Source organism: Actinoplanes solisilvae (genome assembly GCF_003999975.1).
GTDB lineage: Bacteria > Actinomycetota > Actinomycetes > Mycobacteriales > Micromonosporaceae > Actinoplanes > Actinoplanes solisilvae.
This window is the reverse complement of the sequence record NZ_RJAC01000016.1, coordinates 115344-217757: the sequence shown is the minus strand read 5'-3', so window position 1 is coordinate 217757 and position 102414 is coordinate 115344. Positions and strand designations below refer to the sequence as shown.

Genomic DNA, 102414 nt, shown 5'->3' with positions numbered 1-102414 from the left:
CGCCCGCACCCGCGCCCGCACCCGCGCCCGCACCCGCGCCCGCACCCGCGCCCGCACCCGCGCCCGCACCCGCGCCCGCGCCCGCGCCCGCGCCCGCGCCCGCGCCCGCGCCCGCGCCCGCGCCGAAGTCGTAGCGCACCCCGATCGCCGTGATCTTCTCGATCAGATAGCGGTTGACCTCGTCGAAGTCCATCAGCTCGGCCAGCAGCCGGCGCACGGCGAGGGGCCCGGGCTCGGTCGACAGCAGCTCCATCTGGGCGCGGGTGTTGTTCAGGACGTCGTCGGCGACCGGCCGGCGCTCGGCCTCGTACGTGTCGAGCAGACCCTCCGGCGCCCAGCCGTTGATCTCGGCCGCCAGCTTCCAGCCGAGGTTGAACGCGTCCTGCACCCCGAGGTTCAGCCCCTGCCCACCGGTAGGCGGATGGACGTGCGCGGCGTCCCCGGCCAGCAACGCCCGGCCGCTGCGATAGCGCGAGGCCAGCCGGCTGGCGTCCCCGAACCGTGACAGCCAGCGCGGCGAGTGCACCCCGAAATCCGTACCCGCCACCGCCCGCAGCCGCGCCTGGAAGTCCTCGAGCGTCGGCGGCACAGCCCGATCCGGAGCCACCCCCGCCGCCGGCACCAGCACCCGGTAGACGCCGTCCCCCACCGGCCCGAGCCCGAACCGTTTCTCGGTCTGCCGTACGTCAGCCATGATCGCCGTGATCGTCGGCGGCGCGGCGGTCACCTCCATCTCGCCCAGCAACATCTCGACCCGGGCCGGCTCCCCCGGAAAGCCGATCCCGAGCAGCTTGCGCACCGTGCTGCGCCCACCGTCGCACCCCACGAGCCAGGGCGCGCGCAGCCGCGCTCCGTCGGCCAGCGCGACCTCCACCCCGTCGTCGTCCTGGCTGATCCCCGCCAGTTCGCGGCCGCGCCGGATGTCCGCGCCCAGCTCGGCCGCGTGCTCGGTCAGCAGCCGGTCGGTGACGGTCTGCTTGATGCCCAGCACGTAGTGGTGCGCGCTGTCCAGGAGCGGCGCCGGCTTGTCGATCCCCGCGAAGTAGCCCCCGACCGGGTGCCGTGTCCCGTGTTCGAGGAAGCGTTCGAGCAGCCCCCGCTGATCCATGATCTCGATGCTGCGGGCGTGCAACCCCAGAGACCGTACGAAGGGTGGCGGCTCTGGATCTTTCTCGACCACGACGACATCCACGTCGTGCAGCCGCAGCTCGGCCGCCAGCATCATGCCCGTCGGCCCGCCCCCGGCAATGATCACGTCAGTCATCCGATTCCCCCTGGCCGGCGATTCTGCGCCCTGCCCCGGCCCTTGCCGCAAGAGCTCTGTAGAGCTATATGTTGGTAGTGGCAGGGACGACGTTCCCCGCTCTTTCATGCCGGGCGGCCAGACCAAGGCCCGGATACTGAGAACCTATGACTCGCGTTCTGGTAACCGGGATGTCCGGCACGGGGAAGAGCTCGCTGCTGGCTGAGCTGTCGCGCCGGGGCCACCACGTGGTCGACACCGACTACGACGGCTGGACCTGCCCGGACGGCACGTGGGACGAGCCTCGCATGGCCGCCCTGCTGGCCGGGCACTCCGATGTGGTCGTTTCCGGGACGGTCGCGAACCAGGGGCTCTTCTACGACCGGTTCGATCACGTGGTTCTGCTCAGCGCGCCGCTCGACGTCATTCTCCGCCGGGTGCGGGAGCGCGGCGGGAACCCGTACGGGAAATCGCCTCTTGATCAGGCCGAGATCACGCGTTACGTCGTCGAGGTCGAACCGCTCCTGCGCCGGGGCGCCACTGTGGAACTGGACGCACGACTGACTCTCGAAGAACTGGCCGACATCGTCGAGCGACTGGGAACATAGGGTGCCCGCCATCGCCGCGGGAACCTTCCGCCGGACCCCGATCGAGCGCGCCGACCAGCGAGTCTCGTGGGAGCGAAGCGATCAGGCCTTCTTCTCCGCGGGGGCGTGCCACATTCTCGCGTGGGCCTGCCGGGACGCCTATCCGAACAGGTCGATCATCCTGGCGGCGATGGTCAAGCCTGACGAGCAGCACCCCCTTCACGTGTACGCCACGTGGGGCCGATGGGCGTTCGACGCGTCGGGCTGGAACAGCGAGGAGGATCTCCTGGCGGTCAATGCCGAGTTCGAGGGCGGGGCGATCGGGCGGCGCACTGTCACCGTCGGTCTCGAGGAGTTCTGTACGGCGCATATTCATCGTCGGCCGGAACAATTCTGGCGGGATCCGATCCCCCGCGCGCGGGACTACGTACGGCGTTTCGAACCGCCATGGAGCCGTTCTGTGCGCGTTTCGTGAGGATGTTGTGCGGTTGAGTCGTGCGCGCGGGCGTCGGTGGTTCGATGGCGCGCATGTGGAAGTCGTTGAAGGGCGTCGCCTACTCGATCTACGCGCGGCGCCTGGCCGGGCGGCTCGCCGGTAAGAGCCTGCCGCGGCACGTCGCGATCGTCATGGACGGCAACCGGCGCTGGGCCCGGCAGGAGGGCTTCGAGGACACCCGGATCGGTCACCGCTACGGCGCCGAGCATCTCGACGAGGTGCTGCGGTGGTGCGCCGAGATGGACATCCGGCACGTCACCACGTTCGTGGCGTCGGTCGACAACGTACGCAAGCGCGACTCGGTCGAGGTCGGCAACCTGATGCGGATGATCGAGGAGGTCGTCGCCGCGCGGCTGGCCCGCCCGACCAGCATCTGGCAGGTGCACCTCGCGGGACGGCTGGACGTGCTGCCCGACACCACCCGGCACGCGCTGAAACTGGCCGAGGAGGCGACCCGGGGCAACGGCGCCGACTTCCACGTGACCATCGCCATCGGGTACGACGGCCGGGAGGAGATCACCGACGCGATCCGGTCCCTTCTCGAGGCGGGCTCGCGCGCCGGCCACAGCATCGACGACCTCGCCCAGCGGCTGACGCCCGAGCAGATCGCCGCGCACCTCTACACCAGCGGGCAGCCCGACCCCGACCTGGTCATCCGCACGAGCGGCGAGCATCGCATGTCCGGCTTCCTGCTGTGGCAGGCCGCCTACTCCGAGCTGCACTTCTGCGACGTCTACTGGCCGGGCTTCCGCAAGGTCGACTTCCTGCGGGCGCTGCGCTCCTACACGGCCCGCAGCCGGCGGTTCGGCGCCTAATCGGCGGGCCGGATGACCTGGGTGCTCTCGGCGTCCTCGGTGCCGCTGCCGATCACGATGGTGTCGTTCGCACCCGGGTTGATGATCGTGGTGTCGCCGACGGTCTGGCGCGGCGCGCGGATCACCTGGGTCTCGTCGTTCTCGCCGGCCGGGCGCGGGCGGGCGGCGTAGGCGCGGGCGTGCTCGCGGAGGACGGCCGATTCCGCGCCCGCGCGGTCGAGCACGGTTTCCCAGCGCTGCTGCATGGGCCGGATCAGTCCGCCGCCCACACCGACGATCACCACGCCCGCGATCGTGGCCAGCACGGCGATCAGCAGCGGGCGCGTCACCGCGGTGGCCACGCCCACCTGGTCGAAGGCCGCGACGACGCCGACGGCCACGATGACGACCGAGACCGAGCGGGCGAGAATCCGGGCGTACGGGAGTTCGCCGAGCACGTTCACGACGAGGTCGCGTGCCGCCCGGCCGACGGCGGCGGCGACCACGATCAGGACGATCGCCACGAACAGCCGCGGCAACCAGCCGAGCAGGTCGGTGAGCAGGGCGCTGACCGGGTTGGGGCCCCAGAGCCCGAACGCGAGTTGCAGCGCGAGCAGCAGCACGCCGTAGAACGCGAGTTTCCCGGCGAGTCCGCTGGCGGTGCCCCGGCCGAGCATGCGGGCGGCCGCCGTACGGTCGAGGCCAGCCTTGTGCAACCCGCGCGTCACCGCCGTACGCAGAAGCCGCGCGACCAGATAGCCGATCAGCAGAATCGCCACGAAGGCCAGCGCGGTCGGCACGGCCACCAGCACCGATCGCCACATGTCGCTGAGGCCCAGCCCGTCCCCGGTCATCGTGTGCTCCCTGCTCCCGGTCGGCCGGCGCGGATCGCCGGCCTTTTGGTGACCTTAGGACGCAACGACTTAAAACGCCCTTCGGCGGCCAAGAGCAACACTTGTCACACGACGGAACCAACGGGGCAATCAGCTCGGAGCGGCGACGAAGTGCGGACGGGATCGGCGACCGCATCAGCGCCGAGCGGTGGGGCTGGGGCGCACGGGATCGGCCGCTGACGACGGCACACCGGCGGAGCCGACACGAGCCGGCGGCGGCTGCGGTTGATTGGGGGTTACGGCGACGGCGGGACTCGGGCGCACATCGGGCGACGAGAGAGCCGGGCGCGGCGGCGATCGTCGGTCATGACAGCACTCTAAGTAACGACAAAGGGCTAGAAGCACCAACGAGTGCGGCACAGAAACTACTCAGAGTCAGATTGCCGACGTAACGCACGAGTGGGATCAGAGGGTCGTACCGTCAAGAATCGGACGGTTGGCCGGTGCGGCATCGTCCGAACGGCGGAGTCGGGATACTCTTTTTGGCATGGCCGGGACGGGTGGGGTGAGCCCCTCAGTAATGCCCGCCTTGCCTGCGCAGGCCGCGGCCGCCGCGCCGGGCCGCCCGAGCTGCTCCGACCTGGTGCGCGACCGCGATTGGGGCGCCACCGGCCTCGGCCCCCGCAACCAGTGGGACCAGGCCGTCGCCGCGACCGTCGAGCTGGTTCTCTCGGCCCCGATGCCGATGGCCTACGGTCACGGCCCCGCCTTCCTGTTGATCTACAACGAGGCGTACGCCGACCTGCTCGGCGCCCTGCACCCCGCCGCGCTGGGCCGTCCCGCCGCCGAGGTCTTCGGCGATCTGTGGCAGTCGCACGGGCTCGGTGGCGTGGTCGACGAGGTCTTCCGCACCGGCCGGCCCTTCCTCGAGGCCGAGACCCCACTGACCGTCGTACGAGGCCCGAGCGGCCGCCCCGAGCAGGCGTTCTTCACTCGCGGCCACTCCGTGGTGCGTGACGTCGACGGCGCGATCGCCGGCGTGCTGACCATCGCGGCCGAGACGACCCAGGTGACCCGTCGCCTGCAGAGCCTGGGCGAGCTGACCTCGCGGCTGGCCGGCGCGCTCACCGTCGACGACGTGGCCCGGGTCGTGCTGGGCTACGCGATGACCTCGTTCGATGTCGACCACTGCGCGTTCGCGGTCGACGACGGCGGCGCCTACCGCTACGTCCGTCGCATCCGCGGCGAGATGCTCGACGAGGCCGACGAGCGCCTGCCCCCGGTGTGGAAGCGGCTGCCCAACGACCAGCGCTCTCCCCTGGTCGCCGCCGCGCAGACCGGCCGCCCGTCGTTCGTGCCCGACGGCGAGCCTTTGCGGCACGTGGCCTCTGACCGTCATGAGCGCCGCATCCGGGCGCTGGCCGCGCTGCCGCTGCGCACGCCGTCGCTGACCGGCGCGCTCACGATGGGCTACCGCGTTCCGCACACGTGGCTGCCGGCCGAGCGGGCCTTGCTCGACGCGGCCGGCCGGCTGGTCGCGCAGGCGGCCGAGCGGGCCCGCCGGTTCGAGGCCCAGCACGGCACGGCCCAGTTGCTGCAGCGCAGCATGCTGCCCGAGCATCTGCCCGAGCTCGAGACGTTCCGCATCGCCGCCCGCTACGACGTGGGCGTCGACGGCAACGCGGCCGGCGGTGACTTCTACGACGCGTTTCGCCTGCTCGACGGTCGGCTGGCCATGGTGCTGGGCGACGTGGCCGGCCACGACGTACGAGCGGCGGCGGTGATGGGCCAGGTGCGGGCGGCGCTGCGGGCGATGGCGCTGACCGATCCGGCCCCGCCGAGCGTGCTGGCCGGGCTCGACCGGCTGGTCGGGTCGCTGGGCGCCGAGTCGCGCAACGAGGAGATCTTCGTGACCGTCGTCTACGGGGTGCTCGACCCGGCCGACGGGACGATCACGCTGGCCAGCGCCGGGCATCCGCCGCCGGTGCTGCGCCGGGCCGGGCAGGGCGGCGGGCCGCCGACGGCCGAGCTGGTCAAGGTGCCGCCGGGCGCTCCGCTGGGGCTGGGCGGACGCTGGCAGACCGGCCTGGTGCGGCTCGAGCCGGGCGACACGATCCTGATGTTCAGCGACGGTGTCGTCGAGCGCCGGGGCCACGCCCTCACCGAGGGGCTCGACGCGCTGGTGGCCGCGACCGCGTCGGCGACCAGCGGCGATCCACGCAACCTGTGTTCGCTCGCGACCTCCGCGGTCGCGGGCACGACCGACGACGACGTCGCGGTGCTGGCGGTGGAGCGCGCGGTGGCGATGAGCCGTTCCGCGACGATGCTGGTCGCGGCCGAACCGACGGGCCCGAGCCGCGTACGGCAATGGATGTCGGCCCGTCTGCGGGAGTGGTCGGTGCCCGACCCGGTGATCGGCGCGGCCATCCTGTGCACCAGCGAGCTGACCACCAACGCCCTTCTGCACGCGGGCACGCCCGCACAGGTGCACATCGATCTGAACGCCGAGCGGCTGCTGGTCTCGGTGGCCGACACCGGCACCCGCGGCAGTGTGATCAGGGCGCATGCCGACACGATGAGCAGCCGCGGCCGCGGGCTCGGTCTCATCGAGGAGCTGAGCGACTCCTGGGGCACCGATCCGACAGTGCGGGGCACCACCGTCTGGTTCGAAATCCTGATCGCGAACGACCGCAGGGATTGACAGCCATGGCTGGAACCGCTCCCAGCCGAGGGTCGTTAACGCTCGTGTGACAGATGACCTACAGGCAGTTACTTAAGGTAGCGACAAGCCCCTCCAAAGCGGACATTGAACCCCAGGGTAGTGACAGCGCGTATAGATCCTTGTAGAGTCATCGCCATTCGGGGACGTCCACGTTGGAGCGGATTATGCGGATCAGAGGCTTTGCGCCATCGACCCCCTGCTGGGTTGAGCTGACGACTTCCCACCCGGACGACGCGGCGGGTTTCTACGCCGGTCTCTTCGGTTGGCAGGTCGAGGGTGATCGATTCGTGCTCGGCGGCCGAGCGGTGGCCGGCATCCGCCGGGCCCAGCCCGGTGAGAGCCAGGGCTGGCTGACCTACCTGGCCGCGCCCGAACTCGAGGAGACCACCCAGGCGGTCACCCGGGCCTACGGACGGCAGATCACCCGGGTCGAGGAACGACAGGGCGCTCGCACGGCGATCGTGTCCGACTCGTCCGGCGCGGTCTTCGGCCTGTGGCAGGCCGCCGGGTTCGGCGGTGCCCAGTTGCGCGGCGAGCCGGGCACCATGGAGTGGTCCGACCTGCTGACCAGCGACATCTCCGCCGCCACGGCGTTCTACGGCGGTGTCTTCGGCTGGACGCTGACCGACGAGTTCGGCAGCCGCGAGTGGCTCAGCGAGGCGCACGACTCGGTGGCGGGCCTGATCGCCGGGCGTTACGACGTGCGCTGGCAGCCGTCGTTCCAGGTGGCCGAGACGACCGAGACGATCGACCGGTGCGCCGGGCTCGGCGGCCGGGTCGTGGCCGGCCCGGTCGAGATGGGCCTGGGCAGCTACGTCGAGATGGTCGACCCGCAGGGCTCGCCGTTCGCGGTCACCTCCCCGGTGGAGCGCAAGGTCGAGCTGAACGTGGCCTACAACGACATCATCGGCATGGAGTTGACCTACGGCGGGTAAGGGAACAGGCGTTCGAACAACTCTCGCCGGAGGAGTGAGCGATGACCGACCGGACGAACGCCGAGAAGGACCCGTCGGACTGGACGACCGGTGACGAGCCGGCGACCGGAGCCCAGGAGTCCTACCTTCAGACCCTGGCTACCGAGGCGCACGAGGACGTGCCGGACGACCTGACCAAGGCCGACGCGTCCCGCAAGATCGACGAATTGCAGGAAAAGACCGGCCGCGGCCGGTGACGAGAGGGCCGGCCTTCGGGTCGGTCTTCTTTTTTTGCCGTCACTGTCAACTCGGGTTGACGATTCCCGTAGCGTCAACGTAAGTTGACAGCATGACCGAAGCAACCGATCTCGCCGCGGCGGCCGGCAGCGCTGATCCGCGGGTCGGCCTGCGCGCCGTCGTGGCCCTGCGCCGCCTGCTCGAGGGCCTGGAACACCTGCAGGTGGCCAACGCGCGCCGCAAGGGCTGGTCCTGGCAAGAGATCGCCGACGCGCTCGAGGTGACTCGCCAGGGCGTACACAAGAAGCATGCGCGCCTCATGCCCGCGCAGGACCCACGGGAGGACTGAGATGTTCGAGCGATTCACGGCCGACGCGCGCACCGTCGTCACCACGGCCCAGGCCGAGGCCAGGGACCTGCACCACAACCACATCGGCACCGAGCACATCCTGCTCGCCCTGCTGGCCGACCCCGAGGGCCCGGTCGCCCGCTCGCTGCGGGCCTACGACGTCGACCACGACATCGTGCGCGACGACGTCCTGCGGCGCATCGGCGGCCGCACCGACGACGGCCCCGTCCTCAGCGACGCCGACGCCGAGGACGCGGCAGCCCTCAAAGCGATCGGCATCGACCTGGCCGCGGTGCGCGAAGCGATCGAGGCGAACTTCGGGGCCGGGGCGCTGCGCCTGCCGCGGCCGCCGCAGAAGAAGCGCGGGCTCTTCGGCAAGCTCGTCGCCGGCAGCGGGCACATTCCGTTCACCAACCGCAACAAGAAGGTGCTCGAGCTGTCGCTGCGCGAGGCGATCCGGCTCAAGCAGAAGTTCATCGCGCCCGAACACATCATGCTGGGCCTGGTGCGCGAGGGGCAGGGGCTGGCCGCGCTGATCCTCACCGACCGCGGCGTCGACCTGAACCGGGTGCGCGACGACATGGAGGAGTCGGTGACCCGTACGGCAGCCTAGAACTGGCCCCGGAAATAGACCCTGAGCTGGTGGCCGTCGGCGGTGCGATGCCAGCCGACGTCCCCCAGCGCGGTGATGTCGGGCCGGCGGCGCAGCCACTCGGCGGCCATCGCGAAGGCCTCGGCCGGGGTGTCGCCGAGGAAGACGACCCGGCGTTCCCACTCCTCGACGACACCGGGCCGCGGACCCGAGACGACCGCGGTCGCGCCGATTCTCCGTCCATTGCGGACACCCTGCACGAACCAGTCGTTGACGGATTCGTCGTGCTCGACCGCCCAGCCGTCCAGGCTGCCGATGTCGCCCAGTATCGCGTTGCGGGCGCGGTCGAGCGCCATGTCGAGGGTGGCGACGCCGAAGTCCTCACCCCTGTACTCCACCCGGTACGCCATGCGCTGCTCCCACCGGCCCGGCCGAGACCCAGGGGGCCGATGATAAGCGAACTTGCGAGTAAGTTCCGGCTCATGCCTGCTCACGTCCTCGTCACCGGGGCCGCCGGCCTGATCGGCTCAGCCGTCCTCGACCTCCTCGCCGCCACCGGCATCACCACGACCGCCCTCATCCTCGAACCCGCCGACGTGCGAGCCGACCGCACCCTGATCGGCGACGCCGGCGACCCGCGCCTCGTCGCGGACGCCGTGGACGGCACCGACGCGGTCATTCACCTGGCCGCGATCCCCCGCCCCGGCCTCGATCCGGACGAGGAGATCTTCGCCCGCAACACCCGGGCCACCTTCGTCGTCCTCGACCAGGCCGGCCGGCGCGGCATCCACAATGTCGCGATCGCCAGCAGCTACGCGATCGGTGGCCTGCCGTTCGCCCGCGTCCCGCTGCGCCTGCCCTACCTGCCGATCGACGCGGCGCTGCCGTTGCAGATCACCGACCCGTACGCTCTCTCGAAGCGCGCCGACGAGGCCACGGCCGACATGGTCAACCGCCGGTACGGTACGACCGTGGTCGCGCTGCGCCTGCCCTTCGTGGGCGCGCCCGGCGACCGGCTGGGCCCGATCGCCGAGCTGTGGGCCGCCGAACCCGGCCGAGGCGCCGCCGACGTCTGGAGCTACCTGGACGTCCGCGACGCGGCCCGGGCCCTGGTCGCGGCACTGCGACCCGCCGCGCCGGGCAGCCACGTGCTCTACGTCGCCGCCCCCGAGACGCTGTCGCCGCGGCCCACCGAGTGGCTCCTCGACAGGTTCCATCCCGGCGTGCCCCGTCCCGCGTTCCCCGGCCGTACCGTGCCGATCGATCTTGGACCCGCCCGCGACCTGCTGGGCTTCACCGCCGAACACATCTTCCCGATCGCCTCTCGCGCGGCTCCGTGATTCCGCCGCGATCAGGGCGGCGAGCAGCACCGAGGCACCGAGGCACCGAGGCACCGAGGCACCGAGGCACCGAGGCACCGAGGCACCGAGGCACCGAGGCACCGAGGCACCGAGGACGGTCGTCGTCGCCGGCCGGCACCGTCGTACTGACAACCGGCTCCTGACCGTCGATCGTGAGCGATAACACTTGTTATTTCAAATCTGAAGGAGTTAAGTTTCCTCCATGGCCGATCCGCTGAGCGAGCGCGAACAGAGCGCCTGGCGCACCTTCATCGAGAGCTCCTGGGCCTTGCACACCCATCTTGAGGACGAGCTTCGCGCGCAGACCGGCCTCAGCATGAATGATTACCACGTCATGGTGGTGTTGTCCGAGGCTCCGGAGCATCGGCTGCGCATGGGTGAATTGGCAAATCGGCTGGTGTTCTCGCCCAGCCGCATCACCTACCAGATCAGCTCGATGGTCAAGCGCGGCCTGGTGCGCAAGCAGCCCTGTCCGGAAGACGGCCGCGGCCAGGAGGCCGTGCTGACCGACGAGGGGCTGGCCGCGCTCGAATCCGCCGCCCCGCTGCACCTCATCACCGTCCGCGACAGCTTCATCGACCGCCTCGACCCCGACGAGCTGGCCACGATCGGCCGCGTGTTCGGCAAGGTCCGCAAGTCCTGACCCGCAAGCCCGCGTCTCAAGACGCCGATATGCGCCGATCCCCGCTATCCGAACGACGGCGCCCCCGACGTGGGAGGCGTCACCCTATTATTTAAGATTTGAAAGAGTTAGCATTTCCGTACCGTTGAAGCTGTTCGCGCAGAAGAAGGAAGGCATGACATGCCCGCCATTACCGTGGACGACGTCCTGGTCCTGCCCCGGCTTCCCCGGCTCGACCCCGGCACCACCAGCTACCGCCCGGTCCGCCGCCTGACGACCGCGCCGAGCGGCTACGAGGGCGAGGGCTTCCCGGTCCGCCGCGCGTTCGCCGGTGTGCCGATGAACGAGCTCGACCCGTTCATCCACCTCGACCAGATGGGCGAGGTCGACTACGCCCCAGGCGAACCGAAGGGGACCCCATGGCACCCCCACCGCGGCTTCGAGACGGTGACCTACATGATCGACGGGATCATGGACCACCAGGACTCGCTGGGCAGCGGCGGCTCGATCGCGAACGGTGACACCCAGTGGATGACGGCCGGCCAGGGCATCCTGCACATCGAGGCCCCGCCCGAGCACCTGGTGACCAGCGGCGGCCTCTTCCACGGCCTGCAGCTCTGGGTCAACCTGCCCCGCGTGGCCAAGATGATCACCCCGAAGTACCAGGACATCCGCGGCCGTGAGGCGGCCCTGCTGACCACCCCCGACGGCGGCAGCCTGATCCGGGTCATCGCGGGCGAGATCGCGGGTCATGCCGGTCCCGGCTCGACGCACACCCCGATCAACCTGGCCCACGTCACTCTGCAGCCCGGCGCCCGGCTCGACCTGCCCTGGCAGGCCGACTACAACGCTCTGGTCTACGTGCTGGCCGGCCGCGGCACGGTCGGCGCCGAGCAGCGCCCGATCCAGATCGGCCAGCTCGCCGCCCACGGCAAGGGTGACGCCCTGCAGGTCACCGCGAACGAGTCGCAGGACTCGAACATCGCGGCGATGGAGTTGTTCATCATGGGTGGCCGCCCGATCCGCGAGCCGGTCGCCCACTACGGCCCGTTCGTCATGAACACTCAGGCCGAGCTGAAGCAGGCCTTCGAGGACTACCAGAAGGGCCGCTTGGGCGTCATCCCGGCTGAGCGCCTGCCGCACACCGACTGATTCCGTACGCCCTGATGCCCGTCCCGGTTCTCCGGGGCGGGCATTTTTGGGTTACGCTTCGTTTCCAGATACAGAGCGTTTCTGAAGGGACGGGCGTGGAGCGGCTGACTCGGGTGCAGGCTCAGGAGCTGACGCATGAGCGGCTGCTCGCGGCGGGCCGTGTCGTGTTCCTGCGGCGGGGGTTTCTCGCGGCGACCCTCGAAGAGGTGGCGGCCGAGGCGGGCTACACGCGCGGCGCGGTCTACAAGCACTTCGGCGGCAAGGACGGGCTGTGGGACGCGCTGGTGCGCACACAGATCGAGGCCGTGCTCGGCGCGCTGCGCCACGCTCTCGGCGAGGCCACCAGCCGGGACGACGTACTCGCGGTGCTCAACCCGAGCGTGGCGATCAGCGACCCGGACGTGACCAGGTGGGCTGTCGTGTCCGCCGAGGCGCTGGCGGCCGGGGCGGGAAAGAACGAGCAGGCCCGGTTCGACGGCGAGCTCACGGCGGCGCTCGCCGAGTGTTGTGAGCGGCTCGGGCTGCGGCCGGCGATGCCCGTGCCCCACCTGGTCGCGGCCTGGGGCGCCCTCGGTGGCGGGCTGATGCTGCGGCACGCCCGGGACGACAGCGAAGACGTGGCGACGATCGCGGCCGGGGCGCTGGCCGCGCTGATGAGGGAGGCTTGATGCGCACCGAGGCCGACGACGAATGGCTGTCCGGTCACCAGTCCGGGTTCATCCAGTGGCTGCGACGGCGTTTCAAGCGGCTGGGCGGCGTCGCCGGGGCGGTGTCGTACGCCGACACGGGCCCCTACGCCGGGGCACCGCGCAATCCCGAACTGCGTGTCGGCGACGAGAAGACGTACTCGACCGTGATCCACGTGGTGACGCGGGACGCGTGGCTGCCGCCGTCGACCGTGCCGGTGCGCCAGAAGCGAGGCAACGAGGTCTGAACAACGGTCCTAAGGTGGGGGGATGCGGGCGGGCTTCGTCGAGCGGATCCGGCACGGGGGCGTCGCCCTCTCGCCGGGGCTGGCCGCCGCGTTCGCCTCGGTGCCGCGCGAGCTCTTCGTGCCCGACGGGTTCCAGCGGCGCGACGGCACGTGGGCCGAGCCCGCCGACCCCGACTTCCTCGAACTCGTCTATCAGGACGACGTGCTGGTCACCAAGTTGGACGGGCGGGTGCCGATCAGTTCGTCGAGCCAGCCGTCGCTGATGGCTCTCATGATCGGGGCGCTCGACGTGCGCCCGGGCCAGCGGATTCTCGAGATCGGCGCGGGCACCGGCTACAACGCCGCCCTTCTCGCGTCGCTCGGCGCGTCGGTCATCAGCATCGACGTGCAGAAGGACGTGGCCGACCGGGCTCGTTCCGCGCTCGCCCGAGCAGAGATCGAGGGCGTACGGGTCGAGGTCGGCGACGGTTACGAGGGGTTTCCGGGCGTACGCGTCGATCGTGTCATCGTCACCGTCGGCGTGGCCGGCATCTCGCCGCGCTGGCTCGACCAGTTGACGCACGGCGGCGTGATCGTGGCACCCGTCGAGCACGCCGGCACCCATCCCGTCCTGAGGGTCACGAAAGATCTGGACGCGCGCGTGGTCAGCCCGTCCGGTTTCATGACTGCGGCCGGACCGCTGACCGCCGCCCGACCGTTCCCGCCGCCGGTCGCGCCCAAGGCGTTGCGCGCGCTGAACCCGTACAGGGAAAGCCGTTTTGATCCGCCGCTCGCGCCGCTCATCTATCGCGATCTCTGGTACGCGGCCGGGGTGTGGCATCGGCGGGCGACGCATGCCGCCGTGCCGCGCCGCGAGCAGAGCTGCCTGATGCTGCTCGACGACGACGGCACCGGGGGCGCGATCATCCTGTCCGACGGCTCGGTGCTGGCCGGGGGTGCGGAAGCCGAGGCCTACGCCGCCGACGCTGACGCGATCATCGACCGATGGCTCGACGCGGGTCGGCCGCCGATGCAGGCCTGGCGGGTCGGGCTGGGCGAGGGCGGGGACCCGTACGCGCCGATTCTGTTGCCACGGGTCTGGGAGCTCGGATGATTGACGAGGTCAGCGCCTGGTTGCGGGCGCGGGGCGCGGAGTCGGTTCCGCACGCGGGCGGGTCGCTGTACGAGCATCTGGGCCGGGTTCGCGAGCGGCTGGCCGGTCACGGGCTCGGTGAGGACGAGCAGTTGGCCGGGCTCACGCACGCGGCGTACGGGACCGACGGTTTTCACGTGGTGCTGCTCGACGTGACCGATCGGGCCGAGTTGCGGGCGTTGATCGGGGTGAAGGCCGAGGCGATGGTCTATCGGTACGGCGGGTGCGACCGTGACCGTACGTGGCGGGCGTTGCCGAGCACGCAGACGATCCGGTGCCGCTTCACCGGCAACGCGGAGTCACCGACACCGGCCGAGCTGCGCGCCTTCGCCGACCTGAGCATCGTCAACGAGCTGGACGTGTTCGAGCGGTCGGCCGAGATCGCAGCGAAGGCGGGCGACTACTTCCGGTCGGTCTTCCCGACGTGGGAGCCGCTCGCCTCACCGTCGGTCATGGCCGACTGCCGCCGAACCCTCGGTCTTTGATCACCAGCGGTTGTGCCAGCGGTCGCGCCATGAACGACCGTCGGGGTCGTAGGCGAGCCGGTAGGCCGGGATCGCCCACAAGCGCTGGTACCAGGGCAGCTTCTCCGGCGAGTGCTTCCTCAACCGGCCCGGCGGGCGCGGGCCGACCTTGCCGTATTCGTGCCATTCGGCGAGGCGGTCGGCGGCGTCGTTCATCTCGCCGACGACGTCGGCCGGGTCGATGAGGTCCTTGTCGTCGTCGCGGCAGAGGTGCTCCCGGATCAGCGAGAGCCGCAGTTCCCGTGGGAAGCGGCGGGCGCCGTCGCCCAGCCCGGCCGGGTCGCGGGGCGCGCGCTCGTCGGGCGTGTCGTCGAGGATCGCGCTGGAGAGCTCGCTGTCGTGCGTCCACGATCGACGGTTGAAGTTGTCGCTGCCCACGCTGCACCAGACGTCGTCGATCACGCAGATCTTGGCGTGCACGTAGATCGGGGTGCCTGCCTCGTTCTCCAGGTCGTATATGTGCACGCGGTCGGGCGCGGCCTTCGTGCAGATCGAGATGGCCAGTTCGCGGCCGATCTGGTTCGGGGGCAGGGCGAGCGCGCCGTCGACGTCGGGGTGACGCGGGATCACCGCGATCAGGTGCAGGTCGGGGTTGGCCCGCAGCGCGTCGGCGAACAGGCGGGCCACCTCGGCCGACCACAGGTACTGGTCCTCGATGTAGATGAGGCGCCGCGCCCGTTTGATGGCTTTCGTGTAGCCGCGAGCGATGCTCTGCTCGCCGTTGCGCGCGAAGTCATATTTCGGGCGCATCGATGCGTACGTCCGCAGCACCTGGACGGCGAGCGGACCGCACTCCGGGGGGTCGGGCGGCTGCGGCGGCAGCTTGTCGGCGCTCATGTCGGCGTGCTGGAGCTTGTCGGTCAGCGTCGAGATCGGGCCGTGCTGATCGAGGTCGTCCGGCTCGTTCCACCGTTCGCGGAAGGTCAGGTCGAGAGCGCCCACGACCGGGCCCTTCAACGCGAGCTGAACGTCGTGCCAGGGCGGATGATCCCCGTACGCCTTGGCCATCGCGACCGCCTGCCGATCACCGAGGTGCTTCTCGTCGTCCCGGCGGCTGTGACACAGGTCGATGCCGCCCGCGAACGCGACGTCGAGCTCGGGGCGGCCCGGATGACGCAGGACGACGAGCTTCTGGTGGTGCGAACCACCACGGCGTACGCGTTGATCGAGAAGGACCTCGCCACCGGCCGCGCGGATGTCCTCGCTGAGGTTGCGGTTCTCCTCCTCGCTGTAGGCGAGCTTGTCGAGATGCGAGCGCCAGAGCAGGCCCTTGACGAGCACCCCGCGCTTGGCCGCGGCCGAGAACAGCTCGGCGATCGTCGGGCCGCCGTCGCGCATCAGCTCGTCGGGATCGCCGCGCCAGTCGGTGAAGAACAGGTGGTCACCCTCGCGGAGACTTTCCACCTCGGTCACCAACCGGTCAAAATATGTTTTGCCGTGAATAAGCGGTTCGGCCGCGTTTCCGGTGCTCCATGCGGGTATGGAGGAGTCGGGGTTGCCACGCTCCTGCGTACTGAGGAACCAGTCCGGCATCGGCACTCCCTTCAAGAGCGTTTCGGAGGAGTCAGACCGTGAGCACTGAACCGATACCCACCACGCCCGAGATCGACACCGCTACCGACCGTGGCCTGCTCATCGCCATGCTGTTGCTCGTCCTGCTGGGCGCCGGAGCGATGCTCTTCATGGTTTGATCGCTCGCAGGGCCAGTGTTGTCGGTACGGGGCGGCCACCCTCGGTGAAGCCGTTCAACGTCAGGCCCACGTCCCCACCCCAGGTCGCGAAGCTGGGCTGCGTGCACGCCGGTGCCGCAGCCCACCTCGAGGCAGGGGCCGCTGCCCGTTCCCAGGAGCTCGCCGAGTTGCCGCCGGACGCCGATGGGGTCGCCCGGCGGGATCTCGGCGTTCGGCAGGAACTCATGCTCGTACCAGTCCGCGATCGCGTCATAAACGGCCATAGGGCGATGCTTCCCCGAGTGACCGTTTCTCACCGCCCCGCGGCGTTCGCCGGCAGCGAAGCCCCGGTCACTCCGGAAGGGGAGGCTCGCCGCGTTCGTGGTCCCACGCCAGCACGTCGCGCACGGTCACCTCGAGCGGCGTGACGGTCTGCTCGGCGGCCGGCGTCCGGTTCTGGGTCTCCCACAACTCACGCGGCTTGATCAGCGGGAATCGTTTCCCGGTCGGCGGCACGGGGACGATCTCGACCTCGGTGCCGGCCACGGCCGCGCAGACCTTCATGAGCCCGGCCAGGTCGGTCGCCGGGCCCGCCGCCGTGAACGCGCCGCCGCGATCCTCCGCGAGCAGCCGCACCACGAGCCGGGCCACGTCGCGCACGTCCACGAGCTGGGTCGGCTGGGCCGGGTCGCCGGGCAGTTCGAACCGGCCGCCCCGGGCCGCGTGGCGGGCCCAATGGGTCAGCCCGCGCTGGTTGTCGTGCGGCCCGGCCACCTTGACCAGGCGCACGGTGGTGGCCCGGTCCCCGTACCGCGTGAAGATCTCCTGCTCGCAGGCCACTTTGGAGGGACCGTACGTCTCGTCGGTCAGCGGTTGACCGGCGTCGGTGATCGCCGGCCGCAGCCGGGTGCCGCCGCCCTCGAAGACCGCGTGGCTCGAGATGAACAGGTAGCGGCCCACCCGGTCGCCGAGCACGTCCATCGTCTGCCGGACCTGCCACGGGAAGTAGGCGGTGACGTCGACGACCGCGTCCCACTCGCCGGTGGCCAGCGACGCGTAATCACCCGTCTCGCGATCACCGCGCCGCCGCTCGACGCCGGGGAACAACTCGCTGTCTCTTCCCCGGTTGAACAGGGTCGGGCGGTGGAGCATCGACGTGATCGTGCGGCCGACGAAGCCGGTGCCGCCCAGGACCAGAACGCGCATCACAGAACCCACTCGTCGTCACGGATGATCGTGACCGTACCGCGCGGGCCCCTTCCGCTGACCGTGAGACCTTCGCCGCCGACGACGACGTCGGTGTGCACACTCGACATGTTCAGGCCCAGGTCGGCGCGCTGCTGCTCGGTCTTCTCGGTGCCGCCCGCGACCGCGAACGGGAAGCTCTGGCCCCACGCGACATGGCACGCCGCGTTCTCGTCGAACAGCATGTTGTGGAAGACGACGCCGGTGCGCGCGATCCGGCTGTCCCGGTCGACCAGCGCGACCTCGCCCAGGCGCCGCGCTCCCTCGTCGGTGTCGAGATGCGCCCGTACGACGTCCGCGCCCTCGTCGGCCGACACCTCGGTGATCAGGCCGCCGGTGAGGCGTACGCGCAAGCCTGTCACCACCCGGCCCCCGATCACGACCGGACGGGTGACGCGCAGGACGCCGTCGGCCTGATCACGGTCGGGGCTGGTGAAGACCTCCTCGGTCGGGATGTTCGGCAGGTAGGCGAAGCCGTCCCGGTCGACCAGACCGCCGCCCGTCCACCGGCTGCGCGGCAGCAGACCCACCGTCAGATCGGTGCCGTCGCCGACATAGCGCAGCTCGCTCAGGTCGAGCGCGTCGAGAAGCCGGCCCCGCTCGGCCAGCACGGCGGCCCGCTCCCGCCAGGCCTCGACCGGATCGTCGAGGTCGAGCCGCATCGCGGTGCCGACGGCCTTCCACAACCGGTCGACGTCGGGCTCGCCGAAGACCTCGCGTGCCCACCCCGGATTGGGGGCGCCGACGACGGTCCAGCGCAGCCCGTCGAACACGGCCCGGCGCATGGCCTGCGTCTCGGCGGCCGGACCGGCGGCGACCTTGGCCGGATCGAGCCCGTCGAGCAGATGCGGATCGGGTTCGCCCAGCAGCCGGATCCAGGCGGCGCCCTCGTCACGCCACTGCTCGATGCGGCTCAGAGCCCACGGGCGTACGGCGGAAAGCTGCTCGACAGTCGCGTTCTCGACCGCGGCCCGCCGCATCGGGCCGTCGCTCCACAGCGGTTCGACCCACGCGGCGCCGGCCTCGTAGGCGGCCCGGGTGATCGCCCGCGCGATCTCGAGATGGGCGGTGTCGGTGTGCAACACCACCCCTTGCCCCGGCTGCACATTGATGCCGGCCCGGACGACGAGCTCAGCGAACCGCTGGATCAGCGCCATGCCTCGCAGGGTAAATCAAACCCCGCCCGGCGGCCGCCCCACGCGTCGACTCCGGCCTCTGAGCGCGCTCGTCTTCTCCGGCTTCCGCGCCCCTTTCCCACCTGTCAACCTTTCCCTCCGTAGTAGCCGCCCTTACTCCCCGGCCAGGGCGACGGCGGCCGCGAGGCGCTCGGGCACATCGGCGGCATGGTAGGGCCATTCGGTGGGCTCGATGTTCTGCAGGAACGTGGCGTAGATGAGCGCCCCGCGCAACGCGGCCAACGGTCGCATCAGCTCGACGGCCCGCAGCGGATCGGAACCGGGGACGGTCTGCTGCCAGCGCTCGGCCCACTCGACCAGAAGCCGGTCACGGCCGGGCACCCCGGCACCGTTCTCGTCACCCCCGCCGGTCGCGCCGTCGGTGAGCCGCAGGATGTCGAGCGCGGGATTGCCGAAGCTGCAATCGCCCCAATCCATGATCGTGAGCTTCCCGCGGTCGTCGGTCCGGACGTTCCCCGGATGCAGATCGCCGTGCACCAACGTGTCCGGCAACCCACACCCGGCGATCGCCTCAAAGCGCCGAGGCAGACCCTCGATCAGCTCCCGCAGTCCCGGGATCACGTCGTAGTGCGGCTCGGCCACGCTGACATAGTCGGTGAGCGTCCTTTGCAGACGCGCATCGGGAATGCCCCGCAACGGTTCCTGCTCGACGGCGAAATGCGCCTGAATCGGATGAAACGCTCGGGCGATCTCGGCACACAACTCGGCTCCCGCGCCATAACGATCCTCACCGGCCGCGTGGGCCAGCAACATCCGCCCATGCTCCCCCGCAGCGATCAACTCCGGTACGAGCCCCGGCGCAACCGCTCCCACCATCCGCAACGCGTACGCCTCATGTGCGAAGAATTCCGGCACCTGCTTGAGCCAGGCAACCGGCGTCCCGCTTCGGTCATCCAGCCGCCAGATGGCCGACAAGTTCCACGTACGACGCTGCCGGGCGGTCGCCCCACGCAGGATCCCCAGAGCCCACGCAACCGAGGCCGAAGGCCCACCGACCTCCGCGTACGCCGCCCGCCGCGGATGCGTCACCCCGAGCCCCATCGCGTACCCAGCCCGCCCCGGATGCGCCGCCCCAAGCCCCATCGCGTACCCAGCCCGCCCCGGATGCGCCGCCCCAAGCCCCTCAAGCCCCACCGCGTGCGACCCGGCTCCCCGGCCGTCTGCACCCCCGGTTCGCTGACCGACTTTTCGTATATTTACGGCTTCATCGGTGACTTCGGCGAGATAGGTGACGTGGCCGCCTGGCGGGGCCGGGCGCTCCGCGTGCAGCAGGCGCAGCACCTGCAGGCCCGGACCGAAATCGGCGACCTCCTGCCACCAGGGCACCTCGGCCTCGAACGGTTCCGTCTCGCCGAGCAGTTCACCCGCGGGGCTAACCAGCACCAACGTCACCGTTCTCGTCATGACCGCAGACCGTAATCCAAGTCGGCCCGCTGATCGCGGGATTTCCCGGTCTGGTGGGGTCTGGCAGGGCTTCACTACGATGCGCGAATGTTCGGACGCTCCGCGATCACCCTGCCCGACCTTTGCACGAGCCTCGCCGACGCCGTGATCCGGCTCGACTCGAAGGCTTCGACCAAGACCTATCGCGCCATTGTGGAGCGTCTGTCCGACGCCGACCGGGAAGAGCTCAGCGCCGCCCTGCCCCCGCTGATCCCGGCGCTCGAACAGGTCGCGCTCGGCAACGGCGGCCTGCTGGCCACGCTCGTCGCGGGACTGATCGAGCAGGGCGCCGACCCGCTGCCGGTGCTGCCCGTGCTGGTCGAACGGCTCTCGACCGGGCTCGAGCTGGCCGCGCAGTTCGGCGTGCTCGCCGAAAAGCTGGGCGACAAGGTGGCCGCTCCGACGTCGGCCGACGAATACCGCGACTTGCGCGAGCGTGTGGTGCGGGCGGCGCCCGGGTCCGGGCTCAGCGTCGAGGAGGCCGGCGAGATCACGCAGGCATGGTTCACGGTCAACGACTGGATCCCGAGCCTGCTGCTGCCCCTTCAGCAGAAGGTGGCTCGTCAGGCGCTGCCCGACCGCGAACGGTTGACCGCCGCCGCGGCCGCGATGACCCCGCACGCCGAGGACGCGGCCTGGCTGTTCGGGCTGCTCGAGGTGCTCGACGACGAACCGCTGCTGGTGCTGCACCGCCCGACGAACCGGGCGTTCGACCTGACGATCAGCGGGGTGAGCGACAACTTCCAGCTTCACACGCTGCTGGCCGCGACCCTGATCGGCGACGAAGCGCGCGGTCTGCTGCCGGGCGAGCCGCCCGAGGCGGCGTGGGTGGCCTCGGCAACCGACGGCGAGCTGATGCCCGAGGGCGGCATCCACGGCCGCTTCTACCTGGCCGACGCGCAGGGCGAGACGATCTGGAACGAGAGCCGCCCCGCGGACATCCCCCTGCTCGGCGACCACCGCGTGATCGTGCTTGACCCGCCGCCCTACGAGCGAAGCTGGAACCTCGGCCGCGCCTATCCCCTGATGCGCCCTGAGATCGTCCTCAACCGCATCCTCCCCGCCGACGAGGCCGCCGGCTGGGCCACCCGAGTGGCCCCCGCAGCCTGACCGCCACCAGACCCGATTGCAATCCGCCTACTTCGCGGGCATGTCGCGCACGTGGTCGGTGGCGTCGGCGAGCCAGCCGTCGAGCTCAGGGTCGTCGAGATGCTCGCCGGCCACGAGGATCCAGCCGCGCATCGAGCGCCCGCCGGACTCGAACGGGCGTACGCCGGGCCGGGTCAGGGCCGCCTCGATCGCCGCGGGGCCGAGTCGCACGATCAGCTCGTCGCGGGAGACGCCCACCGTCATGTTGCCGTTGGTGAAGAACGCCAGGCCCCCGAACATCTTGCGCTCGGTCACGGCCGGGTCGTCCCGCAGCCGATCACGCAGCCGCTCGGCCAGGGCTTCGTCGTAGGCCATCAGCTCTCCCCCTCGGTGTGCCGGCGGAACTGCTCGCCGAGGAAGCCCAGGGCGGGCCGGCCGTGCAGGCGCAGGCGGGCCATGCCGCCGTCGGGGAAGATGTCGAGCCGCACGTGGGTGGCGGTGCGGCCGGGGTTCACCGGGAAGCGGTGCGGCGTGTCGGGGCGCAGGGCCACGCGGGGCAGGATGTCGAACCACTCCCGCCCGTCGTCACTGCCGCGCAGCGTGGCCCAGCCGGGCGCGTTGCCTTTGAAATGGGTCGTGTCGAGGTCGGCCAGAGCCAGCTCGGCGGGCGCGGCCAGGCGCACGGTCACCCAGTCGTTGGCGTCGTCGCGGCGGCGCGACGTCTCCCAGCCGTCGCCCATGTGTTGCGCGAGGCCGGGCATGAGCATGTTCTCGGGGTGGCCGTAGAACATGTTGCTGCACCCGGTGATGCGCGCGCCGTGGGCCAGGGCGGCCACGTCGAAGATCTCGGGGAGCAGGCGCGGGTCGGGCACGGCCGTGCCGTGGACGCGGAGCCGGGCCACTCCCCCGTCGGGAAAGATCGTCAGGCGTACGTGGGTGAAGCGGCGCGTGGAGGCCACCGCGAACAGGTTGCGGCTGTCGCCGGCCAGCGGCGATCGAGGCACGAGCGGGGTCCACTCGGCGGCGAGCAGCTCGGCCGGGGTGGGATAGCCGTCGACGGCCAGCCCGTCGACCGCGGCGTGGGGCGGGAAGTTGCCGGTGAAGAACGCGGTGTCGATGTCGACGCCCCGGATGACGCCGGGAGCACCGAGCCGAACGACGGCCGCGTCGGAACCGGGCTCTCGGCGGCGGCGGGTCTCCCAGCCGTCGTACACCTGGCCCTTGTGGTCGAAGGTGCGCGGCGCGAAGACCGGCGGGGCTGGGAGCACGAGGTGGTCAGCGGCGGCGAAGAATTCGTCGTCGGCGTGGACGACGCCGCCGCCGAGCGCGCGGGAGGCCAGGTCGGGCAGGGTGGCGAACTCTTCCATCAGGCGTCCTCCCGGGTCAGGAACCGTCCGCGGGCCGTCTCGCCGGTGACGGCGTGGCCGCGCAGCCAGGTCGTGCGGACGATGCCGGTCAGCTTGCGGCCCGCGTAGGGCGTCACCGGGTGTCGGTGGTGCAGCCGGGCCGGGTCGACGACGAACGAGTCCTCGGCGTCGAAGGCGACCAGGTCGGCGTCGGCGCCCACCTCGATGCGGCCCTTGCCGCGCAGACCCACCAGGTCGGCGGGGCGGCGGGCCATCCAGTCGGCCACGTCGGCCAGCGTGTAGCCGCGGGACTGCGCCGCCGTCCAGATCACCGGCAGACCCAGTTGCACCGACGCGATGCCGCCCCACGCCGCCGCGAAGTCGCCGGTGTCGCGGCGCTTGAGCTCGGGCGTGCAGGGCGAGTGGTCGCTGACGACACAGGTGATCAGCCCGTCGGCGAGCGCCTGCCAGAGCGCGTCGGCGTTGACCGCGTCACGGATCGGCGGACAGCACTTGAACTCGGTCGCGCCCTCGGGGACGTGACCGGCGTCGAGCGTCAGATAGTGGGGGCAGGTCTCGGCGGTGACGCGCAGACCCTCGGCCCGGGCCGCGGCGATCAGCGGGAGGGCGGAGGCGGCGGAGAGGTGCAGGATGTGCACCCGGCCGCCGGTGGCCCGGGCGGCGTCGACGGCGGTGGCGACCGCCGCGTGCTCGGCCTCGGCGGGACGGGACGCGAGGAAGTCAGCGTAGGTCGACGAGGCCGACAAATCGCCCAGATGGCTGGGGTCTTCGGCGTGGACCACGAACTGGGCGCCGTCGACCGCGGCGATCGCCCGGCGCAGCTCGGCCCCCGACACGGGCGGGAACTCGGGCACGCCCGAGTCGGCCAGGAACGCCTTGAAGCCGAAGACACCCGCCGCGTGCAGCCCGGCCAGCTCGCCGTCGTTGCCCGGGATCGCGCCGCCCCAGAAGCCCACGTCGACGTGGGTCTGACCGGCGGCGGCGCGCTGTTTGACGCGCAGCGCCTCGACGTCGACGGTCGGCGGCAGGCTGTTGAGCGGCATGTCGACTATCGCCGTGACGCCGCCGGCCGCCGCCGCTCGGGTCGCCGACGCGAAGCCCTCCCACTCCGTACGCCCCGGCTCGTTGACGTGCACGTGGGTGTCGACCAGGCCCGGCAGCAGCGCCGTGCCACCCAGGTCGGTGTCGCAGGCGGTGTCGAAGACGTCGTCGTAGCCGCCCACCGCGACGATCAGGCCGCCGTCGATCGCCACGGCGGCCGCCCGCTCGCCACCCCCGACGACCACCCGCCTCGACCTCAGCACCAACTCGACCATGTGCCGACCCTAGCCCTCCGGTGCGACAGAAATTCGCTGCTCGGGTCCGGCGGCACCGGCCGCCGAGCAATCCATCGAGGACGGCGATGCTCTGGTGCGCGGCTGCAGGCAGGCCGCACGTTGGCAGTTGCCGCTCCTTGGCTCTTGCGGCATTGTCGCATGCCTAGTCCCCGTCCTACGGTGGGCGCATGGATCAGCACCGGCACGGCCTCGGGTCCCGCCTCCGCCACGCCGTCACCCCGCACTCGCACGACACGGCCGACAAGGTCGACCCCGCGCTCGAGGGCTCGGCCGCCGGGTTGCGCGCGTTGTGGTTCTCGCTGCTGGCCCTGGGTGTCACGGCCGCCCTGCAAGCCGTGGTCGTGGCCTTCTCGGGTTCGGCGGCGCTGCTCGGCGACACCCTGCACAACATCGCCGACGCCCTCACCGCCGTACCGCTGGGGGTGGCTTTCATTCTCGGACGGCGAGCCGCCACCCGGGCGTACACCTATGGTTTCGGTCGTGCCGAAGACCTGGCCGGCATCGTGATCGTGCTGGTCATCGCCGCCTCGGCCGTCGCCGCCGGCTGGACCGCGTTCGACCGCCTGCTGGACCCCCGCCCGATGCAGCACGCCGGCTGGGTGCTGGCCGCCGGCGTGATCGGTTTCGCGGGCAATGAGCTCGTCGCGCGCTACCGCATGAGCGTCGGGCGCCGCATCGGCTCGGCCGCCCTGGTCGCCGACGGTCTGCACGCCCGCACCGACGGCTTCGCCTCCCTGGCCGTGGTCGTGGCCGCCGGCGGGTCGCTGCTCGGCCTGCCGTGGGCCGACGCCGTGGTGGGCCTGGCCATCACCGTCGCGATCGTCTTCGTGCTGGCCGACGCCGCCCGCCAGATCTACCGCCGCCTGATGGACAGGGTCGACCCTGCGCTGGTCGACCGGGCCGAGCTGGCGCTCAGGGCGATCGCGGGCATCCAGGAGGTGCCCGCGCTGCGGTTGCGCTGGATCGGCCACCGCCTGCACGCCGAGGCCACCGTCGTGGTCGCCGCCGACCTCTCCCTGCTGGCCGCCCACGAGATCGCCGCGGACGCGGAGCACCAGCTGACCCACAGCATCGCTCACCTGGCCACCGCCACCGTGCACGTGGACCCGGCGACCTACCCGGGCGACAGCCACCACGTGACGCTCTCGCATCACCGCCGCGCCCACGCCCACTGACCGTCAGCGCATCAGCACGAGAAGCGCCTCCCGGGGGAAGGCGATGTCGGTCAGGGCGCCGCAGTTGAGACCGCGAAGCAGGTACGCCGCCAGGGCGCGAGCGGTGGCCGGCTCGTCGGCGATGCCGCTCTCCTCGCGGTCGAGATAGCGCCGCAGGCGGGCGACGGCGGTGTCGCAGCCCTCGCGGAAGAAGGTGTACGTGGCGGCGTAGCGGGTCGGGAGCTGGGCTGGGTGCAGGTCCCAGCCCTGGTAGAAGCCGTGTTCCAGCGAGCGGCCGACCAGGCGGTGGTGGATCTCCCAGGCGGCCTGCACCTCTTCGCGGGTGCCGACCGGCAGGATGTTGGTGGATCCGTCGGACAGGCGGACGCCGGTCTGGGCGGCGGCCGCCTGCATCACGGCCTTCGCGTGGTCGGCGACGGGATGGTCCATCGCCTGGTAGGCGGCGGCCACCCCGGCCGCGGCGCTGTAGTCGTAGGTGCCGTAGTGCAGGCCGACGCAGCGGCCGCCGGCCGCGGTCAGCAGGCGGGCCACGGTGGCCGTGCCGTCGGCGCCGAGGACGGCGGCGGGCAGCTCGACCTGGATCTCGAAGCGCAGCCGCCCGGCGGGCAACCCGTAGCCGCGCTCGAGGGTCTCCAGCAGCGCGACCATCGCGGTCACCTGGTCGGTGCCGCTCACCTTGGGCAGCGTGACGACGAAATCATCGTCCTGATAGGACGAGAGGAACAGGTCGAGCGTGCGCAGCGACCGCCGCCTCGTCGCGGCCTCGAGCGACTTCACGCGCAGGCCCACGAACGGTGGCCGCTCGCCCGCGCGCAGGATCGTCGCGGCCTTGCGGACGGCGGCGTCCTCCTGGTCGTCGTCGCGCACGCCGTAGCCGTCCTCGAAGTCGACGCGCAGGTCTTCGATCGGCTCGGTGGCCAGCTTCTCGCGGACGCCCGGCACCGAGAACGGGAAGTCGTGCTCGTCCATGACGCGCAGCGCCTCGGCGCCCCACTCGCGGAAGCCGTCGAGCCGGTCGGCCGGGATGTAGACGGTGTGCACCGGCTGCCGGTCGGCGCGCTCGCCCGGATAGCGCGCGGCGAGGAACGCGTCGTGCGCGGCGAGCCGCCGGTCGAGGTCGTCGTAGTCGGCGCCGGTGAGCCGCATCAGTCGATCGAGTCGTAGGCGGCGGTGGTCAGGAAGTCGGCGAAGTCGTCGGCCAGCGCCACCCGCTCGAAGAGTTTGCGCGCGTCGTCGAAGCGCCCGGCCGTCCACGCCTCGTCGCCGATCGCCTCGCGGATCTGGGCGAGTTCCTCGTCCTCGAGGTGGCCGACGAGGTCGGCGGTGATCGCGGTGCCGTCGGGGAGGCGTACGCCGTTGTGGATCCACTGCCACACCTGGGATCGGGAGATCTCGGCGGTTGCCGCGTCCTCCATCAGGTTGTTGATGGCCACGGCGCCGTTGCCGCGCAGCCAGGCCTCGAGGTATTGCAGGGCGACCGACACGTTGGAGCGCAGCCCGGCCTCGGTGACCTCGCCGGGGGTGGCGGCGACGTCGAGCAGCCCTTCGGCGGTGACCGTGACGTCGGGGCGCAGACGGTCGAGCTGGTTGGGGCGGTCGCCGAGCACCCGGTCGAAGATCTCTCGGCAGACGGGAACGAGGTCGGGGTGGGCCACCCAGGACCCGTCGAAGCCGTCGGCGGCCTCGCGTTCCTTGTCTTCGCGCACCTTGGCCAGCGCGACCTCGTTGACCGCGGGGTCGCGGCGGCTGGGGATGAACGCGGCCATGCCACCCATCGCGAAGGCGCCGCGGCGATGACAGGTGGAGACGAGCAGTTCGGTGTAGGCGCGCATGAACGGGGCGGTCATCGTGACCGACGCGCGGTCGGGCAGCACCATCGACGGGTTGTCACGGAAGTATTTGATGATGCTGAACAGGTAGTCCCATCGGCCGGCGTTCAGGCCCGAGATGTGCGGGCGCAACGCGTGGAGGATCTCTTCCATCTCGAACGCGGCCGGGATCGTCTCGATGAGCACGGTGGCTCGGATCGTGCCGACCGGGATGCCGAGCGCTTCCTGAGCGTGGGTGAAGACGTCGTTCCAGAGCTCGGCCTCGTGGTGGGACTCCATCTTGGGGAGGTAGAAGTAGGGGCCGCTGCCGCGTTCGAGCAGCTCTTTCGCATTGTGGAAGAAGTAGAGGCCGAAGTCGACCAGCGCTCCGACGGCCGGCTCGCCGTCGACCGGCAGGTGCCGCTCGTCGAGATGCCAGCCGCGCGGGCGCATCACGATCGTCGGATAGGGGCCACCACCCAGCTCGTACGTCTTCTTGGGTGTCTCGAGGCTGATGGTGCGCCGGATGGCGTCGTAGAGATTCTGCTGGCCGTCGACGACGTTGGACCAGTGGGGGGTATTCGCGTCCTCCAGGTCGGCCAGCCACACCTTGGCCCCGGAGTTGAGCGCGTTGATCGTCATCTTGCGCTCGGTGGGGCCGGTGATCTCGACGCGGCGGTCGCGCAGGTCGGCCGGCGCGGGCGGCGCGCTCCACTCGGCCGCGCGGATCTCGGCCGTCTCGGGCAGGAAGCCGAGGGAGCCACCGGCGGCGATCGCGGCCCGGCGCTCGGCCCTCGCCCGCAGCAGCTCGTCGCGGCGGGGGCGGAAGCGCCTGTTCAGATCGGCGACGAAGGCGATGGCGTCGTCGGACAGGATCTCGGTCATCGTCCAGGGCCCCTCTCGATGCGGCTGGTCCCCTCAAACCGTAGTAGAGGCCGACCGGCCCGCAACCGCTTGTGGATAAACCAGCGTGCCCACCCCCGCGGTCCCTGCGGGGGTGGGCACGTGGCACGCGAGGGTGGTCACGGCCGGGGACGTGAGCCCGCGACCGTCCTCGCGATCAGAAGTTGCCGAAGGTGTCGCACTTGGCCTTCTGGACCACGCAGTCCTTGACCCGGTGGCCGAGGGCCGCGTTGTCCCAGGCGAGGAAGACGTCGCCGTGCATCGAGCTGGCCATGTCCGAGCTGAGCTTGAAGCCGGCGCTGGAACCCGAGGTCGAGTAGCCGATCACGAAGGCGATCGACGGGATCGCGACGGGGAACTTGCCGCTGCACTTGCCGGACGAGTCGGCCCCGCCGGTGTGCGACTTGTGGTCGGGGCTGTCCAGGTGCACGCCGTCCCAGCAGTCCGGGAAGGTCAGGTGGAAGGTGAGGTCGGCGGTCTTGGCACAGATCGGCCAGTTGCCGTCCGCGCTGCGGCCGATCTCTCCGCCGATGCCACCGCACCAGAACTGGCCGTTGGCGCCCTTCGGCGTGGCGACCTGCCGCTTGGCGTCGCCGACGACCATGCGGAAGCCCTGCGGCAGCGGCACGGTCTTGGTCGGGTCCTTCAGCCGCGAGCCGTAGTAGACGGTCACGCCGTGCGGCTCGACCGCCTTGCCGTTCTCCAGGAGAGTCGGGATCCAGTAGGCCGACCGGTCCTCGCCCGGCTTGCAGCTCGAACCCGCGTTCTTCAGCAGGGTGTCGGTCGTCGTGAAGGCGTCGGTCGCCGTGTTGCCGAGGAACGAGTGCATGTGCGAGCCGCCCGGCAGCCCCGGCAGCACGATCGGGTCGTCGGCCTTCGAGTGGCTGTACTTGCAGGACGCGTTGAACTCCGAGACCCGTACCGGATTGCCGGTGATGGTCTTGGTCTTCATGGCGTTGAACTCGGCGAGCTGGGCCTTCCACTTCGCCTGGTCCATCACGACCCAGCCGGCGGCGTTGTTCGGCGGCGGGGTGCTGGCCGTGGGCGCCGCGGTCGGGGCCTTGGTCGGCGCGGTCGTCGGGGCCTTGGTCGGCGCCGTCGTGGCCGGCTTCGTGGTGGGAGTGGCGGCCGGGGTGCCCGGCGTCGCCGTCGCGCCCAGCGTGAACCAGTTGATGTTGACGAAGTCGGAGCGCTGCGTGCTCTTCATGACCGCGAACAGCTTCTGCTTGCCGGTCGGGGCCTTGACCGTCGCGGTCTTGGTGACCCAGTTCTGCCAGCCGCCGGTCTTGGCCACGGGAATGGTGGTGAGCAGCATGCCGGTCTGCGAGCCGAGACGCAGCTCGATCGAGCCGCCGGCCGAGTTGTCCGACGCGATCCGGGCGGTGATCGTGCCGCCGATCGCGACGTTGTCGTAGCGCAGCCAGTCGCCGGCGGCGAGCCAGCCGACGTTGGTGCCGCCGTCCTTGTCGCTCGTGCCCTGCGTCTGGGCGCCGGAGTGGGCCGAGTACGCCTCGGCCTGCAGACGGCCGGGGACGACCGTCTCGCCGGCGTTCGCGTTGGCGATGTAGATGCCGCTGGCCCCGAGCGCTGCGGCGACGGCCGCGCCGAGAGCTACGCGGGTCACGCGGCGGCGGGTCCGGGGGTTGGGCGGGGCGACGTGGAGGGAATCCGTCCGCATTTCCTTTTTCTCTCGTCTCTGCCGTTCTCGGGTGGCCGTTCCGGGCCGTTCCAAGAGGGAGTATGCACAGGTCAGAGAGTTGTTTCAATCTGCGGAGAAAGAATTAGGAATTGCTTTCTGAAGCGTCCCAGCTAGCCGTGGAATTCATTCTCGATAACATTTTTCCGGGGAATTTTTCTTAAGTCTTCCTTAAGTTCGCTGGGTAGTTTCACGACCTCGGTGCGCCGTCGAGCAGGCGTCGATGGGCCCGCACGGCCTCCCCCGCCAGAGTTTCGGCGTCGGCGTGCACCAGCTCGCCCCGCTCGACCACCGGCCGCCCGCCGACCAGTGACAGCTCGACCGGCGCGGCCGGGCCGAACACCAGCGCGGTCACCGGGTCGTCGATGCCGGCGTGGCCGAGGCCGTCGAGCCGCCAGAGCACCACGTCGGCCAGCTTGCCCACCTCGATCGAGCCGAGATCGTCCTGCCGGCCGAGGCAGCGGGCGCCACCCATCGTGCCCAGGCGAAGAGCCTCGCGGGCGCTGAGCGCGCCCGGACCGCCTCGCAGCCGGGCCGTGTAAAGCGCCTGACGCAGTTCTTCGCCGAGGTGGCTCGCCTCCTGCGACGCCGAGCCGTCGACGCCCAGGCCGACCGGCACACGATGGTCGAGCAGCTCGCGCACCCGGGCCGCGCCCGCGCCCAGCCGCGCGTTGGAGCTCGGGCAGTGGGCCACGCCGGTGCCGGTCGCGCCGAGCTTGGCGATCGCCGAGTCGTCGAGGTGCACGCCGTGGGCCAGCCACACGTCGTCGCCGAGCCAGCCGAGGCGTTCGGCGTATTCGACCGGGGTGCAGCCGAAGCGCTCTCGGCAGAAGTCTTCCTCGTCGTCGGTCTCGGCCAGGTGGGTGTGCAGGCGGACGCCCTTGCGGCGGGCCAGCCCGGCGGCCTCGCTCATCAGCCGCTCGGTGACCGAGAAGGGCGAGCAGGGCGCCACCGCTATGCGCAGCATCGAGTCGGGTGAGGGGTCGTGCCAGCGGTCGACGGCTTTCTCGGTGGCCAGCAGTGCCTCTTCGGTGGATTCGACGATGTTGTCGGGCGGCAGGCCGCCATCCCTGCGGCCCCGGTCCATCGAGCCGCGCGTGGGGTGGAAGCGCAGGCCGATGCGCCGGGCCGCCTCGATCTCGGCCTCGAGCACGTCGCCGCCGTCGCGCGGGAAGACGTAGTGGTGGTCCATCGACGTCGTGCAGCCCGAGAGCGCCAGCCAGCCCAGCCCGGCCCCGGCGGCGGCCCCGACCACCTCGGCGTCCAGCCGGCCCCAGATCGGGTAGAGCGTGGTCAGCCAGCCGAACAGGGTCTCGTCGGTGGCGAGGCCACGGGTCGCCCACTGGTAGAGGTGGTGGTGGGAGTTGACCAGCCCGGGCGTGACCAGGCAGCCGGAACCGTCGACCCGGCGACCCTCTACCGCCGGAGCCCGCCCCGGCCCGGCCGCGGTGATGCGGCCGTCGTCGCCGACCACCACGTGGCCACCGGTGTGGACGGTGTCGGCCGCGTCGACCGTGGCGACGGCGACGTTTTCTATGACGATCACGGGTACCACTCGGTGATCGCCGGGGGGACGTCGTCGCGGGTCACGGTGCCCTCGATCAACCCGTAGGGCCGGTCGCCGGCGATGAAGACCTCGTTGTCGTTGGTGAGGTCGAACGGCGACAGGTCGACCAGGTAGTGGTGCTTGTTCGGCAGGGCGAGCCGGATCTCGGCCACCTCGGGCAGGTCGCTGAGCACCTGGCTGCCCATCGCGAACAGCGTCTGCTGCAGCGAGTGGCTGTAGGTGTGGACGAAGGCCCTCGTCATCGCCTCGACAGCGGCCTCGTAGGACTTGCCCCAGTCGGTGTCGTCGCGCAGGTGCCGCCAGCGCGCGTCGACCGCGGTGGACAGGATGCGGTCGGTGGCCTCGGGTAGCGTCGTGTAGCGGTCGCGGGGGAAGCCGTGGAACTCGGAGTCGGTCGAGTTGAGCAGCACGAGGCCCTGGATGCCGCTGACCACCTGGGTCTGCTCGACCGTGACGGTGACCTCAGTCGAGCGGGTGCTGCCGCCCTGCCGGCGGAACGAGTGGGGGCCGAGCCTTTCCCAGCCGAACGACTCGATGCCGACGCGGGCCGCGCGGATCTGGGTCTGGGTGTCGACGAAGTGGTGGGCCAGTCGCAGCGCGAACTCCTCGGGCTCGCCGACACCGTGCTCCTTCGCGAACGCGTACACCGTGTTCTTCATGGTGTCGGTGGGCAGCACACCCGAGTTGTCGCCGGTCAGATGGGTGGCGGCCAGGTCGCCCGAGAGGGCGATGCTGACGTTGAGATCGGCGAGGGTGTGGGTCTCGCCGTCGCGGATGACGCGGACCAGCCGCGTCTCGGCCTTGCCGTAGCGGTTTTCTCCGAGCACGATCGCCACGCGTGGTCAGCTCCCTCGATAGGTCGTGTAGCCGTAGCGGCTGAGCAGCAGCGGCACGTGGTAGTGCCGCTCGGGGTCACGGACGTGGAAGGCGACCGTGATCTCCGGGAAGAAGCAGTCGTCACCCAGGTAGGGCTCGACGTAGAAGGACAGGCGATAACCGCCCGCCTGCCACTGGTGCATCGGGACCCGGTAGCGCAGGCGGCCGTCGTCGTCGGTGCGCCCCTCGGCGATCGTCCCCCACCCCTGCGAGTCGCGTCGCTCCAACCGCACATAAACATCGCGGGCCGGTTCGCCGCTGACCGTGTCGAGGATGTGCGTCGAGATCTTGGCGTGGAACTCAGGTGCCGTGCCGTCGTCAGAGGGCATCGAGCACCCGCTCGAGTCGAAGCAGCGCGATCTGACGTAACTGGTCGGCGACGACGCCGCGCTCGGCCGTCTCGTCACCCGCCAGCCGCTCGCGGGCGGCGGCGAGGATCTCGGCCCGGCTGCGGCCGCTCGCGAAGATGAGGAAGACGTGACCGAACCGCTCCTCATAGGCCCGGTTGACCTCGACGAGCTCGGCTTTGGTGGCGTCGTCGGGGCTCTCGGCCGCGGTGGACTGCTCGCGGCGGGACCAGGCCGCCTCCTGAGAGTGACCGGTGGGGCGATCCCCGATGCGAGGGTGGGCGGCCAAGCCGGCGAGTACGTCGTCCCACGTGAGGTTGCGGGCGGCGGCGTCGGCGACGGCGAGCAGGTCGGCGCGGCTCGCGTAGGGCCGCTTGGCGATGACGGCGGCGCCCCACGCGGGGGCGGCGCAGCAGGCGAGGAGATCATCCTCGAGACGGGCGGCGGGCAGCGCGTTGAAGACCTCGATCGCGTCCATCGGCACCCCTTCCTGTTTTCCGGTCCCGCCCACCCTGCCATGCCGGTCCGGCGAACGGGCAAGTTATCCACAGCCGCGGTTTGTCCACAGGCCGGCGGCTCGCCGCGCCGGACTGTCGGACCCGTGCGCCAGGATGGTCCCGTGCTCATCACCGACGCCGCTCTCCCCGACCTGCCGATCCGCGCCGTGCTCCCGCAAGTCCGCGAGGCGCTGGCCGGTGACGGCGCGGCGGTGCTCGTGGCCCCACCCGGCACGGGCAAGACGACGCTGGTGCCGCTCGCCCTGCCCGGCCGGGTCGTGGTGGCCGAGCCCCGCCGCCTGGCCGCCCGCGCCGCCGCCCGGCGCATGGCCTCTCTACTGGGCGAGAAACCGGGCGGCCGGGTCGGCTACACGGTGCGCGGTGACCGCCAGGTCTCCCGGCACACCGAGGTCGAGGTTGTGACGACGGGCGTGCTCGTCCGTCGGCTCCAGCGCGACCCCGAGCTGGCGGGAACGGCAGCCGTGATCCTCGACGAGTGCCACGAGCGGCACCTCGACACCGATCTGGCCCTGGCGTTCCTGGTCGAGGTGCGCGCCGCCCTGCGGCCCGACCTCCAACTGCTGGCCACCTCGGCGACCGCCGACGCGGGGCGCCTCTCCGAGGTGCTCGGCTCGGCGCCCGTGGTCACCGCTACGGCGCGCATCTTCCCCGTCGAGGAGCACTGGGTTCCTCCGACCGGCCCGATCACGCCGCCGCTCGGCCTGCGGGTCGACCCGCGCCTGCTCGACCACGTGGCCGCCACGACCCGGCGGGCGCTCGCCGAGGGCGACGGCGACGTGCTCGTCTTCCTTCCCGGCGCGCGCGAGATCGACGCGGTCGCCACCCGCCTGGCCGGGGTCGACGCCGAGGTGATCCCGCTGCACGGCCGCCAGCCCGGCGCGGTGCAAGACTCAGCGCTGCGCCCCGGCCCCCGGCGGCGGGTGGTGTTGTCGACGGCCGTCGCCGAGAGCAGCCTGACGGTTCCCGGCGTGCGCGCGGTGGTCGACGCGGGCCTGAGCCGGGTGCCGCGCATGGACCACGCTCGTGGCCTGGGCGCCCTGGCCACGGTGCCGGTGTCGCGCGCGGCGGCCGTGCAGCGCGCCGGGCGGGCCGGGCGCGAAGCGCCCGGGCGGGTCTACCGCTGCTGGTCGCAGGCCCAACATGATCGTCTGCCGGCCCAGCCCGAGCCCGAGATCGCCGCGGCCGACCTGACGGGCTTCGCGCTCGACCTGGCGCTGTGGGGCCACCCCGACGGTTCCGGCCTCGCGCTGCCCGACCAGCCGCCGGCGGGGGCGCTGCAGTCGGCCGTCACGACGCTGCGCGACCTGGGCGCGGTCGATGCCGACGGCCGGGTGACCGCGCGGGGGCGGGCGCTGGCCGACGCCGGCCTGCATCCCCGGCTGGCGCGGGCGCTGCTCGACGGTGCCCCGCTGGTCGGGGCCCGCCGCGCCGCCGAGATCGTCGCCCTGCTCGACGACGAGCGTTCCGCCTCCGACGACCTGACGGCCGCCTGGCGTCGGGCCCGCGGCAGTCGCGACCCGGCGTGGCGCAGCGAGGTGAGCCGTCTGTCGGCCGCGCTGAGCCGCAACCCGGCCGACGAGACGACACCCGACGTGACCGACGCGGCGGCAGCGGCGCTCGACCAGCCCGAGAACATTGTCGGCGGGGCCGCGCGCGGCGGGGGACGGCTGACCGACGACCTCGCGGCCGGGCTGGTGGTCGGGCTGGCCTATCCGGAACGGGTCGCCCGGGTGCGCGAGGCCGGCGGGCGCGACTATCTGATGGCCGGTGGCACCGCGGCCGAGCTGACGAACGGCAGCGGCCTGGCCGGGGTCGACTGGCTGGCCATCTCTTCGGCCGATCGCGCCGCGGGCGCCCGGACGGCGCGGGTGCGGGCCGCCGTGCCGATCGACGAGGCCACCGCGGTCGAGGCCGCGAGCACGTTGCTGACCGAGGCGACCGAGATCGGCTGGGTCGACGGTGACGTGGTCGCCCGCCGGGTGCGGCGGCTCGGCGCGATCACGCTGGTGGAAAGGCGGATCACCGACCCTGACCGTGGGCTCGTGCGGGCGGCGCTGCTCGAGGGGTTCCGCCGTGAAGGGCTGGGTCTGCTGACCTGGTCGCGCGGGGCGGTCGAGCTGCGGGAACGGCTGGCCTTCGCCCACGCGGCGCTGGGCGAGCCGTGGCCCGACGTCTCCGACGAGTCACTGCGCGAGCGGGCCGGCGACTGGCTCGAGTTCGGCGCGGCCCGCCGCCGGGCCGACCTGGCCAGGATCGATGTCGCCGCGGGCCTTCGCCGGCTGTTGCCGTGGTCGGTCGCCGGGCGCCTCGACGAGGTGGCCCCCGAACGCCTGCCGGTGCCGAGCGGGTCGCGGGTGCGGGTCGACTACGCCGATCCGGAGTCGCCCGTGCTCGCCGTCAAAGTGCAGGAGGCGTTCGGCTGGAAAGACGCTCCCCGCCTGGCCGAGGGCCGCGTCCCCGTTCTGCTCCACCTGCTCTCCCCGGCCGGGCGTCCGGTCGCCGTCACCCGTGACCTGGCGTCGTTCTGGGCCCAGGGCTATCCGCAGGTGCGCTCCGAGCTGCGCGGCCGCTACCCCCGCCACCCCTGGCCCGAGGACCCGACGACGGCGGAACCCACCCGCAGAACCAAACCGAGGGCGCCGCGATGAGTTATCTGGTTCAGGTCGAGCACCGTTTCCGGGCCGTTCAGGGGCTTCCCTCCCCGGTCCGGGCCGCCCGTGGGATGTCGCTTCTCGCGCCCGGTGAAGGTGTCGAGGTGATCGTGCTGGCGGCGGTCGCCTTCGAGGACGAGCAGTTGACGGCGCGGGGGTGGTTCTTCGACACCGACGCGGCCGGCGCTGAGCTGCGGGAGTGCTGTGCCGACCTGGCCGGTCGGCCGTGGACCGAGGTCTTCGACTTCCGGCCGACGTTCGAGCTGGTCGCGCGGCATCTCTACGACCGGCTCGCGCCGCGGCTGCCTCAGCTCGCCCACGTCGAGATCGGCGATGTGGACTTCGGTGTGACCACCCGATATGTGCCGTGCGGGCCAGGGCCAGGGCCAGGGTCAGGGTCAGGTGGTCAGGTGGGCGGCTGACGAGGGCGGGGTGTGCTGGGCCGGGACGGCCGGCACGGCCGGGCGCTGCAGGCGGTGCAGGGGTCCGGGCTGGCCGAAGAGGTAGCCCTGGCCGAGCACGCAGCCGAGCTCGGTCAGCGCCAGGGCACGCGAGGGGGTCTCGATACCCTCGGCGACCACGGCGATGTTGAGGTCGGCGCAGATGGTGAGCACCGAGCGGCACAGGGCGCCCGCGCGGTCGGGGGCGATGTCGACGTCGGTGAGGGTCGAGTCGAGTTTGACGATGTCGACCGGGAGGGAGTGGAGCTGGGCGAGGGCGTTGAAGCCGCTGCCGAAGTCGTCCAGGGCGATGCGCACGCCGTGGGCGCGCAGGCGGTCGACGACCGCGGCGGCTGAGGGCAGGTCCTGAATGCGGCGGGTCTCGGTGATCTCGAGGACCAGGCGGGTGGCGGGCATGCCGGTGCTGGCCAGGGCGCCGACGACCGATTCCTCGAGTCCGTGCTGGCCGAGGCGGGCGGCCGAGACGTTGACGTGCACGTCGATCGGGCGGCCGTAGATGACGGCCAGGGTCGCGGCGTCGGCGCACGCCTGGTTCAGGACGAAGTCGTCGATGGCGGCGACCAGGCCGGTGCGTTCGGCGACCGAGACGAACACGTCGGGGTGCACCTGGCCGGCGACCGGGGAGGTCCAGCGGGCCAGCGCCTCGACCGCAACCGTCGCGCCGTCGAGGAACCGGACGATGGGCTGGTAGAAGACCTCGAAGCCGGCCCCGGCGGGATGGCCCGACGCCAGCGCCTCGGCCAGCAGGTGGGGCAGGTCGGCGTGCGGGCCGCCGTCGTTCGAGCCGGCGTAGCGGGCCAGCGCGCCCTTGCCGCGGCGCTTGCTGGAGTACATGGCGGCGTCGGCTCGGCGCAGCAGCGCGTCCGCGGTCAGCTCCTGGGCGGGGTCGGAGACCACCAGGCCGATGCTCGCGCCGACGCCGACGGTGTAGCCGTCGATCACGAACGGTTCGCGCAGGGCGGCCAGAATGCGGTGGCCGGTGGGTTCCGCGTCGGCCGGGGTGCGGTCGATCAGCACCGCGAACTCGTCCCCGCCGAGGCGGGCCACCAGGTCGTCGGCGGCGACGCAGCGTTGCAGCCGTTCGGCGATGGCGCGCAGCACCCGGTCGCCCATGGCGTGGCCGAAGCTGTCGTTGATGAGCTTGAAGTCGTCGAGATCCGCGAAGAGCACCGCGATGGGCCGGCCGCCCAGCCCGGTGGTGAGGCGTTCGCGGAACAGGGCCCGGTTGGCCAGACCGGTCAGCGGGTCGTGGTAGGCCTGGTGGTGCAGCCGGCGCTGGCCCTCCGAGACACGGTCGAGCAGAACCGTGTTGTCGACGATGGTGAACATCTGGCGGGCCACGACCAGGCCCAGGGCGAGCCAGCCGAGGTAGGCCTCGAACGGCGAAAGCGGCTTGCCCGTCCCACTGTTGATGGCGATCATCACGCCGGTCGCGGTCACCGGAACGTAGGGCAGCAGCAGGTGCAGCCACTCGCGTTCGCCGGTGTCGACGTTCGACTGCGCCGACACCGGCGGGGAGGACAGGGCGGCCACGGCCAGCAGCGCGGGGCCGAGCAGGTGACCGGCGGACTGCCACGGCGGGAGCGGCCCGTCGGCCAGGTGGAACAGGCGCAGCGTGTCGGTGACGCCGAACGCGACGAAGGCCAGCCCGCCGAGCGTGAGCGGCTTGCGGGCCGCGGGCGAGCCGGGCCGGGTGAGCAGCAGGAGCACGACCATCGTGGCCAGCACCAGGTCGGCCACGGCGTAGACGCCCGCGGCCGCGATCAGCGCGGTGGGCTGCCCGGCCCAGTGGAACCAGTCGGCCGGGATCGCCGACCAGGCCAGGGCCAGCATCGAGCCGGCGATCAGCACACTGTCGATGATCAGGGCGATCTGGTCGCGACGGGCCGAGGTCGGCACCGAGCGCGGGCGCGTGTACGGCGTGTGGAGCAGCGCAATCAGCAGGCACGCGGGCAGCACGAAGAACCCGATGTCGGACACCATCGTGACCGGCCGCTCGGGAAGCACGACGTCCTGCAGGAGCCACCAGAGCCGGCTCAGCGCCCAGCCGGTGAGCCCGGCGCCGACGAGCAGGCGCCACCGCCGGTGCAGCCCGGTGCGGCCGCGCGCCGTCAGGACGCAGATCGTCGCCGCGACCGCCCCCGCGATCAGTTGCGCGGCGTCGGTGTAGATGCGCCACCCCTGCGGCTCGACGAACTCACCGAGCACGACCACTCCGAGGACGATCGTCAGCGTGACCAGCAGTCGCGCCGTCATCATCACCACCCAGTCGAGCCGCGGGCCCCCTGATCCGCGACCCCGGTAACGTACCGCAGCCCTGGTCAGGCGCAAGAGGGTCGAGCGGTGCTCAGTCGATGGCTGTCAGATCGGCGACAATGACGGTGACGTTGTCGGGGCCGCCGCCGCGCAGCGCGAGGTCGATCAGCCGTTCGCAGCACGCCTTGGGGTCCTCGGCGGCGAGCATCTCCTGCTCGATCGTCTCGTTCGTCACCACACCGGTGAGGCCGTCGCTGCACAGCAGCCAGCGGTCGCCCGGCTCGGGTTCGACGATCACGTACGCCGGGCTGACCGGTTCGCCCTGCAGCACGCGCGTGACGACCGAGCGCCGAGGGTGCCCGGCGGCCTCGTCGGGCCGGATGAGCCCCTGGTCGACGAGCATCTGGACGTACGTGTCGTCCTTGGTGAGCTGGTTGAGCCGGCCGTCGCGCAGCAGGTAGGCCCGGGAGTCGCCGACGTGCGCCATCGCCGCGCGGGTGCCCGAGAAGATCACGGCCGTCAGCGTCGTGCCCATGCCCTGCAGCGAGTTGTCGGCCTCGACCGTCGCCGCGATCCGCTGGTTGGCCACCTCGAGCGCCTGGTGCAGGGCGTCCATCTGGTGGTCGTTGTCGATCGGGACGTCGAGCGGGGTCATCGACTCGATCGCCATGCGGCTGGCGAGGTCACCGGCGGCCATCCCACCCATGCCGTCGGCGACGACGAGGAGGCGGTCACCGGCGTAGTAACAGTCCTCGTTGTTGCTGCGGACATGTCCTTGATCGGTGCCGGCGGCCCACCGCAGGTGCAAGGTCATGGCGTGCAGCTTCCCAGATCACCGCAACCGTGTCTGCACGTGGTCGGCGGCGTTTCGCCGAAAAGGCTGTTATAGGTGGCCGGACGCGGCATCAGCTCGGTCGCCCGAGACATCGTGGATCGACCTCCGTAACGCGGCGTGTTGGCGCGATCCACGACAGGGCGGAGTCTGTCACCGCCCAGCCTCGCACCGAGACGGCACTGTCGGGGGGCCGCACTGGTTCGGGGCAGAGTGTCTTGGAACGCACCTGATCATTCGGGATGAACGACACCAGTCCACCATCTTCGAGCAATGTCGTCGAGGTGTCGTCGACGGCGATCAGCTGTCCGCGTAACACGTGGGCGGGCTGACCCCTCTCGCCGATCTCGACGGCGCTGTTCGGCAGAACCGGGGCGCGCAGGAAGACTACGCCGATCGCGACCGGAGCGACCAGCGCGGCGGCGATCGCCGGCCAGTGCGTGACGAGTCTCGCCGCCCGCGCGGGCACCGGGCCGGTCAGCAGCGGGCCCAGCAGCGGCGGCGCGGCCAGCAGCAAGGCCGTCGAGGTCTCGCCGAGCCGCAGGGCCTGCGCGATGCCGGGGCCGACGAAGATCAGCACGAGGGCGCCGACCAGAACGGGGACGCCGATCGTGATCCAGATCATCAACCATTTCTCCGTACGGAATCTTTGGACCGCCGTGAGTCCGAGAATGCCGACGATGAGCATGCCGAGCAGCGGCAGCAACCGGAGCTGCCAGGTGAACGCGGCCAGCATGGCGGCGAGCAGCACCACCCAGTCGGGCATGCGCAGTGCGGTGACGGCGAGCAGGGACCGGCCCGCGTCCTCGGGTGCGCTCACCAGCAGCACACTGCCGAGCAGGCGCAGGACGAGCACGACGGCGGGAACGCTCCAGATCAGCGTGATTAACAACGCGCTGATCATGCCGAGCGGCGAGATGTACTGGACCAGCAGCAACATCGTCGGAATATCCTGGCGGCTCAGCCACCACAGCCGCAGGACGAGCAGCACGAGCGGAAAGGCCGGCAGTACGGTGAGCAGGTAGTTGAGCTGCGCCCGCCGGCGCCGGGCCGGGATGGGGCCGCCCTTGACATAGATGCTGTTCTCACTCACCGAAGACGTCCTCCCACGGCTGCTCCCGGATATCCGGCCGGGTGACGCGGGGCTGCTCGGCGACGGCGATCGGAGCCTTGTCGTTGGCCTCCACCTCGGACTGGAAGTTCCTGTCGTACGCCTCCTCCCAGCGCGAGTCCTTCGGATCGACGTAGGAGCGATAGAGCGTGAGGTTGACCAGTTTCTGCAGCGCCGGGTTTTCACCCACGTTCACCCCGTACGCCTCGATTGGGTCGAGACCGACGTCCCAGTGATCGAAGTCGTTGCGGAACCGGGCTTTGTAGCCGGCCAGGATCGCAGCGTCGGTGGTGACCGCGTCGACACGCCCCGCGCGCAGGTCGTCGATACATTGACTGATCTTGTTGCGAGGCACGACCTTGATCGTCCGGACATTGCTCGGCGCTTCGAGACTCGTCGACGCGGCGATCGAACAGACTCGCTTGCCGCTCAGGTCGGCGATCGTCGGGAGTCGCGGATACTTGCCGCGCATCGTCAGAACCTACTGTTCCGTGTAGAGATAGGGTGCCGAGAACCCCACTCCGGCCTTGATGCGCGACTCGGTGATGCTGAAGCTGGCGATCACCAGCTTCACCGGCACCCGATCCCCGTTGGGAGCCGTGGCCTGCATCCGGGGCCGGTCCTCGCTCTCGATCGAGTAGAACTTGACCTCCGAGCGGCGGAACCCCAGGTCCTCGGCGATCATGTAGGCGATGTCGATGTCGAAACCGCTCCACTGCCCGCTCGAGTTGCGGGACGCCGTACCCGGCTGATCGTCCTTGACGCCGACGGCGAGCTCGGTCCACGTGTCCACACCCGCCTGTTCGCGCAGGTCGGCGACCGACGGTGGCCCGCCGTCGAACAGGCGCACCAGGGCCAGGGCTAGCGCCAGGACCAGGGCGAAGCCGAGTCCGGCGAGACGGAACGCGGCCAGGTTGAAGCGCGGCGGCTCGATCAACGGCTCCGGCTCGGGCGGGGGCAGCCGCTGCTCGGCCGCCTCCCGCTCGGCGAGATCTTGCACCGCGATGTCCTCGGCGGTGCCCTCCGGCCCCGGTGGCGTCCGCCGTCGCACCGGCCACGTGAATCGGCCGGTGACCCCGCCGCGATCGATCCCCATGGCCGGTTATCGTGCCGCATGAATGTCACGGCCGGCGCACAACTACCGGTACGCGACCACAACCGCACTCTCCGGTGGGAGTTCGACCCGGTCGCGCTGGAGCACGACGCCGGGCGACGTGGCCAGCAGCACCGACGACGGCGTCGCCCGCAGCGAGACCGTCTGCGGCGTGCCCGCCAGGTTCACCGCCACCGCCGTGCGCCCGCGCCGCATCACCAGGTGCTGGTCGCCGTGCCAGACGTCGACCTTGTCGAGCCAGGGATCCGACAGGTCGGGCCGGCTGCGGCGCAGCGCGATCAGCCGCTTGTAGAGGTCGAGGATATCGGCGTGCTCGGGTTTGGCCGGTTCCTCCCAGTCGAGCTTGGACCGCTGGAAGGTCGCCGGGTCCTGCGGGTCGGGCACCTCGGCCTCGGCCCAGCCGTGCGCGGCGAACTCGCGGCGGCGGCCCTGCTGCACCGCGGTGGCCAGCTCGGGCTCGGGGTGGCTGGTGAAGTACTGCCAGGGGCTGCTCGCCGCCCATTCCTCGCCCATGAACAGCATCGGCGTGAACGGTGAGGTCAGCAGCAGGGTGGCGCCGACCTTGAGCAGGCCGGGCGAGAGCGTCGCCGAGATGCGGTCGCCGATCGCGCGGTTGCCGATCTGGTCGTGGTCCTGCAGAAAAGCCACAAAGCGATAACCCGGCGTACGGGATCGGTCGACCGGGCGCCCGTGCCGGCGCCCCCGGAAGCTCGACCACGTGTTGGCGTGAAGGAACGCGCCCTTCAGGACGGTCTCCAGGCCCTCAAGGGAGCCGAAGTCGCCGTAGTACCCCTGACGCTCGCCGGTCAGCAGGGCGTGCAGCGAGTGGTGCACGTCGTCGTCCCACTGGGCGGTCAGGCCGTAGCCACCGGCCTCGCGCGGGGTGATCAGCCGGGGGTCGTTCAGGTCGGATTCAGCGATGAGGGACAAAGGTCTGTTCACGGCAACCGACAGCGACTCGACCTCGACGGCCATCTGCTCGAGCACGTGGATCGCCGAATGATCGGCCAGCGCGTGCACGGCGTCGAGCCTCAACCCGTCCGCGTGATAGTCCCGCAGCCACATCAACACGTTGTCCACGATGTATCGGCGCACCTCGTCGGCGCCCCACCCGTCCAGGTTGACCGACGAGCCCCACGGGTTCGAGCCGGCCTGGCTCAGATAGGGGGCGAACATCGGGGCATAGGCTCCGCTGGGCCCGAAGTGGTTGTAGACCACGTCGATGATGACGCCCAGCCCGCGGTGGTGGGCCGCGTCGACGAAACGTTTGAGCCCGTCGGGCCCGCCGTACGCCTCATGCGGCGCGAACCAGGCGACCCCGTCGTATCCCCAGTTGTACTCGCCGTTGAACGAGTTGACCGGCAGCAGCTCGACCAGGTCGACGCCGAGCTCGACGAGGTGGTCGAGCTTCTCGATCGCGGCGTCGAAGGTGCCCGCCGGCGTGAACGTGCCGACGTGCATCTCGTACAGCACCGAGCCCGGCAGCTGACGCCCGGTCCAGGCCTGGTCGGTCCACGCGAACGCCGAGTGGTCGTAAACGCGGCTCGGCCCGTGGACGCCGGAGGGCAGCCACGGTGCTCGCGGGTCGGGCAGCACAGCCTCGACATCAGGCAGGTGGAACCCGTAGTCCGTGCCAGGACCGGCCGACGGCACGTCGAGCCGCCACCACCCGTCCTCGCCACGTTCCATGTCGCGGACCTCCCCGGCGACGGAGAGCCGTACGGTCTTCTCCGGTGCCCAGACCTCGAAAAGCGTCATTTCTCTTTCACCAGGAGGGCGACGGGATAGGTGCGCAGCAGGTCGGCGACCGCCAGGCGGCTCCCGCCGTAGCTGGTATTCGTGAACACTTCCATCCAGCTGTGGCCGTCGAGTGACACCGTGGTGTCACCCCAGCCGCTGTGGCGTGACAATCCGACCGGCATCCTGGTCGCGATCGTGACGGCGCCGCCGCGGTCGAAGCCGAGCAGGTGCTCGCCGCACCGCCCCTCGCCGAAGACCGGACGGTAGCCGGTGAACAGCTCGGGCCGTTGGCGGCGCAGGCGCAGGGCCCGGCTGGTGACCAGCAGCTTGGCCGCGCCGCTGTCGTCGATCGGGGGCAGCCAGCCGTCGTCGAGCCGGCCGAGCAGTTCGCGGCGGACGCCGAAGTCGACCGGGCGGCGGTTGTCCGGGTCGACCAGCGAGAAGTCCCACAGCTCGGTGCCCTGGTAGACGTCGGGCACGCCGGGCATGGTGAGCTGCACGACCTTCTGCCCGAGCGCGTTCGACCAGCCGGGCGGCGTGATCGACGCGGCGAAGTCGGCGACCTCACGGTGCAGCGCCGGGTCGTCGTAGATCTTGTCGACCATGGCCCGTACGGCCGCTTCGAAGCGCTCGTCGGGGTGCTGCCACGTCGTCCCGGCGGCGGCCTCGCGAGCGGCCTTGAGGGCGTACGCCTGAAGTCGCTCTCGGGAAAGCGGCCAGGCGCCCACGGCGGCCTGCCAGATCAGGTGCGCGAGGGACGGGTCGGGAATCGGGTCGACGCGGGCCCAGCGGCGCACGACCTCGGTCCAGTCGCCCGGCACCTCGGACAGCACGGCCAGCCGGGCCCGTACGTCTTCACTGCGCTTGGTGTCGTGGGTGGACAGCGTCGTCATCGAGTCGGGCCAGGTGCGGCGGCGCTCGTCGGCCGCGTCGTGGAAGTTGTCGGGGGTGACGGCGAACTCGGCCGGGTCGTTGCCGACCTCGTTGCGGGCCGTGAACCGGGTCCACCGGTAGAACGCCGTGTCCTCGACGCCCTTGGCCATCACGGCGCCGGTGAACTGCTGGAACCGTACGGCCAGTTCGTCGGCGGGGTTGCGCAGCCGACCGAGGAGCTGGTCGAGCACCGGGACGAGCTGAGGGCGACGGCGGCCGGCCTCGGAGCGGGCCTTGGCCAGGTGGCGGGAGCCGAACGGCAGGTAGGAGCGGTAGACCGGGAAGCACGCGGCCAGCTCGGCCAGCGCGCGCGGGGCGGCGTCGACGTCGGGGACCAGCCGGGCCATGCGGGCCAGTTCGGCGGCGAGCTGGGTGGTGGCGATGTGCAGCTTGCACCCGTGTACCAGGTCCTGCCAGGACGTCTCGCCGCCGGTCAGATGGTGCTGGAGGGTGTCGAAGAACGCCTCGGTGCTCGGGTCGACGAAGACGCCGCACACCTCGGCGAGCGCGTCGTAGCCGGTGGTGCCGGCGACCGGCCAGTCGGGCATCTCCTCGCCCGGCTCGAGGATCTTCTCGACCACGATCCAGGCGTCGGGGGCGGCGGCCCGCAGACGGTCGAAGTACTCCCCCGGGTCGCGCAGGCCGTCCGGGTGGTCGACCCGGATGCCGGAGGCGATGCCCTCGTTGTACCAGCGCAGGATCTCGGCGTGGGTGGCCTCGAAGACGCGCGGGTCCTCGACGCGCAGGCCGGCCAGGTCGACGATCGCGAAGAAGCGACGGTAGTTGAGCTCGCTGTCGCCGCGGACCCAGTTGACCAGCTCGTAGTGCTGCCGGTCGTGGACCTCCCGCGCGGTGCCCTCGCCCGTGCCGTCGGCGATGGGGAACCGCTTGTCGAAGTAGCGCAGCTCGCCGTCCTCGACCCGAAGATCGTCGAGGGCGTCGGGCGAATCGGCCAGCGTCGGGATCAGCAGCCGGCCCCGCGACCAGTCGATGTCGTAGAAATCAGAGAAATCCGATGCGCGACCGCGCCGCAGCACGTCCCACCAGGTGGGGTTGGCCGACGGCACCGCAACGCCGGCGTGATTGGGGACGATGTCCACCACGAGCCCGAGCCCGGCGCCCGTCAACGCGGCGGACAAGTCGCTCAGCCCGGAAGCCCCACCCAGCGCGGGATTGACCTGCGAGTGATCCACGACGTCGTAGCCGTGTTCGGAACCGGGAGTCGCGGCGAGCAGCGGAGCCGTATAGAGATGACTCACCCCGAGGTCAGCCAGATAGTCGGCCAGCTCGGCGGCGCTCTTCAGGGGAAACTCGGGGCGGACCTGGACTCTGTAGGTTCCGGAAGGAGGCAATTCAGACCGTCCGATCCAAGACGATGAGTGAGCGGTCCGGCACCCAGATCTTGTGGCCCGCCTCGACCACCTGCGGGTTGTCCGGGGACGGCTCGGCCGTTTCGATGACCTTCTCCCACTTCTCCCCGTACTCGGCGGGAGGCGTGGCGAATTCGATGGGCGCGTCGTGCGCGTTGAAGAAGAGCAGGAACGAACTGTCGACGTGCCGTTGCCCGTACTGCCCGCGTTCGCGGATGCCCTCGCCGTTGACGAACAGCGCGACCGCCCGCCCGAAGTCGTTGCCCCAGTCGTCGCCGGCCATCTGCCGTCCGTCGGGGGTGAACCATTCGAGGTCGGGCAGCGGGTCGCCGCCGCCGCGCGCGGTCACCGGCAGCCCGGTGAAGAACCGGCGGCGCTGGAACACCTGGTGCCGGTGGCGGAACGCGGTGAGCTTGCGGGTGAACTCGAGCAACCGCTCGTCGGCGTGCTCCCAGTCGATCCAGGAGATCTCGTCGTCCTGGCAGTAGGCGTTGTTGTTGCCCTGCTGGGTGCGGCCCATCTCGTCGCCGTGCGAGATCATCGGTACGCCCTGGGACAGCATCAGCGTGGCCAGGAAGTTGCGCCGCTGCTTGGCCCGCAGAGCGAGCACGTTCTCGTCGTTCGTCGGGCCCTCGATGCCGCAGTTCCACGACCGGTTGTGGCTCTCGCCGTCCCGGTTCTCCTCGCCGTTGGCCTCGTTGTGCTTGTCGTTGTACGACACGAGGTCGTTCAGGGTGAACCCGTCGTGCGCGGTCACGAAGTTGATCGAGTGGAAGGGTTTACGGCCGTCGTCCTGGTAGAGGTCGGCCGAGCCGGTGATGCGGGACGCGAACTCCGCGAGCGTGGCGGGTTCGCCGCGCCAGAAGTCCCGTACGGTGTCCCGGTATTTGCCGTTCCATTCGGTCCAGTTGGGCGGGAAGTTGCCCACCTGGTAACCGCCGGGGCCGACGTCCCACGGCTCGGCGATCAGCTTGACCTGGCCGACGACCGGGTCCTGCTGCACGACCTCGAAGAAGGTCGAGAGCCGGTCGACGTCGTAGAACTCACGGGCCAGCGTCGAGGCGAGGTCGAACCGGAAGCCGTCGACGTGCATCTCGGTCACCCAGTAGCGCAGCGAGTCCATGATCAGCTGGAGGCTCTGGGGACTGCGCACGTTCAGGCTGTTACCCGTGCCGGTGTAGTCCATGTAGAACTGGGGTTGATCGTCGACGAGCCGGTAGTACGTACGGTTGTCGATGCCCTTGAGCGACAGCGTCGGCCCGAGATGGTTGCCCTCGGCGGTGTGGTTGTAGACGACGTCGAGGATCACCTCCATCCCCGCCTTGTGCAGGGCCTTGACCATGCCGCGGAACTCCTGGGTCTGCTGACCGAGGGTGCCCGTCGACGAATAGCCCTGGTAGGGCGCGAAGAAGCCGAGCGTGTTGTAGCCCCAGTAGTTGCGCAGGCCGAGGTCGGCCAGCCGGTTGTCGTGCACGAACTGGTGCACCGGCATCAGCTCGACCGCGGTCACGCCGAGACTCTTGAGATGCTCGATGATCGCCGGGTGGCCGATGGCCGAATATGACCCGCGCATGTCCTTGGGGACCTCGGGGTGCCGCTCGGTCAGCCCCTTCACGTGGGTCTCGTAGATCACCGAGTGGTGGTAGGGGATGTCGGGCCGGCGGTCGTTGCCCCAGTCGAAGTAGGGGTTCACGACCACGCCCTTGGACATGTAAGGCGCCGAGTCGAGGTCCGACATCTGGTCGGGATTCTCGAAGTCGTAGGCGTACAGCGACGGGTTCCACTCGATGTCCGAGTCGACCGCCCGGGCGTACGGGTCCAGCAGCAGCTTGTGCGGGTTGTAGCGCAGCCCGCGCGACGGGTCGTACGGCCCGTACATGCGGTAGCCGTAGCGCTGGCCCGGTTCGACCCCGGGCAGGTAGGCGTGCCACACGAACGCGTCCTGCTCGTGAAGCTGTACCTTGCGCTCGTTGCCGGACGGGTCGAACAGGCACAGTTCGACCGCCTCGGCCCCCTCGGAGAAGATCGCGAAGTTCGTGCCCGTGCCGTCGTACGTGGCACCCAACGGGTACCGGTGACCAGGCCAAACCTGCATGTCGTACTCCCACCCCTCGACCGTCGGTGCGCTGCGTGTCACACAGCGGGCGGCACCGGGCCCGTCATGGATGCCCGCCGCGCCTCCGGCTCAATCCTGTGGGGTCATTCTTTCCGATGGCCCTGGGGGGTGTCCGCACGAGTGTCCGGTTTCCCAACCGGAAGGGTGGCATCTGGTGACGTGTTCATGGTCGGTAGTGCTCAGCGGCTGGCAATTGTGACGGTGTCAATAGAGAGAATGGGCAACGGTCACCGGTATCCCATATACAACCGCGCCGTGGCGCCACATGCCAAATACTAGGCAGACGACAATACGTCTCTTGACTAGTTGTCATGCAGCACGGGAGACTGCTTTCGCTGCGATGGAGGGCGCGTAAGGGGGGACCGTGAGCAATAATGTGCGTTCCGGTGTCGCCTCGGCGATCTCGGCGCCGGGCCGTGATGTCGACGGTTGGTTCAAGGCCACGTTGCAGGATCGTCAGGCCGTCGACCGGGTTGTCACCGAGGTCCGCTCCGGGGGTGGCCTGGTGTGAAGACGATCCAGGCGTACCGGTTCGCCCTCGATCTGACACCCGTCCAGCACCGCAATGTGCTCGCGCATGCCGGAGCGGCCCGGGTCGCCCACAACTGGGCGCTGGCCAGGGTCAAGGCGGTGATGGGTCAGCGGGCCGCGGAACGCTCGTACTGCGTGTCCGACGGGATGCTGACCCCGGCGCTGTCGTGGTCTCTCGCTGGGCTGCGCAAGCTGTGGAACGCGGCCAAGCCTCAGGTGGCGCCGTGGTGGGCTGAGGTATCCAAGGAGGCGTTCAACACCGGCCTGGACGCGCTCGCCCGCGGGTTGAAGAACTGGGCCGACTCCCGGACGGGCAAACGTGCAGGTCGCGCGATCGGGTTCCCACGATTCAAGTCACGCCGCCGCACCACCCCGAGTGTGCGGTTCACGACCGGGGCGATCCGGGTCGAGCCGGACCGCAAACATGTGGTGCTGCCCCGGATGGGCCGGTTGAAGCTGCACGAATCGGCCCGTAAACTCGCCCGCCGCCTCGAGGCCGGCACCGCCCGGATCCTGTCCGCCACAGTACGCCGCGACGGCGGGCGCTGGCACGTGTCGTTCACCGTCGAAGTCGACCGAGCCGAACGAACCCCGACCCGGCCGGATTCCGTGATCGGCGTCGACGTCGGGATCAAGCACCTGGCCGTCTTGTCCACCGGCGACCTCGTGCCGAATCCGCGCCATCTGGCGTCCGCGCAGGCCCGGCTGCGGGCGTTGGGCCGGGCCGTGTCCCGCAAGACCGGGCCCGACCGCAGAACGGGACAGCGTCCGTCGGATCGTTGGCGGCGCGCGGCGGCGCGGCTTGGCCGCGCGCATGCCAGGGTCGCTCATCTGCGCCGCGACACGACCCACAAGCTCACCAATAAGTTGGCGGCGACGTACGGCACGGTGGTGGTCGAGGATCTCAACGTCGCCGGCATGCTCACCAACCGGCGGCTGGCCCGGCACATCGCCGATGCCGGGTTCGCCGAGCTCCGCCGGCAACTGGCCTACAAGACCGCCTGGAACGGTGGTCGTCTGCTGGTAGCCGATCGCTGGTATCCGTCCTCCAAAACCTGCTCGGCCTGTGGCGCGGTGAAAACCAAGCTGGCCCTATCCGAGCGTGAATACCGTTGTGAGGCGTGCGGGCTGGTCCTCGACCGGGACCGTAACGCCGCCCTGAACCTCGCCGCCCTCGCGGCACTGTTCGACACCGCCGGGAGTGGCCCGGTGGCAGCACGTGGAGCCGACCAGAAGACCCGCGTATGCGGGCAGGTGGCTGTGAAGCGTGAACCCGGCACGACATCAGTCGGTCAGACCGGGACCGTCCCGCCGCAAGGCAGGACTACCGATCATGTGCTCACCAAAGCACGCTGAGAGGTAACGGTTAGGTGCGGGCGGCATGAATCGCGAGATTGGTGTATGCCGCCGAGATCGTCGGCGCGGGCACGTGATGCTTGGCGGCCTCGGCCACGAAATCGCCCAGGATGGCGTCGGCCTCGACCGGCAGCCCCCGCTTCATGTCCCGGTACATCGACGAGGTCATCTGCTCGGTTGTGGCCAGCCCGTTCTGCAGCACCTTGACCGCCCCCGGGCGCGGCTGATGGCCGGCGGCGGCCGCGATGGCCATGGCCTCGGCTGCGATCCGCGCCCCGAACTCGACGCCGCCGGGCGCCCGGTTGATCTCGCCGACCGGGGCACGCATCAGCGTCGTGGCCGCGCCCAGGCTGGCCAGGAAGACCCATTTCTCCCACATGTCCTGCACGATCGTGGGGGCCGCGAACGCGTCGAAGCCGGCCCCGGAGAGCGCCTCGGCGACCGCGGCCGGGCGGGGGTCGTCCGGGTTCCACGAGACCGGGCCGAAGCCGAGCCGCTGCAGCCCGGTCATCCGTATCACGTCGCCCCGCGCGTCAAGATCGGCGTGGATCAGGCAGACGCCGCCCCACGCCCGCTCGGGGCCGAACGCCTTGAGCAACTCGTCGAGATGCCGCATGCCGTTGAGCGTCGGTATGACGATCGTCTCACCGCCGACGGCCGGGGCGATGTCGATGAGCGCCTGCGCGAGGTGATAGCTCTTCACGGCGAGCAGCACGATGTCGTACGGCCCCTCGAGCTCGCCGGCCGTCACCAGGCGCGGCGCCACGATGGTCTCGCCCTCGGGCGTCCCCACCCGCAACCCGCGTTCGGCCAGTTGAACGGCCCTTTCCTCGCGCACGAGAAAGGTCACGTCACGCCCGGCCGCCGTCAGCAGCCCGCCGAAATATCCGCCGGTAGCTCCGGCCCCGACGACAAGTGTTCGCACAGGCATTGAGCGTAGTGCGCTGATCTGGTCATCCCCAGGGCCTGCACCTAGGATCCCGTCATGGGCAAAGGCGTGCACATCCAGGAACTTCCGGGTCTCGGCACCCGCTATGACGTCGATCTGAGGTCCGGCGGCGAGCGCGTGTCGATCGTGGTTTCCCGCGACGGCAAGCGGCACCTCTACGTCTTCACCTCCGGCGGCACCGACGACCCGGCCGCCGTCGTCGAGATGACCGAAGACCAGGCCCGCAAGGTCGGCGCCGTGCTCGCCGGCACCTTCTTCGTGGACTGATTGCGTGCACGCGAACCTCATCGGGCTGGGCGCCCTGATCCTGGTGGCCGGCCTGCTGGCTCGCTTCGGCCGCCGCATGGGCCTGCCCACCGTCCCGTTCTTCATGCTCGCCGGCATCCTGCTCGGCCCCAGCACCGGCGGCCCGGTCGCCTTCGAACACCCCGAAGACCTCGACATCCTCGCCGTCTTCGGCCTGGTCGTGCTGCTGTTCCACCTGGGCCTCGAGTTCCCGGTCGAACAGGTGCTGGGCAGCGGCAAACGCCTGTTCATCGCGGCCGGCTGTTACATCGGCATCAACATCGGCGCCGGTCTGGCCCTCGGCTTCGCGCTGGGCTGGGGGGCCAAGGAAGCCTTCGTGATCGCCGGGGCGGTCGGCATCTCGTCGTCGGCGATCGCCACCAAACTGCTCATCGAGATGCGCCGGCTGGCCAACGCCGAGACCCCGGTGATCCTCGGCATCATCGTCATCGAAGACCTGTTCCTCGCCCTCTACCTGGCCCTGCTCAGCCCGATCCTGTCCGGCGCGAGCTCGGCCGGCGAACTGATCCTGCGCATCGGCATCAGCTTCGGCTACCTGGCCCTGCTGTTCGCGGTGGCCCGCTGGGGCGCCAAGTGGATCGGCAAGCTCCTCGACACCCGCGATGACGAGCTGGTCGCGATCATCATGATCGGCCTGGTCGTGCTGGTCGCCGGCATCTCGGCCGACATCGGCGTCTCCGACGCGATCGGCGCCCTGATGATCGGCCTGGTGGTGGCCCGCACCTCGATCCGGGAACGGGCCGAACGCATCGCCGTTCCCCTGCGCGACGTCTTCGCCGCGATCTTCTTCATCGCGTTCGGCACCAGCATCGACGTCGGCGCGGCGGGCCTGGTCATCGTGCCGGTGCTGATCGCCGTGGCCGTCACGATCGTCACCAACGTCACCGCCGGTCTCATCACGGCCCGGCTGTTCGGGCTCAACCAGCGCGGCGCGGCCAACGTCGGCCTGACCGTGCTCGGCCGCGGCGAGTTCTCCCTGATCCTCGCCACCCTGGCCATCGGCGCCGGACTGGACGAACGGATCGGCCCGTTCATCGCGCTCTACGTGCTGATCCTGGCCGTGCTCGCACCGATCCTGGCGTCCAACTCGAAATACCTGGCCCGGATCATCCCCGACCGGATCCTGCACGACCGCTGGCGTTACGTGCGGGAAGAGACGATCAGCACGGCCTGCACCCACCTCGACCGCATCAACATCACCGAGACCGACGAGGAGGCCTGCGCCGAGTGCGTCGAGCTCGGCGACACCTGGGTGCAGCTGCGCATGTGCCTGTCCTGCGGGGCGGTCGGCTGCTGCGACGACTCGAAGAACAAGCACGCCACGGCCCACTACCACGACAGCCGGCACCCGCTGATCCGCTCGCTGCAGGAAGGCGACGGCTGGCAGTACTGCTACGAGGACAAGACCCTCGTACGCGAACCCGCGGGCTCGGGCCGGTCCTAGGAGGTTTTGACCACCCCGGAACGCGCGACCGTGGCCGCGTAGTTCCCGTCGCCGCTGTCGCGCTTGCTCACGACGTCGACCGAGAACACATAGTGCGTGTCCCGGTCGAGCCCGGCGATCGTGGCCGTCATGTAGCCACAGGTCGCCGCCGGGGTGACCACGGTCCAGCCGATGTCGCGCTGCTCGCCCAGCATCGCGTCCTGGCTGATCGCCGTGATCCGGTACTCGACCAGGTTCGCGGTCCCCGGGTTGTACCAGGTGACCGTCCCGCTCGTGGTGGCCGCGGTGGCGGCGGCGCCGTTGATGATCTGGTTCTTGACCGGCGGGCACGACCCGGTGCCGGACGGTTTCGGGGCGGGCACGCCGGGCGGCAACGGCAGGAAACCACTCGGGTACGGGCTGCGCGTGCCACTGCCGTACGAGGGTGCCGGCGACGGGGTGGGGCTGCCACTGGTCACGACGATCCACGGCGCGGCCGGCGCCTCGGTCGGGGTCGCCGCAGGCGAGTCACCGCTGCCGCAGCCGCCCAGCACCAGCGGCACGGCGACGATCACCCACCAAGAACGACGCACGCAGGTCCCCTCCGATCGCGGTCCGCTCGTCGGATCCGATCGGCCGGGGCGGCGAAACGCTTAGGCCTGGTACGGATTGGACCACGCGGCACCACGACGCAGGCCCGCTTGGAAGCCGCGGCGACCAGCAGCCCCACGCAAAGCCCCGGGTCGACCAGCCAGCCACCGCAACCAGCCGCCCCGACGCCGATGCCGGGCCCGTCCGGGACTGCGGCGACAGACCTCTGCGGCGAAGGCTGGCTAGTTGTAGACGCGCTGCGGGTCGATGAGGACAGCTGTGCGGCGCTGCTCGCGCATGACGCGGTCGTACTCGTCCCAGTTGTCGTGGGCGCCGCCGGCGGCGGTGAAGATCTCGCGCAGGAGCAGGCGCAGCCCTTCGGCGTCGAGGTCGTTCCAGGGGTCGTCGGGGCCGGCCAGTTCGGCGACGCCCTCGACGGCGGCCCATTTCCAGCCCTGGCGGTAGGCGACCGTGATCTGCGGGCGCTCCCGCAGGTTGGCCAGCTTGACCGGACCGTACGTGACGAAGGCCAGCAGTGGCCGGTCGCGCGTGATGATGCCCGTGTTCACCAGCGAGGTCTGGATGGTCTGGTCGCCGCGCAGCGTCGACACCAGCGCCAGCCCCGAGTCGGCCCGGCTCAGCTCCCAGGCCTCGGAAAGTGTGATCCCCATGAGGGGAACTTAGCGGGCGGGTTCCGGGACGCGCTGGTATCGCGAGCGGGCGCGGGCGGCGAGGTCTTTGGTGGCGGCCGAGTTGACCCAGGTGCCGAGCACGATCGAGGCGCCCGGGATGAGCTTGGCGAAGAGGCGCTTGGCGGCGCGGACGCCGGCCATCTGGGCAAGTTTGATGCCCAATCGCATCATCACGCCGCTCAGCGGGCGCGACGCCGCGCCGGCGAACAGCATGGTGGCGCGGGTGCGGCCGGCCGCGGCGCCCAGGGCGAGGCGCGCCGTCTGGGCCGCTTTGTGCACGCGCTGGAGCACGAGCAGGTCGGTGGCGCGCTCGGGGGCGCTCGGGTCGTGGCCGTAGACGGCGGCGACGTGCAGCACCATGCGGGCCTGGTTCCAGGCCAGGACGCCGACGTCGAGCACGGCGCCGGGCAGCCCGGCCACGCCGGAGACCGCGCCCGAGATGCGGGCGAGCGTCGTGAAGCGCTTGACGGCCAGGTCGGCGAGCTGGTCGGGGGTGCGCTCGGGGTGTTCGACGCGCATGCGCTCGGCCCAGGCGGCGGCTTCGGGGCCGAGGCGGCGCACCGCTTCGAGCGCGAGGTGTTCCGGCGCGTACTGCGGGTCGGCCTTCATGCGGGACCAGAGGGAACCGGGGGGCGCGTCGGTTTCGGTGATCACATCGGGAAGGTTCGAAGAGTTGGTCACCAGATCGCTCCTGCGGGGTTGGGAACGTTCCTTTGCCATTGTGCCGTGCCGATGCACGTGCAGGCGACCTTTCGTGATCCGTTGTGTTCAACCAGAGATCTGTGAGGCCTCCGTCACGCTTTACCCCCGGCGCTACTGTTTGGGTGTGGGGTTGCAAGATCTTTGAAGCCCGGAATTATTGGCCGGCTTCGGTTGTTCGCACGGATTACCCCTCATCAGGAACCACAGGAGGTCCTCGACGTGCTCGATCCCAACGAGCTCTACGAGCTGGCCGACGATCTGCCGGAGCTCGACGAGCCGGTGCTGGTCCAGGCGCTCACCGGTTTCGTCGACGCGGGCAGCGCGATCCAGCTCGCGCGCGAGAACCTGCTCGACCGGCTCGACAGCCGCATCGTCGCCACGTTCGACCTCGACCAGCTCGTCGACTACCGCTCCCGCCGCCCACCGATGATCTTCGACGAGGATCACTTCGTGAGCTACGAGGAGCCCAGCCTCGCCCTGCACCTCGTGCGCGACCAGCTCGGCACCGAGTTCCTGCTGCTCGCGGGCCCCGAGCCCGACCTGCAGTGGGAGCGTTTCATCGCCGCGGTCACCGGTCTCATCGAGCGGTTCGGCGTGCGCCTGACGGTCGGGCTCAACGCGATCCCGATGGCCGTGCCGCACACCCGCCCGGTCGGCGTCACCGCCCACGCCACCGACAAGGCGCTGCTCGGCGACCGCGAGCCTTGGCTGCAGAAGGTGCAGGTTCCGGCGAGTGTCGGCAATCTGCTCGAGTTCCGCCTCGGCGAGAACGGTCACGACGCCATGGGTTACGCCGCCCACGTGCCGCACTACCTGGCCCAGACGACCTACCCGGCCGCCGCCGAGCTGCTGCTCGATTCGTTGTCGACGACCACCGGGCTGGCTCTGCCCACCGGTGACCTGCGCGAGGCGGCCGAGGTCGTGCGCGACGACGTCGACAAGCAGGTCGCCGACGACGAGCAGGCGAGCCGGCTGGTGTCGTCCCTCGAGGCGCAGTACGACGCCTTCCTCCGCGGCCGTGAGGGCAACCTGCTGGCCGGTTCCGACCGCCCGCTGCCCACCGCGGAAGAGCTCGGCGCCGAGCTGGAGCGCTTCCTGGCCGAGCAGGGGCGCGACAAGGACTGAGTCAGCCCTTCGTGAAGAAGTCCAGGACGCGCGGAATGTGCGTGTCCCAGTAACCCCACTCGTGCCCGCCCGGGCTGAACTCGCTGTCCAGCGGGATCCCGAGGCGGGCACAGGCGTGTACGAAGCGCTCGTTCTGGGCGAACAGGTGGTCGCCGGTGCCGCAACGCAGCATCAGCCGCGGCAGGTTCTCGGGGGCAGCGTTCTCCAGCACGTGGAACAGGTCGTCGTCGGTACCGGTCACGTCGCGGTCGGCGAAGACGCGCCGCATCACCTCGCGGATGTGCGGCCGGTCGTCGTGCTGCTGCAACCAGGCCACGTCGAGCGCCCCCGAGAGGCTGGCCGCGCCGGCGAACCGCTCCGGCTGACGCAGCGCCCACTTCAAGGCGCCGTAGCCGCCCATCGACAGCCCCGCGACGAACGTGTCCTCGCGCCGGTCGGACACCCGGAAGAACCGCTGGACCAGCGTCGGCAGCTCCTCCGAGAGGAACGCCCAGAAGCTCATCCCGTACGCCTCGTCGCTGTAGAAACTGCGGTGCACCTGCGGCATGACCACGGCGAGCTGGTGGTCGTAGGCATACCGCTCGACCGAGGTGTACCGGGTCCACGCGGTGTGGTCGTCGGTGAGCCCGTGCAGCAGGTAGAGCACCGGCGGCGGCGTCGGCCCCTCCTGCGGCAGCACGACCGTCATGGACGTGGCGAGGTCGAGCGACTCGGCGTAGAAGTCAACGCTGATCTTTGCCATCGGCCCAGTCTCGCAGCGTCACAGCAGGGCGCGCAGGCGGCCCGCGAAGCCCTGCGGGTCGTTGAGGTGGGCGAAGGCGTTGTCGGGGGCCGCCGGACCGGGGGCCGGCCCGGCGACGGCGAGGCGGCGGGTGGGTGGTTGCGCTTTCCAGCCCGCGTACGCCGTCAGCAGCGCCGGATCACGCCGGGGCTCGGCGAACGAGCGGTACTCCTCGGGCACCGACGCCAGGCCGGCCGCCGCGACGAGGTCGTCGACCGTACCGGGCAGCTCCCCCGCGGGCTCGTCGAGGGTGAGCAGGCAGTGGGTGGCGTAGGCGTCGGCGAACGCGATCGCCAGCCACGCCGAGGTGCCGTGCCCGACCACGATCGGCGCGCGGTGCAGTCGCAGGTCGTTGACGAGCCCGGCCACGTCGGCGGCGACGCGTTCGAGGCTGTAGTCGGAGCGCGGCGGCGAGAACCCGTGACCGGGCAGGTCGGGCGCGACAACCGTGCAGTCGCCCGCGAGCTCGGCGGCCACCGGCCACCACATCGTGCGGTCGAAGAGCAACCCGTGCAGCAGCACCACCGGCCGTCCGAACTCGCCCCACCGGTCGTACACGAGCCGGTTGAGCGGACTGTTCGTGGCGTGCGTGGAGCGGCGCGGGGGCTGCGGCTGCATAACGGTCCTTCCTGTATCGCCAGGTTGAGGGCTATACCCTGGGGGCCGGGTTCGATACATCGACGCCGCCCGGGGCAGACAGCGTTGATCACTATCGTTCATGATTTCCGCCGTGTTGTGCGAACGCTGTGGCAGTCATCTTGAACGTCCGGGGCAGGGGCACACGTGCCGGCCCTACGCCGCGCCGGAGGGTCTGCCGCTCGGCTGGCAGGTGACCACGTGGGTGGTCGTCGGTCTCGCCGTGCTGCTCATGGCATGCACCGTCGTGTCGGCGCTGGTGCGGTTGCGGGTCGGGGGCAACACGCAGCCCCTGAACTGGTTCGCCGCTGACCTGCTGCTCGGCGCGGCCTGGCTCGTCCTCGCCGCCGGGCTGCTGGCCGCCCTGCTGGTCTGGAGCCGCAGCACCCGCCGGTTGGCCGGCCGATTCTCGGACACCTCGGGCTGGTACGTCAGTGTCAGCAGCGTGCTGCGCGTCTACGCCCTGCTGCTCCTGCTGGGCGTGGGCATCACCTGTCTCGGCACGGGCGGGGCCGGCACGATCGTCGTGGTCAGCGGCGTCGTCCAGCTGCTGGCGATCGCCTTCCTGGCCGTGGCCGTGGTGGCCGGCTGGGCGAGGATCCGCCGCCTGGAGACCGACTCGTACACGCAGACCTATTACGGCACGTCGATGCTGGGCGGCCTGACGCCACCGGCGTCGACGCCCGCCGCTACCCCGCTGACCGGCCACGCCACCGACGCCGACTGGAACCCGCACGAGTGGGATCCCGAGGTGCGCGACGAGATCGAGCGTCGCCGCAAGGATTCCTAGCAGGAACGACCAGCCGGCGAGCTGGGCGGTCGACAGCCGAGGTCGACGGTCTGCGCCGGCCTTGGCCGCCAGGCCCTCGGCCGGGATCAAGCAGGATCACAAGTGTCAACAGGTTGTCAACGGGCGTCCATCGGCAGCCGCAGCAGGACCGTGGTGCCCTTGTCCTCGTGGTCGACCAGCTCGATGCTGCCGTGGTGCCGGCTGACCACCGCGCGGCTCAGCGTCATGCCCAGTCCGGTGCCCGGGATCGCCGAGTCGCGGGCCCGGCTGGTGCGGTAGAAGCCGGTGAACAGCTTCTCGCGCTCGTCGATCGAGACGCCCAGTCCGGTGTCGGACACGGCCAGCTCGGCCGCCCGTCCGGCGGTGCGCAGTGTGACCCCGATGTGCCCACCGTCCGGGCTGTACTTGACCGCGTTGCCGAGCAGGTTGTCGACCACCTGGCGCAGCCGCTTGCGGTCGCCTGGCAGCACCAGCGTGTCGGGCAGTTCGTCGTTGATGACCAGCGGCGCTCCGGCCACCGCGGCGCGGGCCTGGCCGACCGAGTCACGCACGACCTCGGCCAGGTCCATCGGCGCCAGATGGATGTCGGCGTGCCCGGTATCCAGCGCGGACAGCTCCATCAGCTCGTTGATGATGTCGCGCAGCTGGTTGCTGTTGCGTTCGATCACCTCGATGAGCCGGGGCCCGTCCTTGACCAGGCTCACCTCGTCGGCCTCGCGCAGCAGTTCGGTGTAGGCGCTGATCGACGTGAGCGGCGTACGCAGCTCGTGCCCGACCAGGGCGAGATATTCGTTCTTGCTGCGCACGAGCTGCCGTTGCAGGTCTTCGACCAGGCGTTTCTCGACGAACTGCCCGATGTGGGCGGCGATCCCGGCCATCAGGGCCAGCAGCTCGTCCTCGGGTTCCTCGACCGAGTCGGCGAAGACCGTCAAGACCCCCAAGGTCTCGAAGCCCTCCCGTACGGGCACCGCGAGCGCCGAATGCAAGGCGCCCGACGCCGCGGTCTCGGGCGAGATCAGGCTCTGCGGCCGGCCCACGTCCCTGATCCACAGCGGCTTGCCCACCTGCCACGCCCGCCCGGCCAGGCCCACACCGAAGGGCAGGTCGACCGGCACCTCGATGTCGGACTGCCAGCCCGGGGCACTCCAGCGGGCGGCCGAGCGCACGGTCCGCGCCGCCTCGTCGACCAGCCACAGCTCGGCGTGCACCCATTCGAGGGTGCTGACCACGGCCTCCAGCACGCGCGGGCCGGCCGCCTCGATGCTCGACGCCTCGGCCAATGCCGTGGTGACGTTCAGCTCGCAGGTGCGGAACCGCTCGGCCCGCTTGCGCCGGGTGACGTCCTGCACGGCCTGGACCGCGCCGACCGTCTGCCCGCCCGGCCCGGTGATCGGGTGGGCGTCGACCAGGTAGTGCCGGGCGCGCCGGTTCGGCCCCTGCAGCACGACCTCGCTGTCGTGCAGGTGCTCCCCGCGCAGGGCGCCCTGCAGCCAGACGTCGTCGCTGGTGTGCCCGGTGTCGTCCCAGAAGCGGCGCATCCGCTCGTTGACGAAGACGATGCGGCCCTGCTCGTCGCAGGCGGTGACGCCGTCGTGGAGGCTGTCGAGCACCGCGTCGAGAAACCGGTGCTGGCGGTCGATCTCGTAACGGGCCAGGCGCTCGGTGATCAGCAGCGTCCCGACCTGGGCGGCCTGGGCGACCGAGGCGTGCTCCTCGTCGGTCCACTTCCGGGGTACGACGTCGGCCGCGCAACACACGGCGAGGACCGTGCCGTCCTGGTCGCAGACGGAACGCCCGAGGCACGCACCCGACATATCGGGCACGCGACCGTCGGCGGCGAGGTCGTCGACGGCCTCGTTCGCCAACACCAGCGCGGCCAGCGCCTCGTCCGGGTCGCTCCACCGGTCGTCGAGCCCGTGACCGCCGTACAGGCGCAGGGTCTTGTCGCGCACGAGGTAGATCACGCCGATCGGCGCCTGCGCGGCCCGGGCGAGAAGACCGGCCAGCTCGTCGGCGCCACCGCCGTCCAGCGAGGCCGGGTGCAGCTCGCTGACCTCGTGCATCAGGCCCTCGTCAAGGCGGCCGGACCGCCAGGAGAGCCCGGCGTCGTCTTGCCGCTCAGCCACGCCGTCAGCCTATAAGGCGTCAATGCCCGGAAAGCGGCAAATCATCGGTAACGCCGGTAGCGCAGGTCGGTGATCGGCCGGCCCGCGTGCGACCCGCGCCGCTCGAACTTCGTCTCGGGCCGCCCGGCCCGCTCGCGGTCGACGAACTCGAGGCCCGGATCGGCGTCGAGCGTCTCGGCCATCGCCTCGGCGTAGTGGGGCCAGTCGGTCGCGCAGTGCAGCACGCCACCCGCGTGCAGCCGGTCGCGCAGCAGCGCCACGTTCGCGGGCTGCACCAGGCGGCGCTTGTGGTGGCGGGCCTTGGGCCACGGGTCGGGAAAATAGATGTGTACGGCGTCGAGGCTGTTCGGCGCCAGGCGGTGCACGAGCTGCATCGCGTCGCCGAGCGCCACCCGTACGTTCTGGAGGTTCTGCTCCTGCACCAGGGCGAGCAGGTTGCCGATGCCGGGGGTGTGCACCTCGATGCCCAGATAGTCGCGTTCCGGGTCGGCCGCCGCCGTCTCGGCCAGGGTGTCGCCCATGCCGAACCCGATCTCGAGCACCTTGGGACTGTCGTCACCGAACAGTTCATCCAGGTCCAAGGGCGTACGGTCGCCGTCTTCGACGGTCAGGCCGCGGCTCGGCCAGAGAGCGGTGTGCGCGTCGGCGTGGCGGGCGCTCATGCGGCCCCGGCGCGGGTGGAAGGTGCGGATCGGCGGGTGGTTCATGCACCCGTTTCTACGCTGAGACGTCGATCCGGTTTCCTCCGGCCCGGCCCTCGCTGCTCGAGAGGTACTCCAGGGCCTTCGGCAGGTAGTCGGCGATCGGGTTGGGACCGCCGGTGCGCTCATAGCGGCGGCTGAGGTCCTTGAGGTAGAGCGCGGACGCCTCCTGGCCGGGAGCCAGACGGCCGGCGGCACGCTCGGAGGTGAGGATCGCGGCGAACGCGGTGCCTGCCTGCTTGGCCGGGTCGCGCTGACCGGCGACCTGGAAGATCAGCTCACGGTCGCGGGAGGTCAGGTGCTCGTCGGTGCGGCCCCCCGGCTGGTCCGCGCGGGGTGTCCGGTTGACCGGGCCGAGCGGCGGTTGCGGGGTCCGGGCCGTACCCAGTCCGGAGATCGACATCCGTATCCTCCATCGACAACCTGTCACCCCCTTATCGGCAACCTCGCGGATACTGCTTAGCGGGTCGGTTGCACGCTGGGCTGCGACCCCTCGCGGAACGGGGTGCGGGCCTTGGTGGCCAGATTGACGACCATCACCCAGGAGCCCTTGCCGTACTGCGCGGTGGCGACGGCCCGGTTCGCGTCGAGATAGGCCAGCTCGCGGTCGAGGGCGCCGCCGACGACCCGCTTCGCCCTGGTCTTCGTGTCGTATTCGACGAGGTGGACGGGCTTGTCGTCGGCCTTGGTCTCGCCCTTCTGATACGCGGTCCAGGCGAGGCGGGCGCCGTCGGGGCGCCAGCTCGGCACGACGGCGAAACCGCTGGTCTGCAGGCTGCCCCCGCCGTAGGCGGCCAGGGTCTGCTCGCCCCCGTCGGCGACGGTGCCGACGCTGAGGCACGAGTCGTAGACGGATTCGCAGTCGCCGCCCCGGAACGCGACCTTGGCGCCGTCGGGCGACCAGGCGACGGCGTCGTCGGTGCTGAGGCGCTCGCTGAGGGAGCCGGCACGCGAGGCGACCGGGGCGGGCTCGGGCGGCAACGCCTCGCCGCGGCAGTCGCGGGGGAAGAGCACCTCGGTCTTTCCGGCCGCCGAGGGGATGCGATAGACACCGGACCCACCCGAGCAGGACAGCGACGCGAACGCGATCCACTTCCCGTCGGGCGACCAACTCGGTCCGGCCGCGGCGCGCGTCGTCAATCGCCGTTGCGCGCTGCCGTCGGCCTTCATCACCCACAGGAGTCCGCCCTTGAGATAGGCGATCGACTTCCCGTCGGGCGACCACCGCGGCCGCGCGCTCGTGCCGCCGGCGGTGAGGCGCTTCTCGGCCGGCCCCTTGCTGACGTAGATGTCACCACCCCGCACGTACGCCACCAGGCTCGGCAGTGTGGGAGCGCCCGCACTCACGCCAGCACTCGCGCTCGCGGCCGAGCTGTCCTGAACCGCGCCGCGCGCCAGTGCGGCCGCCGGTTCGAACGCCGCCCCCGCGACCACGCCCGCAGCGATCCCCGCCAATGCCAGACCTGTGCTCACCCGGCCGAAAACCCTCATGACGAACGCCCCCCGACGCGCCTGACCCGCTTCGTACACCGAGAGGATCGTCGCAACCGTTCTGCGCCTAAGGCATTCCGCGCCGGAAACCCGGGATTCCCTGCTTCCTTTCATTGCTCAGACCTGCGCAGGTCTGAGCAATTCGGATGTTTCGCTCTCCGCCGTCGATTGCTCGCGGCTGGAGTCCTGGGCCGGCAGTCTGGCCCGTTGGCGGTCGGTCCGTTCCTGCAAGATCTGCTTGACCCGCTTGTACGGGGTGTGCAGGGCGATGTCGGGATCGCCATGCCTGTACAGGATGTTGACCGCGGCGGCATGGTCTGCTTGCCACACGACCCCGCTTGCGCAGTGAAGCCGATCCCCGCGCCGGACAACGAGGCTGCCCGAATCAGGGTCGACTTGTGACGTGTAGGCAGCGTTGACCAGCACGAGCGCAGAACCTCTGCGCTCCGACACGTTCTGTAGGGCCTCGGCGGTGACACCTTTCGTCCACGCGGCGAGACGGCGGTTCATGTTCTTCGAGAGCTTCTTGCGCCCAGCGAAGGTCTTGGTGAGGTCTTCGGCCACGACCATTCCGGCCTTGTCCACCACGGCGTGCACGGCCGTGAACGTCTCCGTGCGAACGCGGGCTCGCCACCGTGCGGCCTGCCGGTCCCGCTTGGCTGTGCCGAGGTTGTGCTTGTGGATCCGGTCAGCCTTCGCGCTGTTACCGCGCTGGGCCGCGTTGTTCGCGATCGAGCGGAGCTTCGCCCGCCTGCGGTTGCGTTCCTTCAGCCGGTCGGACTGCTCGGTCAGCAGCCGCCCGAGGTTCTGGCCGTGGTGGTTGCCGTCGGAGTCGGTCAGGACTTCGGTGTAGCCCTTGTCGACCCCGACTGTCGCCTCGCCGCATGGGCGCTGCGAGGTGGGCATGTCGGCGGCGTCGATCTGGTAGTGCACCTCGACCCTGCCGGCGCGCAGGATCAGCCGCAGGGTGCCGGTGGGCGAAACGGTCGTGTTCAGCGGGATCGCGACGCGTCGGCCACGTTCGAGACTGGGCACGGCGAGCCACACATTGCCACCGTCGGTCAGCGTGAAGGTCCGGAACTGGTCGGCACGCACGACGATCTGGTTGTGGGTGTGGTTCGCCCCGCGCGGCCAGTGCTTGCGCATCTGCCGGGACAGGTACGGGTCGTCGGTCCACTTTTCGGCTTTCAGGGCGGTGAACAGCCGTTTGCGTTCTGTCTCGGTCGCGGCGTGACGACCGACCGCGCGGCGGACCTCAACCTTCGCCGACGCGCGGTTCGCGGCGATGTCGGCCATCGCGTCCCGCAGGGTCTCTTTCCACGGGTTCGCCAGCACTGCGAACCTGTCGGCCGTGCCGTCGGTCAGCCACTGATCACGGACCTGCCGGTCACGCAGGTCGGCACCGGCGACGGAGCCGTACCACTGCCACACCTGTGACCGGACGCGCCCAAGTCGGCGGGCCTGCTCGGTGAGGGCGGCCCACTTGCCGGCGTTGAGGTGCCGCGAGTAGGCGATCCGTGTGACCTTCATCTGCCGCCGCCGGACAGATCGTCTTTGAGCGCCTTCTCGTAGCGACGCAGGTCGTACAGGCGGCACGAAAACGTGTGCACGATCGCGAGTAGGTCTTCGACGAGTTCCTGCTGTGGCGACAACGCTTCCTGGTTCGCGACAACGATTTCGCAGCCGTTGCGGGCGGCGACGTGCTCGAGGTAGTCGAACCCGAACCGGGCCAACCGATCCTTGTGCGCCACGACCACGGTCGCGACCTCGCCGCGCTCCACGGCGTCCATCACGGCGAGGAACTTGCGGCGGCGCAGGTCCATGCCGCCGCCGATCTCGCTGACCCACTCGTCGACGGCGAGGCCACGGCCGAGGCAGAACTGTTCCATTGCCGCGACCTGTGACGCGAGGTCGTCGCGCTGGTCCGGCGACGAGACGCGGCAGTAGACGACGGTACGGCAGCGCGCCTCGTCGAAGCCGGGAACGAGCGCCTGCCGGACGTCGATGTCGTCGAAGTATCGCTGACCGGACGGCAGCCGCTTCGCGACGATCCGCCCTTCGGCTTCCCACCGGCGCACCGTGTTCGCCGAACGACCGATGCGTTCGGCGAACTCCCCGATCCGGTAAAACCTGCCTGCCACCAACAACTAAACGCAACTCTGAGCAAGAAGTTACGCACCAGTCAGAGCTCCTTTCCGGTGAGGACCGCCGGTGGGTGCAGCGGCAAGCGATGGCCGCCGGACGCGCACGGCGAAGGTCGGGCCGCCGCAAAGCGGAGCGGATCCGGCGAGGGTGGCCGCGACCGCCCCGGGTGACATGGGCGGTCGGGCCGGGGCGGTCGCGGGTCGGGGTGGGTCAGGCGGCGGGCGTGCCCCACATGGCGGTGAAGGCGGCCGCCTCGCCGGCCAGCCACGTCTCGATGTCGGCGGGTTTGGCGTTCTGGTCGAGGCGGTGGACCTCGCCGCGGCGCAGGTCGACCAGCACCGGCTCGGCGTTGGGCAGGATCTGGTCGATGTGACGGGCCATCAGGTGAAGCATCGCGGTAGTCGTCTCGGCGGTCGGCGGGGCCTCGTCGAAGTGCAGCCGGACGGCCTCGCGGCGACCGTCCTCGTATTTCAGGCCGAAGTGGGGGTTGATCTTCACGACCAGCGGCCCCACCGAGGCCAGCGCGTCACGCGTCTGCGCGAGCCCCACCTGCTCGGGGTCACCGAGCGTGGACAGATAGGCCTTGGCGCCGGGCACGACCGAGTCGTACAGCGGCTTCCACCGGTCTTTGACCAGCTCGACCACCCCGGACAGATAGCTTCCGCCGGTGCGGAAGGCGATGTCGGCCTTGAGCGCCTTGACGAGCTGACCGTGCGGGTTGAAGCCGGACCGGCGCTCCCGAGCCTTGCGCAGCCCGCCGACGAACGTGGCCTTGGCCGGCCCGGTGCGGGTGACGTAGCGCGTGAAGCCGAGCATGGTCGCGTAGGGCGGGATGACGGGCACAGGATTGGTCGAGGGAACACTCAGAACGGACGCGGTCACGTCGATCTCCTATCTGGCCCACAATGATCCTCAGGCGCTCTCGACACGCCCGAAGATCAGCAGCTCACAGGCCCTTTTCGTACATACATTCTAATCGACGGGTACGACATTCCCAACCCGCTGCGGTGCCCGCCGACCGCCCGGAATGCCCGGCTTCCCGCAGTCCTGAATCGCCCACACCGAGCGGCGTCGGCAACGACGAGAGAAACCGCAGGCGGGACGCCCTCAGCCCGCTCCGAAGACGCGCCCACCGCGAACATGGGCTTCCGCCAGGACACCAGAACGATCTTCCGAACGATCCGATTAGGCTCCGCCCATGACCGTCGAGGCCGTCGAGGAGCTCGGCGAGGAGCTGCGCAGACTGGGGTGGGTCACCGACCTGATGGTCGCGGGGTCGCTGGCCACCGGCGACTACGTCGACGGCGTCAGTGACCTCGATCTGGTCGCGCTCGCCGACGGGCCGGTCGACGAGGAACGCCAGGCGGCGCTGGTGGAGATCCATCGCCGCCTCGACGCCGGGAGCGGGGCCGGCCGCAAGCTCGGCTGCGTCTACGTCGACCGCGTCGAGCCGGTCGAAGCGCGACATCCGACCTGGACACACGGGCAACTCGTCCAGCGCATCCTGTCGGGGATCACGCGGGCGGAGCTTTTCCGGCACGGCTACGCGGTCGTCGGGCGTGCGCCACGCGACGTCTTTCCCGAGGTCGACGTCCGAGCCGCGGCCCGCGCCGAGCTCACCGGCTATTGGGCCTGGGCCGCCCGGCGCCCGTGGCTGTGGCTCGACCCGGTCATGGCCGACCTCGGGCTCACCTCGATGGCCCGCGGCCGCCACGCCCTCGCCACCGGCGAGCTCCTCACCAAGTCCGAGGCCGTCAGGCGGGCGTACGCCCCCAGCCGGCTGATCGACCAGCTCAGCGCCCGCCGCCGCGGCGAGAACGTGTCGTCACCCCGGGTCCGCACGGCCTGGATCGCGTGGCGCGACGCCCGGCGTACGGTGGGCCGCGCACGAAGGGACCACCGGTGACAGAGCTCCTCCTCGACCGTCTGCATCAGGCGGGGTTTCGCGATGTCGTCACGGTCGAGCCGGCCGCGGGTGGGCTCGCGGCGCTCGCGGGCATCGCCACCCGTCGGGACGCGCCACCGGTCTTCGTGAAGGCGTTCGCCGACCCGCCGGACGATGACGTCTTCGCCGCCGAGGCCGAGGGACTGGCCGCTCTGCGCGAGGGCGGACTGGCCACTCCTGACGTGTTCCGGGCCGGCAAAGACCTGCTCGTGTTGTCGGTGCTGCAACCGCGACCCAGCAGCGAGGCTTTCTGGGAGCAGTTCGCGCACGCGCTGGCCCGCCTGCACCTGAGCACGGTTCACCCGCGTTTCGGATGGCATCGCGACAACTGGCTGGGCCGCCGCCGCCAGATCAACACGTGGAACGACGACGGTTTCGCCTTCTTCGCCGAGCACCGGCTGCTCCGCTGGCTCGGCGAACCTCGCGTGGACGCGGCCCTCGACGCCGGCGATCGCGCGGCCCTGGAGCGCCTGTGTCATCGGCTGCCCGAGCTGCTGCCGAAACGGCCGGCCAGCCTGACCCACGGCGACCTCTGGACCCAGAACGTGCTGGCCACCCCCGACGCCGAGCCCGCGGTGATCGACCCGGCCGTGTCCTACATGTGGGCCGAGGTCGACCTCGCTCACGTCTGGACCACCGCGCCACCGCCCGAGGCGCGCCGGTTCTTCGCGCTCTACGCCGAACTGACCTCACTCGACCCCGGCTGGCCCTCCCGGATGCCGATCATCCAACTGCGGCAGCACCTGGCCGTGCTGGCCCAGTTCGACGACGACTGGGGCGCGGCCGACCTGATCCGCACCACGCTCGACCCGTTCCGCAAATCGAGCTGATCCGGGCGTACATATAGGATCTTGGGCATGCCGCTGACCAACCCCTGGCTCGCGGACCCGGCGCCGACTGAGCGGCTGCCGAGGCAACGGCTTGAGGAGCGCATCCTCCATCTGCTGTCGTCGCAGAACATGTGCGTGCTCGCGACCGTCGGCGAGGACGGGCCGCTGGCCACGCCGGTGCGTTATTACAGCCTCGGTCTCACGGTCATGTTCACCGCCGCTCCCCGCTCACCCAAGATGCGGAACCTGCAAGCCGACCCGCGCGTATCGGTGGGCGTGTTCGCTCCGCTGGTCGGGCTGGCCAGCAGCCGGGGCGCGCAACTCTTCGGCCAGGCCCGCGTGCTGCCGCCCGAGCATCCCGAGCGGGCGCCCTACTGGGAGGCGTTCCGCTGGGAGAACGAGCACGCCGAGCGGGGTCGTCCGCTCACCGATCCGCCGCGCGACACCCTCGTGGTGATCGAGCCGAACCGCATCGTCTACACCGAACACTGGCTGCGCCGCGAGGGTTTCGCCGCCCGCCAGCTCTGGAGGCGCACCCCCGATGACTGAGCAGATCCAGATCCTCCCGTACGACCCGACGTGGCCGGACGCCTTCGAGCGGGAGCGCCCGCGGGTCGAGTCGGCGTTGCTGCCCTGGCTGTCCGCACCCGTCGAACACATCGGCAGCACGGCCGTCCCCGGGCTGGCCGCCAAACCGATCATCGACATGATGGCCCGCGTGGAAGACTTCGCCGCCGCCGGGATCGTGGCGAGCATGGCGTCGATCGGCTGGGTGCACGCCCCCGAGCCGGGCGACGAGGAGGCCCGCAAGTGGTCGTTCTGCTTCCCGACCACCGCAGGGCGTACGCATCACCTGCACATCTACGAGTCCACGTCGGACTTCTGGCCGCGTCTGATCGCCTTCCGGGAGCACTTGCGCACGCACCCCGACGACGCCGCGACGTACGCCCAGGTCAAGCAGATGCTGGCCGCCGCCGATCCGCACGACCGGCCTCGCTACCGAGCGGGCAAGGCGCCGTTCATCGAAGCCCTGTCGTGATCGTCCGGCCCCGCGTCGACGACGACCTGGACCGGTGCGTCGAGGCCCTGCGCCTGGTACACGACGCCGACTCGTACCCGCTGAACTGGCCCGAGAGCCCGCGCGCCTGGCTGGAAGCGGCCGACGCGGCCTGGGTCGCGGAACTCGACGGCGAGCTCGTCGGCCACGCGGCGGTCATGGGTCACGAGCTGTGCCGTCTTTTCGTCGTGCCGGCCGCGCGCCGTCTGCCCTTGTCGGTGGGGCGTGCGCTGGTCGAGCAGGTGCGGGCCCACGTTGCGGGGGCCCTCACGCTGAACGTGGTCGACGAGCAGCGGTCGGGGGCCGTTGCCTTCTATGAGGCCACGGGGTGGCGCTTCACGCACACCACCGACGCCGCTTTCACCCGGCCCGACGGAGGCCCGGTTCGACTGCGCCACTACGAACTCCCCGACGGGCTGCGCTAGGGGCCTTCGCTCTCGGGCCTGTGTCACCGCTTCGTGCGGCCTGTTGCGCCGACTGATGATCACGCAAGGCGAAACCGCAGCACCCCGTTTCATGAATTCGGGAGCCTCAACGCCATGATCGACACGAGATCAGTGGTCCAGGCCAGTCGCCGCCGGGGAAGGTGCGCAGCCAACCGCGGCCGCGCGTCACAGCCAGCCGGCGCGGCGGAGCAGGCGGTGGAGACCGAACGTGCTGAGCAGGACGAGTAACAGGACCGTCGGGTAGCCGTAGCGGGACGTCAGTTCGGGCATGTGGGTGAAGTTCATGCCGTAGATGCCGGCGATCGCGGTCGGCAGGGCGGCGATCGCGGCCCAGGAGGCGATCTTGCGTAGGTCGTTGTTCTGCTCGACGGTGAGCTGGGCCAGGCGGGCCTGCAGGAGGGCGTTGAGCACGTCGTCGAAGGCCGTGACCTGTTCGACGGCGGCCGCGTGGTGGTCGGCCACGTCGTTGAAGTAGCGGCGGAGGTCTTTGGGGAGTTCCTTGCCGGCCAGGACCGCGAGCGGGCGCTGGAGCGGCAGGACGGCCGCCTTGAACTTCATGAACTGGCGTTTGAGCTGGTAGAGCTGCTCGATGGTGACGGGCGTGCCGGGGACGAACATGGCGGCCTCGGTCAGTTCGAGATCGGTCTGCAGGTCGGCGGCGATCTCGACGTACCCGTCGACCAGGCGGTCGAGGATCGCATGCACGACCGACCACGGGCCGCGGGCCAGCGCGGCGGGGTCGGAGCTCAGGTCGGCGCGCAGCGAGCTGAGCTCCATGACGGTGCCCTGGCGCACGGTGATCACGAAGTGGGGGCCGACGAAAAGGCGGACGAAACCGGCGGTCACTCGCTCGTGCTCGACGTATTGGGCGGCCCGGACGACGAGGAACAGCACATCCTCGTACCGCTCGATCTTGACTCGTTGTTCGCGGTGCAGGATGTCCTCGACGGCCAGGGGGTGCAGGCCGAACACCTCGGCGACGCGGGTGAGCGCGGCCTCGCTGGGTTCGTGCAGGCCGAGCCACACGAAAGCGCCCTCCTGCTCGCGGGCGCGCTCGTAGAGGTGGGCCAGGTCGGCGGCCGGACCGGGACTTTCGACCGCGACCCCGTCGACGAACAGGTCGCAGCCCACGATCGCGGTGTGGTCGGCGCGCCCCCGACCGGCCGGCCGGGGCGTCTGCCGGGTCGGTCGAACGTCCACGCCCGGAGCCTACTCATGACCCCGGGCGTGATCCGCACGATCAGCGAGTGGGGTGCACGACTCCGGCCGCTCCGCCGCCACGACGGACCGGTTCGGCCGAGGCGATGAAGCCGCCGCCGCGGGTGAACTCGATCGCCGTGGCCGCGCCGAGTTCGGGCACGTCGGCGGCGAACGTGTGGCCGAGCGCGGTCAGAGCGGGGCCATAGGTCGTACGGAAGGAAGGCTCTGACTGGATGCCCGCGGTGTTGCGCTGGGAGGCCCGCGGGGCGGCCATCGACTCGGGCAGTGACTTGTCGAGCACCACACGGTTGAGCAGGATCTGCAGGACGGTGGTGATGATCGTGGCGCCGCCGGGCGAGCCGAGGGCCAGGAACGGCTTGCCGTCCTTGAGCACGATCGTCGGGGACATCGAGCTGCGCGGGCGCTTGCCGGGGCCGGGCAGGTTCGGGTCGGCCGCCGGGGCCTGCGTGTTGACGAAGTTGAAGTCGGTCAGCTCGTTGTTGAGCAGGAAGCCGCGGCCGGGCACGACCATCGCGTTGCCGCCGGTCTGCTCGATCGTGAACGTGTATTCGACGACGTTGCCCCAGCGGTCGGCGACGGTCAGGTTGGTCGTGCTCATGCCCTGCTCGGCCGGGCCGCCGACGGTGGCCGGCGTGCATCCGGTGGCGTTGAGGTCGCCGGGCGGGACAGGCTTGGTCAGCGCCTTCGCGGGCGAGATCTGGCAGGCGCGCTGGCCGGCCCACCTGTCCGAGACGAGACGATCCAAGACCTTCTGAGACGTGTACGCCCCCACGTGGCGATTGCGGTCGGCGAAGGAGAGCGCGGACGCCTCGAGGTAGTAGTGCAGCGCCTGGGTGGTGTCCTTGATGCGCGCTGTTTCGATGATGTTCAACGCTTCGCTCACGGCGACGCCGCCGCTCGACGGGGTCGACATGCCATAGACGGTGAGGTCACGGAACTTCGACTTCGTGGGGGCGGGGAAGCGGAGATCGTAACGGGCCAGGTCGTTCAGCGTCAGGGTGCCGGGGCGGATCGGGTAGGTCCACGTGCCGACCGGGTTCGCCGAGACGGGCGGGTTCTGCACGGTCCGCACGATGTCGCGGGCCACGGCGCCGCGGTAGAGCACGTCGGTGCCCTGGCGGGCGATCAGGCGGTATGTGTCGGCGAGGTCGGGGTTGCGCTGCGTCGAGCCGACGGCGGGCGGGGCGCCACCGGGCAGGTAGAGGGCTTTGGTCGAGTCGAACTGGCCGAAGGCGGCCGCGTTGTCGGCGACCTGCTGGCGGAACGTGGCGTCGACGGGGAAGCCGCGATCGGCCACCCGGGCGGCCGGTTGAAGCAGGGCCGACAGGGATTTCGTGCCCCACTTGCGAGTGGCGGCTTCCCAGGTGGCGAGGGTGCCGGGCGCGCCGACCGAAAGGCCGGAGACGCGGGCTTCGGGGAAGTCGTACGGCAGGTTGTCGGCCGGGTCGATGAAATGGGTCTCGCGCATCGTGGCCGGGCCGGTCTCGCGGCCGTCGATGGTGGAGACGGTGCGCTTGCGGGCGTCGTAGTAGACGAAGAAACCGCCGCCGCCGATGCCGGCTGAGAAGGGTTCGGTAACGCCGAGGGTGGCCGCGGCGGCTACTGCGGCGTCCACGGCGTTGCCGCCGTGGCGGAGAACGTCGAGGCCGACGGCGGTGGCGGTCGCGTCGACGGTCGAGACGGCGCCGCCGTAGCCGGTGGCGGTGGGGCCGAGGGCCGGTGCCGGGCCGCTGTGGCTCGCCGTAGAGGGGCCGGCGGCCGAGGCCGGCGAGGGCGCCACCAACAGCGCCGCGGATAGGGACAACACACCCAAGACCGGCAGAATCCGCATCGATCCTCCGTAGTAGACGGACAGGTTTTTGGCTGGTGCGGAGTTTGCGCGCCATCCCTAGCCCCCACCCACCCGGGGAGATGGGCTGACCTTACGCCGGGCCGAGGGTTCGGGGCGGGTTATCCACAGAGCCTTTGGTCTATATCTGCCTACCAGATCAGTCAGGAATGCGCCGCCCAAGTCGCGAACATCTGCGCGTACGAGCCACCCGCCGCCACCAGCTCCGCATGCGTCCCGCTCTCCACGATCCGATGCTCGTCCACCACGATGATCCGGTCCGCGCGCATGGCCGTAGACAACCGGTGCGCCACCAGAATCGCCGTCCTACCCTCCAGCAGCCTGTCCAGCGCCGCCTCCACCCGCAGCTCCGACCGCAGATCAAGACTCGACGTAGCCTCATCGAGCACCACAACCCGAGGCTCCGCCAGAAACGCCCGAGCCAGCGCCAGCAGTTGCCTCTCCCCCGACGACACCGACTGCCCCCTCTCGTGCAGCGGCGTCTCCAGCCCTTCCGGCGACCTCTCCACGAGCTCCCGCAGCCCTACCGCGTCCACCGCCGCCCACACTTCTTCGTCCGAGGCTGCCGGCCGCGCGAACGCGATGTTGTCCCGCAGCGTGCCCGCGAACAGGAACGGCTCCTGCGGCACGACCCCGATCTGCCTGCGCAGCGATTCCAGAGTCATGTCCCTCAGGTCGTACCCGTCGATCGCCACCACCCCCGACGACGGGTCATAGAACCGGGTCACGAGCTTGGCCAGCGTCGACTTCCCCGCCCCGGTCGGCCCGACGCACGCGACCGTCTCCCCCGGTGAGATGTGCAGCGAGACCCGTTCCAGCACCGGCCGATCCGGTAGATAACCGAACGTCACATCATCGAATACAACTTTTCCCCGTACGGGTGGGAGCGTCACCGCGCCGGGCCGCTCCGACACGGCCGGCACCACGGCGAGCAGCCCGCGGATCTTCCCGATCGCGGCCTTACCCTGCTGGTACTGCGTGTAGAGCTGGACGAGCTGCTGCACGGGCTGGAAGAGCGCGTTGATGTAGAGCACGAACGCGGTCAGCTCGCCGATCGTCAGCGCCCCGCGCAGCACCATCCGGCCGCCGATCAGCAGCAGCACGGCCATCGCGATCAGGCCGATCACCGACGTGCCCGGGCCGTAGAGGGCGTTGATCCGGCCGGTCCAGTCGTTCGCGTCGCGGTAGCTGCCGACGACCTCGCGGTGGGCGACGACGTTGCGGTCCTGCCGGTTGTGGGCGGTCACGACGCGTACGCCGTTGAGGCTCTCGGCCAGGTCGGCGAACATGGCGGCGATGGCGTCGCGCTGACGGTTGTAGCCGTGGTCGGCGGCGTGCCGGAACCACAGCGACGCGATCGTCAGCGGCGGCACGACCAGCGCGAGCGTGATCAACGCGAGGCCCGCGTTGTAGTGGAACAGCACCCCGGTGACGACGACCATCGTCATTGCCTGGATGAGGAACTGGGCGAAACCGTCCTGCAGCAGGCTCTGCAACGACTCGACGTCCGAGGTCATCCGGGTCATGGTGACGCCGGCCTTCTCGCGGGTGTAGTAGTCGAGCGACATCCGTTGCAGGTGCGCGAAGATGCGGATGCGCAGGTCACGGGTGGCGGCCGCGGCGAGCAGGCCGCTCTTGCGCATGCGTACGGCGGTGGCCAGCCCGGTGAGCAGCACAGCGGCGACGAAGCAGACCGTCGCGACGATCAGCACGCGCAGGTTCCTGTCCGCGATGCCGTGGTCGATGCCTATCTGTACGAGGAGAGGCCCGGCCTGCAGCAGCAACGTCTCGACGAGAATCGCGAGCGACGCCGCCAGCAGCAAACCTGGCCGCCCGACCAGCAGCCGGCTGAGCGAGATGCGAGCGCCGTCGTCGCGCACCGGGTCGAACGCCACACCCGGGTCGCCGTGGTCGGGTTCGCGCGATTCGAGCTTGGCGACCCCTTCGCGCAGATCGTCGGGGATGCCGCTGAAGGGCAGCCCGTTGCCTTTGCGGCCGGCGGCCCCCATCGAAGGGCGGCCGCCCACGTTGAGGCCGCCGAAGCCGCCGCCGAACATGCTCATCGGGTGCGCTCCAAGGAGTCGGGGGCGCGCCGTGGCTCGGGGATCGTCGCGGCCAGCACTTCCGCGTAGCGGGGCTCGGCCGCCAGCAGCGACGCGTGGGTGCCGTCGGCGATCACCCGGCCGGACTCCATCAGGACCACCCGGTCGGCCAGCCCGATCGTGGAGAGCCGATGAGCGACGATCAGGGTCGTACGCCCGCGCATCCGCTCGCGCAGCGAAGTGTGGATGGCCTGCTCGACCGTGACGTCGATGGCGCTGGTCGCGTCGTCGAGCACCAGCACCGGCGGGTTGACCAGCAGCGCCCGGGCGATCGCGACCCGCTGCCGCTGCCCGCCGCTGAGCGTGTAGCCGCGCTCCCCCACCACCGTGTCGTATCCGTCGGGCAGTTCGCGGATGAACTCGTCGGCCCCGGCGGCCACGGCGGCGTCGACCGCTTCGGCGCGGGTCGCGTCCGGTCTCCCGTACGCGATGTTGTCGTGAATGGACAGCGAGAACAGGAACGGCTCGTCGGGCACGATGCCCACCTGCTCGCGCAGCGACGCCAGTTTCAGCGCCCGCACGTCGTGCCCGTCGATGGTCACGCGGCCGTCGGTGACGTCGTAGAACCGCGCGACCAGCCGCCCGAGCGTCGACTTGCCCGACCCCGTGCCGCCGACCACGGCCACCGTCTCCCCCGGCCGGATGCGCAGGTTCAGCCCGTCCAAGGCCACAGTCCCATTCGGGTACGCGAACCGGACGTCTTCGAACGCGACATCTCCGCGCAGCGGCACGACCAGCGGATCAGGGCCGTCGACGACCTCGCTCGGCGTATCGAGGATCTCGTAGATGCGCCGCGCCGACGCCGACGCCCGCTGCCCCAACATGATCATCATGCCGAGCATGCGGAACGGCGGCTGGAGCATCAGCACGTACGAGTTGAAGGCGACGATCGTACCGACGGTGGTGTGCCCGTCGATCACCATGATGCCGCCGACCAGCAGCACCAGCGCGAGCCCGAGGCGGGGCAGGTTGTCGAGCAGCGGGTTCCAGCGGCTGCGGATCCGCGCGTCCTGCCGGTAGGCCCAGCGGATGCGGTCGGCGCTCTCGGCCAGCGACCGCAGCTGGCGCCCCTCGGCGGCGAAGGCTTTCACGATGCGTACGCCCTGAATGTTCTCGTCGACCACGGTCGCGAGCCCGGCCAGGCGGGCCTGGATCATCCACGACACCGGGAAGATCGCCTTGCGCATGCTGACCCCGAGCAGCCCGATGACCGGCATGGTGGCCATCGCGACGATCGCGAGCGGCACGTTGATCGACAGCATCAGCCCGAACGCGACCACGGCGATCAGGCATTGCACCAGGATCGACGGCCCGAACGACAAATACATCTGCACGGCCCTGATGTCCGAGCCGGAACGCGACATGAGCTCGCCGGTCTGCACGCGGTCGTAGAACCCGAACGGCATGCGTACGAGGTGGGTGTAGACGATGTTGCGCAGGTCGTACTCGAGCTCGTACGCCGTACGCAGCAGGTAGAGCCGGGCCAGAAAGTTGATCAGACCCTGCAGCAGAGCGAGCCCGACGATCCACCACACGTAGGTGCCGAGATCCGCGGTCTTCTCCACGATCGCGTCGTCGATGCCGAGGCGTACGAGATTGGGGATCTGCACCTGCACGATCAGCCCCGCGAACGACAGCGTGAGCGACGTGATCAGCAGAACACGATGCGCCTTGACCAGTGGCAGCGCCCGCCGCAACCACCCCTTGCGAACATCCGGATCAACTGCGGCCCGAGGTGCCCGGCGACTCAAAAGCGCCTCCCACAGGTAACGATCTAGTTAGCCAGGCTAACGATACCCCCAGTCCTCGCTACCGGAGCAAGACCCGACCCGGGTGATCGCGCGGCTTCCCGGGCCGGCCGGCGTCGTGGTCTCGCCTCGGCCCGGCCTGCCACGGTGGTCAGGTGGTCGCGCACGCTTCCCAGGCGGGGCTCCGTCGTGGTCCCGCGCCGTGCGGCCGGCTGCGGTGGCGAGTGCTCGCGCGGAGCGAGGCGATGTCTGTTCGATGTTCCGATCGGCTGGTTTCAGCCGACGCCGAAGGGCTGCGGTTCGACGGCGGGGCACGCGGTGTTCGCGGGGAGCGGGGCGGGGTTCAGCAGGTACTTGTCGACCAGGCCGGACACGCAGGAGCTTTTGCCGTACGCGACGTGGCCCCAGCCGTCGTAGGTGAGCAGGCTCGCGGCCGGGCCCAGCCGGGTGGCGACGTTGCGGGCCCAGGCGTAGGAGGTGGCTGGGTCGTGACGGGCGTTGACCAGCAGGACCGGGCCGAGGCCGGGGATCGGGGCCGGCGGGTGCTGCGGGTTGGTGGCCGGGGTGGGCAGGCCTACGCAGGCGGCGATGGCGTTCAGGGCCAGGGGCGAGGCGAGCATCTGCGGGGCTCGGACGGACAGGGCCTCGAGACCGCGGCGCAGGTCGGGGAAGCCGGTGACCGACAGGTTCCAGTCGGCGCAGATGACCGAGGAGAAGCTGTAGTCGATCAGGTCGACCTGCGGGGCCGGGGTGGTGGCGGTCCGGGCGGCCGGGGTCGGAAGAACAGGGGCGGCCGGCCCGTGCTTGGCGGGCACAGCCGTCGCCGGCGCGGTGGGCACGGGGACGGTCGGCACTGCCGTGGGCACGGGGACGGTCGGCACTGCCGTGGGCACGGGGGCGGTCGGGGCGGCCGAGGCGGGAGGCGTGGTCACGTCCCGCAGGTAGTAGGCGAAGGAGTACCACTGGGGTTCGTAGAAGGCAGCGAAAGCGGCCAGCAGCAAATCGCCCACGGTCAGTTTGCTCGGTGGGTCGTAGGGGTTGGGGAGCCGGCCGGCGCGCGCCTTGGCGATCGCGGACGCCCACAACTCAGGGATGTCCTGGTCGCGGAGGATGCAGCGGGCGTCGCGCCGGCACCACTTCATGAACTCGGCGAACGAGTCCTGGGCGGCGTCGGTCTCCTCGGTCAGGAAGCGGCCGACGTCGGCGCTGTGGTCCATCACGCTGTCGAGCACCAGGGCGCGCAACCGGTCGGGATGGCTGCGCGCATAGCCCAGGCCGATCAGGGTCCCGTACGAGGCGCCGTAGAAGCTGATTTTGTTCTCGCCCAGGGCGGATCGGACGGCGTCGTAGTCGCGGATGACGTTGTCGGTGCCGGTGTGGCCGAACACCGGGCCGCTGCGGGACGCGCAGTCGGCGGCCAGCTTGCGGTTGTGGTCGATCGTGGCGGCGTACTGCTGCTCGGTCTCGATCAGCGAGGACGGCTTGGCGTCGATCAGGTCGAGGGAGCAGAGCACGGGGCTGCTGCGGCCGACCCCGCGCGGGTCCACGCCGACGATGTCGAACCGCTTACGCACCTGTTCGCCGAAGGTCGAGTTGAGCGTGAAGTCGACCGCCGAGCCGCCGGGGCCGCCCGGGTTGACCAGCAGCACACCGAGGCGGGCGGCGCGGTCGGTGGCCGGGCGGCGGGCCATCGTCAGGGTGATCGCCGGCCCGCCCGGCTTCGACCAGTCGGCCGGCACCTTCATCGAGCCGCACTGCACCTGCCCGTCCTCGGGACAGGTGGCCCAGGTGATCGCGGCCGCCCGGGCCTGAGCGGGGGTGGCAGCGCCGAACGCCAGCAACAGTAGGGTGAGGATTGCGGCTCGCACCACCCATCTTCGTCACGGGTGTGGATCAGCAGTCCGGGAAACGGGTGAAGTTCGCCGGGCCGTGGCACGGTTGACCGATGACTCCCGCCGCACGAGCCCGTCTCGTCCTCGCCACGGCCGGCGCCTTCCTCCTCACCGCCTGCTCCGACGGCGAGGCCGCCACGCCCCGGGCGGAGGCCACCTTTCCCGTGCCCTCGTCGGCTGCGGCCCCGTCGCCGTCGAAGACACCCGGGAAACCCGACTTGAGCAAGCCGCAGACCATCGTCAGCGGCCTCGAGGTCCCGTGGGGCCTGGCTTTCCTGCCGGACGGCTCGGCGCTGGTCAGCGAGCGCGACAGCGGCGACATCCTGCGGATCCCGGCGGGCGGCGGCGACCCGGAGCGCGTCCACCACGTCGACGGCGTCTCGGCCCAGGGCGAGGGCGGTCTGCTCGGCATCGCGGTCGACCCCGGCTACGAGTCGAACAAATACGTCTACGCCTACTACACCGCGTCTGGCGACAACCGGATCATCCGTTTCACGCTGGGCGGCAAGCCGCGGGTCATCCTCGACGGCATCGACAAGGCCGGCGTTCACAACGGCGGCCGGCTCGCGTTCGGCCCCGACGGTTTCCTGTACGCCGGCACGGGCGACGCCGGTGAGGGCAGCGCCTCGCAGGACCGCGACGACCTCAACGGCAAGATTCTGCGGCTGACCACGGACGGCCGGGCGGCTCCCGGCAACCCGCGCGGCTCGCGGGTCTGGTCGCTGGGGCACCGCAACGTGCAGGGGCTGGCCTGGGGTCCGGACAGGAAGATGTACGGCATCGAGTTCGGCCAGAACACGTGGGACGAGGTCAACGTCATCGAGCCGGGCAGGAACTACGGCTGGCCCGAGGTCGAGGGCCAGGAGGGCGACGCGAAGTACGTCGACCCGATCGTGCAGTGGAACACCGACGAGGCCTCGCCGTCCGGCGCGGCGGTCGCGGGCAACACGCTCTACGTCGCCGGCCTGCGCGGCGAGCGTCTCTGGACCGTCCCGCTCAGCGGCGGTGGCGAACCGAAGGCGGAGTTCGAGGGTGACTACGGCCGGTTGCGTACGGTGGCGGTCGCCCCGGACGGCGCGCTCTGGCTGACCACGTCGAACCACGACGGCCGGGGCGACCCGCAGGACGGCGACGACCGCATCCTGCGGTTCGCCGCCGCCTGAAGACGCCGTCTGAAAGACGCTGTCTGGAACAATGAGTCAGCGGTTGTTGGGCGGAAGTTCGGGCAGGGCCGAGATCGCCGCCGCGTACTGGGCGATCTGACGGCCGTTGGGCACCACGCCGACGGCGCGGAGCTGGTCATTAATGGCCTGGGCGACCTGATCCTCGTTGCGGCCACGATGGGTCTGCATGATCTTGTTCACGACGTAGTCGACACGGATCTGCTGCTGCCAGCCGGCGGTGCGGTAACCACCTGCTCGGGCGGTGCTGATTGGGGCGATGGCTTCCATGCCGGGGGTATCGGTCGCCGCACGCCCGGCTCGAAGGTTGGCGGGGCGGCGCAACCCGATGGCTACCGGGTCACACCGCCTCGTCAATCAGTGCCCCGGAGGAAGGTCGTCGTCCGGGGCCGGCTCGGGCGGCTTGGGCGGGTTCAGCCGCAGCCACAGCAGGAACAGCAGCCCCAGCACGAGCATGCCGATGCCCATCCACAGGTTGATGCGTACGCCCTCGGCCTTGTCAAAGATGTCGAGATCGAGTCGCAACCCGCTCTCCGCAGCAAGCGCCACTGGCCACCTCCAAGGCGAAATCGAACGCCCACTACCCCGGGCATCGATCTCTCACACCTGGATGTGTCATTGACGTCGGCCGGTCACGAAACGCCCCTCCGGCCGGTCCGATCAGCGGAGGTTTCCCACCACATCGGGCGTCAGCTCGGTGACGCTCGTGACGACCAGCGAGGCCAGGGCCAGCGCGTCGGGCGCGGGCGGGTAGACGCCGTGCGGGACGGCGATCACCGCGAGACCGGCGGCACCCGCGGCGCGCAGGCCATTGCTCGAGTCCTCGACGGCGGCGCAGACGGCCGGATCGAGGCCCAGCTTCGCGGCGGCGGCGAGATAGACGTCGGGGGCGGGCTTGCCGCGTGGCACCTCCTCGGTCGACAGGGTCACCTGGAACGCGCCCGTCAGGCCGGCCGTCTCGAGCACCTGGTCGATGAGGATGCGTGCGCTGGAACTGGCCAGCCCCAGCGGGAAACGGTCGCCCAGGCGCCGCACGGTCTCGACCGAGCCCGGGATGAGCGGCAGCGAGGTGCGGTAGCGCTCGGCCATGCGGCCCAGCACGTCGGCGGCGACCTGCTCGGCCGTGCGCGGGACGCCGACCTCGTCAGCCAGATGAGCTGACCACTCGCCGGTGCTCATGCCCATCATCCGGTCCTGGGTGTCGGGCCGGAACTCGCGGCCGAACTCGGCGACGTAACCGCGCCGGACCTCCTCCCAGACCTCCTCGGTGTCGATGATGACGCCGTCCAGGTCGAAGACCACCGCTTCGATACTCATCGATCAACCTTCTGAAGGACATTTCCCGCAACAGCCCAAACCCTACCCCGAAACCCCCATTTCCCGTACGCAGCGTGAGGGCGAAACGGGCCAAAGGGGTGATCACGCCGTCCGGGTTCGAACCGCCAAGACGATCTCCCTCCACCGTTCCGCTGAGTTGCGCAGCGGTGCCGACCGGTAGTTTTCTTGATCAGGAACCAGCCCCGAGGAGCACCGCCATGCTTCCTTCGCCGCCCGCCGCAGCGACGAGCCACCGCCGCCCTTCGTCACGTTCCGTGAGCTTCGTGGGGCGTGTGCGCCGCTGGCTGCGGGCGGCGTTCGGGCGCGAGCGCGTTCTCGCCGCCCCGCGCCTCGAAGCGATCACCGAGCCGCGCCGGGTCGTCAACGGGGCCGGATATCGCGTCCCGGTCGCCTCGGACCTCGGCACGGGCCGGCGGGTTCTCGACCGCCGGGCCGTCGAGGCGCTGGCTGCGGGCCGCCAGGCCGAGGAGCGGCTGGCGGGTGTTTCGGGCGCTGAGAGCGCTGAGCGGCTGGCCGGCGCTTCGGGCTGGCCGGGCTGGAACGATCGGCGCCCCGCTGAGGCGGCCCGGCTGCGCAACCTTCCGCCGTGGCCCCGGCGCGACGGGCATCACGGCCGGATCGGCGGCCCGGACACCCAGCCACGATCGGCCCAGACGCCGTGGCATCGGCCCGATCTGCCGCCGGCCCCGGAACCCGGGACGCGGCGGCGACGCCGGCCGGGCCTGCGTCAGACCGAGCCCGACCTGCACGTCATCAACGGGGAGGGAACGGGCACGACGTCCGGCCGCCGTGCCCGGCTCCGCTCGGTGAAGAACCCGCTCGACTGACCGGTCAGCCGCGGGCGCGCAGCTCGGGCAGGATGCGCTCGGCGTAGAGGCGCAGGAAGCGCTCCTGGTCGGGGCCGGGGGCGTGGAAGACCAGGTGCTGGAAGCCCATGTCGAGGTATTCGGCGACGCGGGCGATGTGCTCGTCGGGGTCGGACGAGACGATCCACCGGGTGGCGGTGCGCTCGACCGGCAGCGCGTCGCTCAGGCGCTGCATCTCGATCGGGTCCTCGACGCCGGTCTTCTCCTCGGGCGAGAGGGCCAGCGCGCCCCAGTGCCGGGTGTCCTGGTGAGCCCGGTGGTGGTCGTCGTCGAAGCTGACCTTGACCTCGATCAGCAGGTCGAGGTCGTCGACCTTGCGGCCGGCCTTCTCGGCGCCCTCGCGCACGGCCGGCAGCAGCGTGTCGGTGTAGAGCGCGTGGCCCTTGCCGCTGGTGGTGATGAAGCCGTCGGCGATGCGGCCGGCCAGCCGGGTGGCCGCCGGGCCGGACGCACCGATGTAGACCGGCACCGGCGTGGCGGGCTTGTCATAGATGGTGGCGTTCTCGGTGCGGTAGAACTGGCCCTCGTAGGTGACCCGGTCTTCCGACCAGAGCCGCTGGATGAGCTGCACCGACTCTTTGAGGCGGGCGAAACGCTCCTTGCCGTCGGGCCACGCGAGCCCGAGCGGCACCTCGTTGAGCGACTCACCCGAGCCGACGCCCAGGATCGCCCGGCCCGGCGCGAGGCAGCCGAGCGTGGCGAACGCCTGGGCGATCACGGCCGGGTGGTAGCGGAACGTGGGGGTGAGCACGCTGGTGCCGACCAGCACCCGCTCCGTCCGGGCGGCGAGCGCGCCGAGCCACGGCAGCGCGGCGGGGGCGTGCCCGCCGTCGTGCCGCCACGGCTGGAAGTGGTCGCTGACGAAGACCGAGTCGAAGCCGAGCTCCTCGGCCAGCACACCGTATTTCAGCAACTCCGCCGGCGCGAACTGCTCCGCCGAAGCCTTGTACCCGAACCGAATCATGAGCTGACTTTAACCCGCCGCGCGGTAGGCCTTTCCGGCCTCCGTGGGACTGTCTCCGTCGCGGTAGAGGCCGAAGTCGACGCTGTCCTTCACGGCGGGCAGGCCGAACCAGGCATAGCGCTCGACGAACGACCGTTTCTCCAGGCCCTTGGTCGAGCCCTTGATGAACGTGACGAGCTGGGCCTGGGTCGGATACTTGGGTGAGCCACTGAAGTTCATCAGTCCGAACTCGGTGATCCAGATCGGCTTGCCGTAGCGCTTGTGCACGGCGTCGACGTACCCCAGGAACTGGTTGACCGCGGCCGGCGAGAAGTCGGATCCGTACCAGTGCAGGGTGATGAAGTCGACGCGGTAGCCCTTCTGCTTCGCGCCCTTCATGAACCGGTCGAGCCAGCCGCCGGCCGTGTCGCCGCCGAACGCGACCGCCGGGCTGCCCAGCCGCAGGCCGGTCCCCTGCAGCTTGGGCCAGGCCGCGAGCGCCTCCTCGACGGTCATGTCGGCCTGGCCGTCGATGTCGGGCTCGTTGAAGCCGAGCAGCTCGTCGCCCTCGCGCTTGGCCTGGGCGAGGTTGGCCGCGGTGGCGTCCGGCCCGGTGCGGATCATCGGCACGAACTCGACGCCGGCCGGGCCGGGCACGTCGTTGTTGTTCGCGCCCCAGTTGTAGTACCAGCCGGCGCCGACGTCGGCCAGGGCCGGCTTGAGTCCGGCGAACTTCCAGACGCCGACGCCCTTCTTGGTGCTCGCCTTGGCCGTGACGACGACGGACGGCTTCTTGGTGGTCGGCTTCGGTTTTGATGTCGGACTCGGCGGAGGCGTCGTCGACGGGCGCGCGGGGGCGGAGGTCGGTGCGACGACCGCGGCCGTGGTGACCGGCGGCGGGTCATCGTCCTGCTGGGTCACGACCACCGCGGTGGCCCCGCCCGCGACCACGGCGGTTGAGAGCGCCGCGGTGAGCACCTTCTGCGACAGGCTGAAGCCCACCTTGGCCGCCAGGGAGGTGCCGCCGCTCGTGGTGAGCGTGCCCTGGCCGAGGAGGAGCCCGGCCGGCAGCGGGACCAGGGCCATGCCGGCGAGCAGCCGCTCGGCCGCGACCAGCCCGTTCCAGGACGGGGAGCAGTACCGGCAGTCGCGGGTGTGCCGGGCGATGCGCTTGCGCCACAGCGGGCTGGGCCGGCCGTCCCACTCGGCGGTGATCTGCTGCAGGTCGGGGCAGCCCGGCTGGGCGGTGAGCGCGCGCACGACGACCCGGGCCGTCTCGAGCTGGCCCTTCATGCGCTGCACGCGCACCGCGGCGTGCTGGCGGGTGACCTCGGTGGCGGCGACGATCTCGTCGCGGGTGAGCTCGCCCGACGCCTCGAGCCACCAGAGCGACAGCAGCTCGCGGTTGTCCTCGTCGAGCCAGCGGGTCGCCTCGGCGGTCTCGCGGCGCTGGCCGCTGAGCTCGAGCCGGGTGATGGCCAGGTCGGTGAAGTCGGCGCCGGGGTCGCGCAGGTCCTCGGGCAGCAGGGCCTCGGGCGCGCCGCGCCGCACCCGGAACCGCTCGCGCACCTGGCGCACGGTGATGGCGACCAGCCACGACCGGAACGCCTCGGGCTCGCGCAGGTCGCCCAGGTTGCGCAGTACGCGCAGCATCACGTCCTGCACGACGTCGTCGACGTCGGCGTGACCCTCCAGCGCCCGTCCCACGATCGTGTAGACCAGCGGCAGATATCCGGCGACGAGCCGGTCGATCGCCACCGGGTCGCCGGCCCGCGCGGCGATCACGACCGTGATGTCGGGTTGTTCCGCCATTGTCCAGCCTTTCCTCGGGCGTCGCTGCCATGGGCCGCTGCTCGGCCACGGAAGGGAGACGCCCAGGCCGGCCCCGAATAACACGTTTCTCGCCGGAGTTCGGATCAGCCGATGCAAGGTAGGCCACGATTAGCTCCGCGGTCGAGCGGGAACCAACAGGGGCATGCGTATGACAGTCCGGCTGGATCTGCCCCGCGAGGCGGGGAGTGTGCCCACCGTGCGCCGGCTGTTGCGCTCCGCCCTCGCCGCCCTGCGAGTCGACAGCGAGGCCCAGGACGACCTCGAGATCGCGATCACCGAGGCGTGCTCCAACGTCGTACGGCACGCCAACGGGGCCAAGAACTTCGAGGTCAGTCTGGACGTCGCCGAGAACCACTGCTCGATCGACGTGCGCGACAACGGCGACGGGTTCGACCCCGACGCCGTCGCGACCGAGGCGGACGCGACGAGCGAGAGCGGGCGCGGCCTGAGCCTGATCAAAGCCCTGGGCGAGAACGTACGCATGACCTCCGTACCGAGGCGCGGAAGCCTCATCCACTTTGAGAAGTCGTTCGCCTAGACCTCGCTTCGGAGGGTCCGGGAGCAAACGCATATGATTCTTGCTCTCTGGCAACTATTGCCGTTTCGAGGAGGGAGATCGAGTGACCGCCCGTCCGGATTCCGTCGGTTCGTTCCTGCGCGCCGCGCCGCCCGACCGTCTCCCCGAGGTCGTCGACCGGCACCTGCGTGCCTGGTTCCCGGTCGACAGTGTGGAACTGCTGCTCAGCGACCTGACCATGAGTGCCCTGTGGCCCGTCCTCGACCCCGAGTCGCCGGTCGGCGGCCCGCTCGAGCAGCGGTGCTTCGGCAGCCAGCAGCCGGTCGTCGACAGCGGCCAGAACCGGGTGCTGCTGCCGCTCACCACATGGGGCGACCGCCTCGGCGTGCTGCGGGTCACACTCACCGGGGCGGCCACAAACGACCTGGTCACCGAGCTCACCACGGTGGCCGACGAACTGGCCGTCGCGTTGCGCGCCGCCGACCGGAACACCGACCGCTACCGCCAGGTGGTCCGCCGCCAGCGCCTGACCATGGCCGCCGAACTGCAGTGGGAGCTGCTGCCCGGGCGATCGCTCGGCGGGGACCGGTTTCGCCTCGCCGGCCAGCTCGAGCCGGCCTACGCGATGTACGGCGACCACTACGACTGGTCGGTGTCCGACGACCGGCTCACGCTCACTGTGCTCAACGGACACGGCGACGGAATCGAGGCCGCGTTGCTCACCACCGTCGCGGTCAACGCGATGCGCAACGCCCGCCGCTCCGGCGCCGGCATCGTCGAGCAGGCCGAGCTGGCCTCCGACGCGATCTACTCCCGCTACGGCGGCAGCGCGCACGTGGCCACCCTGCTGTTCGAGATCGACCTGGCCGACGGCACGGTCGAGACGGTCGACGCCGGCTCGCCCCGCGCGCTGATCGCCCGCGACGGCGACGTACGTCTTGTCCACCTCGAACAGCAACTCCCGCTCGGCATGTTCGGCGACAGCCGCTACGAGACGCAGAAGATTCAGCTCGAACAGGGCGACCGGCTGCTCGTGGTGAGCGACGGCGTTCATGCCGCGGCGCCCGGCGGCCGGGCCCCGTACGGTGATTCGGGCCTGCTCAGCGCCCTGCGCCGGACGCGCCTGCAGCCGCCGACCGAGGCAGTGGGTACGGTGATGCGCGCGTTGCGTGACTACCACGCCGGCGCCGACCAGCAGGACGACGCTGTCATCGTCTGCCTGGATTGGCTCCGCCGGCCGGCATGATTTTCCCGGCGGACGGGTAGAGGCAGTGCGCATTGCCGGACACGTCTGACGAACAGGGAAACATCCGCCATGGATCGGGTCACGGACGTCGCCGCCGCCGTCGAATCGGTGGTCGACGCGCTGACCAACGTGCTCGACGCCGCTGTTCAGGCCCAGCGCCCGAACGTCCCGCCCGCCCAGCTGCGGGTGCTGGCGATCATCGCCGAAAACCGGCACACCAACATGAACCGCCTCGCCGAGGCGCTCGAGGTCGTGCCCTCCTCGGCCAGCCGTCTCTGCGACCGCCTCGAGGCCACCGGCCTGCTCCGCCGGGTGCCCGACCCGCGCGACCGCCGCGAGGTGCGGCTGCTGCTCACCCCGTCGGCCCACCGCCTGCTCGACCAGCTGCGCGACCGCCGGCGCGAGGCCCTCGGCGACGTGCTCGACCGCATGTCGCCGGCCGAACGCGATCAGCTCGTGCACTCGCTGCAGGCCTTCGCCCAGGCGGCCGGCGGCGGGGACGAGAGCGAAGCCCGCCGTACGGCGTGAGGTAGCGTCGGCCGATGCGCATCGGCATCGTGATCCTCCCCGACCAACGCTGGTCCGTCGCCGGGCGGCGCTGGCAGCGCGCCGAGGAGTACGGCTTCGACCACGCCTGGACCTACGACCACCTGGGCTGGCGCGACCTGGTCGACGGCCCGTGGTTCGACGCGGTCCCGACCCTCACGGCGGCGGCCATGGTCACCCGGCGCATTCGCCTGGGCACGTACGTCGCCTCGCCCAACTTCCGCCACCCGGTGCACTTCGCCCGCGAGATCACCGCGCTCGACGACATCTCGCAGGGCCGCCTGCTGCTCGGGCTGGGCGCCGGTGGGGTCGGCTTCGACTCGGCGGTGCTGGGCGAGCCCGAGATGACCCCGCGCGCCCGGGTCGACCGGTTCACCGAGTTCCTCGAACTGCTCGGCACCATCCTCGAGTCGCCGTCGACGAACTGGTCCGGCGACTACTACACCGCCGTCGACGCGCGCAGCACCCCCGGCCCGCGCCAGCAGCCCCGGCCACCCTTCGTGGTCGCGGCGAACGGTCCGCGCGCCCTGCGGCTGGCCGCCCGGCACGGCGACGGCTGGGTCACCACCGGCATCACCGGCGCGGCGCCCGAGACGGCCGGCGAGTGGTGGGCGAATGTGGCCCGCATCGCGGCGGGCTTCGACCGCGCGCTCGACGAGGCCGGCAAACCGCGCGATGCCGTGCCGCGCTATCTCAACCTCGACTCGTCACCGGTCTATTCGCTGAGCAGCGCCGAGGCCTTCGAGGACGCGGTGGGGCGCGCCGGAGAGCTGGGCTTCACCGACGCGATCACGCATTGGCCGCGCGAGTCGAGTTGGTATGCGGGCGACGAAAAGGTGCTGGAATCGGTGGCCGCACGGCTGCCGCGGCTGCGCCTTTCCTAGCGCGTCACACCATCCCCTGCCGTCCCAACCGGAAGACGGCAGGGGATTTGCATGCGGTCAGCGGCCGCTGGCCGCCCGATATGCCTGGGTCACGCTCTGCGGAATGCGGCCACGCTCGGAAATCTGATGCCCGTTGGCCGTCGCCCACTCGCGGATCTGGCGGTTTTCGTCGCGGGAACCGGCCGTGCGGCCGCCCGCGACACCCCGGCGAGGCGAGACGCGGCCGGCGGCGCGGCCGAGCCGGGTGCCGGCGTTGATGTAAGGGTCCAGGGCCTTACGCAGCTTCCCCGCATTGGCCTCGGAAAGGTCGATGCTGTAGTTAATGCCGTCCAGACTGAACTCGACCGAGCGATCGGCCTTCTTTCCGTCCAGATCGTCGATCAGAGTGGTGATTACCTGCCGCGCCATGACGACTCCCGAGTTCATCCGACCAACCGCGCCCAGTGTTGCTCGCCAACGGGTTCGCGCGCAACTGTCCCGGCCGAATTCGCAATTCTTTCCGCGCGGACCGCCGCGAGATTATTCAAATGGCGGGACGACATTCACTTCAATCACAGCGGAAAGCTCGGGTTGGCCGCTCGGGTAGACGTCGCCTAGGGTCGCTGGCATGGAGCGCGACGCCGACTGGACGGAACAGCGACGGCAGGCCATCGCCGGTCACGCCGCCGCGCAGGAGGCCGGCCGGGCCGCCGAGGCACGGGAGGCGGCGGCCCTGCTCGACGACTTCGTACGCAAGGCGGCCGAGCGGGGTCTGCAACCTCATACGCTCATGGCTCGAACCTTCGACGGCCGATCCACGTATCGAACTCATGTGCGTGGCTGGTATCTGAAATCCAACCGATCGGTCGCTGTGGGCGACGACGGGGACTACTACGTGTTGACCGTGCCGGCCTCGTTGCGGGCCCGCTTCGCGGGGGCCGACCTGTCCCCGAGCATGCCCCGGCTGATCGTCGGCGCGGGCGGCGGTGACGGCGAGACGGTTCCGCTGAGGCAGTTGCTCGATCGCCGGCTCGAGGCGGGGGTTTCCTGGCCTTGATCCGCGCCGCCCTGGCCGCGCTCAGCGCCGCCGCCCTGATCGTCCCCTTCCAGATCCCCGCCTCGGCCGCTGTTCCGGCCGCTGTTCCGGCCGCTGTTCCGGCTGCGTTCTCGGCCAAGGCTGACATCCCCTGCCCCAAGCCGAAGGTCGCTCCCCCGCCGAATCGGCCCAAACCACCCGTTCCGCCGCCGGACGACCCGGTCGGCAGCGCGATCGGCGGCGACGCGCTCGCCACCCACGGCCTGGTCGTGCCGGCCGGGGTCAAGAAGCCCCCGGCGGTCACCGCCACCACATGGTTGGTCGCCGACCTCGACACCGGCGAGGTGCTCGGCGGCTGCGGCCCGCACGTCTACCAGACCCCGGCCAGCGTGCAGAAGACCCTGCTGGCCGCTACCGTGATCGACAAGCTCGACCCGAAGCAGAAGATCACCGTGACTCGCGGCGACCTGAACATCGAGCCCGGCAGCTCGGCCGTCGGCCTGGTCGTGGGCGGCAAGTACACGATCTCCACGCTGTGGCTCGGTCTCATGCTCAACTCGGGCAACGACGCCGCCAACACCCTGGCCCGGCTGGCCGGCGGCGGTGGCGCCGACGGCGTGGCCAAGACCGTCGCCGCGATGAACGACACCGCCAAGCGCATCGGGGCCTTCCAGACCCACGCGGTCACCCCGTCCGGCCTCGACGGTCAGGGTCAGTTCACCAGCGCCTACGACCTGGCCCTGATCGCCCGCGTGTGCTTCGGCAACGCCGACTTCCGCCGCTACGTGCTGACCCGGTCGGCCCAGATGCCGGCCCAGCCCCAGCTTAAGAAGGGCGGCTTCCAGTTCCAGAACGAGAACAAGCTGATCTTCAACTACGACGGGGCGCTCGGCGGCAAGACCGGCTTCACCCAGCTCGCCCGGCACAGCTACGTCGGCGCCGCCGAACGTAACGGCCGCCGCCTGGTCGTCACCCTGCTCGGCGCCGAGGCCCGGCCCCAGCGCGGCTACCAGCAGGGCGCGTCCCTGCTCGACTGGGGCTTCTCCCTGCCCCGCGACGAGTCGGTGGGCAAGCTGGTCTCCCCTGAAGACGTGGCCCCCACCCCGGCTCCCACCAGCCAGCCGCCCGCGGGCCAGGCCGCCGCCTCCGCCACCGAGTCGGACGGCCCTCCGCAGGCCCTCTCCGTGGCCGCCGCCGCGTCGGTGGCGCTGGTGCTGGCCGGCACGCCCCTGCTTCTCCTGCTCACCCAGCGACGACGGCGACGCCCGGGCCGGCCGACCCGCGGGGTCTGAGCACCTCTCCCGTCCGTTGAGTCACGCCGGGGCCGGCCGGGTGCGGCCTATCGCGCTGCCCGGGTGGTCACGCGGCTTCGCAGGCGGGCGGGCGTCGAGGCGCCGCTCAGCGCGGCCAGTCCCGCTGACCCGACACTCACCCGACTCCCCAAGCGGACGAGCGTCGACGCACCGCTCAGCGCGGCCAGTCCCGGCGGCGGGAGTCAGCCGAGACTCCTTTTCAAGGACGTAGGGGCCTCAGCGCCATGATCGTTCCGAGGTCCAGGATGTAGGCCTCTCGATCGTTGTTGAGGGCCCCGTTTCCTTGATTTTGTTGAGCGATCGTGGGCGGTGACAGCCCTGAGTTCCTGAAAATGGGCCCGTTCTCGCTTCACTGGGACGGCGCAGTGCCCCTCTCACTTCGCACGACCCTCAGGCACCGCACCAGGCCGTACCCGACGGTGGCCCGCCTGAAAGCCGCGCGACACCGCAACCGGCTACGCGTTTGGAGGCCCAGCCGGACGACGGTTGCCTAGGGCTGCAGCCAGCCGGACCAGAGCAGGCCGAGCACCCAGATCACGGCCACCGCCAGGGCCGTCGTGAACTCGATGAGCATCGACAGGCCCGCGGCTGCCAGGGCCTGTTTGGTCGACGGCCAGGCGCGGCCGGGGCCCAGCCGCGCGCGCTCGACCAGATAGATGCCCAGCACGAAGCCCAGCGGCAGGCCGATCACCGGCACGACGAAGAAGCCGATCACGCCCAGGACCCCGCCGGCCAGCAGGGCCGAGCCGGGGATCCCGGCGTGCTTGAGGCGGCGGCCCGGGACCATGTATTTGATCAGGGCGCCCAGCAGCGCGAGCGCGGTGACCACGCCGAGCGTGAGCCAGCGGACGGCGCCGTCCCCGTCGCCGAGGATGGCCCAGAACAGCACGCCGCCCCAGCTCAGCAGCAGGCCGGGCAGGACCGGCACGACGACCCCGACCACGCCCGCGGCGATGGCGACGCCGGCGATCAGGTTGATCACCCACGCGTTGTCGGTCAGGCCCATGCGCTCAAGGTGCCAGTCCGACCCACCCCACGAAAAGACGCGGGGCCGAAGTCTCAACCAACCCACAGGCGCGACCGATGGATGAGCAGGCCGGCTGCCCGGCGATGCAACCGTCACGCACCCGCGGGTCACTCAATCGGGACCCATACGCCGCCGAACCTCCCTGTGTACGCCGGAGAGCCCGCCACTACGGGCCACCGACAACGGGGGGATCCAAACATGACCAGCACCGCGACGACCGCTGCCGACATCACTGCCGACACCGCCGCCACGACGGTGCTCTCCGCTGCCGAGCAGGAGGAGATCATCCGCAAGCACATGCCGCTCGTCGGCCACCTGGTGCGCGACATGCTCTCCCGCATCCCCAACCACATCCACCGCGACGACCTGACCAGCGCCGGCCTGCACGCCCTGGTCACCGCGGCCCGCGGCTGGGACCCGCAGCGCGGCATCCCGTTCCACCGCTTCGCCAGCACCCGCATCCGCGGCGCCATCCTCGACGAGCTGCGCGGACTCGACTGGGCGACCCGCTCGGTGCGCACCAAGGCCCGCGCCACCGACTCCACCCGCCAGGCTCTGACCACGACGCTGGGCCGTACGCCCACCGCGGACGAGCTTGCCCAGGCGCTCGGCACCACGACCGACGAGCTGCAGCAGACCGACACCGACGTGGCCCGCGCCACCGTGCTGTCGCTGCAGGGCTTCGCCACCAGCAGCGCCGACGACCTGGTGACCGAGAAGAACCCGGGCCCGGAGGACATGCTGCTGCGCCGTGAGCAGATCGGCTACCTGCACCACGCGATCAGCTCGCTGCCGGACCGTCTGCAGGTCGTCGTCACCGAGTACTTCCTGAACGAGCGTCCGATGGCCGACATCGCCGCCGACCTGGGCGTGACCGAGTCGCGGGTGTCGCAGCTGCGCGCCGAGGCGCTGTCGCTGCTCAAGGACGGCCTGAACACGCACCTGAGCCCGGAGCTGGCCCCCGCGCCGAACAACCCGGACAGCATCGTGGCGCGTCGTCGTGCCAACTACTACCAGACCATCGGCGACAACACGTCGGTCCGCAGCCGTCTCGCGATGACCAACGCGCACGGCCACACCGCGTACGCGGCAGCCTGATCTGTCGGGGCCCGGCACCTCTTGGTGCCGGGCCCCCTGTTCTTACGCCAGTGCGCTGAGCACCTTGGGCAGGTCGGCGCTGTGCAGCACGCCGAGCCGGCGGGTGGCCCGGGTGACCGCCACGTAGAGGTCGGACAGCCCGCGCGGGCTCTCGGCGATGATCTCGTCGGGCTCGACCACGATCACCGAGTCGAACTCGAGGCCCTTGGCCTGCCGCACGGTCATCAGCACGACCTGGTTGAGCAGGTCGGGCTGCTCCCCCACGGCCGCGCCCGGCACCGCCTCGACCAACGCGTTCCCGAGAGCCTCCTGCAGACCTTCCGGCACGAGTACGCCGACTCGCCCTTGCCCGGCTTCCGCGGCCTCGACACGTACGGCCGCAATGACCTCGGACGGCAGAGCGACTCGGGGAACGCGCAGCGCCCAGGGGTCGACACCCGCCGTCCGCACCGAACGCGGGGGTTCGAGCGCCGGGTCGACGGCCGACAGCACGTCGGCCGCCACCGCCATCACCTCGGCCGGCGTGCGGTAGTTCACCGTCAGCTCGACGAGGTTCCAGCGCTGAGCCACGTACGGCTCGAAAACCTGCTCCCACGTGGTGGTGCCGGCCAGCTCCGAGGTCTGGGCCACGTCACCGACGATCGTCATCGACCGGCTCGGCACGCGCCGCATGAGCAGCCGCCACGCCATCGGCGACAGCTCCTGGGCCTCGTCGACGATCACGTGCCCGAACGCCCAGCTGCGGTCGGCGGCGGCCCGCTCGGCGGCCGTACGGGTGTCGAGCACCTCGTGCCGCTCGACGAACGCGCTCGCGTCCACGACGTCGATCGCCGAGAGGATCTCCTCCTCCTGGTCCTCGAAGTCGAGCGAGCGCGAACCTTCGACGATCTCGAGAACACCCTCGGCGTACTCGATGGCCTCGCGCCGCTCCTGGGCGACCTGCCGGGCCTTGAGGGTGTCGTCGATGCCGAGCAGCTCGGCCAGCTCGTCGAGCAGCGGCACGTCGGCCGGGGTCCAGCGGGCGTCGTGGTCGCGCAGCAGCAGGGCCCGCTCGTCGGCGCTCAGCTCGGGGGTCGCCGACGCGAGCCGGTCAGGGTCGCTGAGCAGCTCGCGCAGCACCCGGCGCGGGGTCAGCACCGGCCAGAAGTCGAACAGGGCGCGCTGCACGTCGATGTCTTCGCGCAGTTCACGGCGGGTCTCGGCCAGGTCGGCCTCGGAGAGCAGATTCTCACCGCCGAGCGGGTCGGCGCCGATCCGCTCGGCGATCTGCAGCGAGAGCGCGTGGATCGCCTCGGTCACGAAGATCGCGCGGGCCACATTGTGCGGACGGCCGGTGGTGCGGGCCGCGGCGCGCGCGTCCTCGAGCATGGCGCGTTCCAGGCGTACGGGATAACCGTCGTGATCGACCTCGACGAAGTCGGACGGGACCGTCTGCCAGTCGGCCACCGCACGTTCGAGCACGTCGAGCATCGCCGTCTGCCCCTTGAGCGCGGCCGCCGCCGGAGGTTCGACGGCCCTGGCCCGTACGCCGGGGAACATGTCACCCAGGGTCGCCAGCAGCACCCCGGTCTCGGCGAGTGACGGCAGCACCTGCGAGATGTAGCGCAGGAACGTCGGGTTCGGCCCGAGGATGAGCACGCCCTGCTTGGTGAGCTGGCCGCGATAGGTGTAGAGCAGGTAGGCCGCGCGGTGCAGCGCGACCGCGGTCTTGCCGGTGCCGGGGCCGCCCTGCACGACCATGACGCCGTTGAGTCCGGCCCGGATCACCTCGTCCTGCTCGGCCTGGATGGTCTCGACGATGTCGCGCATGCGGCCGGTGCGGTTCGCGGTCAGCGCGGACAGCAGCGCGGCCTCACCGGTCACGTCCTCGCGGCCGCCGCCGTCGCCGGCCTCGATGTCGAGCACCTCGTCGTCGATGGCGGTCAGAACGCGGCCCTTGGTGCGCAGGTGGCGGCGCCGGGTCACGCCGTCGGGCGAGACGGCGGTGGCCAGATAGAACGCGCGGGCGGCGGGGGCCCGCCAGTCGACCAGCAACGGATCACGATCGTGTTCCTCGGCGGACAGACCGATGCGTCCGATGTAGCGCGGCTGATCGGCGGCGAAATCGAGCCGGCCGAAACAAAGACCGTTTTCGACCGCGTTCATCTGCGCGAGCTGCTCGGCGTAATGGCCGCGCGTCGCCTCACGCTGGGCGCGGCCCTGCGGGGTGCCACCGCCCTCGAGCAGAATCGCGCGCAACCGGTCGTCGGCCTGCGCGCGCAGGCTGTCGAGCCGGCCGTAGAGGGTGGTGAGGTACCGCTGTTCGGCACGGAGGTCGTCGTCTCGCGTCACCGCGGCGGAGCTTGACAAAGCCACTCCCCTTTGTGTTAAAATTCGGTCTCAGCGACCATTAGTGGTCGCTTTTTTTATTGCTGGCAAACGTTCAGATTAGCCCATCGACCGGCGTGCTCCTAACAGTGTTGCGCAGGTTACGGCTCGCCACAGATCTGTCGGCAATCAGTCAAGTTTCCCGGCGAGCCGTTACGCGCGGCCCTCGATCCGGATTAACCCGGGCATGACCCACAACCACCCGATCCGACGCCTGGCCGCCCTCGCCCTGGCCGCTGCCGCCACCCTCGCCTTCTCCTCGGCGTGCACCGGTGACGACGAGGCCCCGGCCGGCAACGCCGCCCAGGCGGCCGCGGGCGGCCCCGAGGCCAAGACCATCGAGGGCGCCCGGTCCGCGGCGCAGACCGTGTTCGACCGCTTCGCCGGAGGCGACTTCGCCGGCGCGTGGGAGATGTACACCGCCGCCGGCAAGCAGGCGATCACCAAGGACGACTACGTCAAGCTCAACCAGGCCTGCTCCCGCAAGGGCCTGGCGATCCAGCTCACCAGCGCCCGCATGGAGGGCGCCGACCGGGCGGTCGTCATCGCCAAGCAGCTCGTCGCGGCGCAGTCGTACACGATGGTCTACGAGGGCGACGCCTGGAAGCTCGAGCCGGCCAAGGAGGGGCTCGCCCTCTACAAGCAGGGCGCGGCCAAGGCGATCGCGGCCCAGAAGAAGGCCGGAACCTGCGCCAACCAGTAGTTCTACAGCGCCTTGGTGCCCGCCGCGAACCGCGGCGGGCACCCATCCGAAGCCCCGCCCGCCACCCAAGAGCGGACCAAAGGCTGTGCTCAGGCGACGTTATGCGGCGACGGGCATCCCGTCGGCCCCCGTGAGGGCCAGCCGCGAGTGCAGGTCTCCCCGGTCGGCGATCTGGTCGTAGTAGGCCGCGCGACGCCGGGCGACGCAGCCCTCCTTCGGCGGGGACGCCAGGGCCGGGTCAAGATGCGTGTTCAATCCGTCACGCAGCAGCGTCAGCGCCTCGGCGCGCAACTGTGACACTCGCGACTCGGTGACACCCAACTCCTCGGCGATGCGGGCCATCGGCCGTTCCTCGAAGAAGTAGCCCTGCACGACCACCCGCAACCGCTCGGGCAGCGCGTCGATCGCGTGCCGCAGATAGCCGAGCCGCTCACGCCGCAACAGCATCTCCTCGGGGCCCGCGCTCGGCTCGGTCACCATGTCATCGGCCGCCGCCGTCGCGAAGCCCTGCAGGCTGAACACGATGGCCCGCTGCACGTCACCGTCACCGTGCTCGATGTCCTCGACCGAACAGCCCAGCCTTGCCGCGACTTCCCGCACCGACGGCGTACGGCCCAGCTCAGCGGTCAGCTCCTGCCGGGCCGTGTCGGTGCGGCGGGCCCGCTGCCGCACCGAACGGCTGGCCCAGTCGAGGCCGCGCAGCTCGTCCAGCAGCGCACCTCGTACGCGGGCAGCGGCGAAACGGGCGAACGGCACCCCGCGCTGCCGGTCGAAACCGCGGGCGGCGTGCACCAACGCGGTGTAACCCGCGGACAACAGGTCATCCCGGCTGACATGGGCCGGCACCCGGGCCAGCATCTCGCGCACCAGGTGGCCGACCAGCGGCATGTGCGCCTGGACGACGTCCTCGCCTCGGCGATCGCTCATGGGGGTCTCCTCGACGTGCCGGCCGGGAGGGGGTATTCCCGGCATTGAGGAGAAAGGTGATCCGCCCAGGGTGCTGACCGGGTCCTTTACGGGTGCGGCGAGGTTGCAGCGGAAGACGGGTATGCTTGATCACGGACTTGGTGTTGCTTAGGTCAGCACCGTCCCTCGGATCGGCCGCCCCGAGCCGCGACTGAGCAGGCCTGAGTCATTCAATGGCCCATTCTGCGCCGGGCAGGTCGCCCCCTCAACCTTCAGGAGTCCCCGCTACATGACCACCTTCACCGATTTCGGTGTGCCCGCCGTGCTCGCCACGGCCCTCGCCGAACTCGGCATCACCACCCCGTTCCCCATCCAGGCCGCCACGCTGCCCGACTCGCTGGCCGGCCGTGACGTGCTCGGCCGCGGCCGCACCGGCTCCGGCAAGACGTACGCGTTCGTGCTGCCCGTGCTGGCCCGCCTGGCCGCCTCGGGCACCCCGCGACGTCCCGGCCGCCCCCGCGCGCTGATCCTGGCGCCCACCCGCGAGCTCGCGACCCAGATCGAACAGACGATGGCCCCACTGGCCGCCGCGGCCGGGTTGCGTACGCTCACGGTCTTTGGTGGTGTCGGCCCGAACCCGCAGATCAAGGGCCTGAAGGCGGGCGTCGACGTGCTCGTGGCGTGCCCCGGCCGGCTCGACGACCACCTGCGCAACGGCCACGCCTCCCTCGACTCGATCGAGATCACCGTGCTGGACGAGGCCGACCACATGGCCGACCTGGGCTTCCTGCCCGTCGTGCGCCGGCTGATGGACCAGACCCCGCGCGTCGGCCAGCGCATGCTCTTCTCAGCGACCCTCGACAACGGGGTCGACGTGCTGGTCAAGCGCTTCCTGAACAAGCCGATCACGCACGCCGTCGACGCGGCGGCCGAAGCGCCGATCGAGATGAGCCACCACGTTCTTCACGTACGGGGTGACGACCGCTTCGGTGTGCTGGTCGACCTGCTCTCCGCGCCGGGCCGCTCGGTCGTCTTCACCCGCACCAAGCGCCGCGCCAAGGTCCTGACCCGCCAGCTCATCACCGCCGGGGTGCCCGCGGTCGAGCTGCACGGCAACCTGGCCCAGAACGCCCGCAACCGCAACCTGGCCGCCTTCTCCGACGGCAGCGCCGAGACGCTGGTCGCGACGGACATCGCCGCCCGCGGCATCCACGTCGACGACGTCGCCCTGGTCATCCACGCCGACCCGCCGGTCGAGCACAAGGCCTACCTGCACCGCTCGGGCCGCACCGCCCGCGCCGGAGCGGCCGGCACGGTCATCACGCTGATGACCGACGACCAGCAGTCCGAGGTCCGCGACCTGACCCGCAAGGCCGGCGTACGCCCGACGACCAGCCGCACCCGCCCGGGTGACCCGCTGCTGGCCGAGCTGGCCCCCGGCGAGCGCACGTTCGTCAAGGCCGCACCGGTCGCCGATGTGCCCGTTCACCCGGCCGGGGCGCCGCGCTCCCGCCGCGGCGGCAGCAACACCGGAGGCAACGGCAACGCCGGAGGCACTGGTAACGGCGGAGGCCGCGGACGGGGTCGCGGCGCTGCCACCACACGGGCGGCCGACGCCGCGGTGCCCCCGCGCTCCCGCCGTGGCGGCGCGTCGGGTGCGGCTCACACCAGCCAGTCCCGCAGCGGCTCCACACCGGCGCACACCAGCCAGTCACGAGGCGGCTCCGCGCCGGTGCACACCAGCCAGTCGGGTGGCGGTCAGTCCCGCGGCGGGGCGGCGGCGTTCTCGTCGAGCACCCGCGCCGGGGGGCGCCGCGGCGGCCGCTGAGGCCGGCGAGCACCTGTAACAGACACGGCTCCTGCGCCGGTCGACTACGGTCGGCCGGCGCAGGAGCTTTTTCGGCTGCCCCGGGATCGGTTCCGCGTCGATAGAGTACTTCTGGTAAAACACTTCAACGCTGACGGTCCGCGCCGGCGTCGGGATCGAAGCGAGGGCGATGCCGGTGACGGGTGATCGGGTCACCATCTACGACGTCGCCGACCGCGCTCAGGTCAGCATCTCGACGGTCTCGAACGTCCTCAACAAGCCGGACCGGGTCAGTGCCGGCACCCGGGCCCGGGTGCTGGCGGCCGCCGACGAGCTCGGCTTCGTCCCCCGGATGCATGCGGTCAGCCTGGCCCGGCGCGGCACCGGCCGGATCGGGGTGATGGCCCCGTTCACCTCCTACGGGTCCTACCTGCGCCGCCTGTCCGGCCTGCTGACGGCGGCGGCCAAGCTGGAGATCGACGTGGTTGTCTTCGACCACGAGTCGGCCGCCCTCGCCTCCTCCCCGGTGCTGGCCAGCATGCCCATCCACGGCCGGCTCGACGGGCTGATCGTGATGGGCCTGCCGATCGAGGACGCGATCGCCGAACGCTTCCGGGAACGAAATCTGCCGACCGTGGCCGTCGACGCGGACAGTGCCCTGTTCAGCCGGGTCGTCATCGACGACCGGGACGGCGGCCGGCTGGCGGCCGCCCACCTGCGCGATCGTGGACACCGCCGGATCGGCTACCTGCTCGAACGACAGGTCTCCGACTACGAGTCCCAGGCGATCCGCCGCCTGTCCGGCTTCCGGCAGGTCATCGACGCGGCCGCCGGTGAGGTGGTCGTGGCGTCCAGCGACAACTCGGTCGCCGCCGCCCGGCAGGCGGCCGCGGTGCTGCTGGACAACGGCGACCGTCCCACCGCCGTGATGGCCCATCACGACACGCTCGCCGTCGGCGTGCTGCTGGCCGTCCGCGACCGGGGGCTTCGCGTGCCGGACGACGTGGCTGTGATGGGATTCGACGACGGTGAGGCCGCCACGGCAGCCGACCTGACAACCGTTCGCCAGCCGTTCGAGGAGTCCGGCCGCACAGCCCTCAACGTCCTGCTAGGCCATCTCGACCGGTCGACGTCCCGGTCCACCACCGTGCTCGACGTCAGCCTGGTCCAGCGCTCCACCACCTGAGCGGGCCCGGTCACCGCTTGAGGAGGCCGGCCGCCGGCCACCCGCCCGGCCGCTCAGTCAGCCACTTCCCATGCCGGCCACTCTCGATCGAGCGCCACCGGCTCACCCCCCGCCAGCCAATAAAAGTGCTTTAAGGGAAACGCTTGACACTCCTGTCGCGATGGAGTTTCGTGCTTGTTACACAAGCGCGGGAGGTGGTTCGGACGTCCTCTGAGCCCAGCCGGAGTCCGGAGTTCCCCCTGCTTCGCCCCCACGCCGCACGTGCCCGCGCCGAGCGCGTTCCGCCGTCACGACCCACCCCGCGCCTCAACCGGCGGTGATTTCTCCTCGCCGAAACTCTTTCGCGATTCTGGAGGCCCGACATGGCTCACCGATCCCCCGGCCGGCGATTGTTCGCCGCTCTGACCCTGACCGGACTGCTCGCCTCCGCGGCCTGCAGCGCCCCCGGCAGTGACTCGGGCAGCACTGAGACGGACGCGAGCGCCGCCCCGGTCACGTCGGCCACCTGCGGCACCGGGCCGGTCACCTTGAAGGGTTACTTCGAGACCGGCTTCCCCCTGCCGAAGAACCTGTCGGACGAGTTCACCAAGCAGTTCCCCAACGTCAAGTGGGACATCCGCGAGGATCAGTTCGCGGTGATCACGCAGAACGCGCCCCGGGTCCTCACCGACGACCCGCCGGACCTGATGCGTCTCCCCCAGGTGTCCGAGCTCGTCAAGGACGGCCTGCTGAAGAACCTGGACGGCTACGCGCAGGCCTTCGGCTGGGACAAGTGGCCGGCTTCCCAGCTCGAGCAGATGCGGGTGTCCTCGACCGGCGAGCGAGGTGACGGGCCGCTGTCCGCGATGGGTCTCAACTTCAGCATGACCGGCGTCTTCTACAACAAGAAGCTGGCCACCCAGATCGGCATGACGCAGCCGCCGGCCACTCTGGCCGAGTTCGACACCGTGCTCCAGAAGGCCAAGGACGCCGGGCTGGTGCCGATCAACCAGTTCAACGGTGGCGCCACCGGCGGCCTGGCCTTCCCTCTGCAGAACCTGATGGCCGCGTACGGAGACCCGGCCGCCATCAACCAGTGGATCTTCCAGAAGTCCGGAGCGACGATCGACACGCCGACCAACCTGCAGGCGACTCAGCACCTGGAGAAGTGGCTCAAGGCGGGCTTCTTCGCGCCTGACATCAACTCTCAGGACTACGCCACCATGATGAGCCGCTTCATCGGCGGCAAGAACCTGTTCATCTTCGACGGCGACTGGGAGTCGGGCAATCTCGACAAGCAGATGGCCGGCAACGTGGGCTTCTTCCTGATGCCCTCGGCCCAGGCGGGCGGCAAGCGGGCCGCCATGTCGGCCCCGCTCACCTACGGCATCAGCAGCAAGGCGAAGAACGCCGACTGTGCCGCGTTCTTCCTGAACTGGGTCGCCACCAATCAGCAGGCGCGCGACATCGCGGTCGAGGTCGGCGGCTCGCACCCGATGGGTCCCGCGGACGCCTACATGCCCGAGGTCGCCAAGGACACGGTGACCGCGAGCACGCTGGCCGCCGGCGCCACCATCGGCCAGGACAACGGCGCGATGGACTTCATCGCCAACGCCACCGGCGCCATCTACGCCAAGGGCTGGACTCCGCAGTTGCAGAAGCTCGCCGCCGGCCAGCAGAAGCCGGACGCGTTGCTCAAGTCCGTGCAGAAGGACTACGAGAGCCAGGTCAAGGACTGATGCCCCACCCGAGCACGGGGCGGCGTGCGCGACGCGCACGCCGCTCCCGGGTCGCCTGGATCGGCTGGTTGTTCGCCCTGCCCGCGGTCGTCATGTACGCCACGTTCGTGCTGCGGCCGTTGCTGCTGACCGTGCAGTACTCGTTCTACGACTGGAACGGGATCGGATCCTCGACGTGGGTCGGTCTGGCCAACTACGGCCGTCTGGTGACCGATCCCGAGTTGTTCGCCACGATCGGCCACGCCTTCGAACTGATCCTTTTCTTCAGCCTGATCCCGGTGCTGCTCGGACTGTTCGTCGCGGCCACGATCCGGGGCATCGCGCGGAGCCGCCTGGCCACGGTGGCCCGTACGGTGCTGTTCCTGCCTCAGGTCATCCCGCTGGTCGCGGCCGGCATCATGTGGAGCTGGCTGCTCTCCTCCACCGGCCTGGCCAACGAATTGCTGTCGGCGGTCGGGCTCGGCCGCCTCACCCGCGCCTGGCTCGGCGAGTTCGGCACCGCCCTGCCCGCGGTCGGCATCATCGGCGCCTGGGTGCTGGTGGGGCTCTGCACGCTGCTGCTGCTGGCCGGCATGAGCAAGATCGATCCGGCGCTGTACGAGGCGGCCCGTCTGGACGGCGCCGGTCCGGTCCGGGAGTTCGCCTCGATCACCCTTCCCAGCCTGCGCCAGGAGATCGGCGTGTGCGTCACCGTGACCGTGATCGCCGCCCTGGCCAGCTTCGACATCGTCTACATCGCCACCCAGGGCGGACCGGGCAACAGCACCATGGTGCCCGGCCTGGAGATCTATTACCTCGCCTTCTCCGAACGCGAGGTCGGCATGGCCTCGGCTCTCGCCGTCGCGCTGGTGATCCTCGTCCTCGCGTGTGTCATTCCGTTGCAACGATTTGCCCGGGACGCCCGATGATCGTCAGCCGTCGCGAGGTCATGACCGGACGAGTGCTCCTCGTCCTGCTGATGGCGGTCACCGTCATACCGTTCGTCAGCCTGTTCGTCACCGCCCTGCACCCCGCCGGCACCTATCCCTCGGGACTGTCCTGGCCCGAGAATCCACAGTGGGGCAACTTCGCCGACGCGTTCCGCGTCGCGAAGATGGGTCAGCTGCTGCTGTCCAGCGGCCTCATCGTGCTCGGCGTCGTCCCGATATCGTTGCTGCTGGGCACCATGGCCGGCTTCGCCTTCGGCCACCTGCGCGTGCCGGGCCACAAGATCGGCTTCGTCGTCTTCCTGCTCGGGCTCACGCTGCCCTTCGAAGGCATCATCACGCCGCTCTATTACCAGATCCGCGACATGGGACTACTCAACACCCGCTGGGCCATCATCCTGCCGCTGATCGGCCTGTTCATGCCGTTCTCGGTGGTGTGGATGCGCGCGCACTTCGTCACGATGCCCGACGAGGTGTCCGAGGCGGCCCGCATCGACGGCGCCGGCACCTGGCAACTGTTCTGGCGCGTGCATCTGCCGCTGGCCACGCCGGCCCTCTCGTCGCTGGCCATCCTGTTGTTCCTCTGGACCTGGAACCAGTTCCTGCTGGCCATCGTCCTCGTCGACGACCCGGCCAAACGGACCATGGCGGGCGCCCTCGGCGCCTTCCAGGGGCAGTGGGGCACCGACATCCCTCTGCTGTGCGCCGGCGCACTGCTGATCCTCGTGCCGACCCTGTCCATCTTCCTCATCTTCCAGCGCCGCTTCGTCGCGGCTCTGCTCCAGGGTTCGATCAAAGGCTGACCATGAACGCCAGACAACTCGTCATTCCGCCGCCACGTCTTGCCGTCGCCCCTATCGCGCGGGCCGGTTCCCCCGGCGCGACACCGCCGGTGCTCGACGCCGGCCGCCCGGCCGCCGGGGGGCTCGCATGACCCCGCCGCGCAGCCTCACCGACGACGAACGCCGTGAGTTCGTGCGCTACACCCGCACCCGGTCGTGGCCGATGCTCGGGCGATTCCCCGTCGACGACGACCTGCACGCCGAACTGCTGGCCCAGATGCTGGGCGGCACTCCGGAGGCGGTCGGCTCGCTGCTGCGGCAGTTCGAGGACGAGGCACGGGCGGCGGCCGAGTCGATGCTGGCCGACCCCGCCTATCGGGAGGCCGTCACCACGCTGCCGTTCCGGACGGAGGATCGCGTCGTCGCGGTCGGCGACTCGGTCACCGCCGACCGGCTCGGCTGGTTCGAACTGCTCTCGGCGTCGGTCGGCCTGGCCGGTGGCGCCGGCCCGACCCTGATCAACCTCGGTGTCAGCGGCAACACCACCGCCGACGTCATCGAGCGTTTCGATCTGCTGGAGGCGGCCCGGCCGAGCTCGGTGCTGCTGATGCTCGGCACCAACGACGCCCGGGCCCACGGCCGCACCGCCCGCCATCGCATGGTCACGGCCGACGAGACCGAGCGCAACCTGCGGGTCCTGGTCGACCTGATCACCGGCGATCTGAACGCGACGGTCACGGTCATCACCCCGCCCGCGGTCGACCAGAGCCGCGTCGACGCCTTCTTCCGGGACGCGCCCGTGCACTGGGAGGCGGCCGCGGTCGCCGAGGTGGCCGACGTCGTCCTCAAGGCCGCCCACGAGGCCCTCGACCTGCACCGGATCACCGGCCGGCACACTCACGAGGACCTCCTGGAAGCCGACGGGGTCCATCCGAACTCCGCCGGCCAGCGGTTCATCCTGACCCACGTCCTGCGGCACCTGCACGGACGCGGCCGGCTCGGACCACCCGGACATCTCGGAGCGGACCACACCACCGGCTGACCGGCACCCCTACGCCGCCCACAGATCGAGCGTCAACCTCACCGGCCGGGCGATGATCGCCCGGCCGGCGCCCACACCCGCGGCCACCCGATCGATCGTGGCCGAGGCGACGAAGTGGCATCCTGAACCCGTCCACTCGGCCTCTTCGACGGTGAGGGTCACCTCGCTGTCGCGGCCCCGAACCCGCAGCACCCCGTCGATCAGCCAGCCGTCGGATCCCGCCCGGCAGCCCGTGCTGCGGAAGGCGATCACCGGATGCGAGCCGGCGTGGAGGAACCGCTTTCCGGTGACGTCCTTGTTGCGGCGTTCGTCGTCGGAACGGAAGGTTGCCGCATCGAGCATCGCGGAGCAGGTCGAGGCGGCCAGGTCGGGGGCCACGGTCACGGTGCCGCCGCGCAGGTCGACCGTCGCCGCGACCGGTT

98 protein-coding genes and 2 pseudogenes (1 of these 100 cut by a window edge) are annotated in these 102414 nt (G+C 70.6%); 47 read left to right on the top strand and 53 right to left on the bottom strand.

Annotated elements, in window-relative coordinates; genetic code table 11:
* On the bottom strand, window positions 1–1264 hold a 1264-nt coding region (locus EER30_RS32155), incomplete at its 3' end, for an FAD-dependent monooxygenase (RefSeq protein WP_127504408.1).
* A gap of 146 nt (window positions 1265–1410) precedes the next feature.
* On the opposite strand from EER30_RS32155, the gene EER30_RS32150 reads away from it, so the two are divergent.
* Genes EER30_RS32150 through uppS form a run of 3 tightly spaced genes read left to right on the top strand, consistent with a single transcriptional unit; the run spans window position 1411 to window position 3141 of the window.
* Window positions 1411–1851, top strand: coding sequence for an AAA family ATPase (locus tag EER30_RS32150; protein WP_127504407.1), 441 nt, complete (start codon window positions 1411–1413; stop codon window positions 1849–1851).
* A 1-nt stretch (window position 1852) separates the two neighbouring features.
* Window positions 1853–2305 (top strand): hypothetical protein, encoded by a 453-nt coding sequence (locus EER30_RS32145; protein WP_127504406.1) that lies wholly within the window; start codon window positions 1853–1855, stop codon window positions 2303–2305.
* Between the two features lie 53 nt (window positions 2306–2358).
* On the top strand, window positions 2359–3141 hold the full coding sequence (uppS, locus tag EER30_RS32140) for a polyprenyl diphosphate synthase (RefSeq protein WP_127504405.1): 783 nt from the start codon (window positions 2359–2361) through the stop codon (window positions 3139–3141).
* On the opposite strand, the gene EER30_RS32135 is transcribed toward uppS, so the two are convergent.
* Window positions 3138–3974, bottom strand: a complete 837-nt coding sequence (locus tag EER30_RS32135) for a mechanosensitive ion channel family protein (RefSeq protein ID WP_127504404.1) — start codon at window positions 3972–3974, stop codon at window positions 3138–3140. The genes uppS and EER30_RS32135 overlap by 4 nt on opposite strands.
* A gap of 526 nt (window positions 3975–4500) precedes the next feature.
* Here EER30_RS32135 and EER30_RS32130 point away from each other — a divergent pair.
* The 6 genes and pseudogenes from EER30_RS32130 to EER30_RS50050 all read left to right on the top strand — a co-directional run.
* Window positions 4501–6654 (top strand): ATP-binding SpoIIE family protein phosphatase, encoded by a 2154-nt coding sequence (locus tag EER30_RS32130; RefSeq protein WP_127504403.1) that lies wholly within the window; start codon window positions 4501–4503, stop codon window positions 6652–6654.
* Between the two features lie 185 nt (window positions 6655–6839).
* Entirely contained in the window at window positions 6840–7610 is a 771-nt protein-coding gene (locus EER30_RS32125) for a VOC family protein (protein WP_127504402.1), read from the top strand.
* Window positions 7611–7651: 41 nt separating this feature from the next.
* Window positions 7652–7846: a DUF3072 domain-containing protein gene (locus EER30_RS32120; protein ID WP_127504401.1), complete on the top strand. Its 195-nt coding sequence runs from the start codon at window positions 7652–7654 to the stop codon at window positions 7844–7846.
* A 92-nt stretch (window positions 7847–7938) separates the two neighbouring features.
* The gene (locus tag EER30_RS32115; protein WP_127504400.1) at window positions 7939–8175 is read left to right on the top strand and encodes a helix-turn-helix domain-containing protein; all 237 of its coding nucleotides are present in this window, start codon (window positions 7939–7941) and stop codon (window positions 8173–8175) included.
* A 1-nt stretch (window position 8176) separates the two neighbouring features.
* Window positions 8177–8362 (top strand): annotated as a pseudogene (locus tag EER30_RS48960) (Clp protease N-terminal domain-containing protein); the annotation flags it as partial.
* A gap of 198 nt (window positions 8363–8560) precedes the next feature.
* Window positions 8561–8788, top strand: a pseudogene (locus EER30_RS50050) (Clp protease N-terminal domain-containing protein); the annotation flags it as partial.
* Here EER30_RS50050 and EER30_RS32105 read toward each other — a convergent pair.
* The gene (locus EER30_RS32105) at window positions 8785–9177 is read right to left on the bottom strand and encodes a hypothetical protein (protein ID WP_127504398.1); all 393 of its coding nucleotides are present in this window, start codon (window positions 9175–9177) and stop codon (window positions 8785–8787) included. The pseudogene EER30_RS50050 and the gene EER30_RS32105 sit on opposite strands and share 4 nt — an antisense overlap.
* 72 nt (window positions 9178–9249) lie before the next feature.
* On the opposite strand from EER30_RS32105, the gene EER30_RS32100 reads away from it, so the two are divergent.
* The 7 genes from EER30_RS32100 (at window position 9250) to EER30_RS32070 (ending at window position 14453) form a co-directional block, all read left to right on the top strand.
* Window positions 9250–10107, top strand: a complete 858-nt coding sequence (locus EER30_RS32100; RefSeq protein WP_127504397.1) for an NAD-dependent epimerase/dehydratase family protein — start codon at window positions 9250–9252, stop codon at window positions 10105–10107.
* 223 nt (window positions 10108–10330) lie between these two features.
* On the top strand, window positions 10331–10771 hold the full coding sequence (locus EER30_RS32095) for a MarR family winged helix-turn-helix transcriptional regulator (protein ID WP_127504396.1): 441 nt from the start codon (window positions 10331–10333) through the stop codon (window positions 10769–10771).
* Between the two features lie 159 nt (window positions 10772–10930).
* A complete protein-coding gene (locus EER30_RS32090) occupies window positions 10931–11902 on the top strand; it encodes a pirin family protein (RefSeq protein ID WP_127504395.1) in 972 nt (323 codons plus the stop codon).
* 95 nt (window positions 11903–11997) lie between these two features.
* A complete protein-coding gene (locus EER30_RS32085; protein ID WP_127504394.1) occupies window positions 11998–12570 on the top strand; it encodes a TetR/AcrR family transcriptional regulator in 573 nt (190 codons plus the stop codon).
* Complete coding sequence (locus EER30_RS32080) at window positions 12570–12836, top strand: hypothetical protein (RefSeq protein ID WP_127504393.1); 267 nt, start codon at window positions 12570–12572, stop codon at window positions 12834–12836. The genes EER30_RS32085 and EER30_RS32080 overlap by 1 nt, the downstream gene beginning before the upstream one ends.
* Before the next feature lie 22 nt (window positions 12837–12858).
* Complete coding sequence (locus tag EER30_RS32075; RefSeq protein ID WP_127504392.1) at window positions 12859–13929, top strand: protein-L-isoaspartate O-methyltransferase family protein; 1071 nt, start codon at window positions 12859–12861, stop codon at window positions 13927–13929.
* Window positions 13926–14453, top strand: a complete 528-nt coding sequence (locus EER30_RS32070; protein WP_127504391.1) for a DUF6817 domain-containing protein — start codon at window positions 13926–13928, stop codon at window positions 14451–14453. Before EER30_RS32075 ends, EER30_RS32070 begins: the two co-directional genes overlap by 4 nt.
* On the opposite strand, the gene EER30_RS32065 is transcribed toward EER30_RS32070, so the two are convergent.
* The 4 genes from EER30_RS32065 to EER30_RS48950 form a co-directional block, all read right to left on the bottom strand.
* A complete protein-coding gene (locus EER30_RS32065) occupies window positions 14454–16031 on the bottom strand; it encodes a phospholipase D family protein (RefSeq protein ID WP_164842546.1) in 1578 nt (525 codons plus the stop codon).
* Between the two features lie 482 nt (window positions 16032–16513).
* A complete protein-coding gene (locus EER30_RS32060) occupies window positions 16514–17368 on the bottom strand; it encodes an NAD-dependent epimerase/dehydratase family protein (protein ID WP_127504389.1) in 855 nt (284 codons plus the stop codon).
* Window positions 17368–18564 carry an aminopeptidase gene (locus tag EER30_RS32055; protein WP_127504388.1) on the bottom strand — a complete coding sequence of 399 codons (1197 nt, stop codon included), beginning with the start codon at window positions 18562–18564 and terminating at the stop codon, window positions 17368–17370. Before EER30_RS32055 ends, EER30_RS32060 begins: the two co-directional genes overlap by 1 nt.
* 132 nt (window positions 18565–18696) lie before the next feature.
* Window positions 18697–20007, bottom strand: coding sequence for a phosphotransferase (locus EER30_RS48950; RefSeq protein ID WP_127504387.1), 1311 nt, complete (start codon window positions 20005–20007; stop codon window positions 18697–18699).
* Between the two features lie 87 nt (window positions 20008–20094).
* Here EER30_RS48950 and EER30_RS32045 point away from each other — a divergent pair, with 87 nt between their 5' ends.
* Window positions 20095–21156 carry a hypothetical protein gene (locus tag EER30_RS32045; protein WP_127504386.1) on the top strand — a complete coding sequence of 354 codons (1062 nt, stop codon included), beginning with the start codon at window positions 20095–20097 and terminating at the stop codon, window positions 21154–21156.
* 27 nt (window positions 21157–21183) lie between these two features.
* On the opposite strand, the gene EER30_RS32040 is transcribed toward EER30_RS32045, so the two are convergent.
* The 3 genes from EER30_RS32040 to allB are packed head-to-tail and all read right to left on the bottom strand — an operon-like array spanning window position 21184 to window position 23818.
* Window positions 21184–21510 carry a TfoX/Sxy family protein gene (locus EER30_RS32040; protein ID WP_127504385.1) on the bottom strand — a complete coding sequence of 109 codons (327 nt, stop codon included), beginning with the start codon at window positions 21508–21510 and terminating at the stop codon, window positions 21184–21186.
* Window positions 21510–22502 (bottom strand): allantoicase, encoded by a 993-nt coding sequence (alc, locus tag EER30_RS32035; protein WP_127504384.1) that lies wholly within the window; start codon window positions 22500–22502, stop codon window positions 21510–21512. Before alc ends, EER30_RS32040 begins: the two co-directional genes overlap by 1 nt.
* Complete coding sequence (gene allB, locus EER30_RS32030) at window positions 22502–23818, bottom strand: allantoinase AllB (protein ID WP_127504383.1); 1317 nt, start codon at window positions 23816–23818, stop codon at window positions 22502–22504. Before allB ends, alc begins: the two co-directional genes overlap by 1 nt.
* A 188-nt stretch (window positions 23819–24006) precedes the next feature.
* Here allB and EER30_RS32025 point away from each other — a divergent pair, with 188 nt between their 5' ends.
* Window positions 24007–25014, top strand: coding sequence for a cation diffusion facilitator family transporter (locus tag EER30_RS32025; protein WP_127504382.1), 1008 nt, complete (start codon window positions 24007–24009; stop codon window positions 25012–25014).
* A gap of 3 nt (window positions 25015–25017) precedes the next feature.
* Here the strand turns inward: EER30_RS32025 and EER30_RS32020 are convergent, their stop codons facing one another.
* The 7 genes from EER30_RS32020 to uraD all read right to left on the bottom strand — a co-directional run bounded on the left by EER30_RS32020 (window position 25018) and on the right by uraD (window position 32689).
* Entirely contained in the window at window positions 25018–26160 is a 1143-nt protein-coding gene (locus EER30_RS32020; protein WP_127504381.1) for a DUF6986 family protein, read from the bottom strand.
* Window positions 26160–27707, bottom strand: a complete 1548-nt coding sequence (gene aceB / locus EER30_RS32015; protein WP_127504380.1) for a malate synthase A — start codon at window positions 27705–27707, stop codon at window positions 26160–26162. The genes EER30_RS32020 and aceB overlap by 1 nt, the downstream gene beginning before the upstream one ends.
* 175 nt (window positions 27708–27882) lie before the next feature.
* Window positions 27883–29403: a DUF1996 domain-containing protein gene (locus EER30_RS32010; protein ID WP_127504379.1), complete on the bottom strand. Its 1521-nt coding sequence runs from the start codon at window positions 29401–29403 to the stop codon at window positions 27883–27885.
* A 208-nt stretch (window positions 29404–29611) separates the two neighbouring features.
* The gene (locus EER30_RS32005) at window positions 29612–30967 is read right to left on the bottom strand and encodes an 8-oxoguanine deaminase (protein ID WP_127504378.1); all 1356 of its coding nucleotides are present in this window, start codon (window positions 30965–30967) and stop codon (window positions 29612–29614) included.
* Window positions 30964–31824, bottom strand: a complete 861-nt coding sequence (gene pucL / locus EER30_RS32000) for a factor-independent urate hydroxylase (protein WP_127504377.1) — start codon at window positions 31822–31824, stop codon at window positions 30964–30966. The genes EER30_RS32005 and pucL overlap by 4 nt, the downstream gene beginning before the upstream one ends.
* Window positions 31825–31830: 6 nt before the next feature.
* The gene (gene uraH, locus EER30_RS31995; protein ID WP_127504376.1) at window positions 31831–32193 is read right to left on the bottom strand and encodes a hydroxyisourate hydrolase; all 363 of its coding nucleotides are present in this window, start codon (window positions 32191–32193) and stop codon (window positions 31831–31833) included.
* Complete coding sequence (uraD, locus tag EER30_RS31990) at window positions 32183–32689, bottom strand: 2-oxo-4-hydroxy-4-carboxy-5-ureidoimidazoline decarboxylase (protein ID WP_127504375.1); 507 nt, start codon at window positions 32687–32689, stop codon at window positions 32183–32185. The genes uraH and uraD overlap by 11 nt, the downstream gene beginning before the upstream one ends.
* 141 nt (window positions 32690–32830) lie before the next feature.
* Here uraD and hrpB point away from each other — a divergent pair, with 141 nt between their 5' ends.
* Window positions 32831–35377: an ATP-dependent helicase HrpB gene (gene hrpB / locus EER30_RS31985; RefSeq protein ID WP_240670431.1), complete on the top strand. Its 2547-nt coding sequence runs from the start codon at window positions 32831–32833 to the stop codon at window positions 35375–35377.
* A complete protein-coding gene (locus tag EER30_RS31980; RefSeq protein ID WP_127504373.1) occupies window positions 35374–35802 on the top strand; it encodes a 6-carboxytetrahydropterin synthase in 429 nt (142 codons plus the stop codon). Before hrpB ends, EER30_RS31980 begins: the two co-directional genes overlap by 4 nt.
* Here the strand turns inward: EER30_RS31980 and EER30_RS31975 are convergent.
* The 8 genes from EER30_RS31975 to glgX form a co-directional block, all read right to left on the bottom strand.
* Window positions 35779–38097, bottom strand: a complete 2319-nt coding sequence (locus EER30_RS31975; RefSeq protein ID WP_127504372.1) for a putative bifunctional diguanylate cyclase/phosphodiesterase — start codon at window positions 38095–38097, stop codon at window positions 35779–35781. The genes EER30_RS31980 and EER30_RS31975 overlap by 24 nt on opposite strands.
* A gap of 91 nt (window positions 38098–38188) precedes the next feature.
* Window positions 38189–38911 (bottom strand): PP2C family protein-serine/threonine phosphatase, encoded by a 723-nt coding sequence (locus EER30_RS31970; protein WP_127504371.1) that lies wholly within the window; start codon window positions 38909–38911, stop codon window positions 38189–38191.
* 91 nt (window positions 38912–39002) lie between these two features.
* The gene (locus tag EER30_RS31965; RefSeq protein WP_240670430.1) at window positions 39003–40022 is read right to left on the bottom strand and encodes a hypothetical protein; all 1020 of its coding nucleotides are present in this window, start codon (window positions 40020–40022) and stop codon (window positions 39003–39005) included.
* Complete coding sequence (locus EER30_RS50045; RefSeq protein ID WP_432417580.1) at window positions 40015–40512, bottom strand: type 2 periplasmic-binding domain-containing protein; 498 nt, start codon at window positions 40510–40512, stop codon at window positions 40015–40017. The genes EER30_RS31965 and EER30_RS50045 overlap by 8 nt, the downstream gene beginning before the upstream one ends.
* Before the next feature lie 9 nt (window positions 40513–40521).
* Window positions 40522–41136 (bottom strand): transporter substrate-binding domain-containing protein, encoded by a 615-nt coding sequence (locus EER30_RS50040; RefSeq protein WP_432417579.1) that lies wholly within the window; start codon window positions 41134–41136, stop codon window positions 40522–40524.
* 42 nt (window positions 41137–41178) lie between these two features.
* Window positions 41179–42912 carry a malto-oligosyltrehalose trehalohydrolase gene (treZ, locus tag EER30_RS31955; RefSeq protein WP_127504370.1) on the bottom strand — a complete coding sequence of 578 codons (1734 nt, stop codon included), beginning with the start codon at window positions 42910–42912 and terminating at the stop codon, window positions 41179–41181.
* Complete coding sequence (gene treY, locus EER30_RS31950) at window positions 42909–45179, bottom strand: malto-oligosyltrehalose synthase (RefSeq protein WP_127504369.1); 2271 nt, start codon at window positions 45177–45179, stop codon at window positions 42909–42911. The genes treZ and treY overlap by 4 nt, the downstream gene beginning before the upstream one ends.
* 1 nt (window position 45180) lies before the next feature.
* Window positions 45181–47292 carry a glycogen debranching protein GlgX gene (glgX, locus tag EER30_RS31945; RefSeq protein ID WP_127504368.1) on the bottom strand — a complete coding sequence of 704 codons (2112 nt, stop codon included), beginning with the start codon at window positions 47290–47292 and terminating at the stop codon, window positions 45181–45183.
* A gap of 385 nt (window positions 47293–47677) precedes the next feature.
* Between glgX and EER30_RS47415 the strand changes: the two genes are divergently transcribed.
* Together EER30_RS47415 and tnpB are read left to right on the top strand one after the other, a co-directional pair.
* Window positions 47678–47824, top strand: coding sequence for a hypothetical protein (locus tag EER30_RS47415; RefSeq protein WP_164842544.1), 147 nt, complete (start codon window positions 47678–47680; stop codon window positions 47822–47824).
* Window positions 47821–49200 carry an IS607 family element RNA-guided endonuclease TnpB gene (gene tnpB, locus EER30_RS31940; RefSeq protein ID WP_127504367.1) on the top strand — a complete coding sequence of 460 codons (1380 nt, stop codon included), beginning with the start codon at window positions 47821–47823 and terminating at the stop codon, window positions 49198–49200. Before EER30_RS47415 ends, tnpB begins: the two co-directional genes overlap by 4 nt.
* A gap of 10 nt (window positions 49201–49210) precedes the next feature.
* Here tnpB and EER30_RS31935 read toward each other — a convergent pair whose 3' ends face one another.
* On the bottom strand, window positions 49211–50125 hold the full coding sequence (locus EER30_RS31935) for a ketopantoate reductase family protein (protein ID WP_127504366.1): 915 nt from the start codon (window positions 50123–50125) through the stop codon (window positions 49211–49213).
* A gap of 60 nt (window positions 50126–50185) precedes the next feature.
* Here EER30_RS31935 and EER30_RS31930 point away from each other — a divergent pair, with 60 nt between their 5' ends.
* A complete protein-coding gene (locus EER30_RS31930) occupies window positions 50186–50416 on the top strand; it encodes a cation:proton antiporter regulatory subunit (protein WP_127504365.1) in 231 nt (76 codons plus the stop codon).
* 4 nt (window positions 50417–50420) lie between these two features.
* Window positions 50421–51899 (top strand): cation:proton antiporter domain-containing protein, encoded by a 1479-nt coding sequence (locus EER30_RS31925; protein ID WP_205650515.1) that lies wholly within the window; start codon window positions 50421–50423, stop codon window positions 51897–51899.
* On the opposite strand, the gene EER30_RS31920 is transcribed toward EER30_RS31925, so the two are convergent.
* The 3 genes from EER30_RS31920 to EER30_RS31910 form a co-directional block, all read right to left on the bottom strand.
* Window positions 51896–52471 carry a hypothetical protein gene (locus tag EER30_RS31920; RefSeq protein WP_127504364.1) on the bottom strand — a complete coding sequence of 192 codons (576 nt, stop codon included), beginning with the start codon at window positions 52469–52471 and terminating at the stop codon, window positions 51896–51898. The two genes, EER30_RS31925 and EER30_RS31920, sit on opposite strands and share 4 nt — an antisense overlap.
* Window positions 52472–52711: 240 nt before the next feature.
* Window positions 52712–53140, bottom strand: a complete 429-nt coding sequence (locus tag EER30_RS31915; RefSeq protein WP_127504363.1) for a TIGR03618 family F420-dependent PPOX class oxidoreductase — start codon at window positions 53138–53140, stop codon at window positions 52712–52714.
* Between the two features lie 9 nt (window positions 53141–53149).
* On the bottom strand, window positions 53150–53842 hold the full coding sequence (locus tag EER30_RS31910) for an EcsC family protein (protein WP_240670429.1): 693 nt from the start codon (window positions 53840–53842) through the stop codon (window positions 53150–53152).
* Between the two features lie 240 nt (window positions 53843–54082).
* Here EER30_RS31910 and EER30_RS31905 point away from each other — a divergent pair, with 240 nt between their 5' ends.
* A complete protein-coding gene (locus EER30_RS31905; RefSeq protein ID WP_127504361.1) occupies window positions 54083–54988 on the top strand; it encodes a proteasome assembly chaperone family protein in 906 nt (301 codons plus the stop codon).
* A gap of 1 nt (window position 54989) precedes the next feature.
* Here EER30_RS31905 and EER30_RS31900 read toward each other — a convergent pair whose 3' ends face one another.
* Window positions 54990–55730 carry an alpha/beta hydrolase gene (locus EER30_RS31900; RefSeq protein WP_127504360.1) on the bottom strand — a complete coding sequence of 247 codons (741 nt, stop codon included), beginning with the start codon at window positions 55728–55730 and terminating at the stop codon, window positions 54990–54992.
* 18 nt (window positions 55731–55748) lie between these two features.
* A complete protein-coding gene (locus EER30_RS31895; RefSeq protein WP_164842543.1) occupies window positions 55749–56387 on the bottom strand; it encodes an alpha/beta fold hydrolase in 639 nt (212 codons plus the stop codon).
* Between the two features lie 112 nt (window positions 56388–56499).
* Here EER30_RS31895 and EER30_RS31890 point away from each other — a divergent pair, with 112 nt between their 5' ends.
* A complete protein-coding gene (locus EER30_RS31890) occupies window positions 56500–57195 on the top strand; it encodes a hypothetical protein (RefSeq protein WP_127504358.1) in 696 nt (231 codons plus the stop codon).
* 116 nt (window positions 57196–57311) lie between these two features.
* Here EER30_RS31890 and EER30_RS31885 read toward each other — a convergent pair whose 3' ends face one another.
* From EER30_RS31885 to EER30_RS31855, 7 genes are all read right to left on the bottom strand, one after another.
* Complete coding sequence (locus EER30_RS31885) at window positions 57312–59321, bottom strand: ATP-binding protein (protein WP_240670428.1); 2010 nt, start codon at window positions 59319–59321, stop codon at window positions 57312–57314.
* 41 nt (window positions 59322–59362) lie between these two features.
* Window positions 59363–60028 carry a tRNA (guanosine(46)-N7)-methyltransferase TrmB gene (trmB, locus tag EER30_RS31880; RefSeq protein ID WP_127504357.1) on the bottom strand — a complete coding sequence of 222 codons (666 nt, stop codon included), beginning with the start codon at window positions 60026–60028 and terminating at the stop codon, window positions 59363–59365.
* A 10-nt stretch (window positions 60029–60038) separates the two neighbouring features.
* Window positions 60039–60425: a hypothetical protein gene (locus tag EER30_RS31875; protein ID WP_127504356.1), complete on the bottom strand. Its 387-nt coding sequence runs from the start codon at window positions 60423–60425 to the stop codon at window positions 60039–60041.
* A 56-nt stretch (window positions 60426–60481) separates the two neighbouring features.
* Complete coding sequence (locus EER30_RS31870; protein WP_240670427.1) at window positions 60482–61495, bottom strand: hypothetical protein; 1014 nt, start codon at window positions 61493–61495, stop codon at window positions 60482–60484.
* Window positions 61496–61630: 135 nt separating this feature from the next.
* Window positions 61631–62809, bottom strand: coding sequence for an RNA-guided endonuclease TnpB family protein (locus EER30_RS31865; RefSeq protein ID WP_205650514.1), 1179 nt, complete (start codon window positions 62807–62809; stop codon window positions 61631–61633).
* Between the two features lie 230 nt (window positions 62810–63039).
* Window positions 63040–63654: an IS607 family transposase gene (locus EER30_RS31860; RefSeq protein WP_127504353.1), complete on the bottom strand. Its 615-nt coding sequence runs from the start codon at window positions 63652–63654 to the stop codon at window positions 63040–63042.
* Between the two features lie 214 nt (window positions 63655–63868).
* The gene (locus EER30_RS31855; RefSeq protein WP_127504423.1) at window positions 63869–64474 is read right to left on the bottom strand and encodes a hypothetical protein; all 606 of its coding nucleotides are present in this window, start codon (window positions 64472–64474) and stop codon (window positions 63869–63871) included.
* Between the two features lie 382 nt (window positions 64475–64856).
* On the opposite strand from EER30_RS31855, the gene EER30_RS31850 reads away from it, so the two are divergent.
* The 5 genes from EER30_RS31850 to EER30_RS31830 are packed head-to-tail and all read left to right on the top strand — an operon-like array spanning window position 64857 to window position 67915.
* Window positions 64857–65564 carry a nucleotidyltransferase domain-containing protein gene (locus EER30_RS31850; protein WP_127504352.1) on the top strand — a complete coding sequence of 236 codons (708 nt, stop codon included), beginning with the start codon at window positions 64857–64859 and terminating at the stop codon, window positions 65562–65564.
* Window positions 65561–66433, top strand: coding sequence for a fructosamine kinase family protein (locus EER30_RS31845; protein WP_127504351.1), 873 nt, complete (start codon window positions 65561–65563; stop codon window positions 66431–66433). Before EER30_RS31850 ends, EER30_RS31845 begins: the two co-directional genes overlap by 4 nt.
* 27 nt (window positions 66434–66460) lie before the next feature.
* Window positions 66461–66982, top strand: a complete 522-nt coding sequence (locus tag EER30_RS31840) for a pyridoxamine 5'-phosphate oxidase family protein (RefSeq protein WP_127504350.1) — start codon at window positions 66461–66463, stop codon at window positions 66980–66982.
* Window positions 66975–67472 (top strand): GrpB family protein, encoded by a 498-nt coding sequence (locus tag EER30_RS31835; RefSeq protein WP_127504349.1) that lies wholly within the window; start codon window positions 66975–66977, stop codon window positions 67470–67472. Before EER30_RS31840 ends, EER30_RS31835 begins: the two co-directional genes overlap by 8 nt.
* A complete protein-coding gene (locus EER30_RS31830) occupies window positions 67469–67915 on the top strand; it encodes a GNAT family N-acetyltransferase (RefSeq protein ID WP_240670426.1) in 447 nt (148 codons plus the stop codon). The genes EER30_RS31835 and EER30_RS31830 overlap by 4 nt, the downstream gene beginning before the upstream one ends.
* Window positions 67916–68101: 186 nt before the next feature.
* On the opposite strand, the gene EER30_RS31825 is transcribed toward EER30_RS31830, so the two are convergent.
* From EER30_RS31825 to EER30_RS31805, 5 genes are all read right to left on the bottom strand, one after another.
* On the bottom strand, window positions 68102–69136 hold the full coding sequence (locus EER30_RS31825; protein ID WP_127504348.1) for a magnesium and cobalt transport protein CorA: 1035 nt from the start codon (window positions 69134–69136) through the stop codon (window positions 68102–68104).
* A gap of 40 nt (window positions 69137–69176) precedes the next feature.
* Entirely contained in the window at window positions 69177–70988 is a 1812-nt protein-coding gene (locus EER30_RS31820) for a gamma-glutamyltransferase family protein (RefSeq protein WP_127504347.1), read from the bottom strand.
* Window positions 70989–71149: 161 nt separating this feature from the next.
* Window positions 71150–73069, bottom strand: coding sequence for an ABC transporter ATP-binding protein (locus EER30_RS31815; RefSeq protein WP_127504346.1), 1920 nt, complete (start codon window positions 73067–73069; stop codon window positions 71150–71152).
* Window positions 73066–74805, bottom strand: coding sequence for an ABC transporter ATP-binding protein (locus EER30_RS31810; protein WP_240670425.1), 1740 nt, complete (start codon window positions 74803–74805; stop codon window positions 73066–73068). The genes EER30_RS31815 and EER30_RS31810 overlap by 4 nt, the downstream gene beginning before the upstream one ends.
* 326 nt (window positions 74806–75131) lie before the next feature.
* Window positions 75132–76724 carry an alpha/beta hydrolase gene (locus EER30_RS31805; RefSeq protein ID WP_127504344.1) on the bottom strand — a complete coding sequence of 531 codons (1593 nt, stop codon included), beginning with the start codon at window positions 76722–76724 and terminating at the stop codon, window positions 75132–75134.
* A gap of 77 nt (window positions 76725–76801) precedes the next feature.
* Here EER30_RS31805 and EER30_RS31800 point away from each other — a divergent pair, with 77 nt between their 5' ends.
* Complete coding sequence (locus EER30_RS31800) at window positions 76802–77911, top strand: PQQ-dependent sugar dehydrogenase (protein ID WP_127504343.1); 1110 nt, start codon at window positions 76802–76804, stop codon at window positions 77909–77911.
* A gap of 36 nt (window positions 77912–77947) precedes the next feature.
* On the opposite strand, the gene EER30_RS31795 is transcribed toward EER30_RS31800, so the two are convergent.
* From EER30_RS31795 to EER30_RS31785, 3 genes are all read right to left on the bottom strand, one after another.
* Entirely contained in the window at window positions 77948–78199 is a 252-nt protein-coding gene (locus EER30_RS31795; protein WP_240670424.1) for a hypothetical protein, read from the bottom strand.
* Window positions 78200–78286: 87 nt separating this feature from the next.
* Window positions 78287–78478 carry a hypothetical protein gene (locus EER30_RS31790; RefSeq protein ID WP_127504342.1) on the bottom strand — a complete coding sequence of 64 codons (192 nt, stop codon included), beginning with the start codon at window positions 78476–78478 and terminating at the stop codon, window positions 78287–78289.
* Window positions 78479–78589: 111 nt separating this feature from the next.
* Window positions 78590–79246 (bottom strand): HAD family hydrolase, encoded by a 657-nt coding sequence (locus EER30_RS31785; RefSeq protein WP_127504341.1) that lies wholly within the window; start codon window positions 79244–79246, stop codon window positions 78590–78592.
* Between the two features lie 284 nt (window positions 79247–79530).
* Here EER30_RS31785 and EER30_RS31780 point away from each other — a divergent pair, with 284 nt between their 5' ends.
* Window positions 79531–80094, top strand: coding sequence for a hypothetical protein (locus EER30_RS31780; RefSeq protein WP_127504340.1), 564 nt, complete (start codon window positions 79531–79533; stop codon window positions 80092–80094).
* 4 nt (window positions 80095–80098) lie between these two features.
* Here EER30_RS31780 and fgd read toward each other — a convergent pair whose 3' ends face one another.
* Entirely contained in the window at window positions 80099–81097 is a 999-nt protein-coding gene (gene fgd, locus EER30_RS31775) for a glucose-6-phosphate dehydrogenase (coenzyme-F420) (protein WP_127504339.1), read from the bottom strand.
* A gap of 9 nt (window positions 81098–81106) precedes the next feature.
* Window positions 81107–82888, bottom strand: a complete 1782-nt coding sequence (locus EER30_RS31770; protein WP_127504338.1) for a sigma-70 family RNA polymerase sigma factor — start codon at window positions 82886–82888, stop codon at window positions 81107–81109.
* Window positions 82889–83057: 169 nt separating this feature from the next.
* Between EER30_RS31770 and EER30_RS31765 the strand changes: the two genes are divergently transcribed.
* The 4 genes from EER30_RS31765 to EER30_RS31750 all read left to right on the top strand — a co-directional run bounded on the left by EER30_RS31765 (window position 83058) and on the right by EER30_RS31750 (window position 86102).
* Entirely contained in the window at window positions 83058–83447 is a 390-nt protein-coding gene (locus EER30_RS31765; RefSeq protein ID WP_240670423.1) for an ATP-binding protein, read from the top strand.
* Between the two features lie 82 nt (window positions 83448–83529).
* Window positions 83530–84672, top strand: a complete 1143-nt coding sequence (locus EER30_RS31760; RefSeq protein WP_127504336.1) for a PP2C family protein-serine/threonine phosphatase — start codon at window positions 83530–83532, stop codon at window positions 84670–84672.
* A gap of 69 nt (window positions 84673–84741) precedes the next feature.
* Window positions 84742–85200, top strand: coding sequence for a MarR family winged helix-turn-helix transcriptional regulator (locus EER30_RS31755; protein WP_127504335.1), 459 nt, complete (start codon window positions 84742–84744; stop codon window positions 85198–85200).
* Window positions 85201–85214: 14 nt separating this feature from the next.
* Complete coding sequence (locus EER30_RS31750; protein WP_127504334.1) at window positions 85215–86102, top strand: LLM class flavin-dependent oxidoreductase; 888 nt, start codon at window positions 85215–85217, stop codon at window positions 86100–86102.
* Between the two features lie 57 nt (window positions 86103–86159).
* Here EER30_RS31750 and EER30_RS31745 read toward each other — a convergent pair whose 3' ends face one another.
* Complete coding sequence (locus EER30_RS31745) at window positions 86160–86510, bottom strand: histone-like nucleoid-structuring protein Lsr2 (RefSeq protein ID WP_127504333.1); 351 nt, start codon at window positions 86508–86510, stop codon at window positions 86160–86162.
* A 199-nt stretch (window positions 86511–86709) separates the two neighbouring features.
* On the opposite strand from EER30_RS31745, the gene EER30_RS31740 reads away from it, so the two are divergent.
* Window positions 86710–87138: a hypothetical protein gene (locus tag EER30_RS31740; RefSeq protein WP_127504332.1), complete on the top strand. Its 429-nt coding sequence runs from the start codon at window positions 86710–86712 to the stop codon at window positions 87136–87138.
* Window positions 87138–88409: a D-alanyl-D-alanine carboxypeptidase family protein gene (locus tag EER30_RS31735; RefSeq protein ID WP_127504420.1), complete on the top strand. Its 1272-nt coding sequence runs from the start codon at window positions 87138–87140 to the stop codon at window positions 88407–88409. The genes EER30_RS31740 and EER30_RS31735 overlap by 1 nt, the downstream gene beginning before the upstream one ends.
* Before the next feature lie 511 nt (window positions 88410–88920).
* On the opposite strand, the gene EER30_RS31730 is transcribed toward EER30_RS31735, so the two are convergent.
* Entirely contained in the window at window positions 88921–89436 is a 516-nt protein-coding gene (locus EER30_RS31730; protein WP_127504331.1) for a DUF456 domain-containing protein, read from the bottom strand.
* A gap of 219 nt (window positions 89437–89655) precedes the next feature.
* Here EER30_RS31730 and EER30_RS31725 point away from each other — a divergent pair, with 219 nt between their 5' ends.
* The gene (locus EER30_RS31725; protein WP_127504330.1) at window positions 89656–90555 is read left to right on the top strand and encodes a sigma-70 family RNA polymerase sigma factor; all 900 of its coding nucleotides are present in this window, start codon (window positions 89656–89658) and stop codon (window positions 90553–90555) included.
* Window positions 90556–90597: 42 nt separating this feature from the next.
* Here the strand turns inward: EER30_RS31725 and EER30_RS31720 are convergent, their stop codons facing one another.
* Window positions 90598–92886, bottom strand: a complete 2289-nt coding sequence (locus tag EER30_RS31720; protein ID WP_240670422.1) for a HelD family protein — start codon at window positions 92884–92886, stop codon at window positions 90598–90600.
* 223 nt (window positions 92887–93109) lie between these two features.
* Between EER30_RS31720 and EER30_RS31715 the strand changes: the two genes are divergently transcribed.
* A complete protein-coding gene (locus EER30_RS31715) occupies window positions 93110–93625 on the top strand; it encodes a hypothetical protein (RefSeq protein ID WP_127504328.1) in 516 nt (171 codons plus the stop codon).
* Window positions 93626–93724: 99 nt separating this feature from the next.
* On the opposite strand, the gene EER30_RS31710 is transcribed toward EER30_RS31715, so the two are convergent.
* A complete protein-coding gene (locus EER30_RS31710; RefSeq protein WP_127504327.1) occupies window positions 93725–94552 on the bottom strand; it encodes a sigma-70 family RNA polymerase sigma factor in 828 nt (275 codons plus the stop codon).
* Between the two features lie 268 nt (window positions 94553–94820).
* Between EER30_RS31710 and EER30_RS31705 the strand changes: the two genes are divergently transcribed.
* From EER30_RS31705 to EER30_RS31680, 6 genes are all read left to right on the top strand, one after another.
* Window positions 94821–96359, top strand: coding sequence for a DEAD/DEAH box helicase (locus tag EER30_RS31705; protein WP_127504326.1), 1539 nt, complete (start codon window positions 94821–94823; stop codon window positions 96357–96359).
* A gap of 175 nt (window positions 96360–96534) precedes the next feature.
* Window positions 96535–97524, top strand: coding sequence for a LacI family DNA-binding transcriptional regulator (locus tag EER30_RS31700; RefSeq protein WP_240670421.1), 990 nt, complete (start codon window positions 96535–96537; stop codon window positions 97522–97524).
* A 362-nt stretch (window positions 97525–97886) separates the two neighbouring features.
* Window positions 97887–99242 carry an ABC transporter substrate-binding protein gene (locus EER30_RS31695; RefSeq protein WP_127504324.1) on the top strand — a complete coding sequence of 452 codons (1356 nt, stop codon included), beginning with the start codon at window positions 97887–97889 and terminating at the stop codon, window positions 99240–99242.
* The gene (locus tag EER30_RS31690) at window positions 99242–100150 is read left to right on the top strand and encodes a carbohydrate ABC transporter permease (protein WP_127504323.1); all 909 of its coding nucleotides are present in this window, start codon (window positions 99242–99244) and stop codon (window positions 100148–100150) included. Before EER30_RS31695 ends, EER30_RS31690 begins: the two co-directional genes overlap by 1 nt.
* Window positions 100147–100971, top strand: a complete 825-nt coding sequence (locus EER30_RS31685) for a carbohydrate ABC transporter permease (RefSeq protein ID WP_127504322.1) — start codon at window positions 100147–100149, stop codon at window positions 100969–100971. Before EER30_RS31690 ends, EER30_RS31685 begins: the two co-directional genes overlap by 4 nt.
* A 127-nt stretch (window positions 100972–101098) precedes the next feature.
* Window positions 101099–101992, top strand: coding sequence for an SGNH/GDSL hydrolase family protein (locus EER30_RS31680; RefSeq protein ID WP_127504321.1), 894 nt, complete (start codon window positions 101099–101101; stop codon window positions 101990–101992).
* 9 nt (window positions 101993–102001) lie between these two features.
* Here EER30_RS31680 and EER30_RS31675 read toward each other — a convergent pair whose 3' ends face one another.
* A protein-coding gene (locus EER30_RS31675; RefSeq protein ID WP_240670420.1) for a YceI family protein crosses the window boundary here: on the bottom strand, window positions 102002–102414 show its 3' portion. 124 nt of this gene lie beyond the right edge of the window; only the last 413 of its 537 coding nucleotides appear in the window; its start codon lies off the right edge, out of view; it ends in the stop codon at window positions 102002–102004.

Bases quoted from the DNA above. Each gene is read 5' to 3' on its own strand.
- EER30_RS32055 (WP_127504388.1), bottom strand. From the start codon at position 18,564: ATGGCGCTGATCCAGCGGTTCGCTGAGCTCGTCGTCCGGGCCGGCATC.
- EER30_RS32120 (WP_127504401.1), top strand. From the start codon at position 7,652: ATGACCGACCGGACGAACGCCGAGAAGGACCCGTCGGACTGGACGACC.
- EER30_RS32130 (WP_127504403.1), top strand. From the start codon at position 4,501: ATGGCCGGGACGGGTGGGGTGAGCCCCTCAGTAATGCCCGCCTTGCCT.
- EER30_RS32060 (WP_127504389.1), bottom strand. From the start codon at position 17,368: ATGCGCGTTCTGGTCCTGGGCGGCACCGGCTTCGTCGGCCGCACGATC.
- EER30_RS32040 (WP_127504385.1), bottom strand. From the start codon at position 21,510: ATGGCCTACGACGAAGCCCTGGCCGAGCGGCTGCGTGATCGGCTGCGG.
- EER30_RS31770 (WP_127504338.1), bottom strand. From the start codon at position 82,888: ATGGCGGAACAACCCGACATCACGGTCGTGATCGCCGCGCGGGCCGGC.
- EER30_RS31975 (WP_127504372.1), bottom strand. From the start codon at position 38,097: ATGACGGCGCGACTGCTGGTCACGCTGACGATCGTCCTCGGAGTGGTC.
- EER30_RS32010 (WP_127504379.1), bottom strand. From the start codon at position 29,403: ATGCGGACGGATTCCCTCCACGTCGCCCCGCCCAACCCCCGGACCCGC.
- uraH (WP_127504376.1), bottom strand. From the start codon at position 32,193: ATGCCCTCTGACGACGGCACGGCACCTGAGTTCCACGCCAAGATCTCG.
- EER30_RS32080 (WP_127504393.1), top strand. From the start codon at position 12,570: ATGCGCACCGAGGCCGACGACGAATGGCTGTCCGGTCACCAGTCCGGG.
- EER30_RS31715 (WP_127504328.1), top strand. From the start codon at position 93,110: ATGACCCACAACCACCCGATCCGACGCCTGGCCGCCCTCGCCCTGGCC.
- allB (WP_127504383.1), bottom strand. From the start codon at position 23,818: ATGGTCGAGTTGGTGCTGAGGTCGAGGCGGGTGGTCGTCGGGGGTGGC.
- EER30_RS31820 (WP_127504347.1), bottom strand. From the start codon at position 70,988: ATGCGGATTCTGCCGGTCTTGGGTGTGTTGTCCCTATCCGCGGCGCTG.
- EER30_RS31900 (WP_127504360.1), bottom strand. From the start codon at position 55,730: ATGGCAAAGATCAGCGTTGACTTCTACGCCGAGTCGCTCGACCTCGCC.
- EER30_RS31765 (WP_240670423.1), top strand. From the start codon at position 83,058: ATGACAGTCCGGCTGGATCTGCCCCGCGAGGCGGGGAGTGTGCCCACC.
- EER30_RS31745 (WP_127504333.1), bottom strand. From the start codon at position 86,510: ATGGCGCGGCAGGTAATCACCACTCTGATCGACGATCTGGACGGAAAG.
- EER30_RS32125 (WP_127504402.1), top strand. From the start codon at position 6,840: ATGCGGATCAGAGGCTTTGCGCCATCGACCCCCTGCTGGGTTGAGCTG.
- EER30_RS31690 (WP_127504323.1), top strand. From the start codon at position 99,242: ATGCCCCACCCGAGCACGGGGCGGCGTGCGCGACGCGCACGCCGCTCC.
- EER30_RS32020 (WP_127504381.1), bottom strand. From the start codon at position 26,160: ATGCGGCTCACCGGCGCCGACTACGACGACCTCGACCGGCGGCTCGCC.
- EER30_RS32150 (WP_127504407.1), top strand. From the start codon at position 1,411: ATGACTCGCGTTCTGGTAACCGGGATGTCCGGCACGGGGAAGAGCTCG.
- uppS (WP_127504405.1), top strand. From the start codon at position 2,359: ATGTGGAAGTCGTTGAAGGGCGTCGCCTACTCGATCTACGCGCGGCGC.
- EER30_RS32100 (WP_127504397.1), top strand. From the start codon at position 9,250: ATGCCTGCTCACGTCCTCGTCACCGGGGCCGCCGGCCTGATCGGCTCA.
- trmB (WP_127504357.1), bottom strand. From the start codon at position 60,028: ATGAACCACCCGCCGATCCGCACCTTCCACCCGCGCCGGGGCCGCATG.
- EER30_RS31740 (WP_127504332.1), top strand. From the start codon at position 86,710: ATGGAGCGCGACGCCGACTGGACGGAACAGCGACGGCAGGCCATCGCC.
- EER30_RS32115 (WP_127504400.1), top strand. From the start codon at position 7,939: ATGACCGAAGCAACCGATCTCGCCGCGGCGGCCGGCAGCGCTGATCCG.
- treZ (WP_127504370.1), bottom strand. From the start codon at position 42,912: ATGACGCTTTTCGAGGTCTGGGCACCGGAGAAGACCGTACGGCTCTCC.
- EER30_RS31705 (WP_127504326.1), top strand. From the start codon at position 94,821: ATGACCACCTTCACCGATTTCGGTGTGCCCGCCGTGCTCGCCACGGCC.
- EER30_RS31980 (WP_127504373.1), top strand. From the start codon at position 35,374: ATGAGTTATCTGGTTCAGGTCGAGCACCGTTTCCGGGCCGTTCAGGGG.
- EER30_RS31930 (WP_127504365.1), top strand. From the start codon at position 50,186: ATGGGCAAAGGCGTGCACATCCAGGAACTTCCGGGTCTCGGCACCCGC.
- EER30_RS48950 (WP_127504387.1), bottom strand. From the start codon at position 20,007: ATGACGAGAACGGTGACGTTGGTGCTGGTTAGCCCCGCGGGTGAACTG.
- EER30_RS31840 (WP_127504350.1), top strand. From the start codon at position 66,461: ATGCCGCTGACCAACCCCTGGCTCGCGGACCCGGCGCCGACTGAGCGG.
- EER30_RS31730 (WP_127504331.1), bottom strand. From the start codon at position 89,436: ATGGGCCTGACCGACAACGCGTGGGTGATCAACCTGATCGCCGGCGTC.
- EER30_RS31755 (WP_127504335.1), top strand. From the start codon at position 84,742: ATGGATCGGGTCACGGACGTCGCCGCCGCCGTCGAATCGGTGGTCGAC.
- alc (WP_127504384.1), bottom strand. From the start codon at position 22,502: ATGGAAGAGTTCGCCACCCTGCCCGACCTGGCCTCCCGCGCGCTCGGC.
- EER30_RS32045 (WP_127504386.1), top strand. From the start codon at position 20,095: ATGTTCGGACGCTCCGCGATCACCCTGCCCGACCTTTGCACGAGCCTC.
- EER30_RS31865 (WP_205650514.1), bottom strand. From the start codon at position 62,809: ATGGCCGACATCGCCGCGAACCGCGCGTCGGCGAAGGTTGAGGTCCGC.
- EER30_RS32075 (WP_127504392.1), top strand. From the start codon at position 12,859: ATGCGGGCGGGCTTCGTCGAGCGGATCCGGCACGGGGGCGTCGCCCTC.
- glgX (WP_127504368.1), bottom strand. From the start codon at position 47,292: ATGCAGGTTTGGCCTGGTCACCGGTACCCGTTGGGTGCCACGTACGAC.
- EER30_RS32095 (WP_127504396.1), top strand. From the start codon at position 10,331: ATGGCCGATCCGCTGAGCGAGCGCGAACAGAGCGCCTGGCGCACCTTC.
- EER30_RS32090 (WP_127504395.1), top strand. From the start codon at position 10,931: ATGCCCGCCATTACCGTGGACGACGTCCTGGTCCTGCCCCGGCTTCCC.
- EER30_RS31710 (WP_127504327.1), bottom strand. From the start codon at position 94,552: ATGAGCGATCGCCGAGGCGAGGACGTCGTCCAGGCGCACATGCCGCTG.
- fgd (WP_127504339.1), bottom strand. From the start codon at position 81,097: ATGATTCGGTTCGGGTACAAGGCTTCGGCGGAGCAGTTCGCGCCGGCG.
- EER30_RS31750 (WP_127504334.1), top strand. From the start codon at position 85,215: ATGCGCATCGGCATCGTGATCCTCCCCGACCAACGCTGGTCCGTCGCC.
- EER30_RS31835 (WP_127504349.1), top strand. From the start codon at position 66,975: ATGACTGAGCAGATCCAGATCCTCCCGTACGACCCGACGTGGCCGGAC.
- EER30_RS31800 (WP_127504343.1), top strand. From the start codon at position 76,802: ATGACTCCCGCCGCACGAGCCCGTCTCGTCCTCGCCACGGCCGGCGCC.
- EER30_RS31895 (WP_164842543.1), bottom strand. From the start codon at position 56,387: ATGCAGCCGCAGCCCCCGCGCCGCTCCACGCACGCCACGAACAGTCCG.
- EER30_RS32025 (WP_127504382.1), top strand. From the start codon at position 24,007: ATGGATCAGCACCGGCACGGCCTCGGGTCCCGCCTCCGCCACGCCGTC.
- EER30_RS50045 (WP_432417580.1), bottom strand. From the start codon at position 40,512: ATGCGCGGCAAGTATCCGCGACTCCCGACGATCGCCGACCTGAGCGGC.
- EER30_RS31875 (WP_127504356.1), bottom strand. From the start codon at position 60,425: ATGTCGATCTCCGGACTGGGTACGGCCCGGACCCCGCAACCGCCGCTC.
- EER30_RS31855 (WP_127504423.1), bottom strand. From the start codon at position 64,474: ATGCTCGGCTTCACGCGCTACGTCACCCGCACCGGGCCGGCCAAGGCC.
- EER30_RS50040 (WP_432417579.1), bottom strand. From the start codon at position 41,136: ATGGGGATCGATCGCGGCGGGGTCACCGGCCGATTCACGTGGCCGGTG.
- EER30_RS31785 (WP_127504341.1), bottom strand. From the start codon at position 79,246: ATGAGTATCGAAGCGGTGGTCTTCGACCTGGACGGCGTCATCATCGAC.
- EER30_RS32135 (WP_127504404.1), bottom strand. From the start codon at position 3,974: ATGACCGGGGACGGGCTGGGCCTCAGCGACATGTGGCGATCGGTGCTG.
- EER30_RS31680 (WP_127504321.1), top strand. From the start codon at position 101,099: ATGACCCCGCCGCGCAGCCTCACCGACGACGAACGCCGTGAGTTCGTG.
- uraD (WP_127504375.1), bottom strand. From the start codon at position 32,689: ATGGACGCGATCGAGGTCTTCAACGCGCTGCCCGCCGCCCGTCTCGAG.
- EER30_RS31695 (WP_127504324.1), top strand. From the start codon at position 97,887: ATGGCTCACCGATCCCCCGGCCGGCGATTGTTCGCCGCTCTGACCCTG.
- EER30_RS31915 (WP_127504363.1), bottom strand. From the start codon at position 53,140: ATGGGGATCACACTTTCCGAGGCCTGGGAGCTGAGCCGGGCCGACTCG.
- EER30_RS31815 (WP_127504346.1), bottom strand. From the start codon at position 73,069: ATGAGCATGTTCGGCGGCGGCTTCGGCGGCCTCAACGTGGGCGGCCGC.
- EER30_RS31725 (WP_127504330.1), top strand. From the start codon at position 89,656: ATGACCAGCACCGCGACGACCGCTGCCGACATCACTGCCGACACCGCC.
- EER30_RS31970 (WP_127504371.1), bottom strand. From the start codon at position 38,911: ATGACCTTGCACCTGCGGTGGGCCGCCGGCACCGATCAAGGACATGTC.
- aceB (WP_127504380.1), bottom strand. From the start codon at position 27,707: ATGACCGAGATCCTGTCCGACGACGCCATCGCCTTCGTCGCCGATCTG.
- EER30_RS31850 (WP_127504352.1), top strand. From the start codon at position 64,857: ATGACCGTCGAGGCCGTCGAGGAGCTCGGCGAGGAGCTGCGCAGACTG.
- EER30_RS31795 (WP_240670424.1), bottom strand. From the start codon at position 78,199: ATGGAAGCCATCGCCCCAATCAGCACCGCCCGAGCAGGTGGTTACCGC.
- EER30_RS32105 (WP_127504398.1), bottom strand. From the start codon at position 9,177: ATGGCGTACCGGGTGGAGTACAGGGGTGAGGACTTCGGCGTCGCCACC.
- EER30_RS32070 (WP_127504391.1), top strand. From the start codon at position 13,926: ATGATTGACGAGGTCAGCGCCTGGTTGCGGGCGCGGGGCGCGGAGTCG.
- EER30_RS31685 (WP_127504322.1), top strand. From the start codon at position 100,147: ATGATCGTCAGCCGTCGCGAGGTCATGACCGGACGAGTGCTCCTCGTC.